This window comes from Conexibacter sp. JCM 18997, assembly GCF_055391915.1.
Genome location: NZ_AP043885.1, coordinates 4,584,651 through 4,693,662, shown reverse-complemented (window position 1 = coordinate 4,693,662; position 109,012 = coordinate 4,584,651). Strand labels below are relative to the sequence as shown.

Here is a 109,012-nt window from a genome sequence, read left to right as displayed (position 1 = left end):
CGCGTTCACCGGCGTGGCGCTGGCCGCCGTCTACGCGCTGCGCCTGTTCATCAGCGCGATGCACAACCGCGTCGGGCCGCAGGTCGACTCGCAGGAGATCTCGCTGCGTGACGGGCTGATCCTGGTGCCGCTCGTCGCCGTGATCCTGTTCTTCGCGGTCTACCCGCAGCTGGCCCTGCACCGGTCGCAGGACAGCGTCGTCACATCGGTTACGCCCGCCATGGAGGTGGCCAAGTGATCGCCGCCGCCATGAACGGCCCGTACATCGACGTCGCGGCGCTCTCACCGCTGATCGCCCTGGGCGGCGGCGCGCTGATCGTGCTGCTCACCGGCCTGCTGCGCCCGCGCTTCATCCGCGAGACCGTCGTGCCGCTGTTCGCGTTCATCGCCCTGGCCGCCGCGCTGGGCCTGTCGATCTGGCAGTGGGACGAGCCCGCGTCGATCATCTCCGACGCGCTGCGCGTCGATCAGCTGTCGCTCGGCCTGACCTGCCTGTGCGTGATCTCGGCGATGGTCACCGTGGTCCTGTCGCTCCGCGCGGTCGCCCCGCGCGAGGCCGCGCACGGCGAGTTCTACGCGATGCTGCTGGTGTCGGTGGGCGGCATGGCCGTGCTGCTGATGTCGCAGAACATCGTCACGCTGTTCCTCGGCCTGGAGCTGCTGTCGATCCCGCTGTACGTGCTGTGTGCCACCGAGATGCGGCGCGCCACCTCGTTGGAGTCCGGCCTGAAGTACCTGATCGTGGGCTCGGTCGGCTCGGCCACGCTGCTCTACGGCCTGGCCTTCATCTACGGCTCGACCGGCGCCACGGACTTCGACGCGATCGGCGAGCAGCTCAGCCAGGGCGGCGGCATGGTCAGCGACCCGCTGTTCCTGACCGGCCTGGCCTTCGTGCTCGTCGGCCTGGCCTTCAAGGCCTCGGTCGCGCCCTTCCACCAGTGGACGCCCGACGTCTACGAGGGGGCCCCGACGGCGATCACCTCGTTCATGGCCACGGCCACCAAGGTCGCCGCGTTCGGGGTGCTGATCCGCTTCCTGGACGTGGCGCTGATCAACGCGCAGGGCGACTGGGCCCCGCTGCTGGCCGCGCTGGCCGCGATCACCATCGTCGTGGGTAACGTCGGCGCGATCGGGCAGACCTCGGTCAAGCGGCTGCTGGCCTGGTCCAGCGTCGCGCAGGCGGGCTACATGCTCGCGGGCATCCTGGTCGGCACGCAGCTGGGCATCCAGGCCGTCGCCTTCTACCTGGCCGGCTACCTGGTCATGAACGTCGCCGCGTTCGCGGTGATCATCGCCCGCTCGCGCGAGACCGGCCTGGGCGACTCGATCCAGGCGCTGGAGGGCATCGGCGCGACCAAGCCGCTGCTGGCCTGGCCGATGACGATCGCCATGCTCGGCCTGGGCGGCATCCCGGGCACCGTCGGCTTCGTCGGCAAGTTCTTCCTGATCGACGCCGCCGTCGCCGGCGACTACGCCTGGCTGGGCGTCGTGATCGTGCTCGGCTCGGCCGTGTCGCTCGTCTACTACCTGCGCGTGATCGCGGCGATGTGGGCGCGGCCGGCCACCCGCTCGGTCCCCGTGCTGGCCGGCGGCTCGTCCGAGCTGGTGCCCGACGACGCCCCGCAGGGCCCGCGCACCGCGGGCTGGGAGGTCTACGCCGTCGCGATCGTGGCGGCCGCGGCCACGATCGTCATGGGCGTCGCGCCGGGTCCGGTCTTCGATGTCGCCCAGGACGTCGCCTCGTCGATGAGCCAGCTCTTCTAGTCAGGAGGTCCGCCCGATGTTCGCCGACATCACCGGCTACAACATCTCGCTCTGGCTGCACATCACCGCGGTCGTCGTCGGCCTCGGGGCGACGTTCGCCGAGGCGATCGCCTTCCAGGTCGCGCTGAAGATGGACCCGCGCGTGATGCCCTTCGTGCACCGCATGCAGCGCACGATCAACCAGCGCCTGGCCAACCCCGCGCTGCTGATCATCCTCGTCACCGGCATCTACCAGGTGGCCGACAGCGACTTCATCGACTTCAGCGACGTCTGGATCAGCGCCACCTTCGTGATCATCATCATCTTGGGCGGTCTGCTCGGCGGCTACTTCATCCCGACCGACAAGCGGCTCGAGCCGATGGCCGCCGAGGAGATCGCCGCCGCCGGCGACGGCCCGGTCACCTTCTCCCCGAGCTACCTCGAGAAGCTCAAGCAGGAGGGCCTCGTCGGCACGATCAGCGGCCTGCTGATCGTCGTGGCCATCTTCCTGATGGTGGTCAAGCCCGGCGGGTAGACACCGACCATGACTCCTGACGACGACCCGCGCGAGAAGCGCGACATCGGCTCCGGCTACCCGGAGGAGCAACAGGACGGCGCGAACCCGGGCGCGCGCAAGCACGAGGGCCAGGAAGGTGGCGAAGATGCGCCCGGGACGGCGGGCGGGGACGACAACGACGATCCCGCCGCGGCGACCGGCAACCCGGACGCTGCCGGGTAGCACCGAACGCTTGGCGCCTCAACCACCTTCTACATCGGGTTGATCATCTAGGCTGACCCGGTGCGCATCACCGCCAAAGCCGACTACGCCGTGCGAGCCGCCGCCGAGCTGGCGTCCGCGATCGACAGCGAGCGCCCCGTGAAGGGCGAGACCATCGCCACCAACCAGGGCATCCCGCAGAAGTTCCTCGAGAACATCCTGTCCGACCTGCGGCAGTCCGGCCTGGTCAAGAGCCAGCGGGGCGTCGACGGCGGCTACCGGCTGGCCAAGCCGCCCGAGAACGTCTCGGTGGCCGACATCATCCGCGCCGTCGAGGGGCCGCTGGCCTCCGTGCGTGGCGAGGCGCCCGAGGACGTCGCCTACGGCGGCGCCGCGCAGCCGCTGCAGGACGTGTGGATCGCCGTGCGGGCCGCGCTGCGCAACGTCACCGAGCACGTGACGCTGGCCGACCTGGCCAGCGGTCACGTCCCGGCGGAGATCGCCGCGCTCGCGCACGACCCGGACGCCCGGGTCAGGCGCTGACGGCTGCGGCCGTGGTCGGCCGCAGCCACACGATGTCGCCCTCGCCGACCTCCATCTGAGCGGCCTCGTCGCGCGTCAGCTGCGCGAAGACGCTCTCCTGGCCGTCCAGCGCCAGCTCCACGCGCACCTCGAAGCCGAGGTGCACGACGCGCATGACCTGTGCCTCGAAGGCGCCCGGCGTCGGCTCCACGCTGACGATGATGTCGTGCGGGCGCACGAGCCGGTCGCCGAGCTCGGAGACCGGGCCCAGGAAGCCCATCACGAACCGGTTGGCCGGCTTGTCGTACAGCTCGCGCGGACCGCCGATCTGCTCGATCTTGCCGTGGTCCATGACCGCGATGTGGTCGGCGACCGACATCGCCTCCTCCTGGTCGTGGGTGACCAGGATCGTGGTCACGTGGACCTCGTCGTGCAGGCGGCGCAGCCACTCGCGCAGGTCGGCGCGCACCTTGGCGTCCAGCGCGCCGAACGGCTCGTCGAGCAGCAGCACGCGCGGCTCGACGGCCAGCGCGCGGGCCAGCGCCATGCGCTGCCGCTGGCCGCCGGAGAGCTGGTTGGGATAGCGCTTCTGGTAGCCGGCCAGGCCGACGATCTCCAGCAGCTCGTTGACGCGCTCCTCGATCTTGTCCTTGGGCTGCTTGCGGATCTTCATGCCGAAGGCGACGTTGTCGCGCACGGTCATGTGCTTGAACGCGGCGTAGTGCTGGAACACGAAGCCGATCTCGCGGCGCTGGGGCGGAACGCGGGTCTGGTCGCTCCCGCCGATCTCCACGACGCCCGTGTCGGGCGTCTCCAGGCCGGCGATGATGCGCAGCAGCGTCGACTTGCCCGACCCCGACGGCCCCAGCAGCGCGGTCAGCGAGCCGTCTGGGATCTCGATGGTGACGTCGTCGAGCGCCGTGTAGTCGCCGAACTGCTTGGTGATGTTGCGGGCGGCGATCAAGCCTCTTCCCTTCTGCGATTGAACGTCGTCATGGCCAGCAGCGTCAGCAGCGCGATGGCCGCCAGGAGCGCCGACGCGGCATAGGCCCCGGCGATGTCGAAGTTGTTGAAGCGCTTCTGCACGAGCAGCGTGAGCGTCTCCGTCTTGCCGGAGATGTTCCCGCTGACCACGCTGACGGCGCCGAACTCGCCGATCGCCCGCGCCGTGGTCAGCACGACGCCGTAGGCGATGCCCCAGCGGATCGCCGGGAGCGTGATGCGCCAGAACGTCTGCCAGCCGTTGGCGCCCAGCGTGCTGGCCGCCTGTTCCTGCTCGTCGCCGATCTCGCGCAGCACCGGCGTGACCTCGCGCACGACGAACGGCAGCGTCACGAAGACGGTGGCCAGCACGATGCCCGGCGTCGAGAAGATCACCTGGATGCCCTGGTCGGCCAGCGCCTGGCCGAACCAGCCGTTGGTGCCGTAGACCAGGATCAGCGACAGGCCGACGACGACCGGGGAGATCGCGAAGGGCAGGTCGATGATCGTGTCCAGGATCCACTTGCCGCGGAACTTCCCGCGGGCCAGCGCCAGCGCCATGACGACGCCGAACACCGTGTTGACGACCACGGCGATGACCGACACCTCGATCGTCAGCCAGAAGGCCGACACCGCGGCGGGCGTGGTGATCGAGTCGATCACGGCCCCCACCCCGTGCTCGAAGGTCCGGTAGAAGATCAGCCCGACGGGGGCGAGCAGGATCAGCAGGATCCAGCCCAGGGCCAGGACCCGCAGCGTCAGCTGCCAGGGACGAGAGACCGTCATTGGTGGCGCACCCCCCACCGTCCGAGGCCGCGGATGAGCGCCAGGACGATCACCGAGACGAGCAGCAGCACGACGGCCACGGCCGCGGCGCTGACGGGCGCGTCGCTCTCGATCAGCTTGAAGATGTAGACCGACGACACCTGGGTGTCGAACGGGATGTTGCCCGAGATCAGCACGATCGAGCCGAACTCACCGACGGCGCGGGCGAAGGCCAGACCGGCGCCCGACAGGATCGCCGGGATCAGGTTGGGCAGGATGATCCGCGCGAAGACCTGGCGGTTTGAGGCGCCCAGCGAGATCGCGGCCGCCTCCATCTCGCGGTCGACCTCGATCAGCACGGGCTGCACCGAGCGCACGACGAACGGCATCGTCACGAACAGCAGCGCCAGCAGCACCGCCCACTTCGTGTAGGAGATGTCGATGCCCAGCGGGCTGTTCTTGCCGTACAGCGCGAGCAGCGTCAGGCCGGCGACGATCGTCGGCAGCGCGAACGGCAGGTCGATCAGCGCGTTGACGATCTTCTTGCCGGGGAAGTGATCGCGGACGAGCACCCAGGCCAGCAGCGTTCCGGTGATCGCGTTGACGACCGTGGCGCCCAGGGACACGAGCAGGGTGAACCGCAGCGCCGCCACCGCCTGGCGGGAGGAGATCGCGTCCCAGAACTGGCCGAGGCCGTCCTGGAAGGAGCGATCCACCACCGCCGCCAGCGGCAGCAGGACGATGAGGCTCAGCCACAGCGTCGAGATCCCGAGCGCGAGGGCGCCCGACCGCTGGGCCGGGCGCCTCCGGGCGAGAGGGAAGGTCGCCACTAGTCCTCCGTCGCGACTCCGGCGTCTTCCTCGATCTTGGCGATCGAGCCCGTCTCGACGTCGAACAGCTCGTCGTTGACCTTCGACCAGCCGCCCAGATCCTCGATCGTGAACAGGTTGGCGGGATCAGGGAACTTGTCCGCGTTGGCCTTGAGGACTTCTTCGTTGACCGGGCGGTAGCCCCACGACGCGAACATCTCCTGCGCCGGCTTGGACAGCACGTAGTCCAGGAACGACTGCGCCACGGGCGGCGCGTCCTTCGTCTTGGCGATGTCGATGTTGATCTTGATCGTGTCGTCGGGCGTGACGAAGTCGACGTCCTCGCCCTTCTTCTGGGCGGTGGTCGCCTCGTACTCGTAGGACAGGAGCACGTCGCCCTGGCCGCCGATGAACGTCTGCAGCGCCTCACGGCCGGACTTGTCCTGGATCTTGACGTGGTCCTTGACCAGCTCGGAGACGTAGTCCAGGCCCGCCTGGGTGTCGCCGCTGGCGCCACCGTTGGCGCCGTAGGCGGCCAGCAGGTTCCACTTGGCCGCGCCCGAGGTGAACGGGTTCGGGGTCAGGACCTCGACGCCCGGCTTGAGCAGGTCGGCCCAGGTGTGGATGTTCTTCGGGTTGCCGGGCCGCACGACGAACGAGACCAGCGACGTGGTGACCAGGCCCTTGTTGGGCGTCTGGTTCCAGTCCTCGGCCACCAGGCCGGCGTCGACCAGACGGGTCATGTCGGGCTCGGTCGAGAAGCTGACGATGTCGGCCTTCTGCCCGGCCTCGACGGCGCGGCTCTGGTCACCGGAGGCGCCGAACGAGGTCTCGAAGTTCACGCCCTTGCCGGCCTCGGTCTGCGCGAAGGCCGGGTCGATCTCGTCGTAGACGACCTCGGGGGTCGAGTAGGCGACGAGGCGCAGCGTGTCGCCGCCGCCGCTCGAGGAGCTGCCGGTCGATCCGCCGCTCGTGTCATCCGAGCTGCCGCCGCACCCGACCGCAACCAGGGCGGTGATCGTCAGCAGTCCGGCCAGCAGGTTTCGTGCTCTCACTGGGTAAAACTCCACAATTTCAGTAGGAATTAACTGAAACCATGCTAGCGCATTTCCCATCAAGATTGTCGAGGAAGTCGGCCCTATCGGCTTGACCGGGCCGGTGGGGCCGGTCGGGATGATCGACTCGCTGGACGAGACCGGACGCCGCCGCGAGCGGTACCGTGCGGAGCCCCCATGGAGTCCTTCACCGCAGCCGAACGGGAACGGCTGGCCCCGCACTTCACGACCCTCGACGGTCCGGTGTTCGGCCTCGTGAACCTGCCCGAGACCGTCAAGGGCGCGCTGTTCGCGCGCTACTCGCGCTACCCGGGCACGCTGCGCCGGATGTTCCTGGACGAGTTCGCCGACTCGCTGTCCGACGGCGCCCCGGCGGCGGCCTTCGAGGCAGCCGAGGGCGACCGCGCGGCCAAGCTCTACGAGACGATCTTCCTGGGCTACGGCGACGACTCCGTGGCCCAGCTGGGCGGCGCGCACGTGGCCTGCGAGTGGGTCTCCAACGTGCTGACGAAGGTCCTGCAACGGCCGCGGATCGGCGCCTACCTGGAGCAGTCCACGCGCTACATCGCCTACGACCAGCCGATGGACGACGGCGGCTACCGCTACTACCGCGACGCGTCGCTCGGGCCCCAGTACGCGGCCGCGATGGACGACCTCTTCTCGACGTACTCCCGTGCCCTGCCGCAGGTCGCCGCGTGGGTCGACTCGACCTACCCCGGCGACCCGTCGCCGGCGCGCACGCGGGCGATCAAGGCCAAGGCGCTGGACCTGCTGCGCGGGCTGCTGCCCGCCGCGTCGCTGTCGCACATGGGGATCTACGCCTCCGGTCAGACCTACGAGCAGCTGATCCTGCACCTGCTGGCCCACCCGCTGCCCGAGGCGCGCCGCTGCGGCGAGCAGATCCTGGCCGCGATCCAGGCCGTGATGCCGAGCTTCGTGACGCGCATCCCGCGACCCGATCGGGGCGGCGAGTGGATCGCCTACCTGCAGGGTCGCGACGCCGCCGCGGCCCGCTGGACCGCGCGCCTGGGCCTGGACGACGCGTCGGTGCAGGCCGCCGCCGACGGCCCGTCGGTGCGACTGCTGCACGTCGACGGCGACGAGGAGTCGCTGCTGGCCGCGTTGCTGTTCGAGGCCGCCGGCGCCAGCGAGGAGGAGACCCGGTTGCGGCTCTCGGCCCTGGGCGCCGACGAGCGCGCGCAGATGCTGGGCGACCTCGTCGGCGAGCGGCGCAACCGCCGCCACCGCCCGGGGCGCGGCTTCGAGGCGCTGCGCTACCGCTTCGAGATCGTCAGCGACTACGGCGCCTTCCGCGACCTGCAGCGCCACCGGATGCTCACCGTGCAGTGGCAGCGGCTGGGGCCGCACCTCGGCGCCGAGGTGCCCGAGGAGCTCGACGCCGCCGGCGCGGGCGACGCGTTCCGGCGCGGCCTGGAGGTCTCGCGCACCGAGTGGGAACGGCTGACCGCCGACGGGCACGCGGGCGAGGCGCTGTACGCGCTCAGCCTCGGCTACCGGATCCGCTACGTCCTGGACCTCAACGCGCGCGAGGCGATGCAGCTGATCGAGCTGCGCTCCGGCCGCGAGGGCCACCCCAGCTACCGGGCGGTCGCGCACGAGATGCACCAGCAGATCGCCGCCGTCCATCCCGCCGTGGCCGCGGCCATGACGCACGTCGACAACGACACCGAGCCCCGGCTCGAGCGCATCCTCTCCGAGATGCGCACCGACGCCAAGCGCGCCGCCGTCTGAGCCGCCGCGCGTAGAGCGCAGAGCAACGGGGGTAGTGGGGGCCCGTGGTCTGCACCCTCACCTTCGACGACGGACCGGACGCGACGTGGACCCCGCGCGTGCTCGACGCCCTGCGCGACGCGGACGCCCGCGCCACGTTCTTCGTGCTCGCGCCCGCCGCGGCGGCCGCCCCCGCGCTGGTCGCGCGCATCGTCGCCGAGGGCCACGAGGTCGGCCTGCACGGCGCCGCGCACCTGCGCCACCCCGAGCACGACCGCGAGACCGTCGGCGGCGATACCGAGCACGCGCTGTCGACGCTGCGGGACCTGGGCATCCGGCCCACGCTCTGGCGGCTGCCCTGGGGGCGTCCGGCGCCGTGGACCGCCGAGCTGGCCGACCGCCACGGGCTGCGGATCGTCGCCTGGGACGCCGACACGCACGACTGGCGCGGGGACGACGCCGCCGCGATGCTCGCCGCGGTGCGCCCGCGGCTGGACGACGGCTGCGTCGTGCTGGCGCACGACGGCCTGGGTCCGGGCGCGCGGCGGGGCGGCGCGGCCGAGACCGTCGCGCTGGTCGCGCCGCTGGTCGCCGAGGCGCGCGAGCGCGGGCTGGACTGCCGCCCGCTGAGCGAGAACCCCACCGCGCTGGCCGCCAGCGCCGGCGGCGCGCTGGCCCGGATCGCCGCCCGCGCCGCCTCGCGCGATCGCGACCCGCGCGCGCCGTTCCCGGCCGACGCGATCGCCGCGCTGGAGGCCGAGAACCGGCTGGGCACCCTGGGCAGCTTCGCCGAGCAGCTCGCGCTGGTCCGCGACGTCGCCCGCGCCGACACCGGCGTGTCGCGAATCGTCGACGGACACCTCAACGCGATGGAGCGACTGGCCGCGCACGCGCCGGCGGGCCTGCGCGACGCCGAGCTGGCCGCCGTCGCCGGCGCGCGCGTGCGCCTGGGCGTGTGGGGCGCCGACCCCGGCCCGGGCGAGGGCACGCCCGCGCACATCCGCGACGGCGCGCTGTACGGCGCCAAGACCTTCTGCTCGGGCGCGGGCGGCGTGGACCGCGCGCTCGTGCTGGCCCGCGCACCCGGCGACGAGCGCCCGGTGCGCCTGGCCTACGTGGACGTGACCCGGGGCGCGACGGTCGACGACACGTGGTTCGCGGGCGCGGGCATGCGCTCGTCGGCCAGCCACCGGGTGCTCTTCGACGGCGCCCCGGTGCTGGCCGTGCTCGGCGAGCCCGGGGCGATCCTCGAGCAGCCGTGGTTCGCCCGCGACGCCGTGCGCACCGCCGCCACCTGGGCCGGCGCCGCCGACGCGGCGGCGGAGGCCGCGCTGGACCTGCTGGCCGCCCGCGGCGGCGGCGACCTGGAGGGGCTGGCCGCCGGGCGCATCGGCACCGAGCGCGACACGATCGCGCTGTGGCTGGCCGAGGCGGGCCGCCGTGGCGACGGCGACACGCTGGACGCCGCCTTCGCGGCGCATCTGCGCGATGCGGTCTCCGCGGCCATCCGGCGCCTCCTGGACGAGGCCGCCCGCGCGTGTGGCTCACCGGCCTTCGTGACCGGTGGCGCGCTGGATCGCGCGCGCCGCGACCTGGAGCTGTTCCTGCTGCAGCACCGCCTGGACCCGATCGTCGCCCGCACCGGGCGCAGCGACCTGGAGGCGCGCCCATGAGCGTCGCCGCCGACCGGCTCGATCCCGCCTCCTTCGAGACGCTCTACCGCGAGTCCGAGGATCCGTGGTCGTTCGCCACCAGCCCCTACGAGCTGGCCAAGTACGACCGCACGATCGCCGCCCTGGGCGACCGCCGCTTCCCGCGTGTCCTGGAGCTGGGCTGCTCGATCGGCGTGCTCACCGAGCGGCTGGCCGACGTCAGCGACGCGCTCGTGGCGCTCGACGCCTCGGCCACCGCGGTGGCCCGCGCCCGCGCGCGCCTGGCCGGCCGGCCCCACGTGACGATCGACGTCGCGGTGATCCCCGAGGCGCTGCCGGCCGGACCCTTCGACCTGATCGTGTGCAGCGAGATCCTCTACTACTTCGCGCCGCCCGCGCTGACCGACCTGCTGACCCAGATCGAAGGGGCGCTGTCCCCCGGCGGCGACCTGCTCGCCGTGCACTGGCGCCCGCCCACCCGCACCTACCCGATGCGCGGGGACGAGGTGCACGCGCTGCTCGGCCGGCGGGCCGCGCTGCACCCGGTCCACCACGAGCGCCACGACCGCTACGTGCTCGACCTGCTGGCCCGCACCGCATGAGCGACCCGATCCTGATCGTCGGCGGGGGCCCCGCCGCGCTGGCCGCCGCCCGCGGCTACCGCGACGCAGGCGGCACCGCCCCCGTCCTGCTGGCCACCGACGACGATCGCCCGCCCTACGACCGCCCGCCGCTGACCAAGGCCTACCTGCGCGGCGAGCAGGCCGCCGCGGAGCTCCCGCTCGAGAACGACGCGTGGTACCGCGACCACGACGTCGAGCTGGTCTACGCCGCCGTCACCGCGCTGGATCCGCAGGCCCACACGGCGGCCCTCGGCGACCGGCGCGACGTGCGCTTCACCGCCGCTGTGCTGGCCACCGGCGCCCGGCCGGTGCCCCTGCCGGTGCCGGGCGCCGAGGATCCCGCGGTCCACCCGGTCCGTCGTGTGAGCGACGCCGACGCGCTGCGCGAGGCGACCGGCCCGGGCATCCACGTGGTCGTCGTGGGCAGCGGCTTCATCGGCTGCGAGACGGCGGCGTCGCTGGCCCGGCGCGGCGCGCACGTGACGCTGATCAGCGACGAGCCGGCGCCGCAGGCCGCGCGCCTGGGCCCCGAGGTGGGCGCGCGCATCGCCGCCTGGCTGACCGACGAGGGCGTCACGCTCGAGCTCGGCCATCCGGTCGATCACCTGCTGCGCGACGGCGACCGCCTCCACGTGGTCGCCGCGGGCCGCCCCGCCGTGGCGGCCGACGTCGTCGTCTTCGGCGCGGGCATCGCCCCCCGCGACGAGCTGGCCCGCGCCGCGGGGCTGGGGCTGGGCCCCGACGGCCGGCAGATCCGCGTCGACGCGCGGATGCGCACGTCCCACCCCGACGTGTTCGCTGCGGGCGACGTCGCGCTGGCCGAGCACGCGGTGGCCGGGCGCGCGTTGCACGTCGAGCACTGGGGCGACGCGCTGGCCCACGGCGAGATCGCCGGACGGCAGCTGGCCGGCGACGAGGACGCGCGCTGGGAGACGGTCCCGGGCTTCTGGTCGACGATCGGCGATCACACCCTGAAGTACGCCGCCTGGGGCGACGGCCACGACCGCGTGGAGCTGACCGACCACGGCGCGGGCGCCTTCACGGTCCGCTACCACGACGCGCAGGGGCGCCTGGTCGGCGTGCTCACCCACGAGCGCGACGGCGACTACGACGCGGCCGGCGAGCAGATCGCGGCGGAGGCCGGATGAGCGTCGACACCGCCGGGCTGACCGCCGCGGACGACCGTGACGCGGCCGATGGCGCGCTGTGCGCCTGCGTCGTCGTGCCCGCGCGCGACGAGCAGGCCCGCATCGGCGCGTGCCTGCGCGCGCTGGCCGCGCAGGAGGGCGTGGCGCCCGACGCCTACGAGGTGCTGCTCGTGCTCGACGACTGCCGTGACGACACCGCCCAGCGCGCCCGCGCCGTGGCCGCAGCGCACCCGGCGCTGCGGCTGCGCCTGCTGCGCGGGCCCGGCCGGGGCGTCGGCGCCGCCCGGCGCCTGGGCATGGATCTGGCCGCCCACCTGCTGCTGGCCGCCGGACAGCCGCGCGGCCTGATCGCCTCGACCGACGCCGACACCGTCGTCACGTCCGACTGGCTGGCCCGGCAGCTCGCGCTGGTGGCCGACGGCGCCGAGGCGGTCGGGGGCGACATCCACCTGGCCGGCGCCCGCGGCCTGGACCCCGGCGTCGCCGCGCGCCGCGATCAGCGCGCCGCCCGGCGCCTGTCGGCGGTGCGCGATCGCGACCCGGGCGCCGAGCATCACCACTTCGCCGGCGCATCGATGTCGCTGACAGCGGACGCGTACGTCACCATTGGGGGCATGGAACCGCTGCCGGCTCTGGAAGACGAGGCGCTGGGGCGCCGCCTCGAAGCGGCCGGCATCCCGATCCTGCGCGCGGCCGACGTGCGCGTCCACACCGCCGCCCGCACGCACGGACGCGCGCCGCGCGGCCTGGCCCACGACCTCACGCTCGACGACTGGCTGCAGCGCCGCACCTATGACGCCGGCGACTTCCCGATCGAGCGCCTGATCGCGGCCAAGCGCGAGACGGTCAGCGTGATCCTGCCCGCCAAGGAGTGCGCCCAGACGCTGCCGGGCATCCTGCGCCATCTGCTCGAGCTGCGCGACGCCGGCGTGGTGGACGAGCTGCTCGTGGTCGACGCCGACTCGCGGGACGGCAGCGCTCGCGTGGCCGCGCGCCTGGGCGTCGACGTGGCCCAGGAGGACGCGCTGCTGCCCGCCTTCGGCCCGGCGCGCGGCAAGGGCGACGCGATGTGGCGCGGCCTGAGCGCGACCAGCGGCGACATCGTCGCGTTCCTGGACGCCGACTCGGTCGGCGTCGACGGCGCGTTCGTGCGCGGCGTGCTCGGCCCGCTGCTCTGCCATCCCGAGCTGGAGCTGGTCAAGGGCGCGTTCTCGCGGCCGTTCCAGCCGGCCTCCGGCGCCCCCATCCCCGACGGCGGCGGCCGGGTGACCGAGCTGATGGCGCGGCCGCTGATCAACCTGCACGTGCCCCAGCTGGCCGGCTTCACCCAGCCGCTGGCCGGCGAGATCGCGGCGCGCCGCAGCCTGCTCGAGCAGCTCGCCTTCCCGGTCGGCTACGGCGTCGAGATCGCGATGCTGATCGACGCGCTGCGGCTGGTCGGCCTCGACGCGCTGGGCCAGGTGCGCCTGCCCGACCGTCGCAACCGCCACCAGCCGCTCAACGCGCTGGGCGCGATGTCGTACTCGATCCTGATGGCCGTCGAGCGGCGGCTCGGCCACGAGCCCGTCCCCGCGCCGTACCTGCGCCCGGCCGACGCGGGCATCGACGCGCGCGCCGTCGCGGTCGACGAGCGCCCGCCGCTGGTCAGCGTTCGCGGCTGACGCGGGCGGCTACGGCGCGACGCCGCAGAAGCGCATCGCGGCCAGCGCGTAGAGCTTCGCGCAGTCGACGAGATCGTCGAGCGGGACGAACTCGTCGACGGTGTGGGCGCGGTCGATCGAGCGCGGCCCGATGGCGATCGTCGGGGTGGCGGCCGAGCGCGTGAACGTGGCGCCGTCGTGCCAGGAGTCCAGGCCCGCGCGCCGCCCCTGGCGGCCCACGTCGGCGCCCGCGTCGAGGGCGACGCCGACGATCGGCTCGCCGACGGCGACCTCGGCGGCCGGGATGTCCAGCAGCCAGCGCACGCGCGGCGGATGCTCGGCCAGCCAGGGATCGACCGACGTGGCGTTCTCGATGGCCGCCTCGACCTCGGCCTCGACCGCGGTGCCCCAGCCGTCGGCGTCGGCGTGCGCCGGGAGGTAGGCGACGTGGTAGGTCATCGTGCAGCGGTCGGGCACGTTGACCGCCCAGTCGCCGGCGCTGATCTTCGTGGGGATCACGTGGCCGGGCGACAGGTGCAGGTGGCGGTGGTCGGGATGGCCGCGGCGGTCGTCGTGCAGGCGGCGCAGCGCGTTCATGACCAGGCGCGCCTTGTCGATCGCGTTGATCGCGTCGCCGGGTGGGTGCTCGATCCCCGCATGGCCCAGGCGCCCATCGACCTCGATCTCGCAGATCACGTCGCCGCGACAGGCCACCCAGGCGTCGAACCCGGTCGGCTCGGGGATCAGGCCCGCGTCGGCGCGCACCCCGCGCGCGACGGCAGCCAGGCCGCCCGCGCCGGTCTCCTCCTCGTCGGTGACCGTGCAGACGATCAGCTCGCCCAGCAGCGGCGCGTGCGCGGCCAGCACCTCGGCGGCCACGACCATCGCCGCCACACCGCCCTTCATGTCGCAGGCGCCGCGGCCGTACAGGCGGCCGGAGCGGATGTCGGGCTGCAGCGGCGGCGTCGTCCAGGCGTCCGGATCGCCCGCCGGCACGACGTCGATGTGGCCGTTGAACAGGAGGCTGCGCCCCTCGCCGCGGGGCGCGAAGCGCGCGGCCAGCTGCGGACGCGCGGCGAAGTCGAACCCGTCGGGCACCTGGCGGCTGCCGGCCACGACCGCCGTGTCGGGAACCCACACGTCGACGTCGGCCCCCGCGTTGGCCAGGCGGTCGGCCAGCAGCGTCTGCAGCAGCGCCTCCTGGCCGCCGGCGCCGGCCGTCGTGTCGTAGGCGATCAGCTGTGCCGCGAGGGCGGCGATGTCATCGCGGTGGCGCTCGACGGCCTCGAGGACCGCCTGCTCGGCATGCGTCATCGACGCGAACGCTATTGGCCGTGCGGCTGGCTTGGCGCCGCCGGGCCGCGGGTAATCGGCAGGACGTGTCCGAATCGCGTTCTGCGCCGGCCGTCAGCGGCTCGCGCTTCTCCTGGGTCATCGCCTCGATCGCCGCCATCGGCGGCTTCCTCTTCGGCTACGACACGGGCGTCATATCCGGCGCCCTGCTGTTCATCAAGAACGACCTCGGCGACCTGTCGTCCTTCGAGCAGGACGCCGCCGTGTCGGGCCTGCTCCTGGGCGCCGCCTTCGGCGCGCTGGCCGGCGGGCGCATCGCCGACCGCCTCGGTCGCCGTCCCACGCTGATGATCAACGCCGCGCTGTTCGCGGTCGGCATCGTGGTGATCATCATCGCCCAGGGGCTGGCCGTCCTGATCGCCGGCCGCTTCATCGTCGGCCTGGCCGTCGGGGCCAGCTCGATCGTCGTGCCGGTCTACCTGTCGGAGACGGCCCCGCCCGGGCACCGTGGCGCGATCGTCTCGGCCAACCAGCTGGCGGTGACGATCGGCATCCTCAGCGCCTACTTCGTCGACTACGCCTTCTCCAGCGCGGAGAACTGGCGCGCGATGTTCGGCGTGGCGATCATCCCCGCCGTGCTGTTCGGGGTGGGCATGTTCTTCATGCCCGAGTCCCCGCGCTACCTGCTGGCCCGCGGCCGCGGCGACGACGCGCGCGACGTCCTGCGGCGCATGACCGGCGGCGACGAGCAGGCGGTCGACGAGCAGCTGCAGGACATGGACCACGGCGAGATCGAGGCGCCCAAGTGGAAGGCGCTGCTGAAGCCCAACCTGCGCAAGGTGCTGGGGATCGGCGTCGGCCTGGCGGTCATCCAGCAGATCACCGGCATCAACACCGTCATCTACTTCGCGCCGACCCTGTTGGAGAGCACCGGGCTGTCGACCGGCAACTCGATCCTCAACGCGGTGCCCGTGGGCGTGGTCAACGTCGTGGTGACGATCATCTCCCTGTTCGTGATCGACCGCGTCGGGCGCCGTCCGCTGCTGGTCGGCTCGCTGGCCGGCATGGCGGTCACGCTCGTGGGTCTGGGCATCGCCTTCCAGCTGACCGGCACCGCCAAGAGCGACATGGCGCTGGTCTTCCTGATGCTCTACGTGGCCTCGTTCGCGATCGGCCTGGGCCCGGTGTTCTGGCTGCTGATCTCCGAGATCTACCCGCGCGACGTGCGCGGCGAGGCGACCGCCGTGGCCGCCGCGGCCAACTGGCTGGCCAACTTCGCGGTCGCGCTGACCTTCCTCAACCTGCTCGACGCGTTCGGGCAGACCGCGACGTTCTTCGGCTTCGCGGTGCTCAGCCTCCTGTCGATCGGCTTCGTGCTGCGCCTGGTCCCGGAGACCAAGGACCGCTCGCTGGAGCAGATCGAGCAGGAGCTCCAGACGAGCCTGACCAGCGACGACGGGCCCTCGTCGGGCAGCGGGCCAGGCCGGCCCGCCCCGGCCTAGTCCGCTAGCGCTTGCGGCGCTTGCGGCTGGTGTGCGTCGGGCCCTTGGGCGCCGGACGCGGATCGGCCGCGTCGTCGCCCAGCGTGGCCGCCGCGGCGCTGTCGGCCGGGCCGCCGACCGTGGCCGCCTTCGGGGGCGCGGCCGCCGCCCGCCGTTGGGCGGCGGTCGGCCACGGCATCGCGACGCCGGTGGTCCACGCCGGCGGCGTGCCGTTGGGCCAGCGGTGCAGGAAGAGCGGCACCAGCGCGATCAGCCAGAAGGCCTGGAGGATCGGCGCGGGGCCGACCTGGAAGACGTAGAGCGCGCCGACGATCACGCCGACGATGCCCATGAACTGGGTCAGCAGGCCGACGCGCATCGCGTTCAGGGCGATCAGCACGAACGACAGCGCGAGGCTGAGCTGTCCGGCCAGGCCGATCACCGCGGCCACCAGCACGCCGGTCCCGCCGAGCGCCGCGTCGACGGCGGCGCGCGAGGTGTCGCTGCCGTCGAGATAGCTGTTGGTGCCCAGGTACCGGGCCAGCGGCACGAGGATCGACGAGAGGCCCATGAACAGCGGCCCGACGACGGCCAGCCAGCGGGCGAAGGCGGGGAGCTCGGGGCGCCGCGCGCGGGTGGCGGCGAACAGGTACCAGAGCACGTAGCCGATGCCGACCATGCTCACCGCGAGCATCACGCCGGCCAGGATCGACGGGCCGGAGTGGTCGGCCCAGTACTTGATCAGCTCGGTGCGGGGGTTGACCTCGGCGGCGAACTGGCCGTCCAGCGCGGGGGTCAGCGCCTGCAGCGGGCCGACCTCGGGCGCGTCCGCGTTGGTGCCCGTCAGCCCGATGTAGAGCGACGGGATGACGACGAACAGGCCGCCGACGATCGCAGCGGCGATCGCCTTCGGGCGATTGGCGAGCTCCCAGTCCAGCTGGCGCTGGACGTCCGGTGTGGCCGTGGTGTCGCTCACCGGGGCGGCAGGGTCCGGGCGGCGCCGGGGTAGCGGATCGCGGGCAGCGGCTCGTCGTCGGAGCGATCGACGACGCGGGAAAGGCGGTCACCGGCGAGCAGGACCAGGTCCAGGGCGGGGCCGACCACGCGCAGCGCCTGCTCGAGGCGGTGGCTGGCGGCGAGTTGCCGGGGGCTGGGCGGGGCCATGCGCCCGCAGTCTAGGGGGACGCGGATTGCTTTCGCAGGCAACCCTGTCGCGGGCGGTTGCCGCGTGCGGAAGGAACGGGCGGCTGGCGGGACCGGCGGTCGGAACGCGGACACGCGGATTCGGACCGGCGCGCTCTGCTGCGGGCGCGCGGGCCGGGCTTTCCTGCGTCGTGCACGCCACACACCGACTCAGGAGCCGCCATGAGCACGATCGCCCAGCCGGGTGCCCCGCCCGTCCCGACCGCCGCCGAGCCCTCCGCCGGCGGCCATCATCGGCTCGCTCCTGGCGCGCTGGGGCTCCCATCGGTGCTGTTCTTCATCGTCACCGGCGCCGCCCCGCTGGCGGCGATGATGTTCAACGTGCCGGTAGCCGTCCTGGGCGGCGGGTTCGCCGTCCCCGCGGCGTTCCTCGTGGCCACCGTCGCGCTGACCGTCTTCTCGGTCGGCTACATCGAGATGAGCCGCCGGGTGACGGCCGCGGGCGGCTTCTACACGTTCATCACGCGTGGGCTGGGCCGCGTGCCCGGCCTCGGCGCGGCCGTGCTGATCGCGCTCTGCTACATCGTCTTCTCCTCGGCCGTGATGGGCGTGTTCGGCTACTTCGCCTCGACGACGTTCAACGACTGGTTCGGCATCAACATCGCCGGCTGGATCTACACGCTCGGGTGCCTGGCGCTGATCTCGGCCTTCGCGTTCTTCCACATCGAGCTGACCGCCAAGATCCTCGGCGTCGCGCTGATCTGCGAGGTGCTGGCCCTGGTCGTCCTGTCGGTCGGCGTGATCGGCGACGGCGGCAGCGATGGCTTCTCGGCCAGCCCGCTGAACCCGCTGGAGCTGTTCGACAACTCGACGGCGGTCTCGACCTTCGGGGCCGGCGCCGCGGGCGTGGCCATCTTCGGCGCGTTCTGGTCCTGGGTGGGCTTCGAGATGGCGCCCAACTACGCCGAGGAGTCCCGCGATCCCAAGCGGATCGCCAAGGCCGCCACCTACGGCTCGGTGATCGGCCTGGGGCTGTTCTACATCTTCATGTCCTGGATCTTCGTGACCGGCTTCGGCACCGGCGAGGTGGGCAACGGCGTGGCCGCGCAGTTCGAGGGCAACGTCGCCTCCGCCTGGTACCTGCTGACCGACGAGTACGTCGGCGGCTTCTTGACGAAGTGCTTCGAGCTGTTCATCGTGACCAGCTCGTTCGCCTGCGCGATGGCCTTCTACAACACAGCCGCGCGGTACCTGTTCTCGCTCTCCCGCGAGCGTGTGCTCCCGGCCGCGCTGGGCCGCACGCACGTCAAGCGCCACTCGCCGGTCAACGCGGCGATGGCGGTCACCGCGATCGTCGCCGTCTACGTGATCGCGTTCACGATCGACGACAGCTCGACGTTGGCCTCGCTGACGAAGATCGGCACCTGGTCGCCGCTGCTCGGCGTGCTGGGCATCCTGGCCGTGCAGGCGCTGGCCTCCGTGGCGATCATCGCCTACTTCCTGACCGAGGCGCGCGACGGCTTCCATCCGTGGAAGACGCTGATCGCGCCGATCCTGGGCTGCCTGGCCATGCTCGGCGCCTGCTACCTGCTCATCTCCAACCGCGCGACGCTGGCCGGTGACGGCTCGGTGCCGTTCGTCCAGGCGATCCCCTTCGTGGTGATCGCGATCTTCGTGATCGGCGTGGTCTACGCGCTGGTCCTGCGCAGCCGCGCGCCCGATCGCTACGCGGAGATCGGCTCCTTCGAACACGACGACCCGCAAGCGCACGAACACCACCCCGCCGGTGGGCCCCTCGCCCCGGCCGGCATCTAGGAGGCACCTGTGAACCCGCTCGATCTGCCCGTCGCCGCGATCCACCCGCTGGAGCCGCTGTCCGCCGAGGAGATCGGCGCGGCGTCGGAGCTGCTGCGGGCCGAGCGCGAGCTCGGCCCCAGCTGGCGCTTCGTGTTCGTGATGCTGCGCGAGCCGGCCAAGGGCGTCGCCGACCCGCCGCGCGAGGCGGCGATCGTGCTGCGCGACCGCGAGTCGCGCGGGACCTACGAGGCGGTCGTCTCGCTGACCGAGCAGCGCGTGGTCTCGTTCGAGCGCAAGCCGGGCGTGCAGGCGCAGATCACCTTCGAGGAGTTCATGCAGTGCGAGGAGATCGTGCGGGCCGATCCGCGCTGGCAGGAGGCGATGCGGGCCCGCGGCGTGGACGACTTCTCGCTGTGCATGATCGACCCGTGGGCGGCCTCGCACACGATGCCCGAGGACCATCCCGACGAGCGGCGGATCCTGCGCCCGCTGACCTGGGTGCGCTCGGCGCCGGGCGACAACGGCTACGCGCGCCCGGTCGAGGGGCTGATCTGCATCTTCGACTGCGACCAGATGGCGGTCGTCGAGGTGACCGACCACGGCATCGTCCCGTTCCCGCCCAAGCCCGGCAACTACGTGCCCGAGCTGATGCTGACCGAGGACAACGTGCCCGCGTTCACCACGCTGCGCACCGACCTGCGGCCGATCGACATCACGCAGCCGGACGGCCCGAGCTTCGAGATCGACGGGCACGCGATCGGCTGGCAGAAGTGGCGCCTGCGCATCTCCTTCAACGCGAAGGAGGGGCTCGTGCTGCACGAGATCGGCTACCAGGACGGTGACCGGCTGCGGCCGATCGTCAACCGCGCGTCGCTGTCGGAGATGTACGTCCCCTACGGCGACCCGGCGCCCACGCACGCGTTCAAGAACGTCTTCGACATGGGCGAGTACGGCCTCGGATGGCTGGCCAACCCGCTCGAGCTGGGCTGCGACTGCCTGGGCGAGATCCAGTACTTCGACGGCGTCGTCAACGACCAGGACGGCAACGCGATGACGATCCCCAACGCGGTCTGCCTGCACGAGGAGGACGCCGGGATCGGCTGGAAGCACACGGACTTCCGCACCGAGGAGGTCGAGGTGCGCCGGCTCCGGCGGCTGGTCGTCTCGACGATCGTCACCGTGGGCAACTACGAGTACGGGTACTTCTGGTACCTCTACACCGACGGCACGATCGAGTACGAGGTCAAGCTGTCGGGCGTCATCTCCACCGGCGCGCTGCCGGTCGGCGAGAAGCCCCGCCACGGCACGCTCGTCGCGCCCGGCCTGTACGGCCCCCACCACCAGCACTTCTTCTGCGTGCGGCTGGACATGGCCGTCGACGGCGAGAACAACACGGTCGTCGAGCTCGACTCCGAGCCCGTCCCGATGGGACCCGACAACCCGCTGGGCACGGCGTGGGTGACCAAGCGCACCGAGCTGACCAGCGAGTCCGAGGCCCAGCGGATCATCGACCCGCTACGCGCGCGCACGTGGCGGATCGAGAACCCGAGCGTCCTCAACGGCGTCGGCGACCCGGTGGCCTACAAGCTGCTGCCCGGCGACAACGTGCTGCCCATGGCCCACGCCGACTCCGTCCAGGGCGCGCGCGCCGGCTTCGCGGCCAAGCACCTGTGGGTGACGCCGTACGCCGAGGGCGAGAAGTTCGCCGCGGGCGACTACCCCAACCAGCATCCCGGCGGCGAGGGCCTGCCGCTGTGGACGAAGGCCGACCGGCCGGTGGCCGACACCGACCTCGTCGTCTGGTACTCGTTCGGCGCCCACCACGTGGTGCGCCCCGAGGACTGGCCGGTGATGCCGGTCACCCACATCGGCTTCAAGCTCAAGCCGGCCGGGTTCTTCGACGGCAACCCGGCGCTGGACATGCCCCGCAGCAGCGGGGCCCATTCATGTCATAGTGGCGATTGATGCTTGCCCACGTCGCCGGGATGCCGGTGGAGGAGACGCTGATGGCCGCCCCCGGGCTGGTCGCCGTGGGCGGCGCGTGGGTGGCCAGCGTCAAGGCGCGGGCGGTGGCGCGGCGGCGAACAGGCGCTGAACCCGAAGGGCCGCCTCCAGCTCCGCCCGCCGATCAGCGATCGCATGGCCGAGCAGCTGCTCGGCGCTCCGCAGCCGATAGGTGACCGTGCGGGGCGCGACGCCCAGCGCGCCCGCCGTCTCGTTCAGCCGCTCGCGCGAGCGGAACCACATCTCCAGGGTCGCGCGCAGCCGCTCGGCGCGGTCGTCGCGACCGGCCAGCGGCCCGAGCTCGGCCCGCGCCACCTCGTAGGCGGTGCGCTGATCGCCCAGGATCAGCGCCTCCAGCGCGACGGCGCGCAGATCGACGACGTCGGCGGGCCCGCGGGCCAGGCGCTCGGCCAGCCGCGCCTGGCGGTGGGCCAGCCGGAAGCCGCCCGGGCCGCCCAGGCCGACGGGCGCGTCCAGCCCCTCCCGGCGCAGGCGGTCGCGCAGCTCGTCCAGACGCGCCGTGACCACCCAGGCCCAGCAGTGTCCGTCGGCCGCGCGCACGGCCAGGTGCGCGGCGTCGAGCCCGTGTGCGGCGTGGGCGATCGCCGCCTCGGCCTGCTCGGCGCGGGTGACCACCGCGATCTGCTCGGCCTCCAGCGGGTGATCGAGCTCTCCGGGCTGCTCGCCGTCCAGCGCGGCCTCGACCAGCCGCAGGCGGCGCAGCTGCGGGTGCGCGCGCAGGCGGCCGAGCTCGTCGCCGTACTCGCCGGCCACGAGCGGCATCACCGCCTGCATGTAGCTGTGGATGATCCGCGTCCCCTGGCGCAGGCTGTCGCCGGCGTGGGGCGCGCCGCCGAGGTCGTCGATCAGATGCTCGACCATCGCCTGCTGGCCGAGCAGGTAGGTGCGCAGCAGCGCGTGCAGCTCGGCGCCGTGCTGGGCGGCCGCGTCGGCCTCCCGGCGCGGGCCGGGCGCCAGCGCTCGCGGAAGCACCCGCGGCTGGCGCAGCGCGGAGATGATCAGCTCGACGTTCTCGAGGGTGCTGGCGCGCACCGCCTCGCGGTAGCCGGGATCGTCGGTCACGAAGAACTCGGGAACCTCCCGCCACTGGCGGTCCATGAGGTCGTCGACGATGTCCGGCACCCTCTGGCGAGCGCGATCCGCGAACAGCACCACCGCCTGCTCGGAGGTCGCCACGCCGTCAGCGTGGCAGCGCCCGTGGCGTCCGGCCACGGACCGCCCGGCCGATGCTGGTTGGACCGGACGGCCTACGCGAGGCAGGCCTGCGCCGCGGCGCGCAGGTCCTCCCCCACGCCCAGCTCGGCGTCCGGCGTCAGCTCGGCCAGCATCTCGGCGGCGTCGCGCACGTACGCGGGCGCGGCGTCGTGGACCAGGATCGTGACCGGCGTGGTGATCGTGCGCAGCGAGCGGCGCGTCAGCTCCAGCGTCGACTGACCGGCCAGATCGGCGAAGAACGCGGGCACGTTGCCGGTCTGGGCGGCGGGCGGCAGGCCGCGCTCGCGGCGCAGGCGGGCGATCGTCGCGTCGGCGCCGTCCTCGCGGAAGCCGGCGCTCACGCGGCTGACCTCCTGGGAGAGCGCCTCGGTGGCCTCGGGCACCAGTGGGAACGCCGCCGGGTCGATCAGCACCGCGCAGCGGATCCGGTCGGGGTGGCGCATCAGCAGGTCGAGGATGACCAGCGCCCCGAAGTCGCTGCCGGCCGCGACCACGTCGGTCGCCTCGACCGCCTCGAGGACGGCGAGCGCGTCCTCGGCCTGCTCGGCGATCGTCGTGGCCGCGTAGCGCTCGGGCGCGCCGCTGTCGCCGTAGCCGCGGCGGTCGTAGGCGATCGTGCGCGCGCCCGCGATCGGCGCCCACGCGTGGCGCGTCTCGCCGATCCCGTGGACGAGCAGGACGGGTGGGCCGTCACCGGTGACCTCGACGGCCAGTGGAACCCCAGCGCCCTCCAAGATCACCATGACCCCAGCTTAAGGAGCGTGCCTAGACTCGTTCCTATGGGTGGATTCGAGAATCTCTTCGGCGACCCGGACGAGCTGCAGCGCCGGATGGCGGAGTTCGCCGATTCGATGCAGCGTCAGCAGGGCCTGGCTTGGGCGGACAACGCCATCAACCTGGCCGTGCAGATGACCGTCGCCGCAATCAACCGCATCAATCTGCAGGGCGATGCCGACGCGCAGGCCAACCAGGTCCGTGCCGTGATGGCCACCGTCTTCCCGGAGGCCGTCACGCTCGTGCGTGAGGCGCGCTCCGGCCTGCAGTAGGCCGCTCACCGGCGTCCGCTTCCTCCGCCGCGCGCTCAGCCGCGCGATGCTCGCGTCCGGCCGCGATCACGGCCTTGAACGAGCGGAAGCGGAAGATGAAGACGATCGCGCCGAAGCCGATGGCCAGGCTGAAGATGGCGATCGCGATCTGCTGGCCGACCGAGTAGGCGGCCACCGTCGCGCTCGTCGCGACGCCGCCGAACACCTTGATCAGCAGCGCCTGCTGCACGCCCGCACCGCCGGGCGTGAACGGCATCAGCGAGGCGATCGCGTTGCAGCCCAGCACCAGCGCGACGTTGGACACCGAGCCGCCGACGCCGAACGCGTCGAGCAGGAACCAGAACGCGGTGAAGCGGAACAGCCAGCCGACGAACTGGACCAGCCACACCTCGCGGAAGTAGCGGCGGCGGTCGAACAGGATCGTCACGCCCTGCTTGACCCGGGCCCAGAATGCCTTGACCCGTCGCGACAGCAGCGCGAAGCCGACGAGCACGAGGATCGCGAACGCCGTCATCAGGAACAGCGTGAACTGCACGTGTGAGGCGAAGAAGCTGAGGTCGAACGCGCCCAGCTTGGAGAAGTCCGGCGGCTTGGGGAACGCCCCCTGGGTGAACGCGTAGGTCAGGATCGGGATGGCCATCGTCGCGTCGAAGACCGCCTCGACGAAGAACGACGAGGCGATCGCCGGGTAGGTCGAGTTGGGCACCGACGTCTTGACCAGGAACAGCTTCATCACGTCGCCGCCGCGCGCGGGCACCACGTTGTTGAAGCCGTAGGCGGCGACGTAGGCCCCCCAGATGCGCCGGAACTCGAAGCGCTCGCCGGGGTAGGCGGCGCGCAGCACGTGGAAGTAGGCCCGCGCGCGGATGGTCAGGTAGACGCCGAACGCCAGCAGCCCGACCAGCAGGTACAGCCAGTTGATGTGGGCCAGGCTCGAGAAGAAGGACTCGACGCCGTCCCAGAACGAAGAGAAGTCGGCGAAGGGCACTGCTGCCCAGACTACGGCTCAGCCCAGCGCCTGCAAGGCCAACCACAGGGCGATCGTGGAGACCACGAGCGTGGCCGGCACGACGACGACCCCGAGGCGGGTGAAGCGGGCCAGGTCGGGGCTCAGGCCGTGGTGCGCGAGCACCCGCCGCCACAGCAGCGTGGCCAGCGAGCCGACGTAGGTCAGGTTGGGTCCGACGTTGACCCCGATCAGCGCGGCCAGGACCGGTCCGGTGCCGGCGGGCGTCACGACGGGCAGCAGGATCAGGATCGCCGGGAGGTTGTTGACCAGGTTGGCCAGGATCGCGGCGATCGCGGCGATGGCCAGCAGCGCGAGCAGGCCGTGGCCGCCCGGCACCACCCCTGAGACGACGCGCTCCAGGCCGTGGTCGCGCACCGCTTCGACGACGATGGCCAGCGCGGCGACGAAGGCCAGGAACGGGACGTTGATCGCGCGGGCGATGGCGGGCGCGTCGATGCGCCGAGCGGCCAGCGCGGGGACTCCGAGCGCGATCGCGGTGGCCAGCGCGACCCAGGCCGGATCGAGGGAGACCGCGGAGCTCGCGGCGAAGGCGACCAGCGACAGGCCGAGGATGATCAGGACGTGGCGCGGCACCGCGACGGCCGGCGCGGCGGGCGGGCCCGGGGCCGCGGTCTCGGCGGTCAGCTCGGGCGCGAACGCGCGTCGCAGCACCATCCACTGCACGGCGATCGCGCCGATCCACGGGAGCGCCATCAGGCCGCCGAAGCGCAGGAAGGAGACGCCCGTGGCCTGGAAGGCGAGCAGGTTGCTGAGGTTGGAGATCGGCAGCAGCAGCGAGGCGCTGTTGGCCAGGTGCACGCTGGCGTAGCTGTAGGGCTGGGCGTCCAGGCGCAGGCGCGCGGCGGTGGCGATCACCACCGGCGTGAGCAGCAGCACCGTGGTGTCGAGGCTCAGCGTCGCGGTGACCGCCGCGGCGACGGCGAACACCAGCGCCAGCAGCCGCACCGGGTCGCCGCGCGAGCGCCCGGCCATCCACGCGCCCGCGGCCACGAACAGGCCGTCGCGGTCGCACACCGCCGCGACGACGAGCATCGCGGCCAGGAAGCCGAGCGTGGGCGCGAGGTCGGACAGCTCGTCCCAGGCCGCGTCAGGGCTGATCGCGCCGATGGCCAGCAGGAGCGCGACGGCGGGCGCGGCGACGAGCGCCTCGCGGCCGGGCAGGGCGATCGCCGCGGCCAGCGTGGCGACCAGCAGCGCGAGCGCGGCCGCCTCGAGCATCGGTGGGCCGGCCTACGCCGCCAGTCGCAGGCCGACCGCCGCGTACACCGCGGACGTGCGCAGGGAGGCGGCGACCGCGTGAGCCTCGGTCAGCTCGACGCCCTCCACCGAAGGCACGCCGATCACGTGCAGTCCGGCGGCGACCGCGGAGGCGACGCCGGTGGGCGAGTCCTCGAAGGCGACGCTGGCCTGGGGATCGGCGCCCAGCCGGCGACAGGCCTCCAGGTAGACGTCGGGCGCGGGCTTGCCGTGCGCGACGTCCTGGGCGCTGACCACGGCGCCGAACGCGTCCTGCAGCCCGGCGCTGACCAGGCTGGCGTCGACCAGCACGTGGGGCGAGTTGGAGGCGACGCCGATCGGCACGCCGGCCTCGCGCAGCGCCTGCACCAGCTCGACCGATCCGGGCAGCGCGGGCGCGGAGCGCTGCACCTCGGCCAGCGCGAGCGCGTTGAGCTCGCCGAGCAGCGCCGCGCCCTCGCCCGCGGTCAGGCCCAGATGGCGCTCCAACGTGGCGATCGCCTGCGGCCCCGAGGTGCCCAGCAGCTCCTGCTTGTGCTCGAGCGTGAACGCGATGCCGTTGCGCTCGTAGAGGATCGCCTCGGCGCGCGTCCACGCGCTCTCGCTGTCGACGAGCAGGCCGTCGCAGTCGAAGATGACCGCCGCGGGCGTCACGCCGCGTAGCCCGTCGCCTTCTCGGGCGTCATGCGCCCGATCAGCCGCACCGCGCCAGGCTCGTCGGGATCCGGGTCGCGGCCGTCGTACTTCCACGACAGCCCGATGTCGAACGCCCGGCCCTCGTCCTCGGTGAACGTGACCGGCCCGCGCAGCTCGACGTACAGGTACGGGTCGGCCGCGTCGATGATCGTGAAGCTGGCGCGCGGGTCGCGCAGCAGGTTGCGGTGCTTCTGGCGTCCGGCGAGCGTCGAGAACAGCACGTCGTTGCCCTCCCGCCCCACCCACATCGCCGAGGTCTGCGGGCTGCCGTCGCGGTTCAGCGTGGCCAGGACCGCGAAGTTCGCGCCGTCGAGCAGGCGCCGCGTGGCCTCGTTGAGCTCGATCGCCATGGGCGGCGATGGTAGCCCTGGAGCGTCATTTGAACCGCTGCCAACAAATGTACGAGTGCACAGCAGATGCTCAGCGCTCTAGCGTCCCGCCATGTCCCCGGGTCCCCGCCTGGCCGCCTTCGCGGCCCCACTTGTCGCTGCCTGCTCGCTGGCCCTCGTCGCCCTGCCGGCGGCCGACGCCGCCGGCAGATGCGACCCCGCCTACAAGGGCGCCTGCCTCAAGCCCAACGTGTCCGATTACGACTGCGCGGGAGGCAGCGGCAACGGTCCGTACTACGTCGCCGGCCCGATCCGCGTGGTCGGCTACGACCACTACCGCCTCGACGCCGACGGCGACGGGTGGGCCTGCGAGTGAGATTCGTCCAGCGGGCTGTTCACCCGCGCAGGTGGCGTGCCACAGTGGCCGCATGTCCTTGCGTTCGCCCCTCATCCTTGCCGCCGTCGCGATCGTGCTCGGCACCACCGCCTCGTCGGCGTCCGCGACGGCCGTGCAGCAGATCGGGGGCTGCGCGCCGGATCGCGCGCGACCGACGCACGTGATCCTGGCCTGCGGCGATGCCGCGCTGGGGCTGACCGGCATGCGCTGGACGAGCTGGGGCGGCGGCACCGCCCGTGGGCACGGGTTCGTCTCGATCAACGACTGCGACCCGTACTGCGCCGCGGGCACGTTCCACCGGTACCGGGTGCGGGTCGTGGCCGACCGGCCGAAGGTGTGCCAGGGAACGCGCGTCTACACCCGCGTGACCTTCACCCCCAGCCCGGGCGTCGTGCTGCCCCAGCCCACGACGCGGCGCTGGCCGACGGGCTGCCCGATCTAGGGCATCAGCCCGGCAGCGGGGCCGGGCGGCGGGGCACCGGTGAGCGCTGCATGATCGACGTCGTCGTCGGGCCGTGGAAGGCGAAGCGGTCGATCAGGTCCTCGAGCTCCTCGACGTCGCGGACGACGAGGCGCATGAGGAAGCAGTCGTCGCCGGTGATGCGGTGGCACTCGACGACCTGGGGCGTGTCCTGGGCGAGCCGGGCCACGGTCGGGATCTGGCGCGGCGCGGGCCGGATGCGCAGGATCGCGCCGAGCGTGTAGCCGAGCGCGGACGGGTTCACCGCGGCGTGGTAGCCGGTGATCACGCCGGCCTCCTCCAGGCGCGCGATGCGCTCGGCCACCGCGGGTGCCGACAGGCCGACGCGCCGACCCAGTTCGGCCAGGGTCACCCGTGCATCGGCCTGTAGCTCTTCGATCAGACGGCAGTTGATCGGATCCAGTGGTGGATCCGCAGGCGTGGACACGAGAACTCCTTCGATCGCCTATTCCATCGTCGCGGTTCCCGCGGCACGGTTCAAGGCCGATGCGCGATCGCGTTCCACCCCACGCCTGGTTCGTCGTCAGCGCGGTCTTCCACTACCTGGGTCCGGCCTTCGCCGTGCTGCTGTTCGCGCGCATGCCGGTGCTCGGCGTGGCCTGGCTGCGCATCGCCTCCGCGGCGCTGATCTTCGCGCTGGTGCGCCGGCCGTGGCGGTCGCCCGGGACGTTCAGCCGCGACGTGTGGATCCTCGGGGCGATCCTCGGCGTGATGAACGCCTGCTTCTACGAGGCGATCGACCGGCTGCCGCTGGGCACCGTCGCGGCGATCGAGTTCGCGGGCGTCATCTGCGTCGCCGTCGTGGGGATGCGCAGCGGGCGCAACCTGATCGCGCTGGGTCTGGCCGCGGCCGGGGTGCTGGCGCTGACCGGGGTGGGCGGGGACTTCGTCAGGGCCGACCTGCTCGGGCTCGGCTTCGCGCTGGCCAACGCCGCGCTGTTCGCCGGCTACATCGTCGTGGCCCACCGCGTCTCGCGCGGGGCCGGCATCGACGGCCTGGCCGCGGCGATGATCGTCGCCGCCGTGGTGGCCACGCCGATCGGCGGCTGGGCCGCGGCGCCGTCCCTGCTGGACCCGGTGTTGATCGCCGCGGGCATCGGCGTCGGCGTGTGCTCGTCGGTGATCCCGTACGTGGCCGACCAGCTGGCCATGGTCCGCCTGCCGCGCGCGACCTACGCGCTGCTCGTCTCGCTGCTGCCCGCCACGGCCACGGTCGTCGGGATCATCGTGCTGGCCCAGATCCCGTCCGCGCGCGAGGTGGCGGGCGTCGCCCTTGTCGTCGTGGCGGTCGCGCTGCACCGCGAGCCGCCGGGGCGCGACGCCGAGATCGAGCCGGCGCAGCTGGCGGAAGCCGCTTAGTAGGCCGGGACGGCGAGGTGCTCGGCCGCGGCGTCCTGCAGCGCGTCCAGCAGCGCGCGCATCGCCGGCGCCTGCTCGGCCCCGCGCCGGCAGGCGGCGAACACGTGGCGGATCGGCGGGATCCCCGACAACGGGCGCACGACCGTGCCCGCGGGCGGCGTGACGCCGGCCAGCCGCGGCACCAGCGCGACGCCGAACCCGCCGGCCACCAGCGCCAGCGACGCGCGCCAGTCGCCCGTGCGGTGCGCGATGCGCGGGCTGAAGCCGGCGACGCGGCAGCCGGTCAGCACGACCGCCTCGCAGGTCCACCCCGCCGGGGGCGCGATCCAGGTCTCGCCGGCCAGGTGGGCGAGCTCGATCTCGTCCTGATCGGCCAGCGGATGGTCCGCGGGCAGCGCCGCGTCGAGCAGGTCGGCCAGCAGCGCGCGGCGGGCGAAGCGCGGGTCGTCGGCGCCGGGCACGCCGTCGGCCTCCATGGACAGCGCGACGTCGAGCTCGCTGCGCCCCAGGTCCACGAACGACTGCGGCGACTCGGCCTCGATGACCAGGACCCGCACGCCGGGCGCGCGCTCGGCCAGCAGCGCGGCGGCGGGCAGCACGAGGCCGCCGATCGCGGTGGCGAAGGCGCCCACCCGCAGCTCGCCCGCCTCGCCGGCGGCGTGTGCGTCCAGGTCGGCCTGGAGCAGCTCCATCTGCGCGAACAGCGCGTCGCCGTGGCCCAGCAGCACGCGCGCCGCGGGCGTCAGGCGCACACCCCGCCCCTCGGGCTCGAGCAGCGGCTGGCCGATCTCGCGCTCCAGCGCGGCCAGCTGCTGGGACACGGCGGACGGCGTCAGATGCAGCGCATCGGCGGCCGCGGCGATCGTGCCGCGGTCGGCGAGCTCGCGCAGGGCGCGCAGTCGGCGCAGGTCAACCATGTAGCCGAGCTTACGGGTCCCGCACAGAAAGTCCACTCGTTCTTCATCGATCCGCGCGCCAGGATGTCGGGCATGCCCACCCGCCACATCGTCCTGGCCGTCTGCGTCGCCATCGTGTGGGGGGTCAACTTCGTGGTCATCCACGAGGGCCTGGGTGACTTCCCGCCGCTGCTGTTCGCGGCGCTGCGCTTCGTGCTGATGGCGGTGCCCGCGATCTTCTTCGTGGGCCGCCCCGGCGTCCCGTGGCGCTGGGTGATCGGGATGGGCACGTTCATCGGCGCGTTCCAGTTCGGGCTGCTGTTCGTGGCCATGGACCAGGGCATGCCGGCGGGCCTGGCCTCGCTCGTCGTGCAGCTGCAGGCGGTGTTCACGATCGGCCTGGCCGTGGCCTTCCTGGGCGAGCGGCCCAGCCGGGCGCAGCTGGCCGGCGCCGCCGTGGCCCTGGGCGGGCTGGCGATCATCGCCCTCGGGCGGGCCGAGGGCGTCCCGCTGCTGGCCGTGCTGCTGTGCGTCGGCTCGGCGGCGTCGTGGGGCGCGGGCAACATCTGCGTGCGCCAGGCCCAGGCGCCCAACCCGATCTCGATGCTCGTGTGGTCGTGCCTGATCCCGCCGATCCCGCTGCTGACGTTGTCGCTGGCCTTCGAGGGCCCGGCCGCGATCGGCGACGCGTTCGCCCACGTCACGCTGGGCGGCATCGCCGCGTTGCTGTACGTGGTGATCGGCGCGACCGCGTTCGGCTACGGCGTGTGGACCTGGCTGATGCGCCACCACCCCGCCTCCCAGGTGGCGCCGTTCACGCTGCTGGTGCCGGTCGTGGGCATCGCCGCGGCCTGGCTCGCGCTCGACGAGGTGCCGACCGTCCTGGAGCTGGTCGGCGCGCTGGTCGTGCTGGCCGGGCTGGGGCTGACCACGCGGGCGCTGCGCCTGCGGCGCCCGACCGCGGCGCTGGTCACCGCCGAGCCGTAGGGCTCAGCCGTCGATCGCGGCGGGCAGCTCGCTGGGGTGCGCGACGAGCACGTCGGCGCCGGCGTCGCGCAACTCGGCCGCGCCGCCGATGCCCCACAGGACGCCCACGCCCCGCAGGCCGTGCTGGCGCGCGGCCTCCATGTCGAACCGCCGGTCGCCGACCATCACCACGCGCGTGCGCCCCGGCACGTGGATGAGCGCCCGTTGGACCGTGGCCGCCTTGGACTCGTCGACGGCGGCCAGGTCCGGACCGACGACGGCGCGGAAGTGGTCGCGCAAACCGAGCGCGCGCAGCAGCGGCTCGGCCAGCGCGTGCGGCTTGCTGGTGGCCACGACCAGCGGCACCCGCTCGGCCAGCGCGCCGACGGTCTCGTGCACGCCATCGAACACGGGCGTCTCGTCCGCGGCGCGCTCGCGGTAGCGGCTGCGGTAGGCGTCGACCAGCGACTGCACCGTGCGCTCGTCGTCGACCATCGTGCGGAAGGTGGCGTGGATCGGCGGCCCGAGGTAGCCGTGCAGCTCCTCCTCGGGGCGCGGCTGGAGACCGTGATCGACCAGCGCCGCGTTGATCGAGCGGGCGAACGGCACCCGCGAATCGACCAGGCAGCCGTCGAGATCGAACAGGACGGCGTCGGCGGGCACGGATGACATGATCGCGCAGTGGCGCCGCCGACCCTGTCCACCCGTCAGCTCAACCGCGCGCTGCTGGCCCGCCAGCACCTGCTGGAGCGCACCGACGCTGCCCCGCTCGAGCTGTTGGAGACGCTCGTCGGGCTCCAGGCGCAGGTGCCGTCCAACCCCTACGTGGCGCTGCACGCGCGCAGCGCCCGGTTCGATCCGGCGCAGCTGAGCGGGGCGATCGAGCGCGGCGAGGCCGTGCGCGCGTCGGTCATCCGGCCGACGATCCACCTGGTCACGCTGGGCGACGCGCGGCGGCTCGCCCCGCTCAACGCGCCGGTCATGGCCGGGGCCTTCCGCCCGCCGTTCGGGCGGCCCCTGGAGCAGGCCGGCGTGGATCCGGCCGACGTCGCGCAGGCGGGCCTCGCGCTGCTGCACGAGCACGGACCGCTGACCCGCGCCCAGCTGACCCAGCGGCTGGCGCCGCGCTGGCCCGACGCGCCCGGCGACGCGCTGGCCCAGGCCGTCACGTCGCTGAACCCGGTCTACCAGGTGCCGCCGCGCGGGCTGTGGCAGGCCAGCGCCCAGGCCACGTGGGCGCCGCTGCCCGACATCGACGCCGAGGGCGACCTCGACGCGCTCGTGCCCCGCTACCTGGCCGCCTTCGGCCCGGCCAGCGTCGCCGACATGCGCATCTGGTCGCGGCTGACCAACCTGCGCCCGGCCTTCGAGCGCCTGCGCCCGGATCTGCGCACGTTCCGCGACGAGCAGGGGCGCGAGCTGTTCGACGTCCCCGACGGCCCGCTGCCCGATCCCGACACGCCCGCGCCGCCGCGCTTCCTGCCCGAGTACGACAACCTGCTGCTCGGCCACGACGACCGGGGCCGGGTGATCGGCGCGGTCCGGACCGGCCGGGTCTTCCCGACCGGGACCTGGATCGGCCACCTGCTCCTCGACGGCTTCCACGCCGGCACATGGAAGCTCGAGCTGGAGGGCGACGCGGCGATCCTGCGCATCGACGCGGGCGCGGCCCGGGCCGACGTGGAGGCCGAGGCCGAGTCGCTGATCGAGCTGATCGCGCCGCGGGCCGGCCGGCGCGAGATCCGCTTCTAGGCGACCGGCTCGATCGTCTCGACCGGCGAGGGCTCGGCCTCCGAGCCGGGCATCAGCGGCTGCCCGCACTGCCAGCAGAACACCGCGCCACGCGAATGCACGGCACCGCAGGCCCGGCAGGCCCCCACGACGCCGCCGTCGGAGGCGGCCAGCAGTCGCTCGACCTCGCCCAGCTGAGCGTCGACCTCCTGCAGCTCGGCCGCGCGCCTGTTGAGCACGTCGAGGCGGTAGTGCTCGCGGATGGCCATCTCGTAGGTCAGGCCGCCAAGGTCGAACGTCAGCTGCGCGACGCGCTTGGCCAGCTCGTGGCGTTGCGCGCGCAGGTCGTCCAGCGGTGGGATGGAGGGCTGCGGCGTCATCCGATCGTCTCGAAGTCGGTCCCGCCGGCGGGCGCCTTGCTGTCGGTGGGCGGCAGCTCGCCGTTGCCGGTGGAGATCGGCTGGCCCTTCTTGGCCGCCTGCTCGATCGCCTTGTCCTTGGCCGCGCCCTCGGGGAGCGAGTCGGCGCTGACCGCGTCGGCGGGCGGCGCGGCGGCCTCCGGCGCCTTGGCGCTGTCGTCCTGCTCCTTGGCCGACGCCTTGTCCTTGGCCTTGTCCTTCGTCGGGTCAGCGACTGCGGACGTGTCGTCCGTCGCGGTCGTATCGGCGGCGGCGGTCGTCGTGCCGCCCCCCTCGACGCGCACCACGGTGGGCGCCGCCGCCTTGGCCGCGGCGGGCTGGGTCGCGTCGCTGCTCGTGGCCCAGTGCCCGATCAGCAGGCCGATCAGCAGCGTGCCCAGGATCAGCCCGGTCAGCGCCAGGATCGGCGTGTTCTGACGCAGCCAGCCGTTGACGCCGGGCTCCCGCGGCGCACCGGCGGCGGCGACGGCCGTCGCGGGCGGCAGCGGCGGCGCCGGGATCGACGGCCCGGCGACGTCCTGGACGAGCACGTCCATGAACTCCATGCGGGCGTCCGGCCGGCGCGTCCCGCAGTACAGGCAGTAGCGCTGCCCGGGCACCAGCGGCGCGCGGCAGTCGCGGCAGGGCTCGGCCAGCCCGTCCTGGGTCTCGGTCGCCGTGTCGGTCACGAGGCCTCCTTCACGTTGGGCGCGACGGTCAGATGGACCTTCGCGCCCTTGGGATCGCCGACGAAGTACAGACGGAAGCGGGGCGGCTTGGGCGGATCGCCGGGCACGACCTTGGGCACCAGCGCCCGGCCGGCCGCGACGATCCGCTCGCCCTTGGTGGCCACCGCGAAGATCGGCAGGTTGAGCTGCGTCGCGTCGGTGTGGTTGACGATGGTGCCCGTCAGGTAGGCGCCGCCCTCCGCGTCCTCGAAGTGGACATCGGTGGCCTTGACGTCGGGGATCTCGGCCACCGGCGTCGCGCTGCCCACCTTGACCGAGACCTTCTTGGCGCCCTGCTCGGCGCCGAGCAGCTGATCGTTGACCCACCACACGTCGTCGCCCTTCTCCACCAGCGCGACGCGCTGCAGCGCGGGCTGCAGCCCGTTGGCGTCGTTGCGGTACAGCGAGGCGCCTTGGGCGTCGGTCACGTCGATCAGCACGGGCACGTCGGCCTGCGGCGCGCCCGCGTTGTCGAGCTGGACCACGGCGGCCAGCGCCCCGTTGGCGCGCAGCAGCGTGGCCTGGGCGACCTTGACGTCGGGGTTGGGCTGGCCCAGCTTCAGCGTGCCGGCGTCCTGCATCGCGTGCTGGCCCTCGGCCTCGATCTTCGCGCTGCGGTCCTGGTTGGACTCGCACGCGGTCAGCGTCAGCATGGCGGCGGCCCCGAGGATGGCGAGCGGCAGTCCACGGATCACCCGAACGCCCCTGCGACGTAGTCGCGCGTGCGCTGGGCGCGCGGCGCCTCGAACACCTGGCGCACGTCGCCGTACTCGACGAGGTCGCCCAGGTACATGAAGGCGACGCGGTCGGCGACGCGATGGGCCTGCGCCAGGTTGTGGGTGACGATCACCACGGCCAGGTCCTTGCGCAGCTCGCCGATCAGCTCCTCGATGACCGCGGTCGAGCGCGGGTCCAGGGCCGAGCACGGCTCGTCCATGAGCAGGACCTCGGGCCGCGTGGCGATCGCCCGGGCGATGCACAGGCGCTGCTGCTGGCCGCCCGACAGGCGCAACGCGGGGCGATCCAGGTCGCCGGCCAGCTCGTCGTACAGGCCGGCCCGCCGCAGCGCGTCGACGATCAGCGGCTCGAGCTCCTTGCGCCCCGGGCGCTTGCGGTTCTGCACCCGGATCGCGTAGGCGATGTTGTCGAAGATCGACATCGGGAACGGGTTGGGCTGCTGGAAGACCATCGAGATCCGCCGGCGCAGCGCGGTCACCTCGATCTGCTCGACCTCGTCGCCGTCGAGCAGCACGCGGCCGCCGCGCCAGGCGGTCGGGGTCGACTCGGTCAGGCGGTTGAGCGTGCGCAGCAGCGTCGTCTTGCCGCAGCCCGACGGGCCGATCAGCGCGAGCACCTCGCCCTGATGCACGGCCAGCGACACGCCCTTGACCACCTGGTTGTCGCCGTAGTTGACGGTCAGGTCCTCGACGCGCATCCGCTCCGGCCCGCTGCCCGAGCGGCGCGTGACCGGGACCAGCGGATCGACGGCGGGGTCCACCGGCCGCGGCGTCGTGTCGACACGCACGCGGCGGACCGGCGGCGGCAGGCGCGGCTCGGCTTCGTCGACGATCGGGTCGATGGCGCTCACGGCGCGACCTCCATGCGGGAGCCACGGCGTCCGATCCAGTCGGCGGCGGCGTTGAGGGCGAGAACGATCAGGAGCAGGACGAACGCCGCCGCGTAGGCCTTCTGCGGCGCGTTGCCCTCGCCGGCGGGCGAGGCGACGTAGACGTAGCTGGTCAGCGTCGAGCCGGTCCCCTTGAGGATGTCCAGCACGGGGATGTTGCCCTGGCCCTCGAGGCGCAGGGTGGCACCGAGCAGCACCACGACGATCGCGGTGTCGCCGACGATGCGGCCCATGCCCAGCGCCGAGCCGGTGACGATGTTGTGGCGCACCTGCGGCAGCAGCACGGTGCGGATCGTGCAGATCTTCGTCTTGCCCAGCGCCCAGGACGCCTCGCGCATCTGACGCGGGATCGCCTGCAGGCCCTCGCGCGTGGTGTTGAACACGTAGGGCAGCGCGATCAGCGACATCATCGCCCCGGCCGCGATGAACGAGCGGCCAAACACGCCGCCGCCCGATGCGGTGAACGACAGCGGCGCGAAGATCCCCATCTGGAAGATGGCCAGGCCGAAGATCGCGATGACGATGTCCGGCGTGCCGGCGATCACCTCGATGCCCGACTCGACCAGGCGGGCCAGGCCGGCCGGCTTGCCGTACTCGACCAGCCACAGCGCGCTGCACACGGCCAGCGGCACCGCGATGGCGATGCCGATCACGGTGAGCAGGACGGTGCCCAGCACCGGGTCGAGGATCCCGCCGGTCTCGCCCTGGGCCAGGCCCGGCGTCGGGTGGCTGAACAGCAGGTCGATGTTCAGGTACTGGATCCCCTTGACCGCCATGAAGATGACGATCGCCGCCGCGGTGATGACCACGGACAGCCCGCAGGCCCAGGCCAGGCCGAGCGCGATCCGGTGGCGGATGGGCCAGGTCGAGACCGGGTCCTTGCGCGGCTTGGGGCGGGTTGCGCGGGGAGCGGTGGCGACGGCCATCAGACGCGGATCCCCTGCCGGCGCATCGGCAGCTTGGCGATGTATCCGCCCACCGACAGCACCAGCGACGAGAACAGCAGCAGCAGCGCGAACGCGTAGATCGTCGACTTGATCGGGGGCGCGTTCATCGCGTCGACGTTCTCGACCATCGTCGCCGCGACGGGGCGCAGCGGCTCGAACACGTAGGTCAGGCCGTCGAACAGGTTCGGGGCGAACCCGCGCGAGCCCGACACCATCGAGAGCATGATCGCCTCGCCCAGCGCGCGGGCGCCGGACAGGACGGCGGCGGCGATGATCGCCGGCCGCGCGGCCTTGACGGAGATCGACCAGACGGTCTCCCACCGGTTGGCGCCCAGCGCCTCGGAGCCCTCGGTCCACCCGCGCGGAATGGCGCGCAGGGCGTCGACGATGATCGCCACCATGATCGGCACGACCATGACCATGAGGATCAGGCAGGCCACGCCCAGGCCGGTGCCGTCGAGCTGGACGACGAACTTCACCGACTCCTTGCGTTCGGTGCCGATCAGGTGGTTGTTGAAGAACGGGACCAGCACGAGGATCCCGATCAGGCCGTAGATGACCGAGGGGACCGCGGCCAGCAGCCGGACCGCCGGGATGATCGCGTCGCGCAGCCGCTTGGGCGCGAACTCGACGATGAAGATCGCCGTGAACAGCGACACGAGCAGGCCCAGGCCGACGGCGACGACGCTGGTCAGCAGCGTCGCGTAGACCAGCGGCCAGGCGCGCAGGTGGTAGGCCTCCGCGGGCGGGTTCTGGCCGACCTGGATCATCGAGTCCAGCTGCCGGTCGACGTTGCCGCCGGGACCCAGCCAGCCCACCCAGCCGTTGGCCTTCAGCGTCGGCCAGGCCTTGATCGTCACGAAGACGATCATCAGCAGGATCAGGACGAGGACCAGGCAGGCGACGACGCCAAGGCGTCGCCCAGCCTGCCGGTCCGTCCACGGCTCTCGAAGCCGTCGCAGCATCGCTACCGGTGCCTCGTCGGTGGGCCCGCCTCAGCTCCCGAGCAGGATCCACTTGGACGCGATGATGGCCCGCGCCTTCTTGGACTTCTGGATCCAGTTGATGAACTGCGCCGACGCGCCCGTGGCCTGGCCGCGGGTGACCTCGTAGTAGTTGCGCACGGCCGGGTACTGGCCGGACTTGGCGCCCTGCAGGTTGCAGGCGACGCCCTCGTAGGGAACCGCGTGCACGTTGGGCTGCGACGCGTACCAACCGGAGTTGAAGCCGATCGCGTTCTTGTCGCTGGCCACCGTCTGCTGGACCAGGCCGTCGGACGGCTTCAGCGCCGCCAGACTGGAGATCGTCTGGCCGCCGAGCAGCAGCGACTGGACGAGCGGGGGCAGCGACGAGGCCGACGTGCGGCCGATCAGGTTGATCGGGCCCGTCACCTTGGCGCCGGGAACCTCGCTCCAGTCACGCACCTTGCCAGTCCAGATCGCGATCGCCTGGTCCTTGGTCAGGTTCGGCAGCGGGTTGGCCGGGTTCGTGTCGAAGCAGAAGAAGTCCTTGGCGATCGGGTAGAAGACCAGACCGCTGGGATCGCTGTCGCGGGGGTCACGAGCGGCGTTGCCGATCGTCACGCGGCCGGCGGCGGCGTCCTGGATGCCGACCTCGCCGCCACCCTGGGCCAGCTTGATCTGCACCTTGCCCGGGTTCTCCTTGACGTACTGCTTGGCCAGCAGGGCGACGAGCGGGGCCGACCCGGTGGCGCCGCTGATGGTGATGACCGACGGCGCAGCCGCGGCGAAGGCGGGGACGGTGAGGGCGATGACGCCCACCGCGGTGATGGACGCCGCCAGACGGCGAACGGAGGTCATACGAGAAATTCCCTTTCCTCATCTTGCAAGTTGATCTAGTGGGGTTTTAGCATAACTTCACTATCCCGATGGACTTTTCGTTGTTTGCCACGGCTGGCTCGGATGCCTGCCCCGAGTGCGCCGCCGCGCTCGCCCCTGACCAGCGCTATTGCCTGCACTGCGGTGCCCGGGTGGGCGCCCCGCGCGTCGACCCGCTGGCCGAGCTCGGGCTCGTCGGTCTGGCCCCGTTCGGCGTCCAGGCGGCGGTCCTGGCCGCCTCCGCCGATCCACAGCCGGTCGCCCGGCGGCGCGTCTCGCGACCGCTGGCCGTCGTCCTGGCCACGCTGGCGCTGACCGTCGGCGGGGCGCTGGGCGCGACGATCCACGGACCCGCGACGTCGCTGGCCGCGGTCGAGCAGGCCGGCCCGATCGTGGTCGTCGACGCTGCCCCGGTCGCCGCGCCGGACGCCGCCAGCGCCGAAGGCGACCGCGCGACGGACGACGTGGACCTCGGCGGGGACGGCGGCGGCGGGGTCGGAGGAGGCGGCGGCGACCTGGACTCGGGCTTCGTCGATTCGGGCTTCGCGGACTCCGGCCTATCGGGCGCGCCGGTCGCCGCCACACCGAGCCCCACGCCGAGCAGCGGCACGCCGACGTCCGGCACGCCGACCCCGTCGGGATCACCGACGCCGTCGGGCTCCCCCACACCGACGCCGACGACCGCCACCGAGCCGACGCTCCCGTCGGTCGGGCACGTGTGGGTGGTGTCGCTGACCGGCCAGGACGCCAGCGTCTTCACCGACCAGACCCGCGCGCCGTACCTGGCCGGAACGCTCGTGCCGCAGGGCACGCTGCTGAGCGACTACCGCGCCGTGGGCGCCGGTCAGCTGGCCAACGGGGTCGCGCTGCTCAGCGGCCAGGCGCCAAACTCGGCGACCGAGGCCAACTGCCCGACGCCGAGCGACGTCGCGCCGGGCGTGCTGGACCCCAAGACCGGCCTGGTGTCGGGAACCGGCTGCTTCTACGCCGCCGACGTGCCGACGCTGCCCGGCCAGCTCGCCGCGGCGGGCCGGCCGTGGAAGGCCTATCTGGGCGCGTTGCCGAACCCGTGCGGGGCACCGGTTCCGGCGCCCGCGCCGGCGCCGGCGCCCGCGCCCGATCCGGCCGCCGCGGCGCCCGGCTACGTGCCGGCTCGCAACGCGCTCGCCGCCTTCCACGGGCTGGCCGAGCCGAGCGGCGCCGGGTGCGTGCCCGGCGAGGCGGAGCTGGGCGCGTTGGCGCCCGATCTGGCCGACCCGCCGGCGCTCAGCTGGATCGTCCCGTCGGCCTGTGACTCGGGGGCCGTCGAGCCCTGCGTCGAGGGTGCGCCGGCCGGAGCCGCCGCGCTCGACGCGTTCCTGGCCCGCACGATCCCGGCGATCCAGGCCAGCGAGGCCTACCAGCAGGACGGCCTGATCGTGGTCACGTTCGACGTCGGGCCCGCGCCCGCCGCCGGCGCGAGCAGCAGCGAGCCCGAGCCGGTCGGCGCGCTGCTCGTCGGTCCCGGCGTGCGGACGGCCACGACGGTCGCCACGGAGGCCGACCACTACGGCCTGCTGCGCACGCTGCAGAAGCTCTTCTCCCTGACGCCGACGGGTCACGCCGCGGATGCCGAGACGTTCGGCGACGCGGTCTGGGCCCCGGTCGCGTCGCCCACCACGAGCACCACTTCCACCACAACCACCACGCGTCCCTGACATGGAGGTCGCATTGCCCCACACACTCCCGTCCCGTAGCCGGATCCTCCTGGGGGCGCTCGTCGCCGCCGTGCTGGTCCTCTCCCTGACGGCGACCAACGGCTACGCCGACGACAACGCCAACAACTACACCTGCATCGGCCAGACCCGTCTGGGCGAACCCGTCGATGGCATCGACGGCACGCAGGTGCGCTACTCGTTCGGCTGCAACGGACCGATCCTGGGCTACCAGATCGCCACCAACGTCGAGGCCGGCAGCTTCGACACGGACGTGATCGTCCTCGACCAGCAGGGCGCCGCGGTGACCACCGACTCGTTCACCTGCAACGCCTTCCTGCCCACCTGGGGCATCAACTGCGTCGGCGTCTACTCGGGCGGGATGAACCGCGTCGTGGGCCAGTTCGCCATCGACGTCAAGTCGATCTGCGACGAGCCCCGCGTGGATCCCCTCCTGACCGTCGTCTACGCGACGGCCGACGCCAAGGGCAAGGTCACGCAGTACATCTCCGGCCCCTACGACCTCGGCCGCCCGCACGGCTGCCCGCGGTCCAAGACCGGCGGCACCAACCGCGCCCCGGCCGTGATCGACACCCCGGCCACGACCACCACCGCCAAGGCGAAGACCAAGACCAAGGCGGAGGCCAAGAAGGCCAAGTCCAAGGGCTGAGCCCGCGGCGGTCCCGCACCCCGCAGCACCTCGAGGGCCCGGCAACCGCCGGGCCCTCGGCGTTGCGTCAGGCCAGGGCGCCGAGCACGAGGTCGTCGTGCTGGGCGGGCTTGACCTTGCGCAGGACGTCGGTGACCACGCCGTCGGCGTCGATCACGAACGTCGTGCGCTCGTTGCCCATGTACGTGTTGCCGTACATCGACTTCTCGACCCACACGCCGTAGGCCTCGGCCACCTCGTGGTCGGCGTCGGCCAGCAGGCGGAAGTTCAGCTCGAACTTGTCGTGGAACTTCTTGACCTTCTTGACGGGATCGGGCGAGATGCCGACGACCGTGGCGCCCTTGGCGTCGTAGTCGGCCACGTGGTCTCGCACGCCGCAGGCCTGCGTGGTGCACCCCGGCGTGTCGGCCTTGGGGTAGAAGTAGACGACCACGGGACCCCCGCGCAGGGAGGACAGCGTGAGCTCCTCGCCGTCCTGGTCGGGGAGGGTGAAGTCGGGTGCGGTCTGGCCGGTTTCGATCATGCGCGGCACGCTACCCCGTGATCGCCGGCGGACCGGTGGACGGCACAGAATTGGTGCAGAGGCGTGCGTCCGGCGGCACAGAACCGCGTCGCGTTCAGACCCGCCTCCCGCGCGGCGCAGTTTTCCGCTCGCTGCGGCGCGAGATCGAGTGGAATAGCGCGGTGTCCCAGCCGGGCGCCTACCAGCAGGAGCTGAAACGGTCGCTCGGTGGCTTCCAGGTGTTCGCGATCTCGTTCGCGTTCATCTCGGTCGCGGTGGGCGTCTTCGGGACCTACGACGACCTGCTCCGGCACGGCGGGCCGGTCGCCGTCTGGCTGTGGCCGATCGTCGCGGTCGGGCAGACCCTGATCGCGCTGGTCGTCGCGCAGCTGGCGGCGCGCATCCCGCTGAGCGGGTCGTCCTACCAGTGGGCCTCGCGGCTGGCCAACCCACGGATCGGCTGGGGCTTCGGCTGGCTGACGTTCCTGTACCTGGCGACCGCCAGCGTGACCGTCGCCAACGTCATGGCCAGCCAGGCGTTCATGCCGCTGCTGGGCATCGCGCCCGACGAGGGCACCGCGCGCCTGCTCACGCTGGCCATCCTGCTCGCCGCCGCGCTGGTCTCGATCGGCTCCACCCGCCTGGTGGGCTTGCTCAACACCAGCGCGGTGGTGGTCGAGTTCTCGCTGATCCTCGTCATCGGGGTCGCGCTGGTCGTCGCGGTGCTGGTGTCGGGCGACGGGAGCGCGGACAACCTCACGTCCCGCGGGGTCACCGCGGACGCCGACGACTACCTCGCCATCGGCGGCGGGCTGATGCTCGCCACGCTGATGGGCCTGGGCACCCTCACCGGCTTCGATGCGGCGGCGAACCTGGCGGAGGAGGCCAAGGATCCCTATCGCAGCGTCCCGCGCGCGATCGTCGGGTCGGTGGTGGCCGCGGCGGTCCTGGGGCTGCTGTTCACGATCGTGCTGACGGTCGCCATCCCGGACATCCCCGCGGTCAGCGAGAGCGGGCCGGCGGTCGCGACGATCCTGCGCGAGCAGCTCGGCCGAGCCGGGGAGAAGGCGCTCCTGGTGGCCATCACGTTCTCGTTCTTCGCGGCCGCGGTCGTGATCATGACCAGCTGCTCGCGGATGATCTTCGCCATGTCGCGTGACGGGCGCTTCCCCGCCCACACGGTGATGCGGCGCGTCAACCCGGTCACGCAGACGCCGATCCCGGCGACGCTGCTCGTCCTCGCGCTGGGGATCGTCCTGATGGTCGCGCTGCCCGGCAACGCGCTCGACGAGCTGCTCTCCGCGTCGACGATCCTGCCGGCCGTCACCTACGGCGCGATCGTCGTCCTGTATCTCGCGGTGCGCGGACGCCTGGATCGCCGCGCCGGCGCCTTCGACCTCGGCCGGGCCGACCTGCCCGTCGCGGTCGCCGCGCTCGTGTGGTCGGCCGTCGCGATCTGCTTCCTCACGTTCCCGGCGAACGCGGCGGCGCTCGTCATCGACGCCGGGCTGCTCGCCCTCGGCGGCGTCTACTTCCTTCTGATGTTGCGGTTCAACCGCGGCGTGCTCGACCGCGAGTGCTAGTGGACGAGCGCCTTGAGCGCGATCAGCCCGGTGGCGATCAGCCCGACGAAGAGCGCCTGCAGCAGGGAGCGGCCCAGGCTCATCCGGGCCAGTCGGGCGGCGGCGAACCCGTACAGCGCGATCAGGCCCAGGCCGGACCACTGCGCGTAGTCGAACGCGTCGTCGTCGTCGATCAGGCCGACGATGGCCAGCAGGAAGAACACGACCGGGAACGCGATGCCGAAGGCGACGGCGGCGACGTTGCGCAGCATCCCGTGCACCTCGGCCGCGTTCGGCCGGCGGCCGCGGCGGGCCTCGTCGCCGATCCACTCGCTGTACAGCTCGGCCAGGGCGACGGCCACGGCCGTCCCGATCAGCGTCGACACGACCACGGCCGACGATGGCGGGTGGCGCTCCAGCGTGAGCAGGACGGCCAAGCCGATGATCGAGCCGTAGATCACGCGCGTCACCTGACGCGAGCTCAGGTGTGCGGCGATCGCCTGCCTGGTGGTCTCCCGCCAGGCGGTCATGGTCGGACCGATCGCATTACGGCAAGCATGTCGGGCGCGCGGCGGTCGCACAAGGCGAGCAGCCCAGGCCTCGTCGGCGTAGCGTACGGCCATGAGCGCCATCGGCATCGAGCCCGTCGAGCATCCCACGGTGGCGCAGCGCGCCGCGGCGGGCAAGGCGGTGCGCGCGGAGGTCCCTCGCCGCGCGCACGCGGTGTGGGAGCCGTCAGACCAGCGCCGTAGCCCGCTGGAGATCCTGCAGGAGCAGGCCGCCACCCGCGTGCCCGAGCTCGTGCCCGTCCGCTACGGGCGCATGCTCGTGTCGCCCTTCACGTTCTACCGGGGCGCGGCGGCGATCATGGCCGCCGACCTGGCCACCCAGCCGCACACCGGCCTGATCACCCAGCTGTGCGGCGACGCCCACCTGTCGAACTTCGGCGCCTACGCGGCCCCCGACCGCACCCTCGTCTTCGACCTCAACGACTTCGACGAGACGCTGCCCGGGCCGTTCGAGTGGGACCTCAAGCGGCTGGTGGCCAGCTTCGCGGTGGCCGGCCGCGACCGCGGCCTGTCCGACCGGGAGCGGACCACGGTGCTGCTGGCGGTCGCGCGCGCCTACCGCGAGGCGATCTTCCGGTTCGCCGCGATGGGCAACCTCGAGCTGTGGTACTCGCGGGTCGACGTCGAGGCGCTGCTGCTCGGGTTCGCCGACCGGGCCACGAGCGCGCAGCGCGAGCGCGCCCGGCGCAACCTGGAGAAGTCGCGCGCGAAGACCAGCATGCGGGCCTTCGCCAAGCTGACCGAGCTCGTCGACGGCCACCCGCAGATCCGCGATGACCCGCCGGTGCTCACGCGCATCCACTCGCTGTTCCCGCCGGAGATGCACGACGAGCTCAACGCAACGGTGCACGAGATGGGCCGCTCCTACCGCGCCACGCTGTCGGCCGACCGCTGCGCGCTGATGGAGCGCTTCCGCTACGTCGACGCGGCCCGCAAGGTCGTCGGCGTGGGCAGCGTCGGCACGCGCGCCTGGATCATGCTGCTGCTCGGCCGCGACGACGACGACCCGCTGTTCCTGCAGTTCAAGGAGGCCGAGGCCTCCGTGCTCGAGCCCTACCTCGGCGCCAGCGCCCACGCCAACCACGGCCAGCGCGTCGTCGAGGGCCAGCGCCTGACGCAAGCGGCGACCGACGTGATGCTCGGCTGGCTGCGCACCACCGGGCCCGACGGCGTCGACCGCGACTACTACGTGCGCCAGCTGTGGGACGGCAAGGGCTCGGCGCTGGTCGAGCTGATGAACGCGACCGCGCTGGAGGTCTACGGCGAGGTCTGCGGGCGCACGCTGGCCCGGGCCCATGCCCGCGGCGGCGACGGCGTGGCCATCGCCGCCTACCTGGGCCGCAACGACACGTTCGACCGCGCCCTGGCCCAGTTCGCCGAGGCCTACGCCGACCAGAACGAGCGCGACTACGCCGTCATGCGGGCCGCCGTGGACGACGGCACGATCGACGCCCTGACCGGCGTCTGACGCCGAGCCGGAGCGGCACGCCATGCGCAAATGGGTCCCCCTGGCCATGCTGGCCTCGGCGCAGTTCGTCATGGTGCTCGACACGAGCGTCATGAACGTGGCGATCTCGCAGATCGTGGCCGATCTCGACACGTCGATCCAGGGCGTGCAGACCGCCATCACGCTGTACACGCTGGTGATGGCGGCGCTGATGCTGCTGGGAGCCAAGCTCGGCGACATCCTCGGGCGCAACACCGCGTTCGCGATCGGACTGGGCATCTACGGCCTGGGGTCGCTGACCACCGCGCTGAGCCCGAGCCTGGCGGTCCTGCTGATCGGGTGGTCGGGCGTGGAGGGCTTCGGCGCCGTGCTGGTGATCCCCGCGATCGCGGCGCTGACCGCGGCCAGCTACGAGGGCCGGGCGCGGGCGCTGGCCTACGCGCTGCTGGGTGGCGTCGCGGCGATCGCCGTGGCCGCCGGCCCGCTGATCGGCGGATGGGTGACCACCGAGCTGTCGTGGCGCTACGTGTTCGCCGCGGAGACCGCCGTGGTCATCGTCCTGTTGCTGCTGCGCGGCCAGATCCCGCGGGCACCGGCGGCCGCCCACCGGCCCCGCCTGGACATCGTCGGCGTCGTGCTGTCGGCCGGCGGCCTGGGCCTGATCGTCTTCGCGATCCTGCGCAGCAGCGTGTGGGGCTTCGTCCAGCCCCGCAACCCGCCGACGATCGGGGACAGCCAGTTCACGCCGCTGGGCTTCTCGCCCGTCCCGCTGTTCGTCCTGTGCGGCCTGGCCCTGCTCGGCGCCTTCTCGCTGTGGCAGACCCGCCGCGCCCGGCTGGGCCAGGACCAGCTGCTGGACATGACCCTGCTGCACTCATCGCAGCTGCGCGCCGGGCTGTCGACGCTGCTGGGCCAGCAGCTCGTCCTGATGGGCACGTTCTTCGTGATCCCCGTCTACCTGCAGGTCGTGCTCGGCCTGGACGCCTTCGAGACCGGCAAGCGCCTGCTCCCGCTGTCGCTGTCGATGCTGGCCTTCGCCCTGCTGGGCCCGCGCCTGGCCACGCGCAGCTCGCCGCGCATGGTCGCGCAACTGGGGCTGCTCGGCGTCAGCGCCGGCGCGATCGTGATGCTCGCCACGCTGGACGTGCGGCTGAACGACACCGGCTTCAAGGTCGCGCTCGCGCTGATCGGCGCCGGAGCCGGGCTGCTGGCCTCGCAGCTGGGCAACGTGATCATGTCGTCCGTGCCCGCCGCGAAGACCAGCGAGGGCGGCGGCCTGCAGGGCACCGCCCAGAACCTCGGCGCCTCCCTGGGCACGGCGATCGTCGGCGCCGTCCTGCTCGCGTCGCTGACCACGGGGTTCACCGAGCGCGTCGCCGCCAACCCGGCAGTTCCCGCCCCCGCGCGCGAGGCGATCGTGGCCCACAGCGCGTCGGGCATCGACATCGTCCCGGTGTCGGTGGTGGAGCAGGCGGCGAAGGAGGGCGGCCTGGCCCCCGCCGAGGCCAGCGCCGTGGCCGCCAGCTACGGCGACGCCCAGCTGGAGGCGCTGCGCCTGGCCCTGGGCGCCGTGGCCGTCACCGCGCTGCTCTCGCTGTGGTTCACCCGCCGGCTGCCGACGACCGCCCTGGACACCGCCACGTGATGCCGTCGCGCGTAGCCGTCATCGGCGCCGGACCCAGCGGCATCGTCGCCGCCAAGCACGCGCTCGAGGCCGGGCTGGAGCCGGTCGTCTTCGAGGCCAGCGACGATCTCGGTGGCCAGTGGCACACGACGGCCGCGCACAGCGGCGTGTGGCCCGGCATGCGCACGAACACCAGCCGCGCGATGACCGCGTTCTCGGACTTCGACGCGCTCCCCGACCTGCCGCTGCATCCGTACGCCGAGCAGATCCACGCCTACCTGCACGCCTACGCCGACCACTTCGGCGTCACCTCGCGGATCCGCCTGCGCACGCCCGTCGCGCACGTGTCCCGCGACCACGTCGTCGATGGCGAGCGCTTCGACGGCGTGATCGTCGCGTCCGGGCGCTTCCGCAAGCCGTGCCTGCCGCCCGGTCTGGACGCGTTCGCCGGCGAGGTGCGCCACGCGCTGCACTACCCGGGCGCCGAGCCGTACCGCGGCCGGCGTCCGCTGGTCTACGGCAACGGCGTCAGCGGGCTGGAGATCGCCTCGGACCTGGCCACCGTCACGAACGTCGTCTCGTCGTTTCGCAAGTCGCGTTACGTGATCCCCAAGGTCGTCGACGGCGTCTCGTCGGACTGGCAGTGGTACACCGCGTTCGGCGCCCTGGAGCGGCGCCATCTGCCGCGCGACACGCTGGGGCAGACGATCCGCGACCGCGTGCTGCGCGTGGCCGGCCACCCCGCCGCGTTCGGCGCGCCCGCGCCGCACGAGGACTTCTTCACCGCCGGGATCTCGCTGTGCCAGGACTACCTGGCCCAGATCGCCGACGGGTCGATCGTCTGCCGACCGGGAATCGCGGCGATCGACGGGCGCGCCGTGACGTTCACCGACGGCGCGGTGGAGGTCGTCGACGCGATCGTCTGCGCGACCGGCTACGAGGTCGACATCCCCTATCTGGACGCCGACGTGTGGTCCGTCCTGGGTCCCGACCTGGAGCTGTACCTGCGCACCTGGCACCCGGACCTCCCCGGGTTCGGGTTCGTCGGCCAGTTCCCCGCGCAGGGCCCGTACTTCCCGCTGCTGGAGCTGCAGGCGCGCTGGATCATCGCGACCTGGGCGGGCGACGCACCGCCCCTGGACGCCGACCGCATGCGCGCCGCGATGGCCACGCCGCGCCCGCCGCTGGAGGCCCACAACGCGCTGGCCGTGGCCCTGGCCGAGGAGCTCGGCGTCGCTCCCGACCCGCTGGCCCGGCCCGAGCTGGCCGAGGCGCTGCTGTTCGGGCCGCTGCTCCCGCCGCGCTACCGGCTCGACGGACCGGGTGCCGCACCCGACGCGGCCGAGCGCTTCCGCACACAGCTGCAGGCGTCGCCCCGCACCGCGCTGGACCCTGCGGACCTCGAAGCCCTGCGGTCGTTCGGGCTGGCCGAGATCGCCGACGTGATCGCGCGCACCGCGCCCGGCTGAACCCGCGCCAGCCGTGGCGGTCGCATCCGGCTACTTCAGCAGCCGCGACAGCCGCCGGTCCTTGAGGACCTTGCCGCCCGTCTGCTCGGCCGGGCAGTAGCTCATCACGTAGTCCTCGTAGAAGACCGCTTCCAGGGTGGTGCCGCAGCGCGGGCACGGCTCGCCCTGGTGGCGGTGCACGAGCAGCGGGAGCGGGAGCTTGTCGGGGATCGGCAGGTGCACGACCTCCTCGTAGTGCTCGATCGCCCCGGCCAGGGTCTCGACGATCGCCGCGCGCAGCGCCGTCGCCTCGTCCTCGGACAGGTCGTCGCCGCGCTTGAAGGGCGACAGCTTGGCCCGCCACAGGATCTCGTCGACCCACGAGCGGCCGATGCCGGCGATCACGCGCTGGTCGCGCAGCAGCGTGTGCAACGGGCGCGGGGCCTTCAGGACGGTGGCCAGGTCCTCCGGGGGGTCGGGCCATGCCTCGGGGCCGAGGGTGGCCACCGCGGGGTCGGCGTCCACCTCGCCATCGCGCAGCACCTTCACCCAGGCGGCCTGCTTGGTGCCGAACTCGCGCAGGCGCAGCTCACGCCCGTCGTCGATGCGCAGCAGCAGCCGCGACGTGCGGTCGCGCATCGACGCGCGCTTGTCGTACAGCTGCAGGCGGCCGGCGGACATCAGGTGGATGAGCACGTGCAGGTCGCCGCTGACGTCGACCACGAGGTGCTTGCCGATGCGCCACACGCCCTCGATCTGCGTGCCGTCCAGCGCGTGCAGCGGCGGGTCGAAGGTCTTCAGCGCGTTGAGGCCCGGCGCCATCGTGGACTCGATGGTCGCCCCCCGCAGGGCCGCGTCGAGCCGGCGCGCGGTGATCTCGACCTCGGGGAGCTCCGGCATCCTCCCTCTGAGGGTAGTGCGGGCGGTGAAGATGCTGGAAATGGGCCTGTTCGACGACGGCCCGCCCGCCTAGGCTCGCGGGCGATGCCGACCCTGCGCCTGCGCGACGGCCGCCGTCTGGCCTACGCCGAGCTCGGCCCGCCCGACGGCACCCCGGTCGTCTACGCGCACGGCCTGCTGGCCTCCAAGCTGCGCGGGCGCGATGCCGTCGAGACCGTCCTGCACGCGCTCGGCGTGCGCTGGGTCGTCCTGTACCGGCCGGGGTTCGCCGGATCGGACCCGCACCCCGGGCGCGTCCCGCTCGACTACGCCGCCGACCTGACCCAGGCCGCCGACCGGCTGGACATCGAGCGCATCCGCATCGTCGGCGTCTCGGCCGGCACCCCGTACGCGCTGGGCGCCGCCGCCACGCTGCCCGACCGCGTCGCGCGCGTCGCCCTGGTCGGCGCGATCGCCCCGCCCCACGCGCTCGACCTGCGCGCCGAGGGCGGACCGCTCCAGCGCGCCGCCTGCCGCACGCTGCTGACCGTCGTCCCACCGGGGCGCAAGCCCCGCGCGGCGGCCGCCGACCTGCGCACGCTGACCGGCCCGTGGGGCTTCGACCCGTCCGATGTGCGCCAACCCGTCGGCCTGTGGCACGGCGCCGACGACGCCACCGTCGGCGTCGCCCATCAGCGCTGGCTGGCCGCCGCGCTGCCCGCCGCCGAGCCGATGCTCTGCGCCGGGGCCGGACACCTGTTCTTCCGCCAACGTCTGCGCGACGTGCTTTCGGAGGTGCTGGTCGGGTAAGCCTCCGCTCCATGGCTTTGAGACGGTTGGCGATCATCGGCGGCGACGCAGCGGGCATGAGCGCGGCGGCGACCGCCCGCCGCAAGGACCCCGACCTGGAGATCGTCGCGTTCGAGCGCGGCGGTCTGACCAGCTTCAGCGCGTGCGGGATCCCCTACTACGTGGCCGGGCTGGTCGAGGACGCCGACGACCTGATCGCCCGCTCGCCCGAGCAGCACCGCGAGCAGGGCATCGACGTGCGCATCCGCCACGAGGTCCTGGGCATCGACCTGGCCGCGCGGACGCTGACCGTGCGCGACCTCAACGCGCGCAGCGAGTCCACCGAGCCGTTCGACGAGCTCGTCATCGCCACGGGCGCGACCGCCACGCCGCCGCCGATTCCCGGCGTCGAGGCGACCGAGGCGGCCCGGACGATCGACGCCGGCATGCGCCTGCGCGAGCAGGTGCTGCGCGGCGGCGCCAACGCGGTGGTGGTCGGCGGCGGGTACATCGGGCTGGAGATGGCCGAGGCGCTGGTCGAGCGCAACCTGCGCGTGACCCTGATCGACCAGGCGCCGCAGCTGATGACCACGCTGGACGCGGACATGGCCAGCCACGTCCAGGACGCCTCCGAGGGGCACGACATCGACGTGCGCCTGAGCGTCCAGCTCGAGGAGGTGCTGCTGGACGCCGACGGCCGGCCGCGCGGCGTGCGCACGTCTGAGGGCGACATCGCCGCCCAGCACGTGGTGATCGCCACCGGTGTGAAGCCGGAGACGACGCTGGCCGAGGCGGCGGGCGTCGCGCTGGGCTCGACCGGCGCGATCGCCGTCGACGACCATCAGCGCGCCGGCGACGGCGTGTGGGCCGCCGGTGACTGCGTCGAGTCCCACCACCGGCTGCTCGACCAGCCGGTGAACATCCAGCTGGGCACGCACGCCAACAAGCAGGGCCGCGTCGCCGGCGTCAACCTGGCCGGCGGCGACCTCGCCTTCCCCGGGGTGATCGGGACCGCGATCACGCGCCTGTGCCACCGCGAGGTCGCGCGCACCGGCCTCAACGAGCGCGAAGCGGCGGCGGCCGGCATCGACGTCGTCACCTCGATCACCGAGAGCGACACCCGCGCGGGCTACTTCCCCGGCTCGGCCTCGATGTGGATCAAGCTCGTCACCCGCCGCGCCGACGGCCGGCTGCTGGGCGCGCAGATCGTGGGTGCGCCGACCGCGGGCAAGCGCATCGACACGTTCGCCACCGCGATCTGGGCGGGCATGACGGTCGACGACCTGCAATGGGTGGATCTGTCCTACGCGCCGCCGATGTCGGGCGTGATGGACCCCGTGCTGGTGGCCGCGCGCGCGGCGGCTAGCTCTTTGCGCTGAGCAGCGCCGTCAGGCCCCGGCGCAGCGCCTCGCGCGCGTCGTCGACCGACAGGCCCTGCTGGGTGCGCAGCGCGTCCCAGCCCGAGAACGAGCACAGCGCCGCGACCGCCGCACCGAGCACGTGGTCGTCGCGCAGCTCGGGCGAGAACAGCCGCCACGTCTCGCGGCGCTTGAGCGAGCGCAGCGACGCGACCCCGGCCTGCGTCGTCTGGCTGAACGGCTCCAGCAGGATCGCGGCGCGCCGCAGCGGGCCGATCAGCTCGTAGATGCGCGCGCGCTGCTCCACGAACGCGTCGATGCGCTCGGCCAGCGGCGCGTCGGGCCCGGGCAGCTCGCCCCACTCCTCGCGCAGCCGCATGCCCTGGCGCTGGCCGACCGCGTCGAACAGCCCCTCGCGATCGCCGAAGTGGCCGAACACGGTGCGCTCGGACACCCCGGCCCGCGCGGCGATCTCCTCGATCGACGGCTGCGGCAGGCCCTCGTCCAGCAGCGCCAGCAGCGCATCGACCACCAGCTCGCGGGTCCGCAGCGCGCGAGCGGTGCGCCCGTCCATCAGCCCGCCAGCAGCGAGAGCTCGCGCGGTTGCAGCAGGGCCATCAGCTCGCCCTGGGCGCCGCGCAGGCGGATGCCGGCGATCGCGCCCTTGCGCAGGTCGGCGCGGGCGCCGGTCAGGTCGTACAGGAGCTGCTCGAAGGACGGGTTGTGCCCGACGATCAGCACGCGCGTGTCCGGGTCGCCGGCCACCAGCTCGAGCGCGTCGTCGCGGTCGAACCCGTCGCCCAGCGGCTGGTGGACGATCGGCTCCTGCCCCAGCGCCCCGCAGGCCAGGACGGCCGTGTCCCAGGCGCGCACCTTGGGGCTGGAGAAGACGTGGTGGATGGGCAGCTCGAGGCGGGCCAGAGCCTGCCCGGCCGCGCGCGACTGATCCTCGCCGCGCGGGGTCAGCCGGCGTTCGGGGTCGGGGCGGGCGTCGTGGGGCTCGGCCTCGCCGTGCCGTAGGAGCCAGAGCTGCTGAGCCATTGCGCTCGCAGGCTACTGGCGCGCGGACACTAGGCCTTGGGGAACGCCTTGGTCGTGGCGCCGTGGTAGACGGTGCCGTCGGGCGCGGTCCACAGCGTGCGCCAGGTGCGCTTGTCGCGCCGCGTGCCGGTGCTGTGCCAGTAGCCGGCCGCGTCGGTGGTCAGCGTCTTCAGCGTCTTCCAGGCGCCGTTGCCGTCGCGCTGCTGGAGCACGACCGGCGTGGCGGCGGTGGCCGTGCGCACCTTGCCCCAGAAGCGCACGCCCGTGCGCCCGGACTCGGCGGCCACCAGGGGCAGCCGGAACCCGTCGAACGCCGGCTTGCGCTTCCCGTTGGCCAGCTCCAGGCCCGACTCGAAGCCCGGGAAGGCCGACTGCGCCAGGATGCCGCCCCCGCCCTTGGTCGACTTCAGGTCGTCGCGCAGCAGGTACTGCGAGAACGAGGCGACCCGCGGGTTGTCGTAGGCCAGCTTCTCGGAGATCGCGTAGTACTGCGGCTGGGTGGCGAGCGGCACGCCGAGCAGCTTGTCGGGGTAGGACTGCACGCCGAACTCGTCCAGGAAGATCGGCAGGTCGTCGCGCACGACGCCGGCGCGCGCGGCCAGCTGCAGCGCCCGGTTGAGCCGGCCGACGACGCCCATCGTCACGTCATCGGGGTTCTCGGGCTTGAAGAACGGGCCCTCGCGCGTGGAGTAGGAGTGGTGCGCGTAGCCGTCGGTCGGCAGGTTCGTGCAGTTGCCGGCCCGCTTGTAGGTCTTGTCCAGGCACAGCGCCTGGCGCAGGAAGGCCAGCGGCGCGACGACCTTGCCGGTCCCGCGCGGCGCGGTCTCGCCCATCAGCAGCGGCTTGGTCCCGTTGCCCGTGGCCCGCAGCGCCTTCCAGCCGGCCAGGAACAGCTGGCGGTAGAGCTTGCCCGAGACCGGCTTGCCCTTCTTGTCGTACTGGGGCAGCAGGAAGTCGGGGTGGTTGGGCTCGTTCCAGATCGAGAACGTGTCGACCAGCCCGCCGTAGTGCTTGCCCACCGCGGTCATGAAGGCCTGGAACTCCGCGGGCTTGGGGTCGGTGACGTTGTCCTTGCGGCGCTTCGTCGCCCACTTGGGCACCGGTCCGGTGACGGTCAGCAGCACGGGCCAGCCACGTTCCTTCGCGGCGGTCAGCAGCGCGTCGAACTCGCCCCAGGCGTAGTTGGCCGGGTCGGTCAGGTCGACCGTCGGCTTCGTGCGCGAGGTCGGCGACGGCGCCACCTTGGTCCAGGTGAGGATGACCCGCAGCCGGTTGACGCCGAGCGAGGCGATCGTGTCCATCGCCGCCGGGCGGGTCGCGGGATCGAGCAGGTCGCGCGGCGCCTCGAAGGTCATGTACTGGTCCTCGTCCGCGTGGGCGGCGGCGGGAGCCAGCAGCGCCAGGAAGACGAGGGCGAGGGCGAGGATCGGCTTGGGCATCGGGAGATACAACGTTGCGCGGAAGCTAGGGTTGCGCGTCGATGAGTCACGGGTCCGCTGAAGACGACATCGTCGGCACGCACGCAGAGGCGGCCGGCAACGACCGCGAGCCGCTGGTCGTGCTCGAGCCGCTGACCGCCTTCCTGGACGATCACGGGCTCGGATCCGGCGACCTGGAGCTGGAGCCGATCGGCGATGGCCACTCCAACGTGACCTACCGCGTGACGCGCGCGGACGGCTCGACGATGGTGCTGCGCCGCCCGCCGCGCGGGCCGCTCCCGCCCAGCGCCCACGACGTGCTGCGCGAGGCGCGGCTGCTGACGGCGCTGGCCCCGACCGACGCGCGCGTGCCCGCCGTGCTGGCCGTCGGCGACGACACCGCGATCATCGGTGCGCCGTTCTACGTGATGGAGGAGGTCGCCGGCGCGGTCGTGACCAGCGCGCTGCCCGCGGCGCTGGACACGCCCGCGCAGCGGGCCGCGGTGGCCGATGAGCTGATCGACGCGCTCGTCGAGGTCCACGCCGTCGACTGGGCCGCCGCCGGCCTGGAGACCTTCGGCAAGCCGACCGGCTACCTCGAGCGGCAGCTGCGCCGCTTCGGCGGCCTGTGGGAGCACAACCGCACGCGCGAGCTGCCGCAGGTCGAGCGTGTCGGGCAGTGGCTGGCCGACCACCTGCCCCAATCGCCCCCGGCGACGATCGTGCACGGCGACTACCGCCTGGGCAACGTGATGCTGGCCGCCGGCGCACCCGCGCGCGTCGTGTCGATCTTCGACTGGGAGATGGCCACGATCGGCGACCCGCTGGCCGACCTGGGCTACATGACGACGATGTGGATCGAGCGCGACGATCCGCCGATGACCTTCGAGCTGTCGCCGGTCACCCGCGCCGAGGGGTTCCCCACCCGCGACGAGCTGATCGCCCGCTACGAGGAGCGCTCCGGGCGCTCGATGACCGACATCCGCTGGTACCAGACGCTGGCCGTGTGGAAGTCGGTCGTGTTCATGGAGGGCAACTACAAGCGCGCGATCTCGGGCACCAGCGACGACCCGTACCTGAAGACGTTCGGCGAGGGCGTCGTCGAGCTGGCCGACCGCGCGGAGGCGATCACCCGTGGCGACGCCTAGGACGGGCCTGCTGATCGACTTCGGCGGCGTGCTGACGACGAACGTGTTCGAGTCCTTCGCGGCGTTCTGCGTGGCCGAGGGCCTGGATCCGGACACGATGCGCACCGCCTTCCGCGGCGACGACACGGCGCGCCAGCTGCTGTTCGACCTGGAGACCGGCGCGGTGCCGCCCGAGGCCTTCTCGACCGCGCTGGGCCAGCGCCTGGGCGTGGCCGACACGACCGACCTGCCCCGCCGGCTGTTCGCGGGCGTGCGCTCCGACGAGGCGATGGTCGCCGAGGTCCGCGCGCTGCACGAGCGCGGCGTGCGCACCGGGTTGGTCTCCAACTCGTGGGGCGACGCCACCGCCTACGACCGCGGCCTGTTCGCCGAGATCTTCGACGGCGTGGTGATCTCCTCCGAGGAGGGGCTGCGCAAGCCGGACCCGGCGATCTACGAGCTGGGCGCCGAGCGGATCGGCCTGCGGCCGCAGGACTGCGTGTTCGTCGACGACCTGGGCGGCAACCTCAAGCCCGCCGCCGCGTTGGGCATGGCCACGATCAAGCACGTCGACGCGGCAAGCACCATCGCCGAGCTCGAGCGGCTGTTCAGGGCAGAGCGCTAGCAAGGGACCTCCCTGATGTCGCCGCGCCGCGCCCGCTTCAGGGTTGCGCGCCATGAACCTCCTTCTGACCCGCGCGACCCTCGTGGGCGTGGTGGCCGGCCTTGCGGTCACCGCCAACGCCTCCGCCGCGCAGCTGACCTCTGACAACGGCACCCTGACCCTGCGGGCCGCCTCCGGTGAGGCCAACGCCGTGATCCTCACCTCCGACGATCCCGGCGAGGTGCGCATCTCCGACACCCGCCCGATCGACCTGCTCGCCGCGGAGTGCCGCCGGGCCGACTGGGACGACGCGTCGATCGTGCGCTGCCCGGCCAGCGGCACCCTGCGCGTCGAGACCGGTGACGGCGACGACCGCATCACCTACCTGTACGCCTTCCCGACCGGCATGACGCTGGTGGCCGACGGCGGGGCCGGGAACGACGAGATCGAAGGCCCGTCCAGCGAGGCGGCGGTGACCATGCTGGGCGGCGACGGCGACGACCGGCTCCGCGGCGGCTTCGGCCCCGATGTGCTCGACGGCGGCGCGGGGAGCGACGAGCTCGACGGCCAGAACGGCGACGACACGCTGCGCGGCGGCGCGGGTGACGACAAGCTGGCCGGCTACGACGGCGCCGACCTGATCGACGGCGGCGCGGGCACGGACCGCATCACCGACGACTGGCTGCCCACCGAGCGGATCCAGGTGGGCGTGACGCTCGACGACCGCGCCAACGACGGCCGTCCCGACGAGCATGACGACGTGCGATCGATCGAGGTGATCGAGATCCACCGGCCGGCCGCGCTGGTCGCCGGCCGCACGCCCGTGCGCTTCGTCGTCACCGAGACCCAGGAGAACCCGTCCAAGCTCATCGGCAGCCCCGGCGCCGACCTCCTGAAGTCCTTCCACTACGCCGACGTGATCGACGGCAAGGGCGGCAACGACACGATCGAGGCCGGCTACGGCGACGACGTGGTCACCGGCGGCCCGGGCCGCGACACGATCAACGCCGACGCCGGGGCCGGCGCCTGCACGTTCCTGGTCTGCCGCGTCGGCGCGGGCAACGACCGCGTCAACGTCCGCGACGGCGAGCGCGACAGCGTGATCTGCGGACCGGGCCGGGACACGGTCATCGCCGACGCCAAGGACGTGATCGCCGAGGACTGCGAGACCGTCCGGCGCTGAGGGCTCAGATCATCCGCCGCTGCGCGGCCCAGCGGGTCAGCTCGTTGCGGTTGGACAGCTGGAGCTTGCGCAGGACGCTGGAGACGTGGGTCTCGATCGTCTTGACCGACAGGTGCAGCCGCGTGGCGATCTCCTTGTAGGTGTAGCCGCGCGCGATCAGCAGGAGCACCTCCTGCTCGCGCGCGGTCAGCGCGTCGAGCTCGGCGTCGGCCACCGCGGTCGGGTCCGGGCCGCCGCTGAACGCGTCGAGCACGAAGCCGGCCAGCCACGGGGAGAACACGGCGTCGCCGTCGGCCACGCGATGGATCGCGGCGACCAGCTCGGCCGGGGAGATCGACTTGGTCACGTAGCCGCGCGCGCCGGCCCGGATCGTGGCCAGGACGTCCTCGGGCGCGTCGGACACCGACAGCGCCAGGAAGCGCACGCCCGGCCGCTCGGCGTGGACGGGCGCGATCACCGCGTGGCCGCCGCCGTCGGGCAGGTGCACGTCGAGCAGCACGACGTCGGGATCGAGCGAGCGCACGAGCGGCACCGCCTCCTCGACCGTGCCCGCCTCGCCGACCACCTGCACGGTGGGACCGAGCCCGGCGCGCAGGCCGGCCCGGAAGATCTCGTGGTCGTCGACGATCACGACCTTGCGCAGGGGAACGGCCACTCAGGAACGCACCTTACGGGGCAGCACGAGCTCGACCTCGGTCCCCTGGCCCGGCGCGCTGACCACGCTGGCCCGCCCGCCGTGGCGGGCCATCCGGGCCACGATCGACTCGCGCACGCCGCGGCGGTCCGCGGCCACGGCGTCGAGGTCGAAGCCGCTCCCGCGGTCGCGCACGAACACCGACGCCTCGTCGTCGCTGACCCGGGCCAGCACCGACACCTCCCCCACGCCGGCGTGGCGCCCGGCGTTGGTCATCGCCTCGCGCGCGGCGGCGGCCAGCGCGGCCAGGTCGGCGTCCAGCGGTCCGTCGGAGGGCTGCACGAGGTCCACGGCGACGCCGTAGTGCTCCTCGACGTCGTCGGCCGCGGCGCGCAGCGCCTTGGCCAGCGTCGCGGCCTGGCCCGGCTCCTCCCCGCCGTACAGCCAGCCCCGCAGCTCGCGCTCCTGGCGGCGGGCCAGCGACTGGGCCTGGCGCGGGTCGTCGACGCGCTGGATCAGCGCCAGCGTCTGCAGCACCGAGTCGTGCAGCCGCGCGGCCACGTTGGCGCGCTCCTCCGTGCGGATGCGCTCGCGCCGCTCGGTGTCGGCCTCGGCCCGGGCCCGCACCAGGCGGGGGCCGATCAGCAGGCCCAGGCCCGTGGCCACGACCGCCGCGGCGACCAGCGCGCTGGACAGCGCGGCCAAGCTCCCGTTGTCGAGCAGGAACAGCACCGCGCCGCCGCCCAGCAGCGCGATCCCGATGGCCACCCGGGTGATCTCGCGCAGCGCCGGGCGCTCGCCCATCTCGCGCCCGGTCACCGCCTGGCGCCAGACCAGCGCGACGCCGCCGGTCAGCAGCGCCAGCGGCAGCAGGATGCGCAGCGGCACCGACAGGCTGTTGACGGCCAGGCCGATGACCGCGCAGCCGAGCAGCACGAGCAGCCCCAGCGCGGTGCGCGAGCGCTCGGGCCACGGGGTGATCGGCCCCGGCTCGCGCGGCAGCAGCAGCACCAGCGCGCCGTACAGGATCACGCCGATCCCGCCGCCGAGCACGACCAGCGCGGCCAGCACGAGGCGCACGAGAACGACGTCGACGCCGAAGCCGCGAGCGACTCCGGCGCAGACGCCGAACAGGAGGCGGCCCTGGGCCGCGCGCTGCATCGGGGGCAGCTTCACCGGATCACGTCGACCGGCCCGCCCACGTCGACGTCGGCATCGATCCGCAGGACGGGGGCGGACTGACCTTCCTTGGGCGCATCGATCGGGGCCAGCGACGCGCCGCCGATGCTCGTGTCGCCCACCGGCACCACCTGGACGTTGTCGGGGACCTCGAGCTGGATCTGCCCGGCACCGACGTGGGCGCGCACCGTGGTCACGCCGTCGGGGAACGCGATGTCGCGCAGGTCCAGGTCCAGCAGCCCGACGCCGAGCCGGTACTCCGGCAGGAGGTCGGCGGCGCTGGCCGGGCGGATGTGGCGCTCGCCGACGCCGTCCTGGAACTGGTCGGACAGGATCGCGGTGCCGGCCGCGCTGACCGCCAGCACGATGGCCAGCACCAGCGTGAGCACGCGGCCGCGCATCCCGGAGGCCAGCGCGGCGGCGGCGCCGGCCACAACCGCGCCCGAGGCCAGCAGCACGGCGACGGCGGAGGCCGACAGGTCGGCCAGACCGACGGCGTCGACCACCGTGGCGATCGCCGCCGCCCCGGTGATGACGCCGGCCACGGGCAGGAAGATCGACGGGCCGGCGGGCTCGGGCGGGGGCGGCGGGTCCGAATGGGTCGGCGGCACGCCCCCTCGGGGCGCCCAGGTGCGCACGGTGGGGAGCGTCGCCGTGGGCGCCTCGGCGGCCTCGGGCGTGGCCACGGCGGCGACGACGGTGGCCGCGGTCGCCTGCGTCGTGGGCGCCTCGGACGCGGGGGGCATCGGGATGGCGCTCGCGGCGACCGTGGCCGTGCGGTCGCGGTTGGCCCGGATCAGCACGATCACGCCGGCGATCAGCGCGACGGCCAGCAGCGGCGTCGTCACCGGATCATCGCCCCAGAAGCCGTCGAAGACCGGGCCGGAGGCGATCAGGGTGATCGCCGCGACGATCACGCCGATCCAGCCCAGCCAGTTCTCCCGCGAGTCCGGCGGGTCGCCCGACAGGAGCATGCGCCCGTCGTCGCGGGGGGTGATGACGGCGGTCGCGACGTAGGCGACGACGGCGAGCGGCCCGGCGAGCAGGCCGATGACGATGACGATCGCCCGCACGAGCACCGGATCGGCGTCGAGCGTGCGCGCGATGCCGGCGCACACGCCGAGCAGCATCTTCCGCTGGCCGTCACGGCGCAGCGGAGGACGGCCGGCGGCGGCAGCGTCGCTGGTGGGAGCAGAGTTCATGTCAGCGAGCATGCTCCCCGACGGCGGCGGGCACCATCGGGGACAGCCCTGAACGAACCCTGACGGATCCGGCCGCTCAGTCCCTGACCGGACCCTGGCCGGCGCCCGAGGACTCGACCGCCGCGGTGATCTCCTCGTGGTCGGCGTCGGTCAGCTCCAGGCCCGCGGCGGCGATCCAGCCGTCGACCTGCGCGGGCGACCGCCCGCCGACGATCGCTCCGCTGACGCCGGGCCAGGCCAGCGTCCAGGCCACGGCGACGGCGGCCACGTCCACGCCGTGGCGCGCCGCGATCGGCTCCAGCGCCGCGGCCAGCGCCAGGTTGCGCTCGAGCTTGGGCGGGGTGAACTCGGCGTTGCGCCGGCGCCAGTCGCTCTCGTCCAGCGAGCCGGTGCGTGCGGCGCTCCAGCGACCGGTCAGCAGGCCGGACTGCATCGGGCTGTAGACGATCACGCCGGTGTCGTGCTCGGCGCACCACGGGATCACGTCGCCGCCGGCGGAGCGGTTGATCAGCGAGAACGGCGGCTGCAGCGTGCCCACGTGACCGACGGCCTCGCAGCGGTCCAGCAGGCCGACGTCGAAGTTCGAGACGCCGCCCGCGCGCACCTTGCCCTCGGCGATCAGCTCGAGCATCGTGCCCCACGACTCCTCGACCGGGACGCCGCTGCGATCCGGCCAGTGGAACTGCAGCAGGTCGATGCGCTCGACGCCCAGGCGTTGGAGCGAGCGCTCGCACTCGGTGCGGATCGTCTCGGGGCGCAGGACCATCTCGGGCGTGACGCCCGGGCCGGCCTCCTCGAACCACATGCCGCACTTGGTGAAGATCAACGGGCGATCGGCCGGCGGCAGCGCGGCCACCGCGCGGCCGACGACCTCCTCGGAGTGGCCCAGCCCGTAGGCGGGCGCGGTGTCGACCCAGTTCACGCCGTGGGTGACCGCGTGCTGGATCGCCGCGATCGAGGCGTCGTCGTCCTGTGGGCCCCAGCCGAAGGCCCACGGACCGCCGACCGCCCAGGCGCCGAAGCCGACGGTGGTGATCTCCAGGCCGGTCTGTCCCAGCGGCCGGGTCGCGAGGCTCACGGCTTGCCGTCGTCCTTCTTGGTCAGACGCGTGCGCACGTCCTCGATCTTCTGCTTGGTCTTGGGGTCGTTGGCCAGCTTCTTGGCCTCGTCCATCGCCTTCTTGCCCTGCTCGCTCTTCGCGAACTTCGTGACCGTGTTCATGAATCCCATGTCCGGGTGCCTACCCGGTTGGGACCGTTGCGTCAACGCCCTCGATGCGGCGGCGCAGCTCGGCGCCGCGACCGGCCGACACGGCGCGGGCCACGCGCTGCTCGGTCATGTCCACCCCGCGCGCCTGGGCCAGCTCGAGCAGCTCCTGGCGCTCGGTCGACTCGCGCGCCGCCTTCAGGAACAGCCAGCAGAACAGTCCGAGGGTGAGCAGCGACGACTCGACCATCATGATCGCCGCCGCCGTCGTCTGGTCGGAGACCGGCTCGCCGTAGACCGGGTACAGCACCGTGCCCGACCACAGCAGGACGTTGCCCAGCACGGCCCCGAGCAGGCGCACGCCGATGATGTAGACGAGCTTGGCCAGGTTGCCGAACCACACGGGCTGGGGCAGCGGCCCGAACAGCGGCATCCACATGAGCATCCCGAAGGCGATGAAGCAGCTGTGCTGCAGCGCGTGCAGGGCCTCGTGGCGGACCGCCGCCTCGTGCAGGACCGGGATGTGCCACAGGTACAGATCCAGGGCCCACAGCGGCAGCGCGATGAGCGGGTGGCTGAGCACCCGCAGCGGCCCGAGCACGCGGTTGCGCAGCAGCGGCGCCAGCAGCGGCCCGGTCAGGCCGACGACCAGCAGCAGCGTCCCCAGGTCGCCGATCAGCAGGTGCTCGGTCATGTGCCACACGAACGAGTCGCCGGCCAGGTCGCCCAGCGCGGTGAGCGTGATGACGATCAGCGACAGCCCGCCGTAGAAGCACGCCTGACGCCACGCGGCGACGGGCTTGCCGCGTTGGTGGAGCGTGTGCGCGCGCACCGCGTAGAGCACGCCGGCCACGGTGGCCGGCGCGAGTTGCAGCGGAGCGAACGAGATCGCGGCGGTCAGCATCCCTCTCGGGCGTGAACGCTACGCGCCAGCGCTAATTGGCGTGTCCGCCAGCAAACCGAAAGCCGGTGCCATGGGCCCCGTTGGGGCACACCGAAGCCTTATGGGACCACGACCACTAGATTGTCGGCCCGGGTGACGACCAGCGGAGACACCCACGACGCAAAGCTGGCTGCGCTGGAGGCGGAGCTGGAACGCGCGCGGGCGGACTCCGACGCGCAGGCCCAGCAGCTGGAGCGCTACGCCACCGACCTGCGCGAGACGTTCAAGGCCGAGCGCGCGCAGCGCGCGCGCCTGCAGGAGTCCTACATGTCGACGGTGCGCGCGCTGTCCAACGCGGTCGAGGCGCGCGACTCCTACACCGGCAAGCACGCCGAGCGCGTCGCCGCCTACGGCCTGGTGATCGCCCGGACGATGGGCTCGCGCCTGGCCGAGGACCCGACGATCGAGTTCGGCTTCCTCCTGCACGACGTGGGCAAGGTCGCGGTGCCCGACGCGATCCTCTACAAGCCCGCGCCGCTGACCGACGACGAGCGCGCGATGATGGCCCAGCACCCGGAGATCGGCGCGCAGATCCTGCGCGGGATCGAGTTCCTCGGCGAGGCCAAGAACGTCGTGCGCCACCATCACGAGCGCTGGGACGGCACCGGCTACCCGGACGGCCTGGAGGGCCCCGAGATCCCGCTGGCCGCGCGCGTGTTCGCCGTGGCCGACACGCTCGACGCGCTGACCACCGACCGCCCGTACCGGCCGGCGGCCACCCTGACCTACGCCCGCGAGGTCATCACCGCGGCGTCGGGCTCGCAGTTCGACCCGGCGGTCGTCAACGCGTTCAACGCGGTGCCGGACCCCGAGTTCGACCGGATCCGCCTCGAGACCGGTATCTAGTGGTCGTCGTGCCGGCCGTCCTGATCGTCGATGACGACCGCTTCGTCCGGAAGCTGATCACCACCACGCTCGAGGACGTGTCGGGCTTTCGCCTGGTCGAGGCCGAGGACGGCGAGGCGGCCATCGCGGCGGCGGTCGAGCACCGCCCGCAGCTGATGTTCCTCGACGTCGACATGCCCCGCCTGGACGGCATCTCCGCGCTGCGCCATCTGCGCGGGCTGGATGAGCTCCAGGGGATGCGCGTGATCATGCTGACCGCGGGCTCGGAGTACGAGAGCGACGCCCGCGCCGCCGGGGCCGACGACTTCCTGACCAAGCCGTTCTCCCCGCTGGACCTGCTGCGCCTCGTCGAGGACCTGGCCTGAGCACCGAGGCCGAGACCAAGACGTGCCCGGACTGCGCTGAGCAGGTCCTGGCCGCTGCGCGCAAGTGCCGCTTCTGCGGCTACCGCTTCGACGAGCCGGCCCGCAAGAAGCGCTCCGGCGGCCCCGGCGGGCTGATGGACCTGCTGCGCACGCCGGACCCGGACATCCACAGCGTGCCCGACCTCCTGCACGCGTGGGACATCCGCCTGCGGCCCGACGAGATCGTGCCCGACGAGGGCGGCCTGTCCTTCGCCCGCGTCGACGACGCCATGGGGTACATCGTGGTGACGTCCTCGCGCTTCCGGTTCCTGGTCATCGAGCGCGGCGCCAAGACGCTGCCGTCGCTGCGCATCGACCGCTACCTGGGCGACCTGCGCGAGGCCAAGCTGGCCCGCCGCCGGCTGCGCCAGGTCGTGGTCCTGCGCTGGGACGACGGGGAGAACGTCGTCCGCCTCGAGCTCGCCGACCAGTCGCAGCTGGTCGAGCTGCTCACGCCCGATCAGGCCACCGCGCGGTAGCTCACGTAGATCAGCCGCCCAACCGCGTCAGTCGCGCTTCCCGCGTCCGTAGAGGACCTTGAACACGCGGCTGATCAGCTTGCTCGTGCCCGCCTTGTAGGGGAACTGGTGCACCTCGCGCTTGAGCGGGAGGCGCGAGACGAGGATCGCCTGCTGGGCGCAGTACTTGCGGATGCCGCCGGCGCCGTGACGTGAGCCCAGGCCGGACGCCTTCCAGCCGCCCATCGGCAGCTCCAGCGCGGCGTAGTTGAGCAGCGCGTCGTTGACGTTGACCGCGCCGGCCTGCAGCCGGCGGGCCACCGCCTCGCCGCGCGCGACGTCCTTGGAGAAGACCGTCGCGGCCAGCCCGTAGGGCGAGTCGTTGGCCAGCCGGATCGCCTCGTCGGCGTCGGCCACCTTCATGATCGGCAGCGTCGGCCCGAAGGTCTCCTCGGTCATGGCGTCCATCGTGTGGTCGACGTCGACCAGCACGGTGGGCTCGAAGAAGCGGCCCGGGCCGGGGCCGCGGTGACCGCCGACGACGGCCTTGGCGCCCTTGGCGATCGCGTCGTTGACGTGCGCCTCGATGATATCGGCCTGGGGCGGGAAGGTGACCGCGCCGACGTCGACGGAGCCGAACCCGGTGGGCACGCCCTGGCGCAGCGCGCCGGCCTTCTCGGTGACCTTGGCCACGAACGCGTCGTACACCGGCGCTTCCACGTACACGCGCTCGGTCGAGACGCAGGTCTGGCCGCCGTTCATGAACGCCGACCACACCGCGGCGTTGGCCGCCTTCTCCAGGTCGGCGTCGCTGAGGACGATCATCGGGTCCTTGCCGCCCAGCTCCAGCGACGCGGGGATCAGGCGCCCGGCGGCCTGCTGGGCGACCATCTTGCCGGTCTTGGTGGAGCCGGTGAACATGATCATGTCGACCTCGTCGACCAGCGCGCGGCCCGTGTCGCCGCGGCCGGTGGCCACCGCGAAGACGTCGTCGGGCAGGCCGCACTCGCGCAGCGCGTCGGCCAGCAGCAGCGAGGTCAGCGGCGTCACCTCGGAGGGCTTGAGGATCACCGCGTTGCCGGCCATCAGCGCCGGGATGCAGTCGCCGAAGGAGTTGGTCAGCGGGTAGTTCCACGGGCCGATCACGCCGATCAGGCCCAGCGGCGCGTAGCGCACGACGAGCTTGCGGCCCTTGACCAGCATGTTGGAGGTGTGGACGCGCTCGTCGCCCAGGAAGTCCTCCGCGTTCTTGGCCCAGAAGCCGAAGGCCGCGGCGCCGTAGGAGATCTCGGCGACCTGCGCGTCCTCCCAGGACTTGCCGGTCTCGGAGACGATCGTCTGGATCACGCGCTCGCTGTTGTCGATCAGCCACTTCTGGGCGCGCAGCATCACCCGCGCGCGGCCCTCGAAGCCCAGCGCCTCCCAGGCCGGCTGCGCGGCGCGCGCCTTGGCGGCCAGCTCGGCCACCTGCTCGGGCGACAGGTCGGGCACGGAGCGGATGACCGCGCCGGTGGCCGGGTTCTCGACGGGGATCTCGCCGGAGGCGGGGGCAACGACGGCCTCGGTGGCCTCGGTCGGCTGCGTCTCGGTGCTGGCCATCGCGGCTCTCCTCAGGTCGTCAGAACTGGCCGGACGGCCAATACTACGACGCTGTACGTTTCCCCATGGAGGCTGGTTCGGCGGCGAAGGGCGGGGATGATGAGCAGGCAGGGATGGCGCGCGGCAACGGCCGTGCTGATGATCGCGGCGATCGGCGGCGCAACGGCGAGTGCCGCGACGGCCGCCGGCCGTCCGGATCTGTCGATCGCCCGCGGATCCGTGCAGGTCAGCGGCGGGCAGATCCGCGGAACGTTCGTCGTGGACGATCACGGCCCGGGCGCGGGCCGCGTCGGCGTGACGCTGAGCGTCGCCGGCGCGGTGCAGCGCCGCTACGTCGTGCGCCTGCCCGCCGACGGGAAGGTCACGGTGCGCGTCGCCGTGCCCGTGCCCGCCGGCCTGGCCGCCGGGACCGTGCGGGTTCGCGTGTGTGCCGATCCGCGGCGCCGCGTTCGGGAGCGCTCCGAGCGCAACAACTGCCGCACGCTGGGCACGGTCACCACGGCCCCGGCGCCGTCCAGCGCACCGTCCACGTCGGCCCCCGGCAGCCCCCCGCCCAGCGCGCCCGCGACGCCCGACCCCGGCGCGCCCACCGGGGCTGCGCCGAGCGCCGGCGGAGGCGCCGTCGGCGGCGGGGGCGGGGGCGTGCCCGAGCCGGCGACGAGCGGCTCGTCGGTCCCGACGGCGCCCGTGGCGTTCACGCCCAACCAGAGCTTCGCGCTGGGCACGTACTGGATCGTCGTGCCCAGCGCCTACGACGCCACCCACGCGACCCCGACGCAGCTGCTCGTGTGGCTGCACGGCTGTGGCGGCGAGGGGCGCTACGACATCGAGAACGTCGCTCCCGCCGCCGCCGATCCGTACATCGCGATCGCCGTGGGCGGACGCGAGGGCGCGTGCTGGGACGTCGACGGCGACCAGGCCAAGGTGCTGGCCGCGATCATCGACGTCGAGACGCACTTCAACATCGACAAGCGGCGGATCGTGCTGGCCGGCTACTCCTCCGGCGGCGACCTGAGCTACCGGACGGCCTTCTACCACGCGCGGGTGTTCGCGGGCGTGCTGGCGGCCAACACGTCGCCGTTCCGCGACACGGGCTCCTCGGCCAGCGCGTCGATCGCCGCGGCGGCCTGGCGCTTCCCGGTCGTCCAGCTGGCCCACACCGGCGACGACACCTACCCGATCGCCACCGTGCGCTCGGAGACCTCGACGCTGCGCGACGCGGGCTTCCCGGTCACGCTGGTCGAGCGGCCCGGCGGCCACTACGACGATCCCGGGGCGGGCCGGCCGGGCACCGACGCCGACATCCGCACGTACCTGCTCCCCCACCTGCGCGACGGCTGGACCAGCCCACCCGGCTGATCAGCGCACGAGCTGCAGCCGCCCGGCGTTGGCCGCGTCCGGGAGGATCTGCGTGGCGTCGCTGCCCAGCCACTGCTCCAGCAGCGAGGCGTACACGCGGCGGAAGTCGACGGTCACCGCGAGGTTGTCGCGACGGTCCAGCTGCTTGAGATCGGGGATGTCGGTGAGCACGCCGCTGACCGCTCGCGTGCCCTGGACCCAGGCGATGCCGCCGGCGCCGTGGTCGGTGCCGCCCGAGCGGTTGGACTTGGGGCGGCGGCCGAACTCCGACCACACGAAGGTCAGGACGCGGTCGGCGATGCCGCGCGCCTCCAGATCGGCCTGGAAGGCCGACAGGCCACGCGACAGCTCACGCAGCGCGGCGTCCAGATCGGTGGCCTGGTTGTCGTGGGTGTCGTACTCGCCGGGCGCGTCGACGGTGGCCACGCGGATGCCCAGCGGCTGGGCGATGAGCGCGGCCAGCGAGCGCATCCGCCCGGCGAACTCGCCGTCGGGGTACGGGACCGGCGGGTGCAGCGCGGAGGCGCCGACCGGCGCCAGCAGCTGTCCCACGGCCTGCGTGGCCCGCGCGACCTCCATCGCCGCCTGCCCGCCCGGGGTGGAGCGCGGCAGGCTGGAGATCCTCTGCCAGGCCGCGTCGGCCTTGGCCGTCGATGCGCCGGAGATCCCGGCGAAGCGCAGCGCGGCCGCGGCGGGATCGGTGACCGCCGCCGCGGGCATGCGGTCGGTGGTCAGGATCGGCGACAGGCGCTCGTCCATCGAGATGCCCTGCAGGGGGTTGGCGGCGCTGCCGTGCACGTCCAGCCAGCGCCCCAGCCAGCCGCTGCCGTACTGCAGCGTGACCATCCCGCGCTCCCAGAAGTTGCGCGAGTGGAAGTGCGACAGGTCCGGATCGGCGTAGTCGATGCCGGGCAGCAGGCCGATGCGGCCCGCGCCGAACAGCCCGGCCACGCCGCCGTTGATGCCGTCGCCCAGCGCCGGGTGGAAGCCGAGGCGGGACTCGTTGGGCAGCGGGGTGAACGCGTCGCCCGGCGACAGCGAGGCGCGCAGGTCGTTGAAGCGGCCCAGCTGCTCCAGCGGCGGCAGCGCGGCCAGCAGGTCGCAGCCGCCGGGCAGGAAGACCGAGACGATCACCGGCGCGTCGGGCGCCGCCTGGGCCTGCGCGGCCTCGATCAGGCGGTCGACGGTCAGCAGCTTGGCGGCGTACAGGGTCAGCCCGGCGCCGATCCCCCGGCCCATCAGCTGGCGGCGCGTGATCTCGTTGCGGTCGTAGCAGGGCATGGGTCAGCAGACCTGGGCGTCGGGACCGGCGACGAGCAGCTGGCAGAGCAGGCGCTGCAGCGCGACCGCCTGCTCGGTGGTCGGGCGCCCGTCGTCGAAGCGCGCGGCCACGTCGAGCAGCGCGGCGCGCGTGTCGCGGGCGATCCACGGCTGGCCCATCGTCTCCAGCGCGGTGTCGAGGTGCTTGCGCGCGGACCAGTCGGCGGCCGCCCGGGTGGAGCGCACGCGCAGCGCGCTGCTGGAACGCGTGACCAGCGTCGAGGCGAGCTCGACCCGCGCGAGCATCGCGTTGGTCGACAGCCACGCGGTTCCGCCGTCCCAGCCCGCGACCGACGGCGGGCGGAACAGGCGCTGGCCCATCGCCGTCATCAGGCCGACGTAGTTGCGCAGCGTGACCCGCGTCTGCGTCGTGCGCAGCACGCCGGCGACGTGGACCGCGGGCGCCTTGACCATGTCGGGGCTGTCCAAGCGGGCGTACAGCGCGGGGTGGGCGAGGATCTGGCCGACGACCGCCTTGATGCTCATCCCGCTGCTCGTGTAGGTCGACGCCAGCGCCGCCGCCGTGGCCGGGTCCAGCGGCTCGGTGACGAAGTAGCTCCACAGCTTCGCGATCAGGAACGGCGGGTGCGCGGGGTGCTGGGTGACCAGCACGATCACGTCGTCGGGGCCGTAGGGCGACGTCTGGCCGAAGATCGTCTTGAGCCCGTCGTCGTGGGCGTTGGGGTCCCAGTAGGTGGTGACGATCCCGTTCTCCCGGCGCCGGCGCCAGCCCGTCAGCGCCCGCGACATCTCGCGCACGTCGTCCTCGCTGTAGCCGCTGCCCAGCGTGAACAGCTCCATCAGCTCGCGGGCGAAGTTCTCGTTGGGCGCGCCCTTCGGGGAGCCGGCCAGGGACAGGTAGAGCTGGATGGCCGGATCGCGCATGATCCCCTCCAGCAGCCGCTGGAACGTGTCCAGCGCGCGGTCGCGGAACATCTGGTTCTGGGCCAGCATCAGCGGCGTGTCCTGGTTGGCCGTGGCGAAGTGGTCGTGCCAGAACAGCGTCAGCTTCTCGACCAGCGGCCGCCGGCTGCGGACCATCCGGTCCAGCCACCAGAGCACGTCGTGCCCGGGCTCGTTGACCGGGTCCAGCGCCCGCCCGCGGACCCGCGCCTCGGGGATGTCGCTGAAGTCGCCCTGGCCGTCGCCGTCGAGCAGGAAGCGCAGCGCGCCGGCCTGGCCCATGCGCGCGTAGTGGCGGGCCTCCTCCGGGGTGGCCCCGAACCCGGCCCGCCAGAACAGCCGGCGCACGTGTCGCTCCGTCCAGGCCATCGTCAGCGGACCGTCAGCGTCGCGGTCATGCCCTGCTGGGCGTGACCGGGCTTGGTGCAGATCAGGGTGTAGCGCCCGGGCCGGCGCAGGCGCACGGCGAAGCGCACCGTCGCCCCGGGGTCGATGTCGGGGGAGACGGCGCTGCGGTACCCGTGCGGTCCTTGCACCTTCACGTCGTGGTCATCCTCGCCGAAGTTGTGCAGCACCAGCGTGACGGCCCCGGCCGGGACCACCGGGCGGTAGATCCCGTAGCGGTACTCGCGGGTGCTGACCCCGACCGTCGTCGACGGCGTCATCGCCAGCATGGCCAGGGCGGTCAGCAGCATCAGCGCACCAACGCCAGGCGACCGGCGGAGGCCGCGTCGGGCAGCACCTCGGCGGCGTCGGTGCCCAGCCAGCCCTCGACCAGCGACGCGTAGACGCGCCGGAAGTCGAGCGTGACGGCGAGGTTGTCGTTGCGGTCCAGGGCGCCGAGGTCGGGCACGTCGCTGAGGATTCCACCGCGCGCCCGCGTGCCCTGCACCCAGGCGATGCCGCCCGCGCCGTGATCGGTCCCGGCCGACTCGTTGGACTCCGGGCGGCGCCCGAACTCCGACCACACGAAGGTCAGGACGCGATCGGCCACGCCGCGCGCCTCCAGGTCGGCCTGGAAGGCCGACAGCCCCTGGGACAGCTCGCGCAGGGCCGCGTCGAGCTCCTGGGGCTGGTCGTCGTGGGTGTCGTAGTCGCCGGGCGCCTCGACGGTGGCCACGCGGATGCCCAGCGGCTGGGCGATCAGCCCGGCCAGCGACTTCAGGCGATCGGCGAAGTCGCCCTCCGGGTAGCCGATCGGGCCGGCCAGCGGATCGGTGCCGGCCTGCTCGTCGCGGGCGTAGGGCGCGAGCATCCGCCCGACGTCCTGGGTCTGGCGGGCGACCCGCGTGGTGGCCTGCGGGCCGAGGCCGTCACGGGGCAGCGCCGACAGCTGCGCCCACACCTCGGCGGCCTTGTCGGCCCCGGTGCCCCACGTGCCGCCGAAGGTCAGCGCCGCGTCGGAGGGATCGTCGAGCGCGGCGGCCGGCGCGCTGGTCGTCCGCAGCAGCGGCGAGAGCGTCGAGTCCATCGACAGGCCCTGGAGCGGGTTCTCGCCGTTGCCGTGGCGATCGAGCCAGCGCCCGAGCCACCCCGGTCCGGCGTCCTGGGTGACCAGCCCGCGCTCCCAGAAGTGGCGCGAGTGGAAGTGCGACAGGTCCGGGTCGGCGTAGTCGATGCCGGGCAGGAAGCCGATCTTGCCGGCGCCGAACAGGCCGGCGACGCCGCCGCCCAGGCCGTCGGCCAGCGCCGGGTGCATGCCCAGGCGCGACTCGCCCGGCAGCCGCGGGATGTCGTCGCCCACGGCCAGCGAGCGGCGCAGGTCGTTGAGGCGGCCGAGCTGGTCCATCGGGGGCAGCGTGGCCAGCAGGTCGCAGCCACCGGGCAGGAAGACCGAGACGAGCACGGACCCCTCGGGCGCCGCCTGGGCCTGCGCGGCCTCGATCAGGCGGTCGACGGTCAGCAGCTTGGACGCGTAGATCGTCAGGCCCAGGCCGATCGAGCGGCCGATGAGCTGGCGGCGGGTGAGGTCGTCTTCGCGGGAGTAGCAGGCCATGGCTAGTGCAGATGCGCGTCGGGGCCGGAGATGAGCAGGTGTCGCAGGAGTCGTTGGAGCATGTCCGCCTTGTCCTGGCGGGGCTTGCCCCCGAAGAAACCCTCGGCGAGGCCGATCAGCGCGGCGCGGGTGTCGCCGGCGATGTACGGGCGGCCCATCGCGTCCAGCGCGGCGTCGAGCTGCTCCTGGGCGCTCCACCCCAGCTGGGCGCCGCCGTCGGGCAGCTTCAGCGGCGCGTTGTCCCAGGCCAGCACCGAGTTGGCCAGCGCGACGCGGGCGCGCATCGAGCCGGTCGACAGCCAGGCCGGGCCCCAGTCCCAGCCCGCCACCGACGGCGGCTGGAACGGGTACTGGCCCATCTGGCTGAGCAGCCACCCGTAGGAGTCGATGGTGATCGGCGTGCTGGTCGTGCGCAGCAGGCCCGCGACGTGCACGACCGGCGACTTGACCATGTCCGGGCTGTCCAGGCGGGCGTACAGCGCTGGATGGTCGAGGATCGCCGCGACGACCGGCTCGATGCGCCGGCCGCTGCGCACGTAGGTGCGGGCCAGGCGGGCCTGCGTGGCGCTGTCCAGCGGCTGGGTGACGAAGAACGCCCACAGCTTGCCGACGATGAACGGCGCATGGCGCGGGTGCGTGGTGACCAGGTGGATCACGTCGCTGGGCCCGAACCGGCCGGTGCGCCCGAAGATCCGCTTCTTGCCGGTGTCGTGGGCGTCGGGGTCCCAGTGGATGCCCTGGAACCCGGCGCGCGTCCACTTGGCCCGCCAGCCGGTCAGCGCGCGGGCGACCTCGCGCACGTCGGTCTCGCTGTAGCCGCCGCCCAGCGCGAACAGCTCCATCAGCTCGCGGGCGAAGTTCTCGTTCGGCGCGTCCTTGGTCGAGTCGGCCAGCGACAGGAACAGCTGCATCGCGGGGTCGCGCATGACGCCGTCGAGCAGGTGCGGGAAGGCGCCCAGGCCGCGGGAGCGCAGCAGCCGGTTCTGGGCCAGCATCAGCGGCGTGTCCTGGCCGGCGGTGGCGAAGTGGTCGTGCCAGAACAGCGTGACCTTCTCGACCAGCGGCCGCTTCGTGCGGACCATCCGGTCCAGCCACCACAGGACGTCGTGGCTCCACTCGTTGACCGGATCCAGCGGGCGGCCCTTGACCCGCGGCTCGGGGCCGACCAGGTCGTCGTCGCCGCTCAGGAGGTGGGCGAGCGTGGCCGCGCGGCCGCGCTGCTCGAAGTCGCGCGCCTCAGCCGGCGTCGCGCCGAACCCGGCCCGCCAGAAGACGCGCCGGACATGGTCTGCTGTCCACGTCAGGTCCCCCACCTCCCTTCGTATCGGCGCTCCCGACGCCGAGCTTCAACCTAGCCACAGAAACCGGTGAGCAGACCGCCCCCGATCGGCGTGCCCAGGCCGCTGGCCATGTCGTAGCCCGCGGTCGCCGGATACAACCCGCCGTGCTGGTCGCCGGCGTCGTTGTTGGGCTCGGTGATGTCGTAGAAGGCCGCCGGCCCGAAGGCCGACGCCACCGCGTAGAGCTTGGGACCGAGCAGGCCGAAGCGGGCGCCGCCGCACTGCGGGTGCGACTGCAGGCTGGCGATCAGCCCCGCCCACAGCGGCGTCGAGGCCGACGTGCCGCCCTGCGACGTCCACGCGCCCTGGAAGTAGATCTCGTACTCGAACTCGCCGCCGGCCTCGGCGCTGACGTCGGGCACCTGGCGGCAGTAGCCCGTCGGCGTGCGGCACGGCGTGGCGCTGGACAGCGAGGAGATCACCCCCGACCCGGTCTGCCAGGCGGGCATCGGATGGTTGGCCGAGATGCCGCCGCCTCCGGCGCCGCCCGAGATCCCGTCGTTCCACACCTCCTCGGAGGGCTTGGTGGTCGGCGGGTCGGCCAGCCGGTGCAGCGCCGTGCCGCCGACCGACAGCGCGTAGGCCTGGCTGCCCGGGTCGTCGACGGCGAGCGCGTTGCTGCCGGTGTCGCTCTGCGTCTGGCAGTCCTCGGAGCCGTTGTCGCCCGCCGCGGCCAGGAAGCTCTGCCCTTGGGCGGCCATCTGGGCCAGCACCGTCGCCTCGTGGGTCACCGTGTAGCTGTCGGTGTTGGCCTCGCACTGGCCCCAGCTGGTCGAGACGACCGACGCGCTGTTGTCGTCGGCGATCTCGGTGAACACGTCGATCCACTCGGCGTCGGTGGGGTTGACGGGGCCCTGGTAGACGAGGATCGCGGCCTGCGGCGCCATGGCCAGCGCGGTCTCGACGTCCATCGTCGCCTCGACGTCGTCGACGTCGGTGCCGGGGCCGCCGGAGACGTTGACGTTGGTGACCGGCGAGGCCAGGCCGTAACACGCCTGGAAGGCCGCGATGTCCGAGCTGCTGTACGGCTCCCACTCCAGCAGCGCGATGCTCACGCCCTGCCCGTAGCCGCCGCCGGCGTAGACCTGGTTGAAGCCATAGGTCTGGGCCAGGTCGTTGAACGGCCAGTTGCGGCTGGTGGCCACCGCCTGCTCCAGCGCCGTGCAGCCCTGCGGTCCGCCGCTGGCGGTCACGCGCGGCCGGGCGCCCGTCGGCTCGTCCCCCACCCGGCGGTGATGCGGCTGCGTGTCCAGGCCGAAGACGCCCTCGATCGGCTTGGCCGGCTTCTGGGGCAGCGTCGGCGCCCGGGGATTGGCCAGGGCGAGCTCGCCGTTGCCCAGGCGAACGCGCACGATGCGCGTCGCGAAGGCCCGCTGCGCGGCGGCCACCCGGCCCCGGACGTGCAGGACCAGGTGGCTGCGCGACAATGCCCCGGGACGCAGGCCGGCCCGGCGCAACGCCGCGCGCACCCGGGCGATCGCCTCGGGCGTGGGGCCGAAGCGGTCGGCGAACGCCGCCGGCGAGAGGTACGCGCCGTCGCCGACGCGCGCCACGAAGGCGGCCAGCGCCACCGGGTTGCGCGGCTTCAGCGTGACGCGCAGGTCCAGCGGCGTGTCGGCGGGCGCCGGACCGAGCACCTGCGCGCCCGCGACCGGGCCGTGCGCGGCGCCGACGGTCAGGCGGCCCTCGGCCTGCGCGTCGGTGGCCGGCAGCAGCAGCGCCAGCGCGGCGATCGTCGGCGCGAGAACCCGAGCCATCGGTGTCGCGTTCCCCGCGCACGCAGCGCGGGAAACGGGACACGGCTCAGCGCGTCAGGACGTGAACTCGATCTTCTCGATGACCGCCGGCTCCTGCGGGCGGTCGCGCGCGTCGGTCGGGGTGCCCTCGATCGCGTCGACGGCGTCCATCCCGTTGGTGACCTGGCCGAAGACGGTGTGCTTGCCGTCCAGCCACGGGGCCTCGTCGACGGTCACCAGGAAGAACTGCGAGCCGTTCGTGTTCGGGCCGGCGTTGGCCATGGCCAGCGCGCCGCGCACGATCTTGTGGTCGTTGAACTCGTCCTCGAACGTGTAGCCGGGGCCGCCGGTGCCGGTGCCCAGCGGGCAGCCGCCCTGGATCATGAAGTCCTTGATCACCCGGTGGAAGCTGAGGCCGTCGTAGAAGCCCTGATCAGCAAGCTTCTTGAAGTTGTCGACGGTCTTCGGGGCGTCTTCCTCGAACAGCTCGATCTCGATCGCGCCGTGGTTGGTGTGCATCGTCGCAGTGGACATGCCCCACACAATCGCAGGATCACAATCCAGGCGGATGAACGGCGGTGAACCCGCTGATCGAGCGGAACGGCCGCTGCCAGCGTGAACCGGTCTGGCGCAGCCCGACGGTGTCGAAGCGCGCGCCGCCGACGACCATGAACGCGTGGCCGGCGTTGGCGTAGATCGTCACCCACTGGCCCTGGCCGGGGTCGCCCCACTTGGCCAGCTCGCCGGAGGTCATCGGGCGATCGAGCAGCCCGGCGTTGGCCAGGGCGAAGGACACGCTGCCCGAGCAGTCGTAGGCCGAGTCGACGAACAGCCCCTCGCCGCCACCGTGGCCGCCGCCGTAGACGTAGGGCAGCCGCGCGACCTTGTTGGCCGCCTCGACGATCGCCTGGACGGCGGGCGGCGCGTCCGGTGGCGCGGTGGCCAGGCCGCTCTGCAGCAGGATCGAGCGCGACGTGACGGCGTCGGTGTCCTTGCCGTACAGCTGCGCCAGCTCGGCGCGGATCTGCGCGTCGCTGGGCGCGCCGGGCGCGACCTCGCTGCCGGCCACCACCTTCTGCTTGCGCTTGGCCTTGACCGTGGCCTTCTTGACCGCGACGGGCGGCGCATCGACCTCGGCCACGAACGGGCGGCTGGGGAAGTCGACGCCGGCCAGCGTGGGCAGCGCCACGGGCGGCTGGTCCTCCGACGAGGCGCAGCCGCTCAGCAGGACGGCGAGCAGCAGCACGGAAACGACGCGACGCATTCCCCGTCGAAGGTACCGACACCCGTGCTACCACGGATGCGGCAGGCCCCGATGGCGCCGGATACTCGCCCGATGTCCCGTCACCCGCACCTGACCGTCGCGATCGCGGCCGCCGTCCTCGTCCTGCTGCCCGCCACCGCGGCGGCCACGACGACGGTGAGCCGGTCCGGGGACGTGGTGAGCATCGTCGGGGACGACGCGCCCAGCCGCATCGTCACCGAGGCCTACTTCACCCGGGCCCAGGTCCAGGACGACCTGCGCGGGGCGGTCGTGGCCGGCGGCGGCTGTGCGCAGCTGTCGGCCTCGTCGGTCGACTGCGGCGACTTCGGTCCGGCCGCGCAGGTGATCGTCGACCTCGGCGGCGGTGACGACTACTACAAGTGGGCGACGATCGACCCGCCGCAGCAGATCGACGGCGGGGCCGGCAACGACGTCATCGAGGCCGGCGCCGGGAACGACGTCGTGCGCGGCGGCCCCGGCAACGACGACCTCAACGGCGGCCGCGGGGACGACCAGCTCGACGGCGGCGAGGGCAACGACAAGGTCGACGGCTGGGACGGCAGCGACACGGTCATCGGCGGTCCCGGCGTGGACACGCTGCTCGGTGACGGCGGGACGATCTACGCGGGCGGCAACGACACCATCGGCGCGCGCGACGGCGAGAACGACTCGGTCGACTGCGGCGGCGGCGCCGACCGGGCCCAGGTCGACGCCGGCGACGTCGTCTCGGGCTGCGCGACGGTCGAGCGCGGACGGGCCGCACCGGTGACGCCGACCGACAGCTCGTCGTCGGCGTTGCAGGTGGCGACGAGCATCGTGCGGGCCCCGGGCCTCGGATCGCTCCGCGGCGGCGCGGCGGCCACGGTCAGCCTGACCCCCACCAGCGCCTGCGCCGGGCAGGTGGCGCTCGCCGTCACCGCCGGGGAGGCCAAGCGCCTGAGGATCGGCCGCAAGGCGACGACGATCGGCACCAGCGCGCCCACGACGCTCGCGGCCGGCACGGCGACGCAGGTGACCGTCTCGGTCGCCCGCCGGTACCGCGGCAAGCTGCCCCGCACCGGCCGGGTGTCCGCGGCGATCGTGACGGTGTGCGTCGACGCCGCGGGTGGGACCTTCGCGGGCCAGCGCGGGCTGACGCTGCGCCCCTGAGCCGCCGGACGGCGGCTCAGGTCTTGGCCAGCTCGAGCACCAGCTCGTGGCCCTTGACCTTCGTCCCGCTGACCGCGTCCGCCACGCGCTGGGCCTCGTCGGCGGGGACGGACAGGATCGCGAAGTGCTGCAGCAGGCGCACGTCGCGCACGGCCTCGCCGTCGATCCTGGCCTTCTCGGTGACCGCGTGCACGACGTCGGCGACCTCCAGGCCGTCGGCCACGCCGCCGCGCGCGAACAGCGTCACGTAGACCTCGTCGCCGTTGCGCGAGACGTGCGGCTTGGTGTGCCGGCGCGGACGCTCGGTCACCTCGGTCGGATCGGTCGTCGCGCCCGGGGTCCACGGCGCGATCGTCGTGCCGATGTGCGTCTCGATCGCCTCGAGGTCGCGCTTCTGGCGCGGCTCGACGAACGTGATCGCGCGGCCCTTCTTGCCCATGCGCCCCGTGCGCCCGATGCGGTGCGCGTAGACGTCGGGCGAGGTCGGGATGTCGAAGTTGATGACGTGGGTGACCGTCGAGATGTCCAGGCCGCGGGCGGCGACGTCGGTGGCCACGAGGATCGGCAGGCGGCCCGCCTTGAAGGCGAGCATCACGCCGTCGCGCGAGCCCTGGCTCATGTCGCCGTGCAGGGCCTTGACGTTGAGGCCCTTGTCGCCCAGCGTGCGGTTGAGCTGGTCGACGCGGATCTTCGTGCGGCAGAAGACGATCGCCTGCTCGGGCCGCTCGGCCTTGAGGACCTCGACGAGCGTGGCGTTCTTGTCGGCCGTCTTGACCTCGAGCTGGAACTGCTCGACGGTGTCGATCGTCAGCGTCTCGGCCTCGACCTTGATCAGCTCGGGGTCGTACATGTAGCGATCGGCCAGCTTGCGGATCGGCGGCGGCATCGTCGCGCTGAACAGCGCCGTCTGGCGGCTGTTGGGCGTGAGGCGCAGGATCTTCTCGACGTCCTCCAGGAACCCGAGGTCCAGCATCTCGTCGGCCTCGTCGAGCACGACGTAGCGACAGCCGTGCAGCACGAGCGAGTTGCGGGAGATCAGGTCCAGCACGCGGCCGACGGTGCCGACGACGATGTGGCCGCCGTTGCGCAGCTGGGCCTGCTGGGTGCGGATCGGCGCGCCGCCGAAGACGGCGACCACGTCGATGCCCTTGGGCTGGCCGTAGGAGCGCAGCGCCTGGGTCACCTGGATGCACAGCTCACGCGTCGGGGTGAGCACGAGCGCCTGCACGTCGGGATCGGAGGGATCGACCTGCTCGACCATCGGGATGCCGAAGGCGGCGGTCTTGCCCGTGCCGGTCTGGGCCTGACCGATGACGTCACGCCCCTGCAGCAACGGCGGGATGGCCTGCTCCTGGATCGGCGAGGGCTTCTCGTAGCCGACGTCCGTGAGCGCCTTGAGGGTGGTCTCGGACAGCCCGAGATCAGCGAATGTCGTCACAGCATTGAGGCTAGTGCCCTTCTGGCCGCAACTTCCGGGGTCGTGTCTATGTTGAGAACGACGATGCGAATCCGGTCAGGGATCCTGGGAGTGGTCGCGTGCGCGCTGGCGTGCGTGGCCGTGGCGCCGACGTCGGCGAACGCGATGGTCATCGGCATCTCCGACCAGAACGCGTCGATGTTCTCCAGCCCGCTGTTCGCGCCGCTGGACATCCACTACGGGCGCTACGTGACGCCGTGGGACGTGGCGCTCAAGCCCGACTCGCCCGCGGCCGCGTCGCTGGACCAGTGGCTGGCCGCCGCGCAGGCGGCCGGCGTCAGCCCGTTGATCGCCTTCGAGCACTCCGCCGGCGACCAGTGCCCCAACCAGCCCTGCTACCTGCCGGATCCGTCGGAGTACCTGCAGGCGTTCCTGGCCTTCCGGGCCAAGTACCCGCAGATCACCACGATCTCGGTGTGGAACGAGGCCAACCACAGCACGCAGCCGACGTTCCGCTCGTCGATCGACGCCGCCCAGCTGTACCTGGTGATCGCGCGCCACTGCTCGGGCTGCACGATCGTCGCCGCCGACGTGCTGGACAACTTCAGCGACTTCTCCAAGAAGATGGCCCACTGGCTGAAGACGTTCTCCAGCGTCGCGCCGACCGCGCGCCTGTGGGGCCTGCACAACTGGTCCGACGTCAACCGCTTCGACACGGTCGGCCTGGACGCGATGCTCAAGGCGGTCAAGGGCGACATCTGGCTGACCGAGACCGGCGGCATCGACTCGTTCATCACCCAAGCGGGCACGAAGTCGTTCAAGCCCAGCGAGGCCCGCGCGGTCAAGGCGATGGACTTCCTCTTCGACGACGTGATCAAGCGCTCGCGCCGGGTCAAGCGCGTGTACGTCTACAACTGGCTCAGCCAGCCGACCAACCGCTGGGACTCCGGGCTGCTGGACCACGACGGCAACCCGCGCGGCACCTACGACGTGCTCAAGAAGCACTCCACCGGCTGAGCCGGCTCACCGGCTCGGATCGAGCAGGACCTTGCCGGTGGTGCGGCGCGCGGCGATGTCGATCTGCGCCTGCGCCGCCTCGCTGAGCCCGTAGGTCGCGCCGACGACGACGCGCAGCTCGCCCGCCGCGGCCCGCGCGAACAGGTCGGCCAGCGCCTGATCGACCAGCGCCGGGTGCTCGAGCGCGTGGAACAGCCAGAAGCCGACGACCGAGCGGCTGGTGCGCAGCAGCTTGCCCGTGCGGATCTCGTTCTGGTCACGCGAGGCGATGCCGCACACGACGATCCGCCCGAACGGGGCGAGCGCGTCGAAGGACTGGTCGAACACGGCGCCGCCGGCCATGTCGAAGACGACGTCGACCGGCTCGCCCAGGTTGGCCTGCACCAGCCGCTCGTGCAGGCCCTCCGGGTTGCCGTCGACGGCGGCGTCGGCGCCCAGCTCCAGCGCCAGCGCGCGCTTGGCCTCGCTCGTCGCCGTGGCGATCACCCGGCCCGCGCCCATCGGCTTGCCCAACTGCGTGGCCAGCGAGCCGACACCGCCCGCGGCCGAGTGCACGACGACCGTCTCGCCCGGCGCCACCTTGCCCGCCGTGCGGTACAGATGCCAGGCGGTCAGCCCCTGCATGAGCAGCGCCAGCGCGGTCGCGTCGTCGATGCCGTCGGGGATCGGGAAGCAGCGCGCGGCGGGCGCGGCCACGTACTCGGCATAGCCGCCGTGCCCGACGATCGCCACGACGCGCTCGCCGGTGTCCTCGCGCGCGCCGGCGACCTCGGCGCCGGGGATCATCGGCAGCTCCTGCTGGGCCACGTACTGGTTGCCGCGCTGGTGGGTGTCGGCGAAGTTGACCCCGGCCGCGGTGACCTTCACCAGCACCTCGCCGCGGTCGGGGTCGGGGGTCGGGAGGTCGGTGAGCTCGAGCACCTCGGGGCCGCCGAACTCGCGGATCTGGACTGCGCGCATGGGTCGCGACCCTACCCAGCCGACCAGCGCTCAAGTCGTCGGCCGCCGCGGCCGATGAGGTCAGCGATGCGCTCGTTCCCCCGCCTGCTCCTCGCCGCCGCCGCCACCGCCCTGCTCGCCGCTCTGCCGGCGACCGCCTCGGCCGCCGCCAGCCGCGTTCCCGTCGGCATCTCCGACCAGAACGCCCTGACCTTCAGCAACCCGCTGTTCGCCCCGCTGGGGATGCAGTACGCGCGCTACGTGACGCCCTGGGACGTGATGAAGGACCCGACCTCCTACGACGCCCAGCAGCTCGACGCCTGGCTGACCGCGGCGCAGGCCGCCGGCGTCCAGCCGCTCGTGTCGTTCAACCACTCGACCGGCGACGACTGCCCGCGCAGCCCCTGCCACAAGCCGACGGGCACGCAGTACCGGACGATGTTCAAGGCGTTCATGGCCAAGTACCCGGCGGTGACGACGATCTCGCCGTGGAACGAGGCCAACCACATGGCGCAGCCGACCTACAAGCGCCCCGACCTGGCCGCGCTGTACTACCACGTGGTCAAGCAGGAGTGCCCGGCCTGCACCGTCGTCGCGGCCGACGCGCTGGACATCTCCAACATCGCCGACTGGCTGGCCGCGTTCGCCAAGAAGGCGCCCGACGCGCGCCTGTACGGCATGCACAACTACGGCGACACCAACCACTTCGAGACCGACGGCATCAAGACGGTGCTCAAGACGGTCAAGGGCGACATCTGGCTGACCGAGACCGGCGCGATCACCTCGTTCGTGACGACCTCGGGCAAGGTCTCCTTCAAGCCCAGCGACTCGCGCGCGGCCAAGGCCATGGACTACCTGTTCAAGACCCTGCTGCCGGTGTCCACCCGCATCAAGCGCGTCTACCTGTACCACTGGGGCAGCGACCCGGCCAACCGCTGGGACTCCGCCCTGCTGGACAAGGTCGGCAAGCCGCGCAAGATCTACTCGATCGTCAAGGCGTACAACAACCCCACCGGCGTCGTGAAGACCCCGGTGCTGCCGATTCCGCCGGCCACCGTGCCGACGGTCACCACCCCGCCCGTCACCGTCGGCCCGGTCACGGTGCCCGAGGTGACGGTGCCGCCGGTCACGCTGCCGCTGCCGTAGTCTGCGCCGCCTCATGAGCGTGACTGTGGTTGGTTCGATCGCCTACGACCGGGTCAAGACCCCGTTCGGCGAGCGGGAGCGGATGTTGGGCGGCGCGGCGACGCACTTCGCGTTGGCGGCCTCCTTCTTCGACGAGGTGCGTCTGGTCGGGCCGGTCGGTGATGACTTCTCCGACTTCGACGTCCTGCAGACCCGCGGGTCCAACGTCGACGACGTCGACCAGGTGGAGGGCCAGACCTTCTTCTGGTGGGGCGAGTACGGCTGGGACCTGAACTCGCGCGAGACGCTGGACACCCAGCTCGGCGTGTTCGAGACGTTCAACCCCGAGCTGAGCGACGGGTCCAAGCAGGCCGAGACGCTGTTCCTGGCCAACATCCAGCCCGACGTGCAGCGCGCGGTGCGCGAGCAGTCCAGCGCCGGCTTCGTGGCCATGGACTCGATGAACCTGTGGATCGACATCGCCCGCGACTCGCTCGTCCAGACGATCGCCGGCGTCGACTGCGTGATCCTCAACGACGCCGAGCTGCGCCAGCTGACCGGCAAGCCCAACCTGCTGCTCGCCGCCCGCGAGGTCCTGACCATGGGCCCGTCGGTGATCGTGGCCAAGCAGGGCGAGTACGGCGCCGCGCTGATCACCGGCGACGAGTTCTTCTCGCTGCCCGCCTATCCGCTGGAGTCCGTCGTCGATCCCACCGGCGCGGGCGACACCTTCGCCGGCGGCTTCGTGGGCTGGCTGGCCAAGCACCCGGGCGACTACCGCACGGCGATGGCCTACGGCACCGCCCTGGCCTCCTTCAACGTCGAGGAGTTCGGCACGGAGCGCGTGCTGCGCCTCACGCTGCCCGAGGTCGAGGAGCGCGTCGCCCAACTGGCGGCGATCACGCGACTGTAAGAGCGCTTACGACCGGCATCGAAGACGGGTGGGCGCGGCGTTCGGAGCGTTGCTTGTCGGATCTATCGGCCTGGGGACGATAGATCCGACAAGCAACGGCGAGGGCCGTGCGTCGTGACGGTCGGCGCCGGCGCGCCGTCGATGCCGTCGTTCAACCGCACGCGCGGGCGCCAGGTTCGACCGAACACCCCGAGAAGGGGTAGCTTTGCGGATGCCATGACGTGGACCTTCATCTTCTTGATGGTCGTCTTGAAGATCCCGATCATCGGCCTGTTCTTGATCATCTGGTGGGCGGTCAAGCAGCAGCCCGAGCCGGGGGATCAGGCGTCCGACGACGACGGTGGCAGCCGCAAGCCGCGGCACCCGCGCCCGCCGCTGCGCCCGCTGCCCCGCCGGGGCCCGCATCATGGGGCGACGCCGCCCCGCGCGCCCTCGCGGGTGCGGGCCGTCGCGGGACGCAGCCGCAGCGGCACCGCGCACTGACGTAATCTGCGCAGCGCATGACCAGCGTCCTGTCCGACGGAACCATCCGCCGGCTGGTGGACGAGGGCCGGATCCGCGTGCAACCGTGGGATCCGTCGCTCGTGCAGCCGGCCAGCGTCGACCTGCGCCTGGGGAACTCGTTCCGGGTCTTCCACAACCATCGCGCGTCGGCGATCGACCTGCGCGATCCGCCGACGAACCTGACCGAGCTCGTCGAGATCGACGACGACGCCACGTTCATCATCCACCCGGGCGAGTTCGTGCTCGGCGTGACCCAGGAGTTCGTGGCGATCCCCGACGACATCGTCGCCCGCATCGAGGGCAAGAGCTCGCTCGGGCGCCTCGGCCTGATCGTCCACGCGACCGCCGGGTTCGTCGATCCGGGCTTCGAGGGAACGCTCACGCTGGAGATCACCAACCTCACGCGCGTGCCGATCAAGCTGTACCCCAAGCTCCCGATCGCGCAGCTGTCGTTCATGGCCCTGGACCGGCCCGCCGAGGTGCCCTATGGGTCGCCCGAGCTGGGCTCGCACTACCACGGTCAGGTCGAGGCGACCGAAAGCCGTTACGGTTTGCCGTCATGAGCGTCATGGCCACTCTCCTCGTCGCTGCCGAAGAGGCCGAGCCGAACAAGACCGCGTTCTACATCGTCGGCGGATGTCTCGCCGTGTGGGCGGTGCTCGTGGGCTCCATCGGCATCGCCAAGCCGCAGTTCGCGTCCTCGATCGGCGTGGCCCGCGGGGCGATCGCGCTGACCTTCCTGCTCGTCGTCGGCTCGATGGCCGCCGCCGTGCTCACCGGGTGAGCGAGGAAGCGATCTCCTACCTGGCCCTGCGGCCAGGGACCGCCGTCTTCGCCACCGATGGCGAGCAGGTCGGCACGGTCGTGCGCGTCCTGGACAACGTGCGCGAGCACATCTTCGACGGCATCGACATCGACTCTCCGCGCCACGGCCTGCGCTTCGTCGACGCGCCCGAGGTGGGCCGCATCACCGCCACCCGCGTGCAGCTGACGATCGACTCCGCGGCGATCGCCGAGCTTCCGCCGCCCAGCGCACGTGGCGCGTCCGCAGCCGTCGCCGACAGCGCACGGCGCATCAGCCGCCTGTTCAAGCGGCGCTGACACTTAGCTTCCGGACGGTTGCGTCTACGCTGTCGGGTCGGAGAGCGAGGGACCGAGAGAGAAGACGACAGGAGCCAGCGTGAGCAGCGAGACGACCACCGACCAGGTATCCGCCAACGGCGCGTCGGGGAACGAGTCCCTGACCGTCACCGACAACCGGACTGGCCAGACCTTCGAGATCCCGATCACCGATGGAACCGTCAAGGCGATGGACTTCCGTCAGATGAAGGTCAGCGAAGAAGACTTCGGCCTGATGACCTACGACCCGGCGTTCACCAACACCGCGTCGTGTCGTTCGGCCATCACCTACATCGACGGCGACGCCGGCATCCTGGAGTACCGCGGGATCCCGATCGAGCAGCTCGCCGAGCACTCGACCTACATCGAGGTCGCCTACCTCCTGATCCACGGTCACCTGCCGTCGCAGCCCGAGCTGGATCAGTGGACGCACGACATCACCGTGCACACGTTCGTGCACGAGAACGTCAAGAGCTTCATGCAGGGCTTCCGCCACGATGCTCATCCGATGGGGATGCTGTGCGGATCGGTCGGAGCGCTCTCGACGTTCTACCCGGATGCCAACGACATCCAGGACCCCGAGAACCGCGACATCCAGACGATCCGCCTGCTGGCCAAGATGCCGACGCTGGCCGCCTTCGCCTACCGCCACGCGATGGGGCAGCCGTACGTCTATCCGGACAACGACCTCGCCTATCCGGGCAACTTCCTGAACATGATGTACAAGATGACCGAGCTCAAGTACGAGCCCGATCCTCGCCTCGAGCGCGCGCTCGACATCCTGTTCATCCTGCACGCCGACCACGAGCAGAACTGCTCGACGAACGCGGTGCGGGCCGTCGGCTCCTCGCAGGTCGATCCGTACTCGGCCGTCACGGCCGGCATCGCCGCGCTGTACGGGCCGCTGCACGGTGGCGCCAACGAGGCCGTCCTGCGGATGCTCACCCGCATCGGCGACAAGGCCAAGGTGCCCGAGTTCATCGAGGGCGTCAAGGCCGGCAACGAGCGCCTGATGGGCTTCGGCCACCGGGTCTACAAGAACTTCGACCCGCGCGCGACGATCATCAAGAAGGCCGTCGACGACGTGTTCGAGGTCACCGGCGTCAATCCGCTGCTGGAGATCGCCCTCGAGCTGGAGAAGATCGCGCTGGAGGACGACTACTTCGTCTCCCGCAAGCTGTACCCGAACGTCGACTTCTACTCGGGCCTGATCTACGAGGCCCTGGGCCTGCCCACGTCGATGTTCCCGGTCATGTTCGCGATCCCCCGCACGTCGGGCTGGGTCGCCCAGTGGCTGGAGATGGTGCAGGACAAGGAGCAGAAGATCGCCCGTCCGCGCCAGATCTACACGGGCGCCCGGACCGTCGACTACACCCCGATGGCCGACCGCTAGCCACCGACCATGGCGCAGCACTGGACGCTGCGCCTGCGTCAGGGCTCGAAGGTGACCAAGCGCCGCTTCGACTCGCTCGAGGCGGCGCTGTTCGCCGTGCAGGACGCGATCGACGCCGCCGGCCCGCAGCGGCTGCGCACCGCGCGGGCGTTCTCGCGCGAGATCGAGCCGGTCCAGCAGGTCGCCCTACGGGCCGAGATCGCCGGTCCGCAGCGGTTCCTGGCCCGGGTCAACGGCGGCATCGACGTGCGCGGCGACGGCTCGCCCGAGGTCTTCACCGGCCGCGTCAACCGCCAGGTCGTGGAGCGCCAGGACGGCGAGACGGCGGTCGACGCGCTGCGCCGCTCGCTCAGCGGGGCGGGCCCAGCCGACTGAGGTCGGCGCCGTAGGGCCCGCGGCCGGTCAGGGCCAGCGCGCCCGCCCGGGCCGCGTAGCCCAGCGCGTCGTCGAGCGCCAGGCCGCGGCCCAGCGCCAGCGTGAGCGCGGCGACGAACGCGTCGCCCGCACCGAACTCGTCGACCACCGGCCCGGGCAGGGTGGCGGGCGCCCAGCGCCCGCTGCGTCCGTCGCTCGCCGTCCAGCTGCCCCCGCGCGCGCCCTCGGTGGCCACCACCAGCTCGGGCGGTCGGGCCATCCGGGCCACGAGCGCGGCGTGGTCGGCGTCGGCGGCCGACCGGACCAGCGCGTCCAGGCGGATGCTGGCGTCCGCGTGCGCCTCGACCGCCTGCGCGGTGGCCACCACCAGCGGCGCCGACCGGGTGGCGTAGCGCGCGCCGTCGTCGCCCGCGGTCAGCAGGACGGCGTCCAGACCGGCGATCACGTTCCAGGGGAGCACGTCGCTGCCGCTCGGGCCGGCGGCGGGCGCGAGCACGGTGATCGTGCGCTGGCCGTCGTCGGAGAGCACGGCGACGGCACGCGGCTGCGGGCCCTCGCGCACGGCGGCGTGCGTGCTGACGCCGAGCTCGGCCAGGCGTCCCAGCGCGCGCTCGCCCGCCTCGTCGGAGCCGACCGCGGTGAACAGCCGCGGCGCCACGCCCGACAGCTGCGCCAGGTGCACGGCGGCCACGCCCCCGCCGCCGCCGACGTCGGCGAAGGTCTCGCGCGCGACGACGATCTCGCCCGGCGCCGGGGCGTGGTCGGCCAGCACGAAGTCGACCCACTCGACGTGCCCGACGACGCCGACGCCGGTCACAGGACGAGCGTGGCGCCGTTGCGCCGCAGCCAGCGGCGCGGTTCCTGGTAGCCGGGGCAGTGCTCGGCCACCAAGGCCCAGAAGCGCGGCGAGTGGTCCATGGCCACCAGGTGACAGGCCTCGTGCCAGACGACGTAGTCCAGAACCGCCTCGGGCGCCAGCAGCAGGCGCCAGTTGAACGACATCACGCCGGTCGAGGAGCACGAGCCCCAGCGCGTGCGCTGGGCCCGGATGGCCAGCCGCGTGTACGAGCGCCCCAGCCGGGCGACCGCATGATCCAGGCGGGGCTCGATCTCGTCGCGGGCGGCGCGCCGGTACCAGCGCTCCAGCGCCTCGGCGGGCGCGACGGGAACGAGCAGCTCGTCGCCCCGGCGATGCGCACGCGTGCGGCCCGCCTGGCGCACGAGGCGCAGGTCGGTTCCCAGGTACGGCACCGTGTCCCCACGCGAGGCGACCTGCTCGCGCACAGCTTCGACCTCGGCCAGCCGCAGCTCGATCCAGCCCCGCAGCTGCGCGACCGCGGCGGCGGCCTCGCGCTCGGGCGCGCGCTGGGGCAGGACGACCTCGACGCCGGTGTGCGGATCGACGGTCACCCGCACGCGGCGGGCCCGGGTGGAGCGGCGGACGGAGTAGGAGATGTCCATCGGGTCGCTCAATCTAGGCGTACGATCGGCGGCCATGAGCGTGGTGCGCCTGCCCCGGGGGGTCACCCCGCCGTTCGATGTCTACCTCAGCGGTGTCCCGCAGCGCGAGGGCACCGACTACACCGTGCGGGGCGACACGCTCGTCTTCGAGCGCGAGTTGGCCCAGGAGGGCAAGGTCAGCACCTGGCGCTGGCTGGTGGGCGCATTCGGCGTGGGCACCTACCGCAAGCACGACAGCGTCGACGTCCGCTACACGACCTCCGACGGGCGGGCGCTCGTGGCCGAGAACCTGCCCGTCGAGCCGCAGTGAGCCCTACGCGGCGACCGCGGTCCAGAGCCCGTCGACCGCTGCTTGCGCGTCGGCCAGCGACTGCTCGGCCAGCGGGCGCAGCTCCGCCATCGCGGGGTTCACGTCGGCCAGCGTGAGCTCGGCCGTGATGAAGCGCGGCTCCAGGCCGGTGAGCGAGACGCCGTGCGGCAGCCAGGCCTGCGCGTGGTCCCAGCCCTCGCGCGGCGTGCCCGGCCCGTAGCCGCCGCCCCGCGCCTGCAGGACGATGAACTCGCGCCCGCCGAGCAGGCCCTCGCCCGTCGCGGGATCGATCGACAGCCCCTGGGCGATCAGGTGGTCGACCCACGCCTTCACGCTGCTGGGCGGGCCGAAGTTGTAGACGGGCAGGCCGAGCAGGATCGTGTCGGCGGCCAGGATCTCGCCGATCAGCTCCTGCGTGAGCGCCCACGACGCCGCCTGGCCGGGGGTGTGCTGCTCCGGCGGGACCATCCGCGCCAGCCCGCTGTCGTGGTCGAAGTGCGGCACGGGCTCGGCGCCGAGGTCGCGGTAGGTGACCGTGCCGTCCGGGTGCGCGGCGTGCCAGCGCTCGGCCGCGCGCGCGGTCAGCAGGCGGCTGATCGAGCGATCACCCTGGATGCTGGAGTCGATGTGGAGCAGGTGAGCCATGTTGCGCCTCGTCATTCGTTTGTGCTGGGCAAACGAATTATGCCACACAACAGATTGGTTCTCGTAACTAGACTGAGGGCATGAGCGAGACGACGACGAACCATCGCGCCTCGCCCCTGCTCGACCACCTGGCCCGGCGCACCCGGATGCGCTCCGAGGCCGCGCTCGCGCCGCTGGGCCTGCGCCCCCGCCACCTGGTCGCGCTGACCCTGCTGCGGGAGATCGGCGGCGGCACGCAGCAGGCGCTGGCCGATGCGCTGCAGATCGACCGCACGAACCTCGTGGGCCTGCTCAACGAGCTCGAGGCCGACGGCCTGGTGACCCGCACCCGCTCGGTGGAGGACCGTCGCCGCCACATCGTGGAGCTCACCACGGCGGGCCAGGAACGCCTGCGCGAGGCGGAGTGCGCGCTGGCCGCGGTCGAGGACGAGGTGCTGGGCGCGCTCACCGAGGAGCAGCGCGAGCACCTCTACGTGCTGCTGGCGGCCGCGGCCTCAGGCCACGTGATCAGCTGCACCGAGGCGCTCGCCGACGCGCCCGCCGACGCCTGCTAGCGCCGCGCGCTGCCAGGGCCGCATCAGCTTCAGCGCCGACAGGATCGCCCGCGTGGCCGGCGAGCGGTTGAGCGTGTAGAAGTGGATGCCGGGTGCGCCCAGGGCGAGCAGCTCCGCGCACTGGAGCGTGGCGTAGGCCACGCCGAAGTCGGTGACCGCCTCGGGGTCGTCGGCGCGCGCCTCCAGCTGGGCGGCCAGCGACACGGGCAGGGCCGAGCCACACAGCTCGGTCACGCGCTTGATCTGGGCGACGTTGGTGATCGGCATGATGCCCGGCACGATCGGCACGTCGATGCCGGCCGCGCGGGCGCGGGCCACGAAGTCCACGTAGTCGGCGTTGTCGAAGAACAGCTGCGTGACCAGGAACGACACACCCGCGTCGACCTTGTCGCGCAGGTGGCGGATGTCGTCCTCGGGGCTGGTCGCGTGGATGTGCGTCTCGGGGAAGCAGGCGCCCGCGATCGCGAACGGGTACTCGGCGGCCAGCAGCCGCACGAGCTCGCGCGAGTGCTCGAAGCCGCCGTCGGTCTTCCGCCACTCGGTCTCTCCCGCCGGCGGGTCGCCGCGCAGGGCCAGGACGTTCTCCACGCCGGCGTCACGGAAGCGGTCCAGCTCGGCCCGCAGCTCGGCCTCGGTCGCGTTGACGCAGGTGAAGTGGGCCATCGCCTCCAGGCCGTGCTCGGCCCGGATGCGCGTGACGATCTCCAGCGTCTTGTCGCGCGTGGTGCCGCCTGCGCCGTAGGTCACCGAGACGTAGGCGGGGTCCAGCCCCTGCAGCTCCTGCACCGCGGCGAACAGGTTCGCCTCGCCCTCGGGCGTCTTGGGCGGGAAGAACTCGAACGAGAAGACGGGGTCCTCGCCGCCGAACAGGTCGTCGATCCGCATCGTGCCGGAAGCATAGCGCAACCTTGACACAACTATGTCAAGGTCAGGCGGCGGACCAGCGCTGCGGCTGCTGCTCGCCGCCGTCGACCCGCACGGCGCGCCCCGTCATCTCCAGGTGCTGGAGGTAGCAGAGCGTCTCCGACAGCCACCAGTGCGCGGTTAGCTCCGTGACCGCCTGGCCGTACACGTGCGGCACGATCTCCACGACCGTCAGCGGGTCCACGCCGATCGCGTCGAGCACGCGCTGCACGCGCTCGGCCACCAGCCGCCGGTTGGCGTGGATGTGGGCCTGCACGTCGTTGAACGTGCGCCCGTGGCCGGGCAGGCACAGGCGCGGGGCCAGGTCCTCGATGCGCTCCAGCGACTGCAGGAACTCGCCGGCCGGATCCGGCGAGTAGCCGTAGTCGTAGTACAGCGAGATGCGCCCGAGCAGGTGGTCGCCGGAGATCAGCAGCCGTCGCTCGCGCTGGAACAGGGACACGTGCGAGGGCGCGTGGCCCGGCGTCTCGATCGCCTCCCACACGCCCAGGTCGGTGTCCACCTCGACGCCGTCGACGAGGTCGCGATCGGGCGCCACGAACCCGGAGATCCCGCTGCCCGTGTCCCGCCGCCGCTCGAGGTACCGCTGGAGCGCGGCCTCGGGCACGCCACTCTGGCGCGCGATCTCCAGGCGCTGCTCGAGCGCGTACTCCGGATCGTCGGCCGCGCGCGACATGTGGCCGTGGTTGGGATGCATCCACAGCTCGCAGCCGGCGCGCTCCACGATCGTCGCCGCCTGGCCGTAGTGGTCGACGTGCGCGTGCGTGCAGACCAGCAGCCGCACCGACTCCAGGCGCAGATGGACCATGTCCAGCGCCCGGTCGAGGTGGTAGATCGAGCCCGCGTCGTGGATGCCGGTGTCGAACAGGACGATCCCGTCGCCCGCCGCCACCGCCCACGCGTTGCCGTGCGGGATCCCGGGCCACGGGAGCGGCAGACGCAGACGCCAGACCCCGGGGAGCACGCGCTCGCCGCGGCCGAGCTCGCGCTTTCGTGAGGGGGTCGGCATCGCCGTCTAGACTCGCAAATCGTGGCGACCACCGACGAGCCGACGCCGAAGTCCCGCCCCTCCAAGACGGCGACGGCCAAGGTCGCCCGGGCCTACCTGGCGGCGTTGAACCGGCACGACATCGAGACCGCCGTCGCGTTCTGGGCCGAGGGCGGCCGCGAGACGATCCACGGACAGCTCGACACGGTCGCCCCCGAGGGCGTGCGCGAGTACTTCAGCGGGCTGTTCCGGTCGGTCCCGGACCTGGCGCTGACCGAGCTGTCGTGCACCGCCGAGGCCGAACGCTGCACGGTGCGCTCGCGCATGACGGGCACGTTCGCCGGGACCGAGCCGCTCTACGGCGCGGTCCCCAACGGCGCGCGCCTCGACCTCGAGCTGGTCGACAACTTCGTGGTGACCGACGGCCTGATCGTCGCCAACGACGCCTACGTCGACGGCATGACCGTGGCCCGCCAGCTCGGGCTGCTGCCGCCCGACGGATCCACCGCCCAGGTGGCGATCACGCGCGCCATCAACACGCGGACGAAGGCGGCCGCGCGGACGGTCAGCGGGCTGGAGAAGGTGGGCGAGGGCGTCTGGCGCCTGCGCGGCGGCTTCCCCCGCAAGGACTTCAACGTCTTCCTGATCGAGGAGGACGATGGCGTCACCGTGTTCGACGGCGCCATCCAGGCGATGACCAACGAGGTGGCCAAGGCGGGCGTGCGGCTGGGCGGGATCAAGCGGCTGGTGCTCAGCCACGCACACCCCGACCACCGCGGTATCGCGGCCGGGCTCGGCGTGCCGGTGTTCTGCCACGCCGACGATCGCGCCGACGCCGAGGGCGACGGCGGCGTGCACTACATGCACTTCGAGCGCCTGAACCCGCTGGGCCGGCGCGCCTACCCGCACCTCCTGCGCCTGTGGGACGGCGGACCGACCGCGATCGCCGGGACGGTGGCCGAGGGCGACGACGTGGCCGGCTTCGAGGTCGTCCACCTGCCCGGCCACGCGCCCGGGATGATCGGGCTGTGGCGGGCCGAGGACGGTCTCGCGCTGACCGGCGACGCGTTCTACGTGCTCGATCCGCAGTCCGGCCGCCCCAAGCCGCCGATGGTTCCCCACGCGGCGTTCAACTTCGACACCGAGCAGGCGCGCGCGTCGCTGCGCAAGCTGGCGGCGCTGGAGCCGACGATCTGCTGGCCCGGCCACCTGGGCCCGCTGAGCGAGGACGTGCGCGCGCAGCTCGAGCGGGCGGCGAGCGCTTGAGCAAGCGCAAGCGGCCGCGCGCGGCCGAGCAGCTCAAGGCGCCGACGAGCGAGTACGCCGACCCGGAGCTCGGCGTCCTGGAGCTGCGCGGCGCGATGACCCCCAAGACCCGCGCCGCCTACGCCGAGATCGGCGGCGTGCGCGAGGACGCCTGGCAGCGCCAGGTCGAGTTCCTGTACGAGCGCCTCGTCGTGCGCTGGACCGTCCACGACCTCCCGATGACCAAGCAGAAGGAGCTGCTCGCCCGCTTCCGCGTGGCCACGTCACAGGAGCGCACGTGGATCCGCGGCGTCCTGCGCGAGCACCTCACCGAGCACTTCCCGGAGATGCAGACCCCATGATCGATGCCGCCGCCTTCGCCGACCTGCTGGCCGGCTACTGCCTGGAGGTCGAAGAGCGCCAGGAGGTGCTCGTGCGCTCGACCACGCTGGCCGAGCCGCTGCTGCTCGAGCTCCAGCGGGCGATCCTCGAGCGCGGCGGCTGGCCCTACCTGCGCGTCGAGCTGCCCGGCCAGACCGAGGGCTTCTACCGCCACGCGCGCGACTGGCAGCTGGACGACTACGGCGACCTGGCCCTGACCGAGGCCAAGAAGGCGCGCGCGACGCTGGCCATCCAGGCGCCCGAGAACACGCGCGCGCTGGCCGGCATCGACCCCGAGCGCCTGTCGCGCTCCAACCGCGCCCGCCGGCTGATCCGCGAGCAGACGCTGAAGAAGCGCTGGTGCACGACGCTGTGGCCGACCCAGGCCAACGCGCAGCAGGCCGGGATGTCGCTGGCCGACTTCGAGGCGTTCGTGACCAAGGCGCTGTTCCTCGACCAGCCCGATCCGGTGCGCTCGTGGGGCGGTCTGCGCGCCTTCCAGGCCTCGCTCATCGAACGCCTCGGCGCGTGCACCGAGATCCACATCGAGGCCGAGCACACCGACCTGCGCCTGCGCGTGAAGAACCGCCTGTGGGTCAACTCCGACGGCAAGCGCAACATGCCGTCGGGCGAGGTCTTCACCGGCCCGATCGAGGACTCGGCCAACGGCACGATCTTCTTCGACATCCCCAGCTCCCCGGCCGGCGTCGAGGTGGCCGGGGTGACGATGCGCTTCGTCGACGGCGTCGTGGTCGAGGCCCACGCGCAGCGCGGCGACGCCTACCTGCAGCGCGCGCTGGAGACCGACGAGGGCGCGCGCCGCCTGGGCGAGATCGGCATCGGCACGAACTTCGGCATCGACCGCCCGATCGGCGCGATCCTGTTCGACGAGAAGATCGGCGGCACCGTCCACCTCGCGCTCGGCCGCTCCTACCCGGAGACCGGCGGCAAGAACGAGTCGGCGCTGCACTGGGACCTGATCTGCGACCTGCGCCGGGGCGGCCAGCTCACGGCCGACGGGGAGCTGATCCAGCGAGCCGGGGCGTTCGCTCGCTGAGCAGCGTCGTGCCGGCCAGCGCCACGACGAGCGCGATCGCCACCAGCAGCAGCCGATAGTCGACCAGGCCGACGAGCAGCGCGCCCGCGGCGATCGACAGGGTCTGGGGCAGGCCGGTGATCAGCTCGGCCGCGCTGAAGGCGCGACCCTGCAGGGCCAGCGGCGTGCGGCGCTGCAGCAGCGTGATCTCGCCGACGATGATCCAGGGCAGACCGAAGCCGAACAGCACGGTGCCCGCGTAGATCGCCGGCCCGGTGGCCACCGCGATCAGCGCGCACCCGATCGCGAAGGACGCCATGCCCGCGGCCGTCAGGCCGGCCTCGCCCACCCGGCGGGCCATCCGCGCGGCGCTGACGCCGCCGGCCACGGCGCCGACGCCCTGCACCGCGAGCAGCACGCCCAGGAACGCCGGTGGGCGGTGCAGCCCGTGGGCGACGACCTCGAACATCACGCTCTCGCACAGCCCGATGGCCAGCAGCGCGGCGCCCACCGCGAGGACCATCCGGCGCAGCTCGGGCACGCGCGCGACGTGACGCGCGCCCGCGGCCAGCTCGGCCAAGCGCGACTCGGGCTCGGCCGCGGCGGCGGGCGGCTCGCGCAGGCGCAGCGCCACGAGCGACAGCGCGGCGATCAGGAACGTCGAGACGTCCAGCAGCACCAGCACACCGGCGCCGAACGCCGCGAACAACCCGGCGCCGGCCAGCGGGGCGACCAGCCGCAGCCCCTCGCGCACGGTCTGCAGGAAGCCGTTGGCGTCGACGAGCAGCTCGCCCGGCAGCAGCGTGGCCAGCAGCGCCGACTGGCCCGCGCCGATGACCACGTAGGAGAGGCCGTAGGCCGCGGCGACGAGGTAGATCAGCCACGCGTCCCCGCGGTCGTGCACGAGCAGCAGCGGCAGCACGGCCAGCGCGGTCCCGACGTTGGCGGCGATCAGCAGGGTGCGCCGGCGCACGCGGTCGACGACGACGCCGGTCAGCGGCCCCAGCAGCGTGGCCGCGGCGAAGGCGAAGAAGACCAGGCCGGCGCGGCCGCTGCTGCCGGTCAGCTCCTTGACCCAGATGGCCAGCACGAGCAGCAGGGCGCTGTCGCCGAACAGCGAGCAGGCCTGGCCGGCCAGGTAGACCCGCGCGTCGCGGATCCCCAGCAGCTCACGCATCGTGATCCAGCGGATAGGTGAACAGGACGGCCTCGATCGCGCGGGCGCCGGCCGGCCGCAGGCTGGGGTCCGTGAAGCGGTCGTGATAGCGGGCCAGGACCGCGACGACGTCGGCCTCCAGCGCCTCGAGCTCGTCGGGCGTCACGTGCAGCACGAACTGGTCGGTGCCGGTCACGCGCTGCCACTCGGTGGGCAGCGCGGACCGGCGCGCCATCGCCTGCTGCGCGCGGTCCAGGTAGCGGTCGCTGAACATGCGCTCCAGCGCCCGGCCGGCGGCCAGCGTCTCGGCGTCCTGCGTGTCGTCGACCGTGAAGCTCAGGCCGACGCTGGTCAGCCGCCAGGGCCGCCGGCGCCCCTGGGCGGCGCCCGCCTCCTCGACGTAGCCGGCCTTGGCCAGCTGGCGCAGGTGCCACGAGCAGCTCGACGGGCTCTCCCCCACGTGCTCGGCCGCCTCGGTGGCGGTCAGCGGCCCGGCGTGTCCGAGCGCCTCGATCAACGCGATCCGCACGGGATGCGCGAGCGCGCGCAGCTCGCGCGCATCGCGCAGGACCCGCGGCTCGAAAGTCATGTTTCGAAAGATACCTTTCGATGCTTGCTGGCGTCAACCCGCCATCTGTAGGGTCGGCCGATGCAGAAGCTCCTCTCGGCGCTCGTGGCAGGCGGCGCCGCTCTGGTCCTCGCGACCGGCACCGCCGCTGCCCAGGCGCCCCCACCCCCGACCGCGGCCAACGGCGCCGCGGTGAACACCGTCGCCCACATCGACGGCACGCCCACGTCCATCGCCCAGGACACCTCGACCGGCACGCTGTTCATCGCCGCCGGCCCCAACGAGGAGACCCAGAAGGGCGGCGGCCTGTTCGCCGTCGCGCCCGGCGCGACGACCGCGACGGCGGTCCCCGGCATCAACGGCATCGCGTTCGGCCTGGCCCTCCAGGACGGCACGCTGTACGCCTCGGTGATCGGCCAGCAGGGTCCGCAGATCCTGGCGCTGAGCCAGTGGAACGGCACGTCGTTCGGCTCGTCGAAGGCGATCTTCAACCCGGCCAAGACGGTCGGCGCGGTCGGCGGCATCGCCATCGGCCCGGACGGCCGGCTCTACGGCGGCGCGTTCCTGGACGTCGACATCAACAAGAAGGGCAAGCTGGCCAAGAAGATCGCCTACCCCGATCCGTTCTCGGTGTTCTCGATCAACCTGGACGGCAGCGGCTTCAAGGTCGTCTCCCGCGGCCTGCGCCAGCCCTGGCAGATGACGTTCCCGCAGGGCTCGACGAGCCCCTACGTGACCGTCCTCTCCCAAGAGGTGGGCAAGATCCCCGACGACGCGATCGTCGTGGCCAAGTCGGGCGCGAACTTCGGCTTCCCCGGGTGCTTCCTGGGCGTCGGCATCGCCTGCAAGAAGGGCAAGACCTTCGGCAAGGCGTTCGTGCGCTTCCCCGACCACACCTCGCCGATGGGCATCGGCGCGCTGGGCGACACGCTCTACGTCGCGCTGTTCGGCCGGCTCGAGGTCGACACGATCCCGGTGGCCGGCGGCAAGCCGACGCCGTTCCTGACGAAGTTCGCCGCGCCCGTCGTGCTGACCAACGTGCTGCCCGACGGCAACCTGTACGCGGGGGACCTGACCGGGTTCGTCTACCGGGTGTCGGTCGCCGGTTAGCCCCGTCATTCGGCCCGCGGCGCTGACGTTCGCGGGCCGGATGTCAACGTTGTGTCGTCCGCGGCCGAATGGCGGCCGCGGACGCGTAGTCTGGGCTGAGCATGCGCCGCACGAAGATCGTCGCCACCATCGGTCCCGCCTCCCGCGACCCTGAGGTGCTGCTGGCGATGGTGCAGGCGGGCATGGACGTCGCGCGCCTGAACTTCTCCCACGGCTCGCCCGAGGAGCACGAGGAGAACGTCAGCCTGGTCCGCGAGGCGGCCGGCCGCGCCGGGCGCCCCGTGGCCATCCTGCAGGACCTGCCCGGCCCGAAGCTGCGCCTCGGTCAGTTCGAGGACGGCCGCGCCGACCTGTCGGTGGGCGACGAGGTGACGTTCACCTGCGGCGGCGACGGCATCGGCACCGCACGGCACATGACGATCAACTGGGCGGGGCTGTCGTCGGGCATCGAGGCCGGCGAGATCATCTACCTGGCCGACGGCTCGGTGCGCCTGCGCTCCACCGCCGTGCGGCCCGGTCCGCACGAGATCGACGCGGTCGTCGAGGTCGGCGGCACGGTCCTCTCGCGCCAGGGCGTCAACGTCCCCGGCCCGGTCGACGAGCTGCCGTCGGTGCCCGAGGAGGACCTCGTGCACCTGCGCGTGGGCGAGCGCATCGGCGTCGACATCGTCGCGATCTCGTTCGTGCGCTCCGTCTCCGACGTCGAGTTCCTGCGGGCCGAGACGCGCCTGCCGCTGGTCGCCAAGGTCGAGAAGCCGCAGGCCGTCGACAACATGCGCGACATCATCTACGCCGCCGACTGCGTGATGGTCGCGCGCGGCGACCTGGGCATCGAGCTGCCGATCCAGGAGGTGCCGATCGTCCAGAAGAAGCTGCTGGCGATGGCCGGCGCGATGGCCCGCCCTTCGATCACCGCCACGCAGATGCTCGACTCGATGGTCTCCTCGTCGCGCCCGACGCGCGCCGAGGTGGCCGACGTGGCCAACGCGATCCTCGACGGCACCGACGCCGTGATGCTCTCCCAGGAGACGGCGATCGGCCAGTTCCCCGCGGAGGCCATCGCGATGATGGCCGCCGTCGCGCGCGAGACCGAGAAGACCGCGCCCTACGAGCGCTGGAACGCCGAGCGCGTGCGCCGCGACGCGCGCGACCCGGCCTACACCGTCGCCCACTCGGCCGTCGAGGCCGCCCGCGAGCTGGCGCTCGACGCGATCATCGTGCCCACGCTGTCGGGCCGCTCGGCCCGGCTGGTCAGCGCCAACCGGCCCAACGTGCCGATCTACGCGCTGTCGCCGGGCCGCGAGACGGTGCGCCGCTGCGGGCTGATGTGGGGCGTGCGCGCCGCGTCGATCCGCCGCCACGAGGTGACCGAGGAGCTCGTGCTCGACGCCGTCCGTCGCGTCGAGGAGCTGGGCTGGTGCACCAAGGGCCAGCGCGTCGCGGTCACCGCGGGTCTGCCGAGCGGTCGTCCGGGGACGACGTCGCTGCTGCAGATCCAGGAAGTGTGATCCGCCCGGTCTGCTGGGCCCAGGCGAAGACGCCGCCGCCCAGGGCCATGGCCACGAGGATGGCGATCGCGATGATCGTCGTCGGGTCGGTGAAGTTGCCGAACGAGCCGCCCAGCGCGACGTAGGCGAACGTGCGCGGCGCGCACCCGATGACGGTGGCCAGCGCGAACAGCGCGACGCGGATGTGCGTCAGGCCGACCGCGTAGTTGAAGACGGTGAACGGGACGCCGGGCAGCAGGCGCACGTAGAAGGTCGACAGGAAGCTGTGGCCCTCGACGACGTGGGCCAGCTGCTTCACGCGCGGCCCGGCCACCCGCTCGACGACGTCGCCGGCGACGAAGCGGGCGATCAGGCAGGCGGCGACGGCCGAGATCGTGGTCGACACGATCGCCACGGGCGTGCCCAGCGCGGTGCCGAACAGCAGCCCGGCGGCGCCGGCCAGCAGCGGCCCGGGGAAGCACGCGCAGTTCAGCGCGGCCGCGACGACGATGAAGATCAGCGGCCCGGCGGCGCCGTAGCCCTCCATCCAGCCGCGCACCTTGTCGGCCGACAGCGAGCCGCTCAGCGCGACGATCACGAAGGCGCTGGCGATCGCCACGACCAGTCCGCCCAGGCGCAGCCAGGGCGGCAAGCGCCTCATCGGCTGAAGAACTCGGCTTCCTGGCGGCCCAGCTCGGTCTCGGGCGCCGCGTCGTAGATCCACTCGCGGGCGATCCGGTACCAGTTGCCGCGGGCCCGCAGCTGGCCCAGCACGGCGAGCGTCAGGACCTCCAGGCGCCGGCCGAAGAGGTGATCGGGCGGCAGCGACTCGTGGCGCATCTGGGCGAAGTGCTTGGAGCGCGGGTCGCTCATGTCGATCATCACCTGCGTGGCGATCTCCGGGGTCAGCGCGATCTCCTCGTCGGTGGTGTACCACCAGGTCAGATCGCGGAACTGCTCGAGCAGCTGCTCGTCGGAGTAGCGCGCCGACTCGAGCACGAAGCCCGACTCGCGCAGCGCGGCGGCCAGGTCGCTGGCCCGACCCTCGATCCCGTATCGGGCCATCGCCAGCTCGCGTTCGGCGGCCGCGGCGGGCAGGCGCTTGAACAGGCCGAAGTCCAGGAAGGCCATGCGCCCGTCGCGCAGCAGCAGCGAGTTGCCCGGGTGCGGGTCGCCGCTGAACTGGTGGTGTCGGTACATGCAGCCGAAGTAGAAGCGGAAGATGATCTCGCCCAGGCGGTCGCGCTCGGCCTGGGGCAGCTGCTTGAGCTCCTCGAACCCCCGGCCGTCCACGAACTCGGACACGATGACCAGCTCGTGGCTGAGCGAGGTGACCACCTCGGGAACGACGATGAACGGGTGGCCCTGGTAGATCCGGGCCAGCGCGCGCTGGTTGGCCGCCTCCAGCTCGTAGTCGAGCTCCTCGTCGATGCGCAGGCGGATCTCGTCGCCGATCGCCTTGGGGTCCAGGCCCGGCGCCATCGACTTCATCAGCCGCAGGATCAGGCTCAGGTTCTGCATGTCGCTGCGCACCGCCTGGGCGACGCCCGGGTACTGCACCTTGACCGCCACGCAGCGTCCGTCGGGCAGGCTGGCCTTGTAGACCTGGCCGATCGAGGCCGCGGCGATCGGCACCGGGTCGAAGGACTCGAAGACCTCGTCGAGCTTCTCGCCGTACTCCTTCTCCAGGACCTTCTTCATGTCCTTGAAGTCGACCTTCGGCGCGGCGTCGCGCAGCGCGGCCAGCTTGTGCTGGAACTCCTCGCGGTACTCCTCGGGCACCAGGCCGACGTCGAGGAAGCTCATCACCTGACCGAGCTTCATGGCCGCGCCCTTCATCGTGCCCAGCGCGGCGACGATCTGCTCGGCCGTCTCGATCTGGCGCTTCTCCAGCGCCTTCTTCTTGCCCTCCTCGCTGCGGCCGACGTTGGTCACCCGCGTGCCGAGCTGGCGCGCGCCCTGACCAGCGGCCAGCCGGCCCACGCGCGCGCTGCGCGACAGCCGCGAGGTGGGGATCCCCTCGTCGTCCTTGGGTGGGGCCACGAGGGGCCGCTTACCCCTTCTGTTCGATCTTCGAGCCCGGGACGATGTCGTCGCGTCCATCGGGCCAGCGCACCCACGCCTTGTGGCCGCCGTCGTAGTCGTCGCCCAGCAGCACGAGCGTGGCCGGCTCGCCCAGCGCCAGGCACTCCGCCTCGCCCTCCTTGTCCAGGCCGCGCCACACGCGCACGAAGGCGTTGTGCTCCCACTCGTCGCCGATCGTCGACGGGTCCGTGTGCCCGGGGCGGACGATCGTGTCCTTGGGCAGCGCCATCAGCGTGTCCATGATCGAGGAGCGCAGGTCCTCATAGGACGTCGAGCCGGGCGCGCGCACACCGCCGACCGAGTTCTTGAACAGCGTGTCGCCGGTGAAGACGTTGCCGCCGACGAGCAGCGCCAGCATCCCGGCGGTGTGGCCGGGGGTGTGCAGCGCGCGCACCTCCAGCTCGCCGATCTGGACGGTCTCCGGAAAGCTCTCGGCCTCGCCGTCGTAGTCCTCGCGGTCGTCGATGTAGACCGTCAGGTCCGGCCAGCGCTCCAGCAGCTTGCCCACCTCGAAGACGTGATCGCCGTGCGCGTGGGTGAGCAGGATGTGCGTCGGGGTGATGTCGAGCCGCTCCGCGGTCTCGATCAGCGGCTCCACCGGGCCGCCCGCATCCACGAAGAAGCCCGTCCCGCCCTCGCCGTCGGCGACGAGGTACGTGTTGGACAGGAAGCCCGGGAGCATGCTCTTCTCGACGATCATGCCGGATAGATTGCCAGGCATGGCCCTCATCCATACGTGCTATCGCATCGGCGACATCGACCGCTCCGTCGCGTTCTACGAGGCGCTCGGCTTCGAGGAGCTGCGCCGCATGCCGATCCGCGACGAGGCGATCAACGTCTTCATGGGTCTCCCGGGCGACGGTCCGCGCCTCGAGCTGACCTACAACTTCGGCGTCGACTCCTACGAGCTGGGCACCGGCTACAACCACATCGCGGTGACCGTCGGCGACCTCGACGCCACCCTCGCCGCGCTGGCCGAGAAGGGCATCACGCCCGAGAAGCCGCCCTACACCGTCCGCGAGGGCGGCTCGCGCCTGTGCTTCGTGCGCGACCCCGACCAGTACCGCATCGAGCTGATCGAGCGCGGCGACGAGGTCGTCGAGGGCTAGCCCAGGACCGCGATCGTCTCGGTCTCCTCGAGCACGAGGCCGACCGCGCCGAGCACCTCGGCGCGGTCGCCCAGGGTCGCGGCGACGATGATCGCGTCGTCGCGAATGGCCGGCATCGTGGCCTGCGCGACGCCGGCGCGGACCGCGTCGACCAGCACGTCGCCGGCCACGATCATGTCGCCGCCGACGATGATCAGCTCGGGGTTGAACAGGTTGCAGATCGAGCCGGCCACGCGGCCGACGGCATGGCCCGCGTCGGCCAGCAGGCGCCGGCAGCCCTCGTCGCCCTCCCCGGCCAGCCGGATCGCCTCCTCGAGCGTGACGTCCGCGCCGCGCAGGGGCGCCAGCGTGGCCAGCAGCGCGGGCGCGGCGGCGATCGTCTCCAGGCAGCCACGGTTGCCGCAGCGGCAGATCGCCCCGCCGGGCGCGACGACCACATGGCCGATCTCGCCGGTGATGCCGTGGCGGCCGCGCAGGAGACGCCCGTCGGCGATCAGCCCCGCGCCGATGCCGGCCGAGAGCATCAGGTAGAGGACGTCGCGGGCGCCCCGACCCGCGCCGTGGCGGACCTCGGCCAGCGCGCCCAGGTTGGCGTCGTTGTCCATCAGCACCGGGCGGCCGAGCCGGCGCTCGAGCTCGTCCACCGGGGCGAACGCGGCCCAGCCGGGCAGAATGCGCGCGTCGCCGGCGTCGCCCTCGCGCAGGATCGGCGCCGACACCGCCACGCCGATGCCCACCGTGCGCTGCAGGTCCAGGCCGGCCTGCGTGAGCAGCTCGTCGACCAGCGTGACGGCCAGGTCGATGGCCGCGGCGGCGTCGTGGTCGACGTCGAAGTCGCGGCGGGCCTCGGCCAGCACGCCGCCCGACAGGTCGGCCACCGCGACGCGCACGAGGTTGTGGCCGAAGTCGATGCCGATCGCCGCGCCGGCGGCGGAGTTCAGCGCGAGCGCCACCGGCGGGCGACCGAGCGTCGAGCCCGCGGCGATCTCGGCCTCGGGGCGCTCGACGATCAGCCCGTCGGCCTGCAGCTCGGCGACGATCGAAGAGACCGTCGTCCGCGACAGGCCGGTGGTGCGCACGAGGTCCACGCGGCTGGCGTGGCCGGCGCGACGCAGCTGGTCGACGATGCGCAGCTTGTTGCGCTCGCGCAACCCGCCGGGTGGCGGGGCCGTGTCGGTCATCGCGCGCACGATAATCGAGGTCAGCCCAGGTCGATGGCGAACCGGGCGGTCAGCGCCGCCCCGGGCGCCACCAGCCGCAGGCCGCGACCGGTGCGCAAGGCGTCCGTCGGCGCGGTCATCGGCTCGGGGCAGATCACGTCGATGCCCGGCGGGGCGTACAGCTGCGCGGCCGGGTAGCCGTCGATCAGGCGCACGCCGACGCGGCGACCGGCGGCGGCCACGGCCAGCGTCGCGCCCGCGGCCAGGTCGGCGAAGCCGTCGTCGTAGCGATCCATGGCCAGCGCGCGCCGTTCGGCCGGCTCGTGCACGGCGCGTCCGGAGGGCAGGCCGCGCGCGTCCAGCAGCACCCGCGTGCGCGCGGGCAGCGCCAGCGCCCAGCGCTCGCGCGGCACGCCGGGCAGGCGCAGATACGGGTGCCAGCCGAAGGCGACCGGCACGGCCCGGTCGCCGGTCGCCCGCAGGGTGGTGGCGACCTGCAGCCCGCCGCGGCCCAGGACCAGCTCGACCTCGACGTCGTGGGCGAACGGGAAGGCGGGCACCGGCGCGTGTCGCAGATGGGCGACGGCGCGCGACCCGTCGCCCGCGCTCAGCCGCCAGGCGCCCGGCGGCGCGGGCAGGCCGTGGATGGGCAGGCCGTTGGGGTCGCGCGGAACGGCGGCGGCCCGCAGGTCGACCGCGACGCCGCCGACGGCGTAGGCGTCGGCGCCGATCCGGTTGGCCCACGGATGCAGCAGCGGGATCCCGGCCATCGTCTCGTGCACGCGTCCCGCCGGCGGCAGCGCCTCGGGCGCCGCGAGCAGCTCGTCCTCGCCGTCGGTCAGCGAGGTCACCCGCAGCGACCGGTCGGCGACGACGACGGCGCACAGCGCACCCGCGCGCAGGCGGATCGCCCCGGCCGCCGCGGTGGTCATCGCACCCCGAGCAGGACCTCGACGAGCAGCTGGTCGAGCGCCTCGTTGGCGTAGCCGCGTCCGGCCAGCGCGTCCAGCTGGTCGACCTCGGCCTTGAGCGCGTCGGCCTCGCCGGCGCCGCCGCTGGTGGTCGCCTGCCCCAGCTCGGGAGCGCCGGCGGCGGCCAGCGCGGCCTGGGCCTCGGGCAGCGCGTCGAAGCGGGCCACCCGCTCGGCCAGCGCGCGGTACGTGGCCATGCAGCCGCGCACGAAGTCCCACACGCCGTCGGCGTCCTCGTTGCGGTAGGGGTGCGCGTCGAAGTGCAGCGGGCCGTCGTAGCCCGCCCGCTCCAGCAGCCGGACGAGCAGGAAGGCCTCCTTGAGGTCCTCGGCGCCGAAGCGGTAGTCCTGGTCGTAGCGGCCGACGCGCTGGGCGTTGAGGTCGATGTGGAAGAGCTTGTCCGCCCACAGCGCCTGGCCGACGCCGTGGTGGAAGGACAGCCCGGCCATCGTCTCGTGCGCCACCTCCGGGTTGACGCCGACCATGTCGGGACGCTGCAGCATCGAGATGAAGTGCAGCGCGTGGCCGACGGTGGGCAGGAAGATGTCGCCCCGCGGCTCGTTGGGCTTGGGCTCGATCGTGAAGCGCAGGTCGTAGCCCTGGCCGACGGCGTAGTCGGCCAGCACGTCGATCGCCTCGCGGTAGCGCTCCAGCGCGTCGCGCGGGTCCTTGGCCGCGCCCGCCTCGACGCCCTCGCGCCCGCCCCAGAAGTCGAACACCTCGGCGCCCAGCTCCGCGCCCAGGTCCAGCGCGCGCATCGCCTTGCCGATCGCCGCGCGGCGCACCGCGCGGTCGTTGGAGATGAACGCGCCGTCCTTGAACGCCGGATGCGTGAACAGGTTCGTCGTGGCCATGCCCACGCCCAGCCCGTTGGTCTCCAGCGCGGTCTTGAAGCGGGCGACGATGCGGTCGCGCTCGGCCAGCGAGCTGCCCCACGGCACCAGGTCGTCGTCGTGCAGCGAGACGCCCCAGGCGCCCAGCTCGGCCAGGCGGCCGGCGGAGTCGACGGGATCGACGGGGGCGCGGGTCGGCTCACCAAACGGGTCACGCCCGGGATTGCCGACGGTCCAGAGGCCGAAGGTGAAGCGATGCATGGCGCGCATTCCTACCAGACTGTCCGAGCTTCCGCCTGAATTCGAACGTATCTCGTCGTAGATCAGGATTCTTTTTGTTTGAGTCTTGACATTAGTCGGCCGGTCGGGGACAGTCGCGGCGCAATGGCGCCCATCCCGCCGCCACGAGGGTCACTCGCTCTGCTGCGCGAACGCAATCGCGAGCGCGTCGTCGACGTGCTGCGCCGTCGCGGCACCGTCAGCCGAGCCGACATCGCCCGCGAGACCGGCCTGTCGCGCACGACGGTCAGCTCGATCGTCGGCACGATGCAGCGCGACGGGCTGATCGCCGAGCGCGCCGCCGGCCGCGACCGGGCCGGCGAGGGCGGCCGGCCGCCGATCATGCTGACCTTCGACCCGTCGGCAGGCGCGCTGGTCGGCGTCGACTTCGGCCACGACCGCATCCGGCTGGCCGTCTCCAACCTCTCCTACGAGGTCCTGGCCGAGCGTGAGCTGCGCCTGGACATCGACGAGCAGGCCGGCGCCGCGCTGGACCAGGCCGCCGCGGCCGTCGAGGACCTGCTCGACGAGGCGGCCGTGGATCCCTCCCGCGTGCGGGGCGTCGGCGTCGGCCTCCCGGGGCCGATCGACCGCCGCAGCGGGCTGGTCCGCTCCGACGCGATCCTGCCCGGCTGGGTCCAGCTCGACCCCGCGGCCGAGCTCGAGCGGCGCCTCGGCTTCGACGTCCACCTCGACAACGACGCCAACGTCGGCGCGCTGGGCGAGGCGGTGCTCGGGGCCGGCCGCGGCTACGAGCTGACCGCCTACGTGCGGTTGGCCGCGGGCGTCGGGGCCGGGCTCGTCTTCCAGGGCGCGATCTTCCGCGGCGCCGCCGGCACGGCCGGCGAGCTCGGGCACGTGCTCGTCGATCCGGCCGGCCCGATCTGCCGCTGCGGCAACCGCGGCTGCCTGGAGACGCTCGTGGCCACCGGCGCGCTGTGCGAGCAGCTGCGCCGCTCCCACGGCGACATCGACACCGAGCGCCTGATGACGCTGATCGCCACGGGCGATCGCGGCAGCCGGCGGGTGCTGCACGACGCCGCGCGCGTGGTCGGACGCGCGCTCGGCGACCTGTGCAACACGCTCAATCCCGACGCCGTCGTGATCGGCGGCGAGCTGGCCGCAGCCGGGGACCTGCTGCTCGAGCCTCTCCAGGAGGCGATCTGGCAGCACGCGATCCCGGCCGCAGCGGCCAGCGTGACGGTCGTACCCGGCGCGCTGGGGGCGCGTGCCGAGCTACTCGGAGCGCTGGTGCTGGCGGGGCACCAGTCGCGCGAGCCACTGACCGCGGCCGGATCGGCCGGCGCGGCATCCACCAGGAGGAGAGAGGGATGAGGACCCAACGAGGACTCATGCGAACGTTGGCCATCGGCGCGGCGGTGTGTGCCACCGGCGCTGGGCTGGCGGCCTGCGGTTCCAGCGACGACGAGTCGACCGGCACGGCGGCCAGCGGTGCGACGAGCGCGAGCACCGGCGCCAGCACGGCGGCGGCGGGCAACGCGGACGTCGGCAAGGTCGCGGTGCTGCTGCCCGACACCCAGAGCTCGGTGCGCTGGGAGACGGCGGACCGGCCGCTGCTGGAGGCCGCGTTCAAGGACGCCGGCGTGCCGGTGGAGATCCAGAACGCCCAGGGCGACAAGTCCACCCAGCAGCAGCAGGCCGAGCAGGCCATCACCAACGGCGCGAAGATCCTGATCCTGACCAACCTCGACTCCGGCTCCGGCGCGGCGATCGAGAAGCAAGCGGCCGCCAAGGGCGTCAAGACCATCGACTACGACCGCCTCACGCTGGGCGGCGCGGCCGACTACTACGTGTCCTTCGACAACGTGAAGGTCGGCGAGCTCCAGGGCCAGGGCCTGGTCGACTGCCTGACGGCGTCGGGCGTGTCCAAGCCGGTCGTCGCCGAGCTCAACGGCTCGCCCGACGACAACAACGCGACGCTGTTCGCCCAGGGCTACAACTCGGTCCTCGACCCGCTGTACGCCAGCGGCGACCTCGTCAAGGGGCCCAACCAGTCGGTGCCGGATTGGGACAACCAGCAGGCGCTCACGATCTACGAGCAGATGCTGCAGAAGACGAACAACAAGATCGACGGCGTGCTGGCGGCCAACGACGGCCTGGCCAACTCGGTCATCTCGGCCGAGAAGTCGCGCAAGCTGGATCCGGTCCCGGTGACCGGGCAGGACGCGACGCTGCAGGGCCTGCAGAACATCCTCGTCGGCGATCAGTGCATGACCGTCTACAAGGCGATCAAGGCGGAGGCCGACGGCGCCGCCAAGCTGGCGATCGCGCTGGCCAAGGGCGAGGAGCCCCCGGCCGGCCTGGTCAACGGCACGACCGACGACGGCACCCGCAAGGTCCCGTCGGCGCTGCTGACGCCGGTCGCGGTGACCAAGGACAACATCAAGGACACCGTCCTGGCCGACGAGTTCGTCAAGCGCGACGAGCTGTGCGCCGGCAAGTTCGCCGACGCGTGCGAGAAGGCAGGGATCTGACCATGGCCAGCGATGCGGGGCGCCCTCCGGGGCGCCCCACCTCGCTGCTGGAGCTGCGGGGAGTCTCGAAGTCGTTCGGCGCCGTCCAGGCGCTGTATCGCGTGAACCTGTCCGTGGCCGCCGGCGAGGTGATGGCGCTGGTCGGCGACAACGGCGCGGGCAAGTCGACGCTGATCAAGTCGATCGCGGGGATCTACCCGATCGACGAGGGCGAGATGTTCTTCGACGGGCAGCCCGTGTCGGTGCACGGGCCCAAGGACGCCGCCCAGCTCGGCATCGAGGTCGTCTACCAGGACCTGGCGCTGGCCGACAACCTCGACGTGGTCCAGAACATGTTCCTGGGGCGCGAGGCGACGACCGGCGTGCTGCGCTCGTTGGACGAGACGACCATGGAGCGGCGGGCGCGCGAGACGCTGTCGACCCTGGCGGTCACGACGATCCGCTCGGTGCGCCAGACGGTCGCGGGGCTGTCGGGCGGCCAGCGCCAGTCGGTCGCGGTGGCCAAGGCCGTGATGTGGAACTCGCGCGTGGTGCTGCTCGACGAGCCGACCGCCGCGCTCGGCGTGGCCCAGACCCGCCAGGTGCTGGACCTCGTGCGGCGCCTGGCCACCCAGGGGCTCGGCGTGATCCTCATCTCCCACAACCTGCACGACGTCTTCGAGGTGGCCGACCGGATCACGGTGCTGCGCCTGGGCCAGGACGTCGCGCGCTTCGACACCGCCGCGACCACCCAGCAGGAGGTCGTCCAGGCGATCACGTCCGGCGCGCTCACGCGGGTGCCCGGACAGCATGAGGAGGTGCTCGCGTGAGTACGACACCCGCGGTCGACCCGACCCATCATCCGACCGCGCTCGACGCCGAGCCGACGGGCGAGACGCTGGGCGCGGCGATCTCCCGGTGGTGGTCCGGCGTGCGCGGCGGCGAGCTCGGCTCGCTCCCGATCGTCGTCGGCATGGTCCTGATCGTCATCGTCTTCCAGGTCCAGAACAGCAACTTCCTGACCGCCGGCAACTTCCTCAACCTGATCATCCAGGCGGCCGGGATCATGACCATCGCGATGGGGGTGGTCTTCGTCCTGCTGCTGGGCGAGATCGACCTGTCGGTGGGCTACGTCAGCGGCGTGGGCGGCGCGGTCGCCGCGCTGCTGACGCTGCCGGGCGGCAACTGGGAGTTCGCCGGGCTGCCCGCGGTGATCGTCGTGCTGATCGTCGGCCTGGCCATCGGCACGCTCAACGGCCTGCTGTTCACGAAGATCGGGATCCCCTCGTTCGTCGTCACGCTCGCGGGCCTGCTCGCGTGGAACGGCGTGGTGCTCGTGATCATCGGCGACAAGGGCACCGTCGTCATCCAGAGCGAGCTGATCATCAACCTGGCCAACGGCTTCATCTCGGCCCTGGCCTCGTGGATCCTGGTCATCTGCGCGGTCGCCGGATACGCCACGCTGTCGATCGTGCGCCGCGTGCAGCGCCTGCGCGCGCAGCTGCCGGTCGAGCCGGTCGTGCTGGCCATCGCGCGCGTCGCGGTGCTGGCCATCGCGCTGGCCGCGGGCGTGTACGTGGCCAACGAGGATCGCGGCGTGCCCTACGTCGTGCTCATGCTGGCCGGCCTGTTCATGCTCTGGACCTACGTGCTCAACCGCAGCCGCTTCGGCCGTCACGTGTACGCGATCGGCGGCAACATCGAGGCGGCTCGGCGCGCGGGCATCCCGGTCGATCGCGTGCGCATCGCGTGCTTCGCGATCTGCTCGATGATGGCCACCCTGGGCGGCGTCGTGCTGGCCTCGCGGCTGGTGTCGGTCGACACCGGCGCGGGCGGCGGCACGATCCTCCTGTACTCGATCGCCGCGGCGGTGATCGGCGGCTGCTCGCTGTTCGGCGGGCGCGGCACGATCAAGGCGGCGGTGCTGGGCGCGATCGTGATCGCGTCGATCGACAACGGGCTCGGGCTGCTGGGGTTGGCGTCGGGGACGAAGTTCATCATCACGGGCCTGGTGCTCCTCGCCGCCGTGACCGTGGACGCGCTCGCCCGCCGCAACCTGGCCAGCTCCGGTCGCGCGTGAGCCTGGTCGGGCTCGACATCGGCACGTCCTCGACCAAGGGTGTCGTCGTCGAGTCGTCCACTGGTCGTGTCCTGGCCGTGGCGGAGCGGGAGTACCCCCTCGCGACGCCGCGGCCGGGCTGGGCCGAGCAGGATCCGCAGGACTGGTGGACGGCCGCCTCGGCGGTGTTGGACGAGCTCGGTCCGTGCGAGGCGATCGGGCTGAGCGGGCAGATGCACGGGCTCGTGGCCTTGGACGGCGATGACGTTCCGCTGCGGCCCGCGATCCTCTGGAACGACGGGCGCTCGCAGCCGCAGTGCGACGCGCTCATCGAGGAGATGGGCCTGGAGCGGCTCGTCGCCCTGAGCGGCAATCGACCCTTGGCGGGGTTCACCGCGCCCAAGCTGCGGTGGATGGCCGAGAACGAGCCGGAGCTGTTCGCGCGCGTGCGGCGGGTGCTCCTGCCCAAGGACTACGTGCGGTGGCGGCTGTGCGGCGAGTTCGCCACGGACGTCTCGGATGCCTCGGGGACGCTGCTGCTCGACGTGGGCGCGCGGTCGTGGAGCGACGAGCTGTGTGCGGCGCTCGGCGTGGACCGCGCCTGGCTCCCGCCGGTGCTGGAGAGCGGCGCGGTCTCGGGGCGGACGCCTGCCGGGGTTCCGGTGGCCGCCGGCGCGGGCGACCAGGCCGCGGGCGCGATCGGCATGGGCGTGCTGCGCGAGGGCGGCGCGGCCTCGGTCGTGCTGGGCACCTCGGGCGTCGTGTTCGCCGCGCGCGACCACTTCACCCCGGAGCGCGAGGGCCGGCTGCACGCCTTCTGCCACGCGGCGCCGGACACCTGGCACGTGATGGGCGTGATGCTGTCGGCCGCCGGCGGCCTGCGCTGGCTGCGCGACGCCACCGATCCGTCCCTGAGCTTCGCCGCGCTCGTGGCCGAGGCGGCGGCATGGGCGCCCGGCGTGGAGGGGCTGCGCTTCGCCCCCTACCTGGCCGGCGAGCGCACGCCGTATCCCGACGCCGACGCGCGCGGCGCCTTCGTCGGCCTGTCGCTGCGCCACGACCGGGGCGCGCTGGTCCGCGCGGTGCTGGAGGGCGTGGCCTACGGCCTGCGCGACTCGCTGGACCTGATCGCCGCGACCGGCGCCCGCCCGGTCAGCGGCCGCGTCTCGGGCGGCGGCGCCGAGTCCGCGCTGTGGCTGGAGATCCTCGCTGCCATCCTCGACCTCCCCCTCGAGCGCACCGCCGTCAGCGCCGGCGCCGCCTACGGCGCCGCGCTGCTGGGCGGCGTGGCCGCCGGCGTCTACGCCGACGCCGCCGAGGCCATCACCACTTGCGTCCACCCGACCGATCGGATCGAACCGGAGCCCGAGCTGGTCGCTCGCTACGCGCAGGAGCGCGCCGGGTACACCGCGTTGTACCCGGCGCTGCGCGCGCTGCGCTGATTGTCAGGTTGGCGGCGCGATGCGACGCCGATCCGACAACGATCGGCGGATCGACGCGGCGACGGACTCGGGCGCGCCGTCGACCTGGTCTTCCGTGAAGCGATGGACGAAATATCCTGCGGCGGTGAGGATCGCGTCGCGCTCGTGGTCGCGGCCCCAGCGGGCCCGCGTGCTGTGGTACGTGAAGCTGTCGGCCTCGGCGACCACCCGTTCCGCGGCCCACAACGCGTCCACCTCGAGGCCGGCGATCTTGATGTTCAGGCGCGGCGTCGGCAGCCCGTGGCGCTCGCACAGCTCGACCAGGCGCTCCTCGAAGTCCGACCGTGTGCGGTCGCTGCGCGGCCGGTTGGCAAACGCCACGGCGACGAACGCCCGCGTGCCGCGCCGCCGCGGATGCGCGGCGATCAACCGCTGGACCTCTCCGTAGTCGAGGA

117 protein-coding genes and 1 pseudogene (2 of these 118 only partly in view) are annotated in these 109,012 nt (G+C 72.7%); 58 read left to right on the top strand and 60 right to left on the bottom strand.

The window, feature by feature from the left end:
* The 5 genes in view from ACZ5UI_RS23590 to ACZ5UI_RS23570 are tightly spaced (at most 60 nt apart) and all read left to right on the top strand, a layout consistent with a single transcriptional unit that may run on beyond the window.
* Positions 1-238 carry the final stretch of a complex I subunit 4 family protein gene (locus ACZ5UI_RS23590; protein ID WP_464191705.1) on the top strand. 1,235 nt of this gene lie to the left of the window's left edge, so 238 of the gene's 1,473 nt are visible here — the last part of the coding sequence; its start codon lies off the left edge, out of view; the stop codon is at positions 236-238.
* Positions 235-1,764: an NADH-quinone oxidoreductase subunit N gene (locus ACZ5UI_RS23585; protein ID WP_464191703.1), complete on the top strand. Its 1,530-nt coding sequence runs from the start codon at positions 235-237 to the stop codon at positions 1,762-1,764. The genes ACZ5UI_RS23590 and ACZ5UI_RS23585 overlap by 4 nt, the downstream gene beginning before the upstream one ends.
* A 16-nt stretch (positions 1,765-1,780) precedes the next feature.
* Positions 1,781-2,278: a DUF2269 family protein gene (locus ACZ5UI_RS23580; RefSeq protein ID WP_464191701.1), complete on the top strand. Its 498-nt coding sequence runs from the start codon at positions 1,781-1,783 to the stop codon at positions 2,276-2,278.
* 9 nt (positions 2,279-2,287) lie between these two features.
* The gene (locus ACZ5UI_RS23575; RefSeq protein ID WP_464191699.1) at positions 2,288-2,482 is read left to right on the top strand and encodes a hypothetical protein; all 195 of its coding nucleotides are present in this window, start codon (positions 2,288-2,290) and stop codon (positions 2,480-2,482) included.
* Between the two features lie 60 nt (positions 2,483-2,542).
* Positions 2,543-3,004, top strand: coding sequence for an RrF2 family transcriptional regulator (locus ACZ5UI_RS23570; RefSeq protein ID WP_464191696.1), 462 nt, complete (start codon positions 2,543-2,545; stop codon positions 3,002-3,004).
* Here the strand turns inward: ACZ5UI_RS23570 and ACZ5UI_RS23565 are convergent.
* From ACZ5UI_RS23565 to ACZ5UI_RS23550, 4 genes are read right to left on the bottom strand one after another with little or no spacing between them, the layout of a single operon-like run.
* Entirely contained in the window at positions 2,994-3,947 is a 954-nt protein-coding gene (locus ACZ5UI_RS23565) for a sulfate/molybdate ABC transporter ATP-binding protein (RefSeq protein ID WP_464191694.1), read from the bottom strand. The two genes, ACZ5UI_RS23570 and ACZ5UI_RS23565, sit on opposite strands and share 11 nt — an antisense overlap.
* Complete coding sequence (cysW, locus tag ACZ5UI_RS23560; RefSeq protein WP_464191691.1) at positions 3,944-4,750, bottom strand: sulfate ABC transporter permease subunit CysW; 807 nt, start codon at positions 4,748-4,750, stop codon at positions 3,944-3,946. Before cysW ends, ACZ5UI_RS23565 begins: the two co-directional genes overlap by 4 nt.
* Complete coding sequence (gene cysT, locus ACZ5UI_RS23555) at positions 4,747-5,559, bottom strand: sulfate ABC transporter permease subunit CysT (RefSeq protein WP_464191689.1); 813 nt, start codon at positions 5,557-5,559, stop codon at positions 4,747-4,749. The genes cysW and cysT overlap by 4 nt, the downstream gene beginning before the upstream one ends.
* Positions 5,559-6,593 (bottom strand): sulfate ABC transporter substrate-binding protein, encoded by a 1,035-nt coding sequence (locus ACZ5UI_RS23550; RefSeq protein WP_464191687.1) that lies wholly within the window; start codon positions 6,591-6,593, stop codon positions 5,559-5,561. Before ACZ5UI_RS23550 ends, cysT begins: the two co-directional genes overlap by 1 nt.
* Before the next feature lie 177 nt (positions 6,594-6,770).
* Between ACZ5UI_RS23550 and ACZ5UI_RS23545 the strand changes: the two genes are divergently transcribed.
* From ACZ5UI_RS23545 to ACZ5UI_RS23525, 5 genes are read left to right on the top strand one after another with little or no spacing between them, the layout of a single operon-like run.
* Complete coding sequence (locus tag ACZ5UI_RS23545; RefSeq protein ID WP_464191685.1) at positions 6,771-8,345, top strand: FAD-dependent thymidylate synthase; 1,575 nt, start codon at positions 6,771-6,773, stop codon at positions 8,343-8,345.
* A gap of 44 nt (positions 8,346-8,389) precedes the next feature.
* Positions 8,390-9,997, top strand: coding sequence for a polysaccharide deacetylase family protein (locus tag ACZ5UI_RS23540; RefSeq protein WP_464191682.1), 1,608 nt, complete (start codon positions 8,390-8,392; stop codon positions 9,995-9,997).
* Positions 9,994-10,578, top strand: coding sequence for an SAM-dependent methyltransferase (locus ACZ5UI_RS23535; protein WP_464191680.1), 585 nt, complete (start codon positions 9,994-9,996; stop codon positions 10,576-10,578). The genes ACZ5UI_RS23540 and ACZ5UI_RS23535 overlap by 4 nt, the downstream gene beginning before the upstream one ends.
* On the top strand, positions 10,575-11,747 hold the full coding sequence (locus tag ACZ5UI_RS23530; protein ID WP_464191677.1) for an NAD(P)/FAD-dependent oxidoreductase: 1,173 nt from the start codon (positions 10,575-10,577) through the stop codon (positions 11,745-11,747). The genes ACZ5UI_RS23535 and ACZ5UI_RS23530 overlap by 4 nt, the downstream gene beginning before the upstream one ends.
* Complete coding sequence (locus ACZ5UI_RS23525; RefSeq protein WP_464191675.1) at positions 11,744-13,408, top strand: glucosyl-3-phosphoglycerate synthase; 1,665 nt, start codon at positions 11,744-11,746, stop codon at positions 13,406-13,408. The genes ACZ5UI_RS23530 and ACZ5UI_RS23525 overlap by 4 nt, the downstream gene beginning before the upstream one ends.
* Before the next feature lie 9 nt (positions 13,409-13,417).
* Here the strand turns inward: ACZ5UI_RS23525 and ACZ5UI_RS23520 are convergent, their stop codons facing one another.
* Entirely contained in the window at positions 13,418-14,701 is a 1,284-nt protein-coding gene (locus ACZ5UI_RS23520) for a M20/M25/M40 family metallo-hydrolase (RefSeq protein ID WP_464191673.1), read from the bottom strand.
* A gap of 65 nt (positions 14,702-14,766) precedes the next feature.
* Between ACZ5UI_RS23520 and ACZ5UI_RS23515 the strand changes: the two genes are divergently transcribed.
* Positions 14,767-16,182, top strand: coding sequence for a sugar porter family MFS transporter (locus ACZ5UI_RS23515; protein WP_464191670.1), 1,416 nt, complete (start codon positions 14,767-14,769; stop codon positions 16,180-16,182).
* 4 nt (positions 16,183-16,186) lie between these two features.
* Here ACZ5UI_RS23515 and ACZ5UI_RS23510 read toward each other — a convergent pair whose 3' ends face one another.
* Both ACZ5UI_RS23510 and ACZ5UI_RS23505 read right to left on the bottom strand, forming a co-directional pair.
* Positions 16,187-17,137, bottom strand: coding sequence for a hypothetical protein (locus ACZ5UI_RS23510; RefSeq protein ID WP_464191667.1), 951 nt, complete (start codon positions 17,135-17,137; stop codon positions 16,187-16,189).
* Positions 17,134-17,325 (bottom strand): hypothetical protein, encoded by a 192-nt coding sequence (locus ACZ5UI_RS23505; protein ID WP_464191665.1) that lies wholly within the window; start codon positions 17,323-17,325, stop codon positions 17,134-17,136. Before ACZ5UI_RS23505 ends, ACZ5UI_RS23510 begins: the two co-directional genes overlap by 4 nt.
* 201 nt (positions 17,326-17,526) lie before the next feature.
* On the opposite strand from ACZ5UI_RS23505, the gene ACZ5UI_RS23500 reads away from it, so the two are divergent.
* Entirely contained in the window at positions 17,527-19,119 is a 1,593-nt protein-coding gene (locus ACZ5UI_RS23500) for an APC family permease (RefSeq protein WP_464191663.1), read from the top strand.
* A gap of 9 nt (positions 19,120-19,128) precedes the next feature.
* Positions 19,129-21,066, top strand: a complete 1,938-nt coding sequence (locus ACZ5UI_RS23495; protein WP_464191660.1) for a primary-amine oxidase — start codon at positions 19,129-19,131, stop codon at positions 21,064-21,066.
* A 90-nt stretch (positions 21,067-21,156) separates the two neighbouring features.
* Here ACZ5UI_RS23495 and ACZ5UI_RS23490 read toward each other — a convergent pair whose 3' ends face one another.
* Both ACZ5UI_RS23490 and ACZ5UI_RS23485 read right to left on the bottom strand, forming a co-directional pair.
* Entirely contained in the window at positions 21,157-22,302 is a 1,146-nt protein-coding gene (locus tag ACZ5UI_RS23490) for a PucR family transcriptional regulator (protein ID WP_464191658.1), read from the bottom strand.
* 71 nt (positions 22,303-22,373) lie between these two features.
* On the bottom strand, positions 22,374-23,084 hold the full coding sequence (locus tag ACZ5UI_RS23485; RefSeq protein WP_464191656.1) for an alpha/beta fold hydrolase: 711 nt from the start codon (positions 23,082-23,084) through the stop codon (positions 22,374-22,376).
* A gap of 36 nt (positions 23,085-23,120) precedes the next feature.
* Here ACZ5UI_RS23485 and ACZ5UI_RS23480 point away from each other — a divergent pair, with 36 nt between their 5' ends.
* Positions 23,121-23,387 carry a hypothetical protein gene (locus ACZ5UI_RS23480; protein ID WP_464191653.1) on the top strand — a complete coding sequence of 89 codons (267 nt, stop codon included), beginning with the start codon at positions 23,121-23,123 and terminating at the stop codon, positions 23,385-23,387.
* On the opposite strand, the gene ACZ5UI_RS23475 is transcribed toward ACZ5UI_RS23480, so the two are convergent.
* The 4 genes from ACZ5UI_RS23475 to ACZ5UI_RS23460 are packed head-to-tail and all read right to left on the bottom strand — an operon-like array spanning position 23,350 to position 26,699.
* The gene (locus ACZ5UI_RS23475) at positions 23,350-24,375 is read right to left on the bottom strand and encodes a lysylphosphatidylglycerol synthase transmembrane domain-containing protein (RefSeq protein WP_464191651.1); all 1,026 of its coding nucleotides are present in this window, start codon (positions 24,373-24,375) and stop codon (positions 23,350-23,352) included. The genes ACZ5UI_RS23480 and ACZ5UI_RS23475 overlap by 38 nt on opposite strands.
* 18 nt (positions 24,376-24,393) lie before the next feature.
* A complete protein-coding gene (locus ACZ5UI_RS23470; protein ID WP_464191649.1) occupies positions 24,394-25,635 on the bottom strand; it encodes an ArsB/NhaD family transporter in 1,242 nt (413 codons plus the stop codon).
* A 12-nt stretch (positions 25,636-25,647) separates the two neighbouring features.
* Positions 25,648-26,307 (bottom strand): HAD family hydrolase, encoded by a 660-nt coding sequence (locus tag ACZ5UI_RS23465; RefSeq protein ID WP_464191647.1) that lies wholly within the window; start codon positions 26,305-26,307, stop codon positions 25,648-25,650.
* Positions 26,304-26,699: a PPOX class F420-dependent oxidoreductase gene (locus ACZ5UI_RS23460; RefSeq protein WP_464191645.1), complete on the bottom strand. Its 396-nt coding sequence runs from the start codon at positions 26,697-26,699 to the stop codon at positions 26,304-26,306. Before ACZ5UI_RS23460 ends, ACZ5UI_RS23465 begins: the two co-directional genes overlap by 4 nt.
* A gap of 91 nt (positions 26,700-26,790) precedes the next feature.
* Between ACZ5UI_RS23460 and ACZ5UI_RS23455 the strand changes: the two genes are divergently transcribed.
* Complete coding sequence (locus ACZ5UI_RS23455; protein WP_464191643.1) at positions 26,791-27,054, top strand: excalibur calcium-binding domain-containing protein; 264 nt, start codon at positions 26,791-26,793, stop codon at positions 27,052-27,054.
* Positions 27,055-27,106: 52 nt separating this feature from the next.
* Positions 27,107-27,517: a hypothetical protein gene (locus ACZ5UI_RS23450; protein WP_464191641.1), complete on the top strand. Its 411-nt coding sequence runs from the start codon at positions 27,107-27,109 to the stop codon at positions 27,515-27,517.
* A gap of 4 nt (positions 27,518-27,521) precedes the next feature.
* Here ACZ5UI_RS23450 and ACZ5UI_RS23445 read toward each other — a convergent pair whose 3' ends face one another.
* Complete coding sequence (locus tag ACZ5UI_RS23445; RefSeq protein ID WP_464191639.1) at positions 27,522-27,983, bottom strand: Lrp/AsnC family transcriptional regulator; 462 nt, start codon at positions 27,981-27,983, stop codon at positions 27,522-27,524.
* 59 nt (positions 27,984-28,042) lie between these two features.
* Here ACZ5UI_RS23445 and ACZ5UI_RS23440 point away from each other — a divergent pair, with 59 nt between their 5' ends.
* Positions 28,043-28,915 carry an EamA family transporter gene (locus tag ACZ5UI_RS23440; protein ID WP_464191637.1) on the top strand — a complete coding sequence of 291 codons (873 nt, stop codon included), beginning with the start codon at positions 28,043-28,045 and terminating at the stop codon, positions 28,913-28,915.
* Here the strand turns inward: ACZ5UI_RS23440 and ACZ5UI_RS23435 are convergent.
* Positions 28,912-29,832, bottom strand: coding sequence for a LysR family transcriptional regulator (locus ACZ5UI_RS23435; RefSeq protein ID WP_464191635.1), 921 nt, complete (start codon positions 29,830-29,832; stop codon positions 28,912-28,914). The two genes, ACZ5UI_RS23440 and ACZ5UI_RS23435, sit on opposite strands and share 4 nt — an antisense overlap.
* Positions 29,833-29,904: 72 nt before the next feature.
* Between ACZ5UI_RS23435 and ACZ5UI_RS23430 the strand changes: the two genes are divergently transcribed.
* Positions 29,905-30,798 carry an EamA family transporter gene (locus ACZ5UI_RS23430; protein ID WP_464191633.1) on the top strand — a complete coding sequence of 298 codons (894 nt, stop codon included), beginning with the start codon at positions 29,905-29,907 and terminating at the stop codon, positions 30,796-30,798.
* Positions 30,799-30,801: 3 nt separating this feature from the next.
* Here ACZ5UI_RS23430 and ACZ5UI_RS23425 read toward each other — a convergent pair whose 3' ends face one another.
* Positions 30,802-31,440, bottom strand: coding sequence for an HAD family hydrolase (locus ACZ5UI_RS23425; protein ID WP_464191630.1), 639 nt, complete (start codon positions 31,438-31,440; stop codon positions 30,802-30,804).
* Positions 31,441-31,458: 18 nt separating this feature from the next.
* Here ACZ5UI_RS23425 and ACZ5UI_RS23420 point away from each other — a divergent pair, with 18 nt between their 5' ends.
* Positions 31,459-32,529 (top strand): winged helix DNA-binding domain-containing protein, encoded by a 1,071-nt coding sequence (locus tag ACZ5UI_RS23420; protein ID WP_464191628.1) that lies wholly within the window; start codon positions 31,459-31,461, stop codon positions 32,527-32,529.
* Here the strand turns inward: ACZ5UI_RS23420 and ACZ5UI_RS23415 are convergent.
* The 7 genes from ACZ5UI_RS23415 to ACZ5UI_RS23385 are packed head-to-tail and all read right to left on the bottom strand — an operon-like array spanning position 32,526 to position 38,028.
* Positions 32,526-32,888: a hypothetical protein gene (locus tag ACZ5UI_RS23415; RefSeq protein ID WP_464191626.1), complete on the bottom strand. Its 363-nt coding sequence runs from the start codon at positions 32,886-32,888 to the stop codon at positions 32,526-32,528. The genes ACZ5UI_RS23420 and ACZ5UI_RS23415 overlap by 4 nt on opposite strands.
* Entirely contained in the window at positions 32,885-33,595 is a 711-nt protein-coding gene (locus ACZ5UI_RS23410) for a hypothetical protein (protein WP_464191624.1), read from the bottom strand. Before ACZ5UI_RS23410 ends, ACZ5UI_RS23415 begins: the two co-directional genes overlap by 4 nt.
* Positions 33,592-34,329, bottom strand: coding sequence for a hypothetical protein (locus ACZ5UI_RS23405; RefSeq protein ID WP_464191621.1), 738 nt, complete (start codon positions 34,327-34,329; stop codon positions 33,592-33,594). Before ACZ5UI_RS23405 ends, ACZ5UI_RS23410 begins: the two co-directional genes overlap by 4 nt.
* Positions 34,326-35,222, bottom strand: coding sequence for a phosphate ABC transporter ATP-binding protein (locus tag ACZ5UI_RS23400; RefSeq protein ID WP_464191619.1), 897 nt, complete (start codon positions 35,220-35,222; stop codon positions 34,326-34,328). The genes ACZ5UI_RS23405 and ACZ5UI_RS23400 overlap by 4 nt, the downstream gene beginning before the upstream one ends.
* Positions 35,219-36,187, bottom strand: a complete 969-nt coding sequence (locus ACZ5UI_RS23395; protein ID WP_464191617.1) for a PstA family ABC transporter permease — start codon at positions 36,185-36,187, stop codon at positions 35,219-35,221. The genes ACZ5UI_RS23400 and ACZ5UI_RS23395 overlap by 4 nt, the downstream gene beginning before the upstream one ends.
* Positions 36,187-37,173 carry a PstC family ABC transporter permease gene (locus ACZ5UI_RS23390; RefSeq protein WP_464191615.1) on the bottom strand — a complete coding sequence of 329 codons (987 nt, stop codon included), beginning with the start codon at positions 37,171-37,173 and terminating at the stop codon, positions 36,187-36,189. The genes ACZ5UI_RS23395 and ACZ5UI_RS23390 overlap by 1 nt, the downstream gene beginning before the upstream one ends.
* 30 nt (positions 37,174-37,203) lie before the next feature.
* A complete protein-coding gene (locus ACZ5UI_RS23385) occupies positions 37,204-38,028 on the bottom strand; it encodes a substrate-binding domain-containing protein (RefSeq protein WP_464191613.1) in 825 nt (274 codons plus the stop codon).
* Positions 38,029-38,198: 170 nt separating this feature from the next.
* Between ACZ5UI_RS23385 and ACZ5UI_RS23380 the strand changes: the two genes are divergently transcribed.
* Together ACZ5UI_RS23380 and ACZ5UI_RS23375 are read left to right on the top strand one after the other, a co-directional pair.
* Entirely contained in the window at positions 38,199-39,743 is a 1,545-nt protein-coding gene (locus ACZ5UI_RS23380) for an alkaline phosphatase family protein (RefSeq protein WP_464191611.1), read from the top strand.
* 70 nt (positions 39,744-39,813) lie between these two features.
* The gene (locus ACZ5UI_RS23375) at positions 39,814-40,410 is read left to right on the top strand and encodes a hypothetical protein (RefSeq protein WP_464191609.1); all 597 of its coding nucleotides are present in this window, start codon (positions 39,814-39,816) and stop codon (positions 40,408-40,410) included.
* 67 nt (positions 40,411-40,477) lie between these two features.
* Here ACZ5UI_RS23375 and bcp read toward each other — a convergent pair whose 3' ends face one another.
* Positions 40,478-40,933, bottom strand: a complete 456-nt coding sequence (gene bcp, locus ACZ5UI_RS23370) for a thioredoxin-dependent thiol peroxidase (protein ID WP_464191607.1) — start codon at positions 40,931-40,933, stop codon at positions 40,478-40,480.
* A 161-nt stretch (positions 40,934-41,094) separates the two neighbouring features.
* Here bcp and ACZ5UI_RS23365 point away from each other — a divergent pair, with 161 nt between their 5' ends.
* On the top strand, positions 41,095-42,495 hold the full coding sequence (locus tag ACZ5UI_RS23365) for an APC family permease (RefSeq protein ID WP_464191605.1): 1,401 nt from the start codon (positions 41,095-41,097) through the stop codon (positions 42,493-42,495).
* Here the strand turns inward: ACZ5UI_RS23365 and ACZ5UI_RS23360 are convergent.
* On the bottom strand, positions 42,492-43,004 hold the full coding sequence (locus tag ACZ5UI_RS23360; protein ID WP_464191603.1) for a hypothetical protein: 513 nt from the start codon (positions 43,002-43,004) through the stop codon (positions 42,492-42,494). The two genes, ACZ5UI_RS23365 and ACZ5UI_RS23360, sit on opposite strands and share 4 nt — an antisense overlap.
* A gap of 91 nt (positions 43,005-43,095) precedes the next feature.
* Here ACZ5UI_RS23360 and ACZ5UI_RS23355 point away from each other — a divergent pair, with 91 nt between their 5' ends.
* From ACZ5UI_RS23355 to ACZ5UI_RS23345, 3 genes are read left to right on the top strand one after another with little or no spacing between them, the layout of a single operon-like run.
* A complete protein-coding gene (locus tag ACZ5UI_RS23355) occupies positions 43,096-44,511 on the top strand; it encodes a DUF2252 domain-containing protein (RefSeq protein WP_464191601.1) in 1,416 nt (471 codons plus the stop codon).
* 22 nt (positions 44,512-44,533) lie between these two features.
* Positions 44,534-46,135: an MFS transporter gene (locus ACZ5UI_RS23350; protein WP_464191598.1), complete on the top strand. Its 1,602-nt coding sequence runs from the start codon at positions 44,534-44,536 to the stop codon at positions 46,133-46,135.
* Positions 46,135-47,583, top strand: coding sequence for a flavin-containing monooxygenase (locus ACZ5UI_RS23345; RefSeq protein ID WP_464191596.1), 1,449 nt, complete (start codon positions 46,135-46,137; stop codon positions 47,581-47,583). The genes ACZ5UI_RS23350 and ACZ5UI_RS23345 overlap by 1 nt, the downstream gene beginning before the upstream one ends.
* Positions 47,584-47,613: 30 nt before the next feature.
* On the opposite strand, the gene ACZ5UI_RS23340 is transcribed toward ACZ5UI_RS23345, so the two are convergent.
* Positions 47,614-48,462 (bottom strand): DNA-formamidopyrimidine glycosylase family protein, encoded by an 849-nt coding sequence (locus ACZ5UI_RS23340; RefSeq protein ID WP_464191593.1) that lies wholly within the window; start codon positions 48,460-48,462, stop codon positions 47,614-47,616.
* 84 nt (positions 48,463-48,546) lie between these two features.
* Here ACZ5UI_RS23340 and ACZ5UI_RS23335 point away from each other — a divergent pair, with 84 nt between their 5' ends.
* A complete protein-coding gene (locus ACZ5UI_RS23335) occupies positions 48,547-49,251 on the top strand; it encodes an alpha/beta fold hydrolase (protein ID WP_464191591.1) in 705 nt (234 codons plus the stop codon).
* Between the two features lie 11 nt (positions 49,252-49,262).
* The gene (locus ACZ5UI_RS23330; RefSeq protein ID WP_464191589.1) at positions 49,263-50,609 is read left to right on the top strand and encodes an FAD-dependent oxidoreductase; all 1,347 of its coding nucleotides are present in this window, start codon (positions 49,263-49,265) and stop codon (positions 50,607-50,609) included.
* Here the strand turns inward: ACZ5UI_RS23330 and ACZ5UI_RS23325 are convergent.
* Genes ACZ5UI_RS23325 through ACZ5UI_RS23315 form a run of 3 tightly spaced genes read right to left on the bottom strand, consistent with a single transcriptional unit; the run spans position 50,593 to position 53,068 of the window.
* Positions 50,593-51,162: a TetR/AcrR family transcriptional regulator gene (locus ACZ5UI_RS23325; protein ID WP_464191587.1), complete on the bottom strand. Its 570-nt coding sequence runs from the start codon at positions 51,160-51,162 to the stop codon at positions 50,593-50,595. The two genes, ACZ5UI_RS23330 and ACZ5UI_RS23325, sit on opposite strands and share 17 nt — an antisense overlap.
* A complete protein-coding gene (locus ACZ5UI_RS23320) occupies positions 51,162-51,629 on the bottom strand; it encodes a SixA phosphatase family protein (RefSeq protein WP_464191585.1) in 468 nt (155 codons plus the stop codon). Before ACZ5UI_RS23320 ends, ACZ5UI_RS23325 begins: the two co-directional genes overlap by 1 nt.
* A gap of 29 nt (positions 51,630-51,658) precedes the next feature.
* Positions 51,659-53,068 carry a hypothetical protein gene (locus ACZ5UI_RS23315; protein ID WP_464191583.1) on the bottom strand — a complete coding sequence of 470 codons (1,410 nt, stop codon included), beginning with the start codon at positions 53,066-53,068 and terminating at the stop codon, positions 51,659-51,661.
* A gap of 41 nt (positions 53,069-53,109) precedes the next feature.
* Here ACZ5UI_RS23315 and ACZ5UI_RS23310 point away from each other — a divergent pair, with 41 nt between their 5' ends.
* The 3 genes from ACZ5UI_RS23310 to ACZ5UI_RS23300 are packed head-to-tail and all read left to right on the top strand — an operon-like array spanning position 53,110 to position 55,961.
* Positions 53,110-54,195 (top strand): phosphotransferase family protein, encoded by a 1,086-nt coding sequence (locus ACZ5UI_RS23310; RefSeq protein WP_464191580.1) that lies wholly within the window; start codon positions 53,110-53,112, stop codon positions 54,193-54,195.
* A complete protein-coding gene (locus ACZ5UI_RS23305; RefSeq protein ID WP_464191578.1) occupies positions 54,182-54,799 on the top strand; it encodes an HAD family hydrolase in 618 nt (205 codons plus the stop codon). The genes ACZ5UI_RS23310 and ACZ5UI_RS23305 overlap by 14 nt, the downstream gene beginning before the upstream one ends.
* A 52-nt stretch (positions 54,800-54,851) precedes the next feature.
* Positions 54,852-55,961 carry a calcium-binding protein gene (locus ACZ5UI_RS23300; protein WP_464191576.1) on the top strand — a complete coding sequence of 370 codons (1,110 nt, stop codon included), beginning with the start codon at positions 54,852-54,854 and terminating at the stop codon, positions 55,959-55,961.
* A 4-nt stretch (positions 55,962-55,965) separates the two neighbouring features.
* Here ACZ5UI_RS23300 and ACZ5UI_RS23295 read toward each other — a convergent pair whose 3' ends face one another.
* From ACZ5UI_RS23295 to ACZ5UI_RS23270, 6 genes are all read right to left on the bottom strand, one after another.
* A complete protein-coding gene (locus ACZ5UI_RS23295; RefSeq protein WP_464191574.1) occupies positions 55,966-56,616 on the bottom strand; it encodes a response regulator in 651 nt (216 codons plus the stop codon).
* Positions 56,617-57,771: a sensor histidine kinase gene (locus ACZ5UI_RS23290; RefSeq protein ID WP_464191572.1), complete on the bottom strand. Its 1,155-nt coding sequence runs from the start codon at positions 57,769-57,771 to the stop codon at positions 56,617-56,619.
* A complete protein-coding gene (locus ACZ5UI_RS23285; RefSeq protein ID WP_464191570.1) occupies positions 57,768-58,976 on the bottom strand; it encodes a PspC domain-containing protein in 1,209 nt (402 codons plus the stop codon). Before ACZ5UI_RS23285 ends, ACZ5UI_RS23290 begins: the two co-directional genes overlap by 4 nt.
* Positions 58,977-59,052: 76 nt before the next feature.
* Positions 59,053-60,054 carry an aldo/keto reductase gene (locus ACZ5UI_RS23280; protein WP_464191567.1) on the bottom strand — a complete coding sequence of 334 codons (1,002 nt, stop codon included), beginning with the start codon at positions 60,052-60,054 and terminating at the stop codon, positions 59,053-59,055.
* Positions 60,051-60,197, bottom strand: a complete 147-nt coding sequence (locus ACZ5UI_RS23275; RefSeq protein ID WP_464191565.1) for a hypothetical protein — start codon at positions 60,195-60,197, stop codon at positions 60,051-60,053. Before ACZ5UI_RS23275 ends, ACZ5UI_RS23280 begins: the two co-directional genes overlap by 4 nt.
* A gap of 19 nt (positions 60,198-60,216) precedes the next feature.
* On the bottom strand, positions 60,217-61,086 hold the full coding sequence (locus ACZ5UI_RS23270) for a cytochrome c oxidase assembly protein (RefSeq protein ID WP_464191562.1): 870 nt from the start codon (positions 61,084-61,086) through the stop codon (positions 60,217-60,219).
* 132 nt (positions 61,087-61,218) lie between these two features.
* On the opposite strand from ACZ5UI_RS23270, the gene ACZ5UI_RS23265 reads away from it, so the two are divergent.
* From ACZ5UI_RS23265 to ACZ5UI_RS23250, 4 genes and pseudogenes are all read left to right on the top strand, one after another.
* Positions 61,219-61,971, top strand: a complete 753-nt coding sequence (locus ACZ5UI_RS23265; RefSeq protein WP_464191560.1) for an HD-GYP domain-containing protein — start codon at positions 61,219-61,221, stop codon at positions 61,969-61,971.
* Positions 61,972-61,979: 8 nt separating this feature from the next.
* Positions 61,980-62,336 (top strand): response regulator, encoded by a 357-nt coding sequence (locus tag ACZ5UI_RS23260; RefSeq protein ID WP_464191558.1) that lies wholly within the window; start codon positions 61,980-61,982, stop codon positions 62,334-62,336.
* Positions 62,333-62,395 (top strand): annotated as a pseudogene (locus tag ACZ5UI_RS23255) (hypothetical protein); the annotation flags it as partial. The gene ACZ5UI_RS23260 and the pseudogene ACZ5UI_RS23255, both read left to right, overlap by 4 nt.
* Before the next feature lie 75 nt (positions 62,396-62,470).
* Positions 62,471-62,854 (top strand): hypothetical protein, encoded by a 384-nt coding sequence (locus ACZ5UI_RS23250; RefSeq protein WP_464191556.1) that lies wholly within the window; start codon positions 62,471-62,473, stop codon positions 62,852-62,854.
* Between the two features lie 27 nt (positions 62,855-62,881).
* On the opposite strand, the gene ACZ5UI_RS23245 is transcribed toward ACZ5UI_RS23250, so the two are convergent.
* A complete protein-coding gene (locus tag ACZ5UI_RS23245; RefSeq protein ID WP_464191554.1) occupies positions 62,882-64,432 on the bottom strand; it encodes an aldehyde dehydrogenase family protein in 1,551 nt (516 codons plus the stop codon).
* A 99-nt stretch (positions 64,433-64,531) separates the two neighbouring features.
* Between ACZ5UI_RS23245 and ACZ5UI_RS23240 the strand changes: the two genes are divergently transcribed.
* Complete coding sequence (locus ACZ5UI_RS23240; RefSeq protein WP_464191552.1) at positions 64,532-65,791, top strand: alpha/beta hydrolase; 1,260 nt, start codon at positions 64,532-64,534, stop codon at positions 65,789-65,791.
* Here ACZ5UI_RS23240 and ACZ5UI_RS23235 read toward each other — a convergent pair whose 3' ends face one another.
* From ACZ5UI_RS23235 to ACZ5UI_RS23200, 8 genes are read right to left on the bottom strand one after another with little or no spacing between them, the layout of a single operon-like run.
* Entirely contained in the window at positions 65,792-67,072 is a 1,281-nt protein-coding gene (locus tag ACZ5UI_RS23235; protein WP_464191550.1) for a DUF1501 domain-containing protein, read from the bottom strand. It lies immediately after the preceding gene.
* Positions 67,073-67,075: 3 nt separating this feature from the next.
* On the bottom strand, positions 67,076-68,383 hold the full coding sequence (locus ACZ5UI_RS23230) for a DUF1800 domain-containing protein (RefSeq protein WP_464191548.1): 1,308 nt from the start codon (positions 68,381-68,383) through the stop codon (positions 67,076-67,078).
* Between the two features lie 2 nt (positions 68,384-68,385).
* A complete protein-coding gene (locus tag ACZ5UI_RS23225; protein ID WP_464191546.1) occupies positions 68,386-68,709 on the bottom strand; it encodes a hypothetical protein in 324 nt (107 codons plus the stop codon).
* Positions 68,709-70,010, bottom strand: a complete 1,302-nt coding sequence (locus ACZ5UI_RS23220; protein ID WP_464191544.1) for a DUF1501 domain-containing protein — start codon at positions 70,008-70,010, stop codon at positions 68,709-68,711. The genes ACZ5UI_RS23225 and ACZ5UI_RS23220 overlap by 1 nt, the downstream gene beginning before the upstream one ends.
* Before the next feature lie 2 nt (positions 70,011-70,012).
* Positions 70,013-71,323 (bottom strand): DUF1800 domain-containing protein, encoded by a 1,311-nt coding sequence (locus ACZ5UI_RS23215; protein ID WP_464191542.1) that lies wholly within the window; start codon positions 71,321-71,323, stop codon positions 70,013-70,015.
* Positions 71,324-71,361: 38 nt separating this feature from the next.
* Positions 71,362-73,107, bottom strand: coding sequence for a S53 family peptidase (locus ACZ5UI_RS23210; RefSeq protein ID WP_464191540.1), 1,746 nt, complete (start codon positions 73,105-73,107; stop codon positions 71,362-71,364).
* Positions 73,108-73,161: 54 nt separating this feature from the next.
* Complete coding sequence (locus ACZ5UI_RS23205; RefSeq protein WP_464191538.1) at positions 73,162-73,620, bottom strand: peptidylprolyl isomerase; 459 nt, start codon at positions 73,618-73,620, stop codon at positions 73,162-73,164.
* A 19-nt stretch (positions 73,621-73,639) separates the two neighbouring features.
* Positions 73,640-74,350 (bottom strand): hypothetical protein, encoded by a 711-nt coding sequence (locus tag ACZ5UI_RS23200; RefSeq protein ID WP_464191536.1) that lies wholly within the window; start codon positions 74,348-74,350, stop codon positions 73,640-73,642.
* A gap of 72 nt (positions 74,351-74,422) precedes the next feature.
* On the opposite strand from ACZ5UI_RS23200, the gene ACZ5UI_RS23195 reads away from it, so the two are divergent.
* Positions 74,423-75,499 (top strand): calcium-binding protein, encoded by a 1,077-nt coding sequence (locus ACZ5UI_RS23195; RefSeq protein WP_464191534.1) that lies wholly within the window; start codon positions 74,423-74,425, stop codon positions 75,497-75,499.
* A 16-nt stretch (positions 75,500-75,515) separates the two neighbouring features.
* Here the strand turns inward: ACZ5UI_RS23195 and ACZ5UI_RS23190 are convergent, their stop codons facing one another.
* A complete protein-coding gene (locus ACZ5UI_RS23190) occupies positions 75,516-76,937 on the bottom strand; it encodes a DEAD/DEAH box helicase (RefSeq protein WP_464191532.1) in 1,422 nt (473 codons plus the stop codon).
* Between the two features lie 63 nt (positions 76,938-77,000).
* Between ACZ5UI_RS23190 and ACZ5UI_RS23185 the strand changes: the two genes are divergently transcribed.
* Positions 77,001-77,933, top strand: coding sequence for a glycosyl hydrolase (locus ACZ5UI_RS23185; RefSeq protein ID WP_464191530.1), 933 nt, complete (start codon positions 77,001-77,003; stop codon positions 77,931-77,933).
* Positions 77,934-77,939: 6 nt separating this feature from the next.
* On the opposite strand, the gene ACZ5UI_RS23180 is transcribed toward ACZ5UI_RS23185, so the two are convergent.
* Positions 77,940-78,893 (bottom strand): quinone oxidoreductase family protein, encoded by a 954-nt coding sequence (locus ACZ5UI_RS23180; protein ID WP_464191528.1) that lies wholly within the window; start codon positions 78,891-78,893, stop codon positions 77,940-77,942.
* A 66-nt stretch (positions 78,894-78,959) separates the two neighbouring features.
* Here ACZ5UI_RS23180 and ACZ5UI_RS23175 point away from each other — a divergent pair, with 66 nt between their 5' ends.
* The 8 genes from ACZ5UI_RS23175 (at position 78,960) to ACZ5UI_RS23140 (ending at position 84,301) form a co-directional block, all read left to right on the top strand.
* The gene (locus tag ACZ5UI_RS23175) at positions 78,960-80,018 is read left to right on the top strand and encodes a glycosyl hydrolase (protein WP_464191526.1); all 1,059 of its coding nucleotides are present in this window, start codon (positions 78,960-78,962) and stop codon (positions 80,016-80,018) included.
* A 13-nt stretch (positions 80,019-80,031) separates the two neighbouring features.
* On the top strand, positions 80,032-80,910 hold the full coding sequence (locus ACZ5UI_RS23170; protein ID WP_464191524.1) for a PfkB family carbohydrate kinase: 879 nt from the start codon (positions 80,032-80,034) through the stop codon (positions 80,908-80,910).
* Positions 80,911-81,126: 216 nt separating this feature from the next.
* Positions 81,127-81,393, top strand: coding sequence for a hypothetical protein (locus ACZ5UI_RS23165; protein ID WP_464191522.1), 267 nt, complete (start codon positions 81,127-81,129; stop codon positions 81,391-81,393).
* A 17-nt stretch (positions 81,394-81,410) separates the two neighbouring features.
* Positions 81,411-81,977 (top strand): dCTP deaminase, encoded by a 567-nt coding sequence (dcd, locus tag ACZ5UI_RS23160; protein WP_464191520.1) that lies wholly within the window; start codon positions 81,411-81,413, stop codon positions 81,975-81,977.
* A gap of 5 nt (positions 81,978-81,982) precedes the next feature.
* Entirely contained in the window at positions 81,983-82,198 is a 216-nt protein-coding gene (locus ACZ5UI_RS23155) for a hypothetical protein (RefSeq protein ID WP_464191518.1), read from the top strand.
* On the top strand, positions 82,195-82,515 hold the full coding sequence (locus tag ACZ5UI_RS23150; protein WP_464191516.1) for a hypothetical protein: 321 nt from the start codon (positions 82,195-82,197) through the stop codon (positions 82,513-82,515). Before ACZ5UI_RS23155 ends, ACZ5UI_RS23150 begins: the two co-directional genes overlap by 4 nt.
* Before the next feature lie 79 nt (positions 82,516-82,594).
* Positions 82,595-83,926 carry a citrate synthase gene (locus ACZ5UI_RS23145; RefSeq protein ID WP_464191514.1) on the top strand — a complete coding sequence of 444 codons (1,332 nt, stop codon included), beginning with the start codon at positions 82,595-82,597 and terminating at the stop codon, positions 83,924-83,926.
* Between the two features lie 9 nt (positions 83,927-83,935).
* Positions 83,936-84,301, top strand: coding sequence for a hypothetical protein (locus tag ACZ5UI_RS23140; RefSeq protein ID WP_464191512.1), 366 nt, complete (start codon positions 83,936-83,938; stop codon positions 84,299-84,301).
* Here ACZ5UI_RS23140 and ACZ5UI_RS23135 read toward each other — a convergent pair.
* Both ACZ5UI_RS23135 and ACZ5UI_RS23130 read right to left on the bottom strand, forming a co-directional pair.
* The gene (locus ACZ5UI_RS23135; protein ID WP_464191510.1) at positions 84,276-85,118 is read right to left on the bottom strand and encodes a PfkB family carbohydrate kinase; all 843 of its coding nucleotides are present in this window, start codon (positions 85,116-85,118) and stop codon (positions 84,276-84,278) included. The genes ACZ5UI_RS23140 and ACZ5UI_RS23135 overlap by 26 nt on opposite strands.
* Complete coding sequence (locus ACZ5UI_RS23130) at positions 85,115-85,798, bottom strand: M48 family metallopeptidase (protein WP_464191508.1); 684 nt, start codon at positions 85,796-85,798, stop codon at positions 85,115-85,117. Before ACZ5UI_RS23130 ends, ACZ5UI_RS23135 begins: the two co-directional genes overlap by 4 nt.
* On the opposite strand from ACZ5UI_RS23130, the gene ACZ5UI_RS23125 reads away from it, so the two are divergent.
* Positions 85,797-86,072: a hypothetical protein gene (locus ACZ5UI_RS23125; protein ID WP_464191505.1), complete on the top strand. Its 276-nt coding sequence runs from the start codon at positions 85,797-85,799 to the stop codon at positions 86,070-86,072. The genes ACZ5UI_RS23130 and ACZ5UI_RS23125 overlap by 2 nt on opposite strands.
* Before the next feature lie 3 nt (positions 86,073-86,075).
* On the opposite strand, the gene ACZ5UI_RS23120 is transcribed toward ACZ5UI_RS23125, so the two are convergent.
* On the bottom strand, positions 86,076-86,717 hold the full coding sequence (locus tag ACZ5UI_RS23120; RefSeq protein ID WP_464191503.1) for an FMN-dependent NADH-azoreductase: 642 nt from the start codon (positions 86,715-86,717) through the stop codon (positions 86,076-86,078).
* 80 nt (positions 86,718-86,797) lie between these two features.
* Here ACZ5UI_RS23120 and ACZ5UI_RS23115 point away from each other — a divergent pair, with 80 nt between their 5' ends.
* On the top strand, positions 86,798-87,271 hold the full coding sequence (locus tag ACZ5UI_RS23115; RefSeq protein ID WP_464191500.1) for a MarR family winged helix-turn-helix transcriptional regulator: 474 nt from the start codon (positions 86,798-86,800) through the stop codon (positions 87,269-87,271).
* On the opposite strand, the gene metF is transcribed toward ACZ5UI_RS23115, so the two are convergent.
* Complete coding sequence (gene metF / locus ACZ5UI_RS23110; protein WP_464191498.1) at positions 87,212-88,156, bottom strand: methylenetetrahydrofolate reductase [NAD(P)H]; 945 nt, start codon at positions 88,154-88,156, stop codon at positions 87,212-87,214. The genes ACZ5UI_RS23115 and metF overlap by 60 nt on opposite strands.
* Before the next feature lie 43 nt (positions 88,157-88,199).
* Positions 88,200-89,204, bottom strand: a complete 1,005-nt coding sequence (locus ACZ5UI_RS23105) for an MBL fold metallo-hydrolase (RefSeq protein ID WP_464191496.1) — start codon at positions 89,202-89,204, stop codon at positions 88,200-88,202.
* Between the two features lie 21 nt (positions 89,205-89,225).
* On the opposite strand from ACZ5UI_RS23105, the gene ACZ5UI_RS23100 reads away from it, so the two are divergent.
* The 3 genes from ACZ5UI_RS23100 to ACZ5UI_RS23090 are packed head-to-tail and all read left to right on the top strand — an operon-like array spanning position 89,226 to position 91,866.
* Positions 89,226-90,449, top strand: a complete 1,224-nt coding sequence (locus ACZ5UI_RS23100) for an MBL fold metallo-hydrolase (RefSeq protein ID WP_464191494.1) — start codon at positions 89,226-89,228, stop codon at positions 90,447-90,449.
* Positions 90,446-90,790: a hypothetical protein gene (locus tag ACZ5UI_RS23095; RefSeq protein ID WP_464191492.1), complete on the top strand. Its 345-nt coding sequence runs from the start codon at positions 90,446-90,448 to the stop codon at positions 90,788-90,790. Before ACZ5UI_RS23100 ends, ACZ5UI_RS23095 begins: the two co-directional genes overlap by 4 nt.
* Entirely contained in the window at positions 90,787-91,866 is a 1,080-nt protein-coding gene (locus ACZ5UI_RS23090) for an aminopeptidase (protein ID WP_464191490.1), read from the top strand. The genes ACZ5UI_RS23095 and ACZ5UI_RS23090 overlap by 4 nt, the downstream gene beginning before the upstream one ends.
* Here ACZ5UI_RS23090 and ACZ5UI_RS23085 read toward each other — a convergent pair.
* Both ACZ5UI_RS23085 and ACZ5UI_RS23080 read right to left on the bottom strand, forming a co-directional pair.
* Entirely contained in the window at positions 91,817-93,022 is a 1,206-nt protein-coding gene (locus tag ACZ5UI_RS23085; protein WP_464191488.1) for an MFS transporter, read from the bottom strand. The genes ACZ5UI_RS23090 and ACZ5UI_RS23085 overlap by 50 nt on opposite strands.
* On the bottom strand, positions 93,015-93,590 hold the full coding sequence (locus tag ACZ5UI_RS23080; protein ID WP_464191484.1) for an ArsR/SmtB family transcription factor: 576 nt from the start codon (positions 93,588-93,590) through the stop codon (positions 93,015-93,017). The genes ACZ5UI_RS23085 and ACZ5UI_RS23080 overlap by 8 nt, the downstream gene beginning before the upstream one ends.
* 60 nt (positions 93,591-93,650) lie before the next feature.
* On the opposite strand from ACZ5UI_RS23080, the gene ACZ5UI_RS23075 reads away from it, so the two are divergent.
* Both ACZ5UI_RS23075 and pyk read left to right on the top strand, forming a co-directional pair.
* The gene (locus ACZ5UI_RS23075) at positions 93,651-94,679 is read left to right on the top strand and encodes a PQQ-dependent sugar dehydrogenase family protein (RefSeq protein ID WP_464191482.1); all 1,029 of its coding nucleotides are present in this window, start codon (positions 93,651-93,653) and stop codon (positions 94,677-94,679) included.
* A gap of 101 nt (positions 94,680-94,780) precedes the next feature.
* Positions 94,781-96,187 (top strand): pyruvate kinase, encoded by a 1,407-nt coding sequence (gene pyk, locus ACZ5UI_RS23070; RefSeq protein ID WP_464191479.1) that lies wholly within the window; start codon positions 94,781-94,783, stop codon positions 96,185-96,187.
* Here the strand turns inward: pyk and ACZ5UI_RS23065 are convergent.
* Genes ACZ5UI_RS23065 through ACZ5UI_RS23055 form a run of 3 tightly spaced genes read right to left on the bottom strand, consistent with a single transcriptional unit; the run spans position 96,123 to position 98,972 of the window.
* Complete coding sequence (locus ACZ5UI_RS23065; protein ID WP_464191477.1) at positions 96,123-96,827, bottom strand: TVP38/TMEM64 family protein; 705 nt, start codon at positions 96,825-96,827, stop codon at positions 96,123-96,125. The genes pyk and ACZ5UI_RS23065 overlap by 65 nt on opposite strands.
* The gene (locus tag ACZ5UI_RS23060; protein ID WP_464191475.1) at positions 96,824-98,209 is read right to left on the bottom strand and encodes an ABC1 kinase family protein; all 1,386 of its coding nucleotides are present in this window, start codon (positions 98,207-98,209) and stop codon (positions 96,824-96,826) included. The genes ACZ5UI_RS23065 and ACZ5UI_RS23060 overlap by 4 nt, the downstream gene beginning before the upstream one ends.
* A gap of 10 nt (positions 98,210-98,219) precedes the next feature.
* Entirely contained in the window at positions 98,220-98,972 is a 753-nt protein-coding gene (locus tag ACZ5UI_RS23055; protein ID WP_464191473.1) for an MBL fold metallo-hydrolase, read from the bottom strand.
* Here ACZ5UI_RS23055 and ACZ5UI_RS23050 point away from each other — a divergent pair.
* The gene (locus ACZ5UI_RS23050) at positions 98,971-99,360 is read left to right on the top strand and encodes a VOC family protein (RefSeq protein ID WP_464191471.1); all 390 of its coding nucleotides are present in this window, start codon (positions 98,971-98,973) and stop codon (positions 99,358-99,360) included. The genes ACZ5UI_RS23055 and ACZ5UI_RS23050 overlap by 2 nt on opposite strands.
* Here the strand turns inward: ACZ5UI_RS23050 and ACZ5UI_RS23045 are convergent.
* Genes ACZ5UI_RS23045 through xylA form a run of 3 tightly spaced genes read right to left on the bottom strand, consistent with a single transcriptional unit; the run spans position 99,357 to position 102,594 of the window.
* Complete coding sequence (locus ACZ5UI_RS23045; protein ID WP_464191469.1) at positions 99,357-100,541, bottom strand: ROK family transcriptional regulator; 1,185 nt, start codon at positions 100,539-100,541, stop codon at positions 99,357-99,359. The genes ACZ5UI_RS23050 and ACZ5UI_RS23045 overlap by 4 nt on opposite strands.
* 20 nt (positions 100,542-100,561) lie before the next feature.
* Positions 100,562-101,452 carry an aldose epimerase family protein gene (locus ACZ5UI_RS23040; RefSeq protein WP_464191467.1) on the bottom strand — a complete coding sequence of 297 codons (891 nt, stop codon included), beginning with the start codon at positions 101,450-101,452 and terminating at the stop codon, positions 100,562-100,564.
* Positions 101,449-102,594: a xylose isomerase gene (gene xylA / locus ACZ5UI_RS23035; RefSeq protein WP_464191465.1), complete on the bottom strand. Its 1,146-nt coding sequence runs from the start codon at positions 102,592-102,594 to the stop codon at positions 101,449-101,451. The genes ACZ5UI_RS23040 and xylA overlap by 4 nt, the downstream gene beginning before the upstream one ends.
* Positions 102,595-102,708: 114 nt before the next feature.
* Here xylA and ACZ5UI_RS23030 point away from each other — a divergent pair, with 114 nt between their 5' ends.
* From ACZ5UI_RS23030 to xylB, 5 genes are all read left to right on the top strand, one after another.
* Positions 102,709-103,938 (top strand): ROK family transcriptional regulator, encoded by a 1,230-nt coding sequence (locus ACZ5UI_RS23030; protein WP_464191463.1) that lies wholly within the window; start codon positions 102,709-102,711, stop codon positions 103,936-103,938.
* Between the two features lie 17 nt (positions 103,939-103,955).
* Positions 103,956-105,098 carry a sugar ABC transporter substrate-binding protein gene (locus tag ACZ5UI_RS23025; RefSeq protein WP_464191461.1) on the top strand — a complete coding sequence of 381 codons (1,143 nt, stop codon included), beginning with the start codon at positions 103,956-103,958 and terminating at the stop codon, positions 105,096-105,098.
* A 2-nt stretch (positions 105,099-105,100) separates the two neighbouring features.
* A complete protein-coding gene (locus tag ACZ5UI_RS23020; RefSeq protein WP_464191459.1) occupies positions 105,101-105,907 on the top strand; it encodes an ATP-binding cassette domain-containing protein in 807 nt (268 codons plus the stop codon).
* Between the two features lie 68 nt (positions 105,908-105,975).
* Positions 105,976-107,157, top strand: a complete 1,182-nt coding sequence (locus ACZ5UI_RS23015; protein WP_464197864.1) for a sugar ABC transporter permease — start codon at positions 105,976-105,978, stop codon at positions 107,155-107,157.
* A complete protein-coding gene (gene xylB / locus ACZ5UI_RS23010; protein ID WP_464191456.1) occupies positions 107,154-108,578 on the top strand; it encodes a xylulokinase in 1,425 nt (474 codons plus the stop codon). The genes ACZ5UI_RS23015 and xylB overlap by 4 nt, the downstream gene beginning before the upstream one ends.
* A 3-nt stretch (positions 108,579-108,581) precedes the next feature.
* Here xylB and ACZ5UI_RS23005 read toward each other — a convergent pair whose 3' ends face one another.
* Positions 108,582-109,012, bottom strand: partial view of a type IV toxin-antitoxin system AbiEi family antitoxin domain-containing protein gene (locus ACZ5UI_RS23005; RefSeq protein WP_464191454.1) — the 3' end only. 472 nt of this gene lie beyond the right edge of the window; 431 of the gene's 903 nt are visible here — the last part of the coding sequence; the start codon falls outside the window, past its right edge; its stop codon occupies positions 108,582-108,584.

Coding starts and splice junctions, on each gene's coding strand:
- metF (WP_464191498.1), bottom strand. CDS start 88,156: ATGCGGATCGACGACCTGTTCGGCGGCGAGGACCCCGTCTTCTCGTTC.
- ACZ5UI_RS23345 (WP_464191596.1), top strand. CDS start 46,135: ATGCCGTCGCGCGTAGCCGTCATCGGCGCCGGACCCAGCGGCATCGTC.
- ACZ5UI_RS23520 (WP_464191673.1), bottom strand. CDS start 14,701: ATGACGCATGCCGAGCAGGCGGTCCTCGAGGCCGTCGAGCGCCACCGC.
- ACZ5UI_RS23220 (WP_464191544.1), bottom strand. CDS start 70,010: ATGGCCTGCTACTCCCGCGAAGACGACCTCACCCGCCGCCAGCTCATC.
- dcd (WP_464191520.1), top strand. CDS start 81,411: ATGACCAGCGTCCTGTCCGACGGAACCATCCGCCGGCTGGTGGACGAG.
- ACZ5UI_RS23155 (WP_464191518.1), top strand. CDS start 81,983: ATGGCCACTCTCCTCGTCGCTGCCGAAGAGGCCGAGCCGAACAAGACC.
- ACZ5UI_RS23285 (WP_464191570.1), bottom strand. CDS start 58,976: ATGAACTCTGCTCCCACCAGCGACGCTGCCGCCGCCGGCCGTCCTCCG.
- ACZ5UI_RS23340 (WP_464191593.1), bottom strand. CDS start 48,462: ATGCCGGAGCTCCCCGAGGTCGAGATCACCGCGCGCCGGCTCGACGCG.
- ACZ5UI_RS23535 (WP_464191680.1), top strand. CDS start 9,994: ATGAGCGTCGCCGCCGACCGGCTCGATCCCGCCTCCTTCGAGACGCTC.
- ACZ5UI_RS23430 (WP_464191633.1), top strand. CDS start 29,905: ATGCCCACCCGCCACATCGTCCTGGCCGTCTGCGTCGCCATCGTGTGG.
- ACZ5UI_RS23130 (WP_464191508.1), bottom strand. CDS start 85,798: ATGGCCGCCGATCGTACGCCTAGATTGAGCGACCCGATGGACATCTCC.
- ACZ5UI_RS23320 (WP_464191585.1), bottom strand. CDS start 51,629: ATGGCTCAGCAGCTCTGGCTCCTACGGCACGGCGAGGCCGAGCCCCAC.
- ACZ5UI_RS23050 (WP_464191471.1), top strand. CDS start 98,971: ATGGCCCTCATCCATACGTGCTATCGCATCGGCGACATCGACCGCTCC.
- ACZ5UI_RS23395 (WP_464191617.1), bottom strand. CDS start 36,187: ATGGCCGTCGCCACCGCTCCCCGCGCAACCCGCCCCAAGCCGCGCAAG.
- ACZ5UI_RS23485 (WP_464191656.1), bottom strand. CDS start 23,084: ATGGTGATCTTGGAGGGCGCTGGGGTTCCACTGGCCGTCGAGGTCACC.
- ACZ5UI_RS23355 (WP_464191601.1), top strand. CDS start 43,096: ATGAGCGCCATCGGCATCGAGCCCGTCGAGCATCCCACGGTGGCGCAG.
- ACZ5UI_RS23245 (WP_464191554.1), bottom strand. CDS start 64,432: ATGGCCAGCACCGAGACGCAGCCGACCGAGGCCACCGAGGCCGTCGTT.
- ACZ5UI_RS23230 (WP_464191548.1), bottom strand. CDS start 68,383: ATGGCCTGGACGGAGCGACACGTGCGCCGGCTGTTCTGGCGGGCCGGG.
- ACZ5UI_RS23200 (WP_464191536.1), bottom strand. CDS start 74,350: ATGCGTCGCGTCGTTTCCGTGCTGCTGCTCGCCGTCCTGCTGAGCGGC.
- ACZ5UI_RS23450 (WP_464191641.1), top strand. CDS start 27,107: ATGTCCTTGCGTTCGCCCCTCATCCTTGCCGCCGTCGCGATCGTGCTC.
- ACZ5UI_RS23460 (WP_464191645.1), bottom strand. CDS start 26,699: ATGGCGATCGAGCTCAACGAGGCCACGCGGCGCCTGCTCGACGGCGCG.
- ACZ5UI_RS23210 (WP_464191540.1), bottom strand. CDS start 73,107: ATGGCTCGGGTTCTCGCGCCGACGATCGCCGCGCTGGCGCTGCTGCTG.
- ACZ5UI_RS23545 (WP_464191685.1), top strand. CDS start 6,771: ATGGAGTCCTTCACCGCAGCCGAACGGGAACGGCTGGCCCCGCACTTC.
- ACZ5UI_RS23315 (WP_464191583.1), bottom strand. CDS start 53,068: ATGCCCAAGCCGATCCTCGCCCTCGCCCTCGTCTTCCTGGCGCTGCTG.
- ACZ5UI_RS23310 (WP_464191580.1), top strand. CDS start 53,110: ATGAGTCACGGGTCCGCTGAAGACGACATCGTCGGCACGCACGCAGAG.
- ACZ5UI_RS23360 (WP_464191603.1), bottom strand. CDS start 43,004: ATGACCGCCTGGCGGGAGACCACCAGGCAGGCGATCGCCGCACACCTG.
- ACZ5UI_RS23415 (WP_464191626.1), bottom strand. CDS start 32,888: ATGACGCCGCAGCCCTCCATCCCACCGCTGGACGACCTGCGCGCGCAA.
- ACZ5UI_RS23020 (WP_464191459.1), top strand. CDS start 105,101: ATGGCCAGCGATGCGGGGCGCCCTCCGGGGCGCCCCACCTCGCTGCTG.
- ACZ5UI_RS23055 (WP_464191473.1), bottom strand. CDS start 98,972: ATGCCTGGCAATCTATCCGGCATGATCGTCGAGAAGAGCATGCTCCCG.
- ACZ5UI_RS23185 (WP_464191530.1), top strand. CDS start 77,001: ATGCGAATCCGGTCAGGGATCCTGGGAGTGGTCGCGTGCGCGCTGGCG.
- ACZ5UI_RS23350 (WP_464191598.1), top strand. CDS start 44,534: ATGCGCAAATGGGTCCCCCTGGCCATGCTGGCCTCGGCGCAGTTCGTC.
- ACZ5UI_RS23505 (WP_464191665.1), bottom strand. CDS start 17,325: ATGGCCCCGCCCAGCCCCCGGCAACTCGCCGCCAGCCACCGCCTCGAG.
- cysW (WP_464191691.1), bottom strand. CDS start 4,750: ATGACGGTCTCTCGTCCCTGGCAGCTGACGCTGCGGGTCCTGGCCCTG.
- ACZ5UI_RS23455 (WP_464191643.1), top strand. CDS start 26,791: ATGTCCCCGGGTCCCCGCCTGGCCGCCTTCGCGGCCCCACTTGTCGCT.
- ACZ5UI_RS23170 (WP_464191524.1), top strand. CDS start 80,032: ATGAGCGTGACTGTGGTTGGTTCGATCGCCTACGACCGGGTCAAGACC.
- ACZ5UI_RS23225 (WP_464191546.1), bottom strand. CDS start 68,709: ATGCTGCTGACCGCCCTGGCCATGCTGGCGATGACGCCGTCGACGACG.
- ACZ5UI_RS23385 (WP_464191613.1), bottom strand. CDS start 38,028: ATGACCTCCGTTCGCCGTCTGGCGGCGTCCATCACCGCGGTGGGCGTC.
- ACZ5UI_RS23470 (WP_464191649.1), bottom strand. CDS start 25,635: ATGCTCGAGGCGGCCGCGCTCGCGCTGCTGGTCGCCACGCTGGCCGCG.
- ACZ5UI_RS23330 (WP_464191589.1), top strand. CDS start 49,263: ATGGCTTTGAGACGGTTGGCGATCATCGGCGGCGACGCAGCGGGCATG.
- ACZ5UI_RS23250 (WP_464191556.1), top strand. CDS start 62,471: ATGGACCTGCTGCGCACGCCGGACCCGGACATCCACAGCGTGCCCGAC.
- ACZ5UI_RS23270 (WP_464191562.1), bottom strand. CDS start 61,086: ATGCTGACCGCCGCGATCTCGTTCGCTCCGCTGCAACTCGCGCCGGCC.
- ACZ5UI_RS23175 (WP_464191526.1), top strand. CDS start 78,960: ATGCGCTCGTTCCCCCGCCTGCTCCTCGCCGCCGCCGCCACCGCCCTG.
- ACZ5UI_RS23165 (WP_464191522.1), top strand. CDS start 81,127: ATGACGTGGACCTTCATCTTCTTGATGGTCGTCTTGAAGATCCCGATC.
- ACZ5UI_RS23575 (WP_464191699.1), top strand. CDS start 2,288: ATGACTCCTGACGACGACCCGCGCGAGAAGCGCGACATCGGCTCCGGC.
- ACZ5UI_RS23090 (WP_464191490.1), top strand. CDS start 90,787: ATGATCGATGCCGCCGCCTTCGCCGACCTGCTGGCCGGCTACTGCCTG.
- ACZ5UI_RS23530 (WP_464191677.1), top strand. CDS start 10,575: ATGAGCGACCCGATCCTGATCGTCGGCGGGGGCCCCGCCGCGCTGGCC.
- ACZ5UI_RS23105 (WP_464191496.1), bottom strand. CDS start 89,204: ATGCCGACCCCCTCACGAAAGCGCGAGCTCGGCCGCGGCGAGCGCGTG.
- ACZ5UI_RS23435 (WP_464191635.1), bottom strand. CDS start 29,832: ATGGTTGACCTGCGCCGACTGCGCGCCCTGCGCGAGCTCGCCGACCGC.
- ACZ5UI_RS23300 (WP_464191576.1), top strand. CDS start 54,852: ATGAACCTCCTTCTGACCCGCGCGACCCTCGTGGGCGTGGTGGCCGGC.
- ACZ5UI_RS23480 (WP_464191653.1), top strand. CDS start 23,121: ATGGGTGGATTCGAGAATCTCTTCGGCGACCCGGACGAGCTGCAGCGC.
- ACZ5UI_RS23075 (WP_464191482.1), top strand. CDS start 93,651: ATGCAGAAGCTCCTCTCGGCGCTCGTGGCAGGCGGCGCCGCTCTGGTC.
- ACZ5UI_RS23275 (WP_464191565.1), bottom strand. CDS start 60,197: ATGAACACGGTCACGAAGTTCGCGAAGAGCGAGCAGGGCAAGAAGGCG.
- ACZ5UI_RS23335 (WP_464191591.1), top strand. CDS start 48,547: ATGCCGACCCTGCGCCTGCGCGACGGCCGCCGTCTGGCCTACGCCGAG.
- ACZ5UI_RS23195 (WP_464191534.1), top strand. CDS start 74,423: ATGTCCCGTCACCCGCACCTGACCGTCGCGATCGCGGCCGCCGTCCTC.
- xylA (WP_464191465.1), bottom strand. CDS start 102,594: ATGCGCGCCATGCATCGCTTCACCTTCGGCCTCTGGACCGTCGGCAAT.
- ACZ5UI_RS23240 (WP_464191552.1), top strand. CDS start 64,532: ATGAGCAGGCAGGGATGGCGCGCGGCAACGGCCGTGCTGATGATCGCG.
- ACZ5UI_RS23440 (WP_464191637.1), top strand. CDS start 28,043: ATGCGCGATCGCGTTCCACCCCACGCCTGGTTCGTCGTCAGCGCGGTC.
- ACZ5UI_RS23030 (WP_464191463.1), top strand. CDS start 102,709: ATGGCGCCCATCCCGCCGCCACGAGGGTCACTCGCTCTGCTGCGCGAA.
- ACZ5UI_RS23325 (WP_464191587.1), bottom strand. CDS start 51,162: ATGGACGGGCGCACCGCTCGCGCGCTGCGGACCCGCGAGCTGGTGGTC.
- ACZ5UI_RS23205 (WP_464191538.1), bottom strand. CDS start 73,620: ATGTCCACTGCGACGATGCACACCAACCACGGCGCGATCGAGATCGAG.
- ACZ5UI_RS23500 (WP_464191663.1), top strand. CDS start 17,527: ATGAGCACGATCGCCCAGCCGGGTGCCCCGCCCGTCCCGACCGCCGCC.
- ACZ5UI_RS23115 (WP_464191500.1), top strand. CDS start 86,798: ATGAGCGAGACGACGACGAACCATCGCGCCTCGCCCCTGCTCGACCAC.
- ACZ5UI_RS23085 (WP_464191488.1), bottom strand. CDS start 93,022: ATGCGTGAGCTGCTGGGGATCCGCGACGCGCGGGTCTACCTGGCCGGC.
- ACZ5UI_RS23065 (WP_464191477.1), bottom strand. CDS start 96,827: ATGAGGCGCTTGCCGCCCTGGCTGCGCCTGGGCGGACTGGTCGTGGCG.
- ACZ5UI_RS23045 (WP_464191469.1), bottom strand. CDS start 100,541: ATGACCGACACGGCCCCGCCACCCGGCGGGTTGCGCGAGCGCAACAAG.
- ACZ5UI_RS23040 (WP_464191467.1), bottom strand. CDS start 101,452: ATGACCACCGCGGCGGCCGGGGCGATCCGCCTGCGCGCGGGTGCGCTG.
- pyk (WP_464191479.1), top strand. CDS start 94,781: ATGCGCCGCACGAAGATCGTCGCCACCATCGGTCCCGCCTCCCGCGAC.
- ACZ5UI_RS23235 (WP_464191550.1), bottom strand. CDS start 67,072: ATGCCCTGCTACGACCGCAACGAGATCACGCGCCGCCAGCTGATGGGC.
- ACZ5UI_RS23120 (WP_464191503.1), bottom strand. CDS start 86,717: ATGGCTCACCTGCTCCACATCGACTCCAGCATCCAGGGTGATCGCTCG.
- ACZ5UI_RS23180 (WP_464191528.1), bottom strand. CDS start 78,893: ATGCGCGCAGTCCAGATCCGCGAGTTCGGCGGCCCCGAGGTGCTCGAG.
- ACZ5UI_RS23140 (WP_464191512.1), top strand. CDS start 83,936: ATGGCGCAGCACTGGACGCTGCGCCTGCGTCAGGGCTCGAAGGTGACC.
- ACZ5UI_RS23525 (WP_464191675.1), top strand. CDS start 11,744: ATGAGCGTCGACACCGCCGGGCTGACCGCCGCGGACGACCGTGACGCG.
- ACZ5UI_RS23125 (WP_464191505.1), top strand. CDS start 85,797: ATGAGCGTGGTGCGCCTGCCCCGGGGGGTCACCCCGCCGTTCGATGTC.
- ACZ5UI_RS23580 (WP_464191701.1), top strand. CDS start 1,781: ATGTTCGCCGACATCACCGGCTACAACATCTCGCTCTGGCTGCACATC.
- ACZ5UI_RS23080 (WP_464191484.1), bottom strand. CDS start 93,590: ATGACTTTCGAGCCGCGGGTCCTGCGCGATGCGCGCGAGCTGCGCGCG.
- ACZ5UI_RS23025 (WP_464191461.1), top strand. CDS start 103,956: ATGCGAACGTTGGCCATCGGCGCGGCGGTGTGTGCCACCGGCGCTGGG.
- bcp (WP_464191607.1), bottom strand. CDS start 40,933: ATGATCGAAACCGGCCAGACCGCACCCGACTTCACCCTCCCCGACCAG.
- ACZ5UI_RS23390 (WP_464191615.1), bottom strand. CDS start 37,173: ATGCTGCGACGGCTTCGAGAGCCGTGGACGGACCGGCAGGCTGGGCGA.